Genomic DNA, 115,343 nt, shown 5'->3' on the forward strand with positions numbered 1-115,343 from the left:
GACGGGTCCGGTGCAGGTGGACCGGGTGTCTGGCGCGCCGTACGCGGTGGCGTACGTGGATGGAATCCTCCGTATCAATCCGGCTTTCCTGTATCTGGCGGCGGCCACAGGTCCTGCTTCCACGGCGGCGAGCGTTCAGTAGAGTCCGCGCCCTCCCGCACCTCCGCGGGCTTCGAGGCGCCTCGTGAACACGTCCGCTCTCCACGCGCAGCTTCCGCACACGCTCCGGCAGGTGAACCTGTCGTCGCTGGGCACGCACTATCAGGGCAAGGTCCGGGACACGTACCGGCGAGGGGATCGGCTGATCCTCGTCACCACGGATCGGCTCTCCGCGTTCGATCACGTGCTGACGACGATCCCGTTCAAGGGAGAGGTGCTCAACCGGCTGGCGAACTTCTGGTTCGAGCGCACGAAGCACGTGGTGCCGAACCACGTGCTGGAGATACCGGATCCGAACGTGACGGTGGCTCGGGCGTGCGAGCCGTTCGCGATCGAGATGGTGGTTCGCGGGTACCTGACGGGGAGCCTGTGGCGGGACTATCAGAAGGGAACGCACACGGCCTACGGGCTGCCCTTCCCCGCGGGGCTGCGCAAGGACGAGGTCTTCCCCGAGCCCATCATCACTCCGTCCACGAAGGCGCAGTACGGCAAGCATGACGAGCCCATCTCCGAGGCGGAGATCCTCGCGCGAGGGCTGGCGAGCCCGAGGGACTGGGCGCGGCTGACGGAGGCGGCGAAGGCGCTGTTCGCCGAGGGGCAGAAGTGGGCGCGCACGCGCGGGTTGATCCTGGTGGATACGAAGTACGAGTTCGGCAAGGTGGGCGATGACCTGTACGTCATCGACGAGATCCACACGCCGGACTCGAGCCGGTACTGGGTGGCGGACGAGTACGAGGCGCGGTTCTCGAAGGGCGAGGATCAGCGGATGCTGGACAAGGAAAACATCCGCCAGTGGCTGATCCGGGAGCGGAACTTCTCGGGGCACGGCACGCCGCCGCCGATCCCGGACGAGGTGCGCGTGGATCTGGCGGAGAAGTACCTCACGGCCTTCGAGCGCATCACCGGCACGGAGCTGAAGCTGGAGCCAGGGGACGTGCACGCGCGCATCGAGGAGAACCTGCGCGCAGCTGGCTACCTGTGAGCCTCTCCGGGCTCACGAAGTGACCAGCCCGAGATCCTTGATCCGGCGCAGGAGCCCGCGCCGGGACACCTCGAGCCGCTGCACCATCGCGTCGAGATCCCCGTTGCACTCGTGGAAGCAGCGGGTGATCTCCTCGGGGCTCAGCTCCACCGCTGTCCTCAGGCTGGGGCTCTTGTCGATCAACATGTAGAGCGAGGGACGGGTAATACCCAGCTTCTCCGCCGCGGCCTTCATGTCCCAGCCCGTGGCGCGCAGCGCCTCGAGCAGTTCCTGATCACTCACATCCGAGGGCCTGCGCCGCGACGAAGTGGCCTCGGGCTTCTGCTTCTGCCGGCGAGTCGTGCCCACCCGCTCGGACGCGGGCGTCGCGGCGCTGCTCAGCTCCTGCTCCATGTGCGGCAGGAGCCGAAGCGAGGGCAGGCTCCGGCTGGCGATGACGAGCTGCCGCGACAGGTTGCGCAACTGCCGGATGTTGCCGGGCCACGAATAGTTCAGCAGCCGGAGCGCCACGGAGGCAGGGAGCCAGGACTCGGCTCGCGGGTCCTGGCTCTCCAGGCGATTCGTCTCCCCCACCGCCTCCAGCTCCTGGCGGGCGAAGTGGGCGAAGAGCACGCCAATGTCCTCGCGGCGCTCTCGCAACGGAGGAACCCGGATCTCATAACCCGCCAGCCGGTGCAGCAGCGGAGCCTTGAAGAGCTCGTCGCGGATGCGCTCCTCGAGATCGGCATCCGTGGCGGCGATCAACCGCACGTCCACGGGCACCGAAGAGTGGCCACCCACTGGATACACTTCGTTCGTCTCCAGCACGCGCAGTAACAGCACCTGCACCTCGGGTGGTGCCTCGCCCACCTCGTCGAGGAAGAGCGTGCCGCCATGGGCCGCGCGGAAGAAGCCCTCGCGATCCTGCACGGCGCCCGTATAGGCACCCTTGCGCGCCCCGAAGAGCTCGGCGGCCGCCAGCTCCTTGGGGAGCGCGCCCAGGTTGACGCTGATGAAGGGGCCGGCCCGGCGAGGACTGGAGCGGTGGATGGCCTGAGCAACCAGCTCCTTGCCCGAGCCCGTCTCGCCGCGGATGAGCACCGGCACCTTGAGATCCGCCACCTGGGCAATGCCCTCGCGCACCCGGCGCGTGCCCACGCTGTAGCCCACCATCCCGAGCGCTTCCATGGCCGCCGGCTCGCCCTCGGACACCTGGTGGAGCAGCAGCACGATGCGCTCGGCGAGCACCAGCGGCACCCCCTCGACCAGCTCCTCGGCGGAGAACTCCTGGGAGCCGATGACGGGCGTGTCCGCCACGTACACCGAAGTTCCGCTCTCCTCGACGCTCAGCCGCACGCCGCCGTCCGCGGTGGGCGTGAACACCAGGGGCTTGCGACTGAGGAACGCATCCGCCAGCGGCATCCCCTGAAGCGCACCCGGGAATTTGAACTCGGGGGTCGTGCGAGACACCGCCACGCTCCCCTGAGCGTCCAGAGCCGTGAGCAGCAGCCGCTCTCCGGCACGCTGGAGGTCGGGGTGGGAGATGACGGTCAAGGCCGGCACAACCCGCTGCGTCCGCTCCGGGGGACGGGGAGACGGGACGACTGTCGAGGACTCTGCGAGCTTCCGTTCCTGCATCGCGTCCTTCTATGAGATCCCGAGGTTCTCGGACAGTGTAACGCCACGGCAGGAGCCAGGCAGGCACGCTCGCCTGGAGACGGGCCTATGTGCCAGCGGGACCCGGCTGGCCACCGAGGACCTTGTGACTCCCAGAGTCGCCTGTCCTAGGCTCTCGCCCCCTTTATCTATGGACACCGTGAATACGCTTCCGAGTCCTCACATGCACGGGTTGTTCGAGGCGTGCGCCGAGCGGAATCCCGAGGCGGTCGCGCTCGTGTCCGAAGAAGGCTCTCTCACCTATCGAGAGTTGGAGGCTCGAGCCAACCAGGTCGCCCACGCGCTCCAGGGGCTGGGGGTGGGACCGGAGGTCCCCGTCGGGCTGTGCACGGGCCGCACGCTGGAGATGTTCGTCGGGATGCTCGGAATCCTCAAAGCGGGTGGAGCCTACGTCCCGTTGGATCCGGCCTATCCTCGACAGCGGCTCGCCTACATCCTGGAGGATGCCGCCGTCCCGGTGGTGCTCACGCACAGTGCTGTCGAGGCCGCGATCCCTGAGACCTCGGCCCGGCGGCTGCGCTTGAACTCGAATCCCGAGTTGCTCACGCTGCCCACCTCGCGTCCTCCGGGCCGTGCTGGGCCGAGCACGCTGGCCTATCTCCTGTTCACCTCGGGCTCCACGGGGAGACCCAAGGGGGTGTTGATCGAGCACGGGGGCATCGTCCAGCTCGCCGTGGCGCTCGTGCGCGCGCTCGATCTCGGAGCTCCTGCGCGCGTCCTCCAGTACACCTCGCTGAACTTCGATCTCTCGGTGTCCGAGATGATCATGGCGTGGGCGACGGGAGGCTCGCTCCATCTGGTGCCCCAGAGCGCGCTCGTGCCCGGACCGGCGCTCCTGGGGCTGTTGCGCTCGCAGACCATCACCCACGCGGTCCTGCCTCCGTCGCTGCTGGCGGTGCTCCCTCCGGAGGGGCTGTCTCACCTGCGGATGCTGCTGTCCGGTGGCGAGGCCTGCACCGCTCCTGTCGTCGCGCGGTGGAGTCCGGGCCGCCGGCTCGTGAACGCGTATGGGCCCACTGAGGCCACCGTCTACGCCACGGCCTATGAGTGTGTCGCGAAGGAGCCTCCGTCGGATCGCCCTCCGCCCATTGGCCGTCCCCTCGACGGTGCGACGGTCCATGTCCTGGATGAGGCCTTGCGCCCCGTGCCGGGCGGTTCGGTGGGGGAACTGTTCATCGGCGGCAAGGGTGTGGCGCGCGGCTATCTCGGCCGTCCGGAGCTGACGGCGCAGCGGTTCATTCCGCATCCCGCCACGGGCGAACGGCTCTACCGGACGGGCGATCTCGTGCGAGTCCTGCCCGAGGGAGACATCGAGTTCCTGGGCCGCAAGGACGACCAGCTCAAGATCCGTGGCTACCGCGTGGAGCCTGGCGAAGTGGAGACCGTGCTCTCGCGACACCCGGCGGTGCAGGCCGTCACGGTGGTGGGGCGCGAGGACACGGCTGGCGAGAAGCGGCTGGTGGCCTATCTCGTCGTTCCGCCGGGGCAGTCTCCTGGGCCCTCGGGGTGGCGGCAGTTCGCGCAGCAGTCACTGCCCGAGTACATGGTCCCGGCGGCCTTCGTGGAGCTGCCAGCGCTGCCGGTGTCTCCGAATGGGAAGGTGGATCGCCGCGCACTGCCTCCTCCGGGGCGGGAGCGCCCCGTGCTCGCGGCGTCCTTCAGGCCTCCGCAGACGCCCCTCCAGCGCACGCTGGAGAGCCTCTGGAGCCAGGAGCTGGGTGTGGCTCCGGTGGGCCTGGATGACGACTTCCTGGAACTCGGCGGAGACTCCCTGCGAGCCACTGCGGTGGCGATGCGGATCCGCGAGGCGCTGGGGCTGGAGGTGCCTCCCCTCGAGGTGCTCCAGGCTCGGACGCTGGAACGGCTCGCCGAGCGCGTCGAGGCTTCCCGAGAGCGCGTGGCGGAACTTCCTCCCCTGGTCCCGGTACCGCGCCCGGAGGAGATTCCGCTGTCCTTCGCCCAGCAACGGCTCTGGTTCCTCCATCGGCTCGATCCCGCTGCGGATCCCTACAACATCCCCCTCGTCGCGCGGCTGACGGGTCCGCTCGATGTCCCCACGCTGGCGCGTGCCCTCGGTGCGCTCATGGAGCGTCACGAGAGCCTGCGGACCACCTTCCCGCTCGGGGAGCATGGCCCGGTGCAGCGCATCATGCCGCCTGCTCCCGTTCCGCTGCCTGTGACAGACCTCGGCGAGGTGCCCGCGCCCCAGCGGGAGGAGCAGCTCGCCGCACTGGCGCGTGAGGTCCTCGCGCGTCCTTTCGAGCTGGCTGGAGGTCCGCTGCTCCGAGCCCACCTGGCATCGCTCGGCACGAACGAGCATGCGCTGCTCCTGGCCATCCACCACACCGTTTGCGACGGTGCCTCGCTGGACGTGTTGGCCCGGGATCTGACGGCCCTCTACGAGGGGCTCCTCGCGGGGGATGCCACGCCCCTGCCCGCCCTGCCCGTCCAGTACGCCGACTACACGCTCTGGCAGCAGCAGTGGCTGAAGGGAGAGTGGCTCGAGCGCGGGCTCTCCTTCTGGCGACGCGCGCTGGAGGGGGCACCTCGCTGGCTGGAGTTGCCCGTTGATAAGCCCAGGCCCTCTTCGCCTACTTCGCGTGGGGCCACGCGCGGACTCCGCATCGCTGCATCCACGACTCGGGCACTCGACTCGCTGGCCCGAGCGGAGGGAGCCACCCTCTTCATGGCGCTCCAGGGAGTGCTCGGTGCGCTCCTGCACCGCTGCACGGGGAGCGAGGATCTCGTGGTGGGAGCTCCCGTCGCCGGCCGCAATCAGCGCGAGTTGGAGGGACTCATCGGGTTCTTCGTGAACACGCTGGCGCTGCGGATCCAGTTCGATGGCGATCCCAGCTTCCGTGAACTCCTGGCGCGCGTCCGCACCCGTACGCTGGAGTGCTACGCCCACCAGGACGTCCCTTTCGAGAAGCTCGTGGAGGTGCTGCGCCCCGATCGGGCGGCGGGCCATCAGCCCCTGTTCCAGGTAATGCTCGCGCTCCAGCGCCCGCCTCCCGAGGCGACGACCCGAGCCGGCCTCCGCGTGCGGATCTCGGAGACGGACATTGGCGTGGCTCCGTTCGAGCTCACCTGGAACTTCTGGGAGAGCGACGGTGGGCTCGAGGGCACGCTCCTCTACAACACCGATCTGTTCGAGGCGGAGACCGCGGACAGGCTCGTCGCTGATTTCCAGGCTCTGTTTGAAGAGGTCACGGCGGCGCCAGACTGCCGTCTCTCGCGGTTGGATCGTCCCGGGCGCTGGGGGCTCTCGAAGGAGCTTCGCCTCTCCGATGTGGAGGCGGCACTGCTGGCGGACGCCTCCGTGGAGGATTGCGTGGTGCGCTTCCGGCGTCTCCCTGGCTCGCGCCCCCTATGCGTCGCGTATGTCGTCTCCTCAAGTCAGCGCCCACCCGGTGGATTCCGCGCGCCGCCACTTCCCGCCCACCTCACTCCGGACCTCTTCATGCCGGTGGACATCCTCCCCCTCACCTCGGCAGGCCGGGTGGATGAGGACGCGCTGCAACGCCTGCCCCTCGTGGACGAGCAGCTCGCGCGGCACTGGGAGGAGCAACTCCGGAAGAAATCGGAGTTCCATGCCGTGGAGGTGCACCTCACTCCTCCTGCGCGGCGCCGCGAGCATCTGCATCTCTCCCGGCTGTTGCCGGGCTTTCGGCCCGGTAGAACCCAGGAGGCTCAGCCCACGACCCAGCCTGTGCTCTCCGCTCCGGTGAGCTCACAGTCTGGAACCATGGCCTTCAGTGATGGCGGTCCGCTGGTGCTACCCGAGGACGCGCCGCGGACGCTCGTCGATGCGCTCCTGCACATCGCTGCTTCTTCCGGCCAACGAGGCATCACCTATGTGGGGCCGGATGGCGCGGTCCAGCGGCAGCGCTACTCCGAACTCCTGCACGAGGCCCGATGCGTCCTGAGCGGGCTACGCGCCCGTGGGCTGCTTTCTGGAGATCGAGCTGTCCTGCAGATCGACTCCCTGCGTGACCTGTGCACCACCTTCTGGGCCTGCATTCTGGGTGGAATCACTCCCGTGGTGGTGGCTGTGGCGCCCACCTATGAGACGCGCAACGCGGTGGTCGACAAGCTGCACGGGGCCTGGGAGCTTCTTGACCGTCCCCGCATCATCGCCAGCCCCCGGTTGCTCGAGCCCCTCCAAGGGCTCCCGAAGCTCCTACCCATGCCTGGGCTCGAGCTCGTGCCTGTTGAGTCGCTGCGGCACTTCGCTCCCGCAGAGAAGCTTCACCCAGCGAAGCCCGAGGACGTCGCATTCCTCCAGCTCAGCTCGGGCAGCACGGGCGTGCCCAAGTGCGTCCAGATCGCTCACACCGGCGTCGTCCATCACTCGCACGCCGTGGCTCGCGTCAACGGCTATGGACCGAAGGACGTCTGCCTCAACTGGCTTCCCTTCGACCACGTGGGCCCGCTGCTGATGTACCACTCGCGCTGCACGTACCTGGGGCTGGATCAGATCCAGGTCGCTACCGAGTGGATCCTCGCCGACCCGATGCGTTGGTTGGACCTGATCGAGTCCCACGGCGTGACGTTCAGCTGGTCCCCGAACTTTGGATACAAGCTCGTCAGTGATGCGCTCCGGCGAGCCCCCGGACGGACCTGGCGGCTGGAGGGCCTGAGGCGCCTCTTCAACGCGGGCGAGCAGGTCACCCTGTCCGTCATCCGCACGTTCCTCGAGGACGTGAGGCCCTTCGGAGTCCAGCCCTACGTCATGCAGCCCGGCTATGGCATGGCCGAGCTGTGCACCGTCGTCACCCACCGAGAGGGCTTCGACGTCGACAGCGCCGTGATGGAATTGCAGGACGCGGCGAGCGCCTCCACTGCCTCCTTCATCGACGTAGGGGCGCCGTCGCCGGGCGTGCAGCTCCGCATCGTGGACGCGGAGAACCAGCTCCTCCCCGAGGCGGTGATCGGCCGGGTGCAGGCCCGAGGCGCGGTCGTCACCCCGGGCTATGTCCGAGGCGTCCACCCGCAGTCCTTCGTCGGTGACGGTTGGTTCGACACGGGGGACTCCGGCTTCCTCCTGCGCGGACACCTCGCCATCACGGGCCGACAGAAGGAGATGATCATCGTCCGTGGCACGCACCTGTACTGCCACGACATCGAGGACCGCGTGTGTGGCGTGGAGGGCGTGGAGCTCGCTGCGACATGCAGCGTGGATGCGCCTTCACAGGGCACCGAGGGATTCGCCGTCTTCTTCGTCCCTCGCGACGGGAACCTCGAGACGCACGCACGCCTCGCCACGGAGATCCGGACGCGGGTGACCACAAGCTTCGGAGCCGCTCCCACCTACGTCATTCCCCTGACCCGGGAGGAGTTCCCTCGCACCACGAGTGGGAAGCTCCAGCGCGTGGCGCTGAAAGAGGCGCTGGCGGCGGGGCGCTTCGCCGCCGTCCTCGAAGCGCTGGATCTGCATCAGGGCAACGAGAACATCCTGCCCGCCTGGTTCCACCGCCGCGTGTGGCGGCCTCGGGCGCTGGGAGCCTTGAGTCCGGCACGGGAAGGGACCTCGCTGCTGTTCGTGGACACCCAGGGTCTGGGCGCACGGCTCGCCGAGTCCCTGCGTTCGAGTGGACGATGCGTCCTGGTGGAGCCCGGCACCGGCACAGAGAGGATCGCGCCGGATTCCTTCCGCATCCGCCCCGACGATCCGGAGGCCTACCGCTGGCTGCTGGACACACTGGTTTCGGACGCAGCGCCCTTCGCGCAGGTGCTGCACCTGTGGACCTTCGATGGAGAAGCCCAGGATGGTTCTTCTGAGGCCCGTTGCCGGGGTGCTCGGAGCCTGCTGCTCCTGGCTCAAGCCCTGGCCCGGAGCCCTCGTGGCGGGCAGCCTCTGCGACTGCACGTCGTCTCCCGCTACTCCCAGCCCACTGTTCTCGGGGAGGCGATCCACTGTGACAAGGCGCTGCTGCTCGGGTTGACGCAGACGCTCCCCCAGGAAATGCCCTGGCTCGACGTCCGCCACCTGGACCTCGCGGACGGTACGCCGGAGGAGCATCTCCCTCGCGTCCTGCACGAGCTATGGGCGCTGCAGCGCGAACGCGAGGTGGCGTATCGCGGCAGTCAGCGGCTCGTGCCTCGGCTGGAGCAAGTGGACCCTGGCGCTGGAGCACGGCGGTCCCTCCCCTTCCGAGACAGCGGCACCTACCTGATCACCGGAGGACTGGGCACGCTGGGCGCAGAAGTCGCGAGCCGGCTGCTCGAGACCTACCGCGCGCGACTGCTCCTCACCGGCCGGACCTCTTTGTCATCGCCAGAGGCAGCCGAGCGGCACCAGGCTTTCGCGGAGCTCGAGCGGCTGGCGGCACGCACCGGCGGACAGGTGCACTATGAGGCGGTGGATGTCTGCGACGAAGAGGCACTGCGCCAGGCGGTGACGCAGTCCGAGGCGCGCTGGGCAGGCCCCCTGGAAGGAGTCCTCCATCTCGCGGGAGCCATCGTCGAGCACGTTCTCGCGGAGGAAACCCTGGAGCACTTCGACTCGGTGCTCCGCCCCAAGGTAGAGGGAACAGTCGCCCTGGAGCGCATGCTGGAGAGCCGGCCCAGCGCCTTCCTCCTCGGCTTCTCCTCACTGAACAGCGCCTTCGGAGGCTTCTCCGTAGGCGCCTACTCCGCCGCGAACCGGTTCCTCGAATACTTCCTCCACAGCCGGCGTGCAGCCACGTCCGCCCGGCGCGACTGCATCGCCTGGAGCCGCTGGAAGGGAATCGGCCCCGCGCGCACCGAGGAGCAAGAACGGCTGGCGAGTGCCCGCGGCTACCAGGCCATCTCTCCGGCCCGAGGGTGGACCTCGCTGCTCGCGGCCTTGGGCCATGCGACGGGAGAGCTCTTCATCGGGCTCGATCCCGATGCGCCTCGAGTCCGCGCGTGCACCGAGCCGGCCCTTCCTCGAAGCCTCCAGCTCACTGCCCTCTACACGTGTCCGCCAGGGAGAGAACCGACGCTCGAGGCCTTCCCCGAGGTGCGCGACCGTTTCGGGGTCCCCGTCCCAAGGACGTTCCGCCGGGTCGAGCAACTCGGCCAGAACGGTGGGCGCGTGGACCTGGAGGCAATGTCCTCGCTGGCAACAGGGAGGAACGAGCCGAACTCGGAGCGAGTCCCGCCTCAGGATGAGGTGGAGCGAAAGGTCGCCGCCGTCTGGAAGGAGTACCTGGGGCTGGAGGAGATCGGCGTGCTCGACAACTTCTTCGAGCTCGGCGGCCACTCCATCCTCCTGGCCCAGGTGCATCACCGGCTCGAACAGCTCTTCCAGCGACGGCTGACCGGGCTGGAGCTGTTCCGGTACCCGACGGTGCGCGCTCTGGCCACGCACCTGGCCGGGAGCACCCCGCCCTCTGCCGAAGACAACACCATCGACGAGCGTGCCCAGAAGCAGCGCGCCGCGCGCGGCCGTCATCGGCTCCGGCGCGCCAACGAGAATCGAAAGGACTCCGATGAGCAGTGAGCGGGGAACGGATGGAGCCGCGGACGCCATCGCCATCGTCGGGATGGCCGGACGCTTCCCGGGAGCACGGGATGTGGAGTCACTGTGGCGGAGCCTGTGCGACGGCGTCGAGCTGATCACCCGCCTCTCCGATCCCCGGCTGGAGGAAGCAGGAGTCGACGCGGCAGCGAGACAGCGGCCGGGCTACGTCTCTGCCCGTGGGTTGATCCGCGACGTGGACCTCTTCGATGCCTCCTTCTTCGGCTACAGCCCGAGGGAGGCCGAACTCATCGATCCCCAGCAGCGCCTGTTCCTCGAGTGTGCCTGGGAGGCGTTGGAGAGCGCGGGTTACGATCCGGAGCGCTTCGAGGGCCCCATCGGCCTCTTCGCTGGAGCTGGAGCGCCGGGCTACCTGCTGCACCATGTGGCGCCCACGCTGGACACGCGGGAACTGCTCGATGGGCTGGCGACCATCCTGGGCAATGACAAGGACCACCTGACAACCCGGGTCGCCTACAAGCTGAACCTGCGCGGCCCCGCCATTACCGTGCAGACGGCGTGCTCCACGTCGCTCGTGGCGGTCCAGCTCGCGTGCCAGTCGCTGCTCGACTTCCAGTGCGACATGGCCCTGGCCGGGGGAGTGTCCGTCGCCTTCCCGGTCGGAGCGGGCTACCAACCGCAAGAGGGGCACATCCTCTCGCCCGATGGCCACTGTCGCGCCTTCGACGCCGAGGCTCGGGGCACCGTCCCGGCGGACGGCCTGGGGGTCGTGGTGCTCAAGCGTCTGGAGGATGCGCTGGCCGCGGGCGACTCCATCCGAGCTGTCATCCTCGCCGCCGCTGTCAACAACGACGGCTCCAAGAAGGTGGGCTACACGGCTCCCAGCATTGATGGGCAGGCGGAGGTCATCCAGACCGCGCTCGCCCTGGCGGGAGTCGATGCTCGCTCCGTTTCTTATGTGGAGGCGCATGGGACGGGGACGGCGCTCGGTGATGCCATCGAGCTGGCCGCGCTGACCCAGGCCTTCCGGCGCTCGACCCAGGAGCGTGGGTTCTGCGCCATCGGCTCGGTGAAGACGAACATCGGGCACCTCAACAACGCCGCTGGCGTGGCGGGCCTCATCAAGGCCACACGGGCTCTGGAGAGCAGGCTCCTGCCGCCCAGCCTCCACTTCACCCAGCCCCACCCGAAGCTGGGCCTGGAGGACAGCCCCTTCTTCGTCAACGCCACCCTGACTCCGTGGCGGGAGGGGCCCGAGCCTCGACGCGCGGGGGTCAGCTCGTTCGCCATGGGCGGGACAAACGCCCATGTCATCCTTGAAGAGGCCCCACCGCGAGAGCCCGGCGCTCCTGGGCGATCCACGGAGTTGCTGGTCCTCTCCGCGCGCAGCCCCACGGCGCTCGACACCCTGACGGCGAGGCTCAGGGCGCACCTGGAGGCCCACCCGGAGACGAACCTCTCGGACGTTGCCTCCACGCTCCAGGTGGGGCGGCGCACCTTCGCGTACCGCCGAGCCGTGGCATGCCGGAGCGTGGCGGACGCGGTGCAGACGCTGGCAACGCCCGCGCGGCTGTTCGAGGGCACGGCTCCCGATGGAGGAAGGAGCGTCGCCTTCCTCTTCCCGGGCCAGGGCACGCAGCATCCGGGGATGGCGGAAGCGCTGTACCGGGAAGAGCCTCGCTTCCGGCAGGAGGTCGACCGGTGCGCGAAGCTCCTCGAACCGCACCTGGGCCAGGATCTGCGCGACGTGCTCTATCCGCGAAATCGCGGGCCAGAGGAGAAACGGCGCCTGGAGCAGACGGCGTTGGCCCAGCCGGCGCTCTTCACGGTGGAGTATGCGCTCGCCCGCCTCTGGCTCTCGCACGGAGTACGGCCCGCGGCGATGCTGGGCCACAGCCTCGGCGAATATGTGGCGGCGTGCCTGGCAGAGGTCTTCACGCTGGAAGACGCGCTGCGGCTCGTGGCGCTCCGAGGCCGACTGATGCAGGGACTGCGCCCGGGGGCGATGCTGGCGGTGCCCCTATCCGAAGCGGAGCTGCTCCCTCTATTGGGATCGGAACTCGCCCTGGCCGCGGTGAATGGCCCCGCGGCGTGCGTGGCTTCCGGCCCCCTCGAAGCCGTGGCGGCGCTCGAGGCCCGGCTCACCTCGCTCGGCATGGGCTCGCGCAGGCTGCAGACCTCGCACGCATTCCACTCGGGGATGATGGAGCCCATCCTCGACACCTTCACCCAGGAGGTACGGCGGGTGCGCCGGAGCGCTCCTCGCCTGCCCTACCTCTCCAACGTCACAGGCACCTGGGTGACGGACGCGCAGGCCACCGATCCCGGCTACTGGGCGCAGCACCTGCGACAACCCGTGCGATTTGCCTCGGGAGTGGCGGAGCTCACCGCTCGGAACCACCTGCTCCTCGAAGTGGGCCCGGGCCGCGTGCTGAGCGCACTCGCCGCTCAACAGCCTGTCCCAGCCGCACGCGCCGCCACCAGCCTGAGCCCATCGCCCGACGACGAGCGCTCGGATCTGGAGACATGGCTCACAGCACTGGGACACCTGTGGGCTCAAGGGGTGCCAGTCGACTGGTCGGCCCACCACTCTGGGCGAAGGCGCCTCCGCGTCGAGCTGCCCACGTACCCCTTCGAGCGCCACTCCCACTGGCTGGGCCGGCCGCCCGCATCGCTCCTCCCCGAGGCCTCCGCGCCGGAGCGTCCCCTCGAAGCCGTGGAGCAGGAGCTGCACCGCACGCTGGCCATCCGCCCGGTGCAGAGCTACCCGGGGCTGAAGGAGGGCCTCGAAGTCTTCTGCTCCAGCCTTGTCTGCGAGTACCTCCGGGCCGCGGGCGTGGACACCCGGCAAGGCGCGGTCCACACCCGGCGAGGACTGCTGCTCCAACTGGGCATCCAGCCCCGCTTCGAGAGGCTCTTCGACGCGCTGCTGGCAAGCCTGGCCGAGGACGGAATCCTGCGTGTCTCGGGAGAGCAGCTCGTCTTCCAGCGAGACACCACGGAGTTCGAGTCCCCGAGCGCCCTGCGCAAGCGACTGGACACGGAGCATCCGCAGTTCCGCGGCCTGTTCGACTTCGTGGAGCACTGCCTGCGAGGCTATCCCCAGGCGCTGAACGGCCGGGTGGAGGCTGTCAGCATCCTGTTTCCGAATGGGAGCCCTGCATTCGTCCAGGACTGCAACGCGCGAACGGCCGAGCACGGGCAGATGCGCCTCTACAACCTGCTCCTGGGAGAGGCCACGCGCCGCATCGCCGCCAACACCCGAGGCCGCCGCTTGCGGATCCTCGAAGTGGGCGGCGGACAGGGCCTGCTGACCTGGCCGCTCGTCACCGCGCTCCAGGGGCACGACTTCGAGTACTGCTTCACGGATCTCGGCAAGGTGTTCGTCGACGACGCCCGGAGCGAGGCGGTCCGGCGTGGAGTGGACTCACGGATGCGCTTCGGCGTGTTCGACATCTCCCAGGATCCTGGTCCGCAGGGATATGCCGAACGGGGCTTCGATCTCATCGTCGCCTGCAACGTCGTCCACGCCACGAAGGACGTGTCTCGCACCCTCCGGCACCTGCAGGGCCTGCTCGCTCCGGAAGGGACGCTCGGGCTGGTGGAGGCGCTCCGGACACCGCGCTGGGAGGTCCTCTCGTGGGGACTGGCCGAGGGCTGGTGGTACTACGATGACGCCTTCCGCAAGGACTCCCCCCTGCTCCCGCTATCCGTGTGGAAGCAGGCCCTGATCGGAACCGGCTTCGGCACCGTCGAGTACTTCCCCCAGGCTGGAAACGCCCATGAGGAGGCGGATCACGGGCTCATCCTCGCCCGGCGGCCCACGGTGGACACGGAGTCCCCGCGTGCCGTCGTCACCTCCTCCGCGCCTCTGCCCAGGCCGGCGGTCCACCCGAGCCCTCGGGTTGCCACGAGCCGCCGAGCCCCTCGCCCTCCGTTGAGCACAGCGTACGTAGCGCCTCGGAACGAAATGGAGCGCCGCATCGCCGCGGTCTGCGAGGACCTGTTCGGCACCGAGCCCATGGGCGTCCAGGACGACTTCTTCGCGCTGGGCGGGGACTCGCTGGTGATGCTGCGTCTCACGGACCGGCTGCAACGGGAGTTGGGGCTTCAGGTGCCTCCGGGCCTTGCATTCCGCGGCGCCACCGTCGAGCGGATGGCCCAGGCCCTCCAGGGAGTTCCCGAGCCCGAGACGGCCTCACCCCTCGTCGCTCTCCAGCCCCACGGCACCCGGCCGCCGCTCTACTTCGTGCACCCGGCCGCAGGAGTGGTGTTCCCGTATGTCGAGCTGACACGCCGGCTTGGGACCGATCAGCCCTTCTACGGGCTCCAGGCCCACGGCCTGGACGGAGAGTCCCCACCGGACGAGCGAGTGGAGGACATGGCTCGGCGCTATGTCGAGGCCATCCGCCGCTTCCAGCCGCGAGGGCCCTACTACCTGGGCGGCCACTCCTTCGGGTGTCTGGTCGCCTACGAGATGGCGCAGCAATTCACCGCCGCCGGGCAGGAAGTGCGGTTGCTGGCGCTCATCGACGAGCCGGCGCCGCTATCAGGGCACAGACCTACTCCCGCGCAGATGGCGTACTTCTTCGCCTCGGGAGTCTCGCGATCGATCTGGCCGCACCTCGCGGACTACCTCTACCTGGTGCGCGGCTCCTCGGAGCGAGCCTCCACGGCTGCCGGCTTGCTGGGACGATTACTTCGGGAGCGCCGGATGCTGGAGACGTTCCTGGCGCGCTCCGCGCTGGCGAACTTCGTCCCGGACGAGGCGCTCATGATGGCCCTGCGCCAGCCCGCGATGCTGTCCATGTTCCGGCTCTTCCTCATCCACGCCCGAGAGACGTTTACGTACGAGCCGCGCGCCTATCCCCACCGGGTGACGCTCTTCTCCTCGGACGAGGTGCGCAAGCGCCGGGGAGGCCGGGAGCGAACCATGGGCTGGGGCAAGCTCGCCGCTGGAGGCGTGGACGTCCACGAGGTTCCGGGCGACCACTTGTCCCTGCTCAAGCCTCCCTACGTGCAGGAGCTCGCCGCGAGACTGGCTGCCAGTGTGGACGACGCTATCCGCGGTGCCGCTCCGCCACGCGGAACAACTGGGTGAGCGAGAAATCCACCAGCGACTGGCGAGAGCGCATGTACCGGTGAGCTCGGAGAAACGGAAGCCATACGCGATCGCCGACGCGAACCTGAGCTTCCTCGAGTTTCATGCGAGGGATCCACTGTCCACTCAGATTGCGGATCAACACCTGGCCCAGGTATCCGCCCACCGCTGGCACAGCGCGCTCGTCGATGTCACGTCGTTCAAACACTCTCGGAAAGTCCTCACGCCAGAGCTGAAAATCGACGTCCGTGAGCGAATTGGGGGTCTCTTGGAAGACCGAGGACACCTTCGTGTGCATCAGCGCCACGAGGTGCTCCGCGAGCAGCGAGTAGCGCTCGCAAGCGGCCTTGGGGTCCGGCACATCCGAAGGCAGGGCGGCGTCCGCGGGCAACCACTCGTCCGGCTCGGGTGGCTGCCAGGCGTTGAACTCGGCCACCTTGCGTTCGCGCTCGCTGATGGGGGCGAGGTCCACCACTCGCGCAAGAAGCGGAGCCACGTCCGGGTGGAAGCGGGGCTCGACAGGGACAAGTGCGGCGCTGCGCTCGCGCAGGGTGCGCAACACGGTGTCAAAGTCGAGCTCTGGCCGGAGATGGACGTGCGCGCGGGCCTGGGCCTGGCGCGCCCCCTCGGCAGCAAAGCTCGCGGCCGTGGGCCACGTCACCAGGAGGATGGAGCCGTTGGGGAGTTCCTCTACCCGGTGAGCAGGCGTGGATAACATGCGCTCGCGGCCAACCATCTCCACCAACTTGTGGCCGAAGACGTTGAGCCAGCACACCTCGTAGATCCTGTCAAAACCTTCCTTGATCGCGGTCTGCATATCGCGGCCGTACCAGGGAGAATCCGCCAGTTGGTTCTCTGCCAGGCTGTTGGCTTTGGCGTGAGTGGTTGGATAGTGGGAGGCCCAGGCGCGGACCATGTCCACGAAGCTGCGGCTATGCCCTTCCGTAAAGAGGGAGAGGGGTTGCACGGAGAGCCCGATCGACAGTTCGGGTTCCTCGGGCGGGAACCAGACCCTGAGTGTCATGTCTATCGCGGGTGCCGTCGTGCGATAGAGCCCGATGGTCGCTCCGTTCCCGTCGCGCTTTTCCTCTAGGGCCTTCCAAAGGGCGGCGCGGGAATATTTTCGGAGCCGCTTGCCCTTGACGACGTCCGGCATCCAGTTGCCCGCGAAGGTCTCCAGTGCGTGGAGGAATGGCTCCAACTCGCGCTCAGGTGAAATCTGCGAGTTGAAGGTACCTTCGAAGCGGAGATCCAGTTGGTCCTCTGGACTCAAGTCATGAAAGCTCAGCACCTTCATGGAATCAGCACCTCCACTCCCCTCACCTTTTTCTGAACTGCTGGCACTGCTTTTTGCAACACATCCAGGTTCCGAGGCTTGAGTTCACCACCCTCATAGACGAGGCGAACCCTCCGGATCTGCACCTCGGAGCCGAGGTACTTGAGCACGCGACGGCGGATGTTCAGCGATTCGCCGTAATACCGCAGGGCGTCTCTGGCGTCCGCAATCATTTGTGCTTCCAGCGCTTCACCATCCAGCAGCGAGAGGTCGCGGCTCTTGAAGCTGAAGGACTCCACGCGCGGCGACTGGCCCGCAGGGGGCTGCCTCTCGATCACGAGCACGTCCGCGAAGCGGACGCCGGGTTGGCCCTCTTTCGCCACCCCCACAGTGGTCTCGATGAGAGGATCGATGAAGTCCTTGAGCCAGACACGTTGCGCCAGTGGCAGTGCCGCGTCCGCGCGCAGCAGGGCCACCATGACCCGCTCGAACGCCAGCCCTCGGGCGAACCGCCCCCGCAGCCACTCGTAGCTCTCCCACCGCAGGGGCCCTTTGGCCTTCTCTCCCGCCTTCAACTCGGAGAGGCGGCCCTCCCTGTACGCCACGTACTCGCGCCATAGCGCGGAACCCTCAGGAACTCCGGGTGGCGGCGTGGAGAGTGTGGCTCGCAGCTTCTTCAGCAGCGCCACATCCGCAGGAAGGCGCGGACCCGACGCCTCCATCTCAGCTTCCCGGAGCTTGACCTCCAACACCTCCGCGCTATGGCCGGAGGCCTCGTCCACCAGCGAGGACAGTCCTCCCAGCACCTCTCCTCGGGCAGCTTTGGACTCTGGGATTCCCGGGCGCTCCCGAGCTTCGGCCAGGTACGCCTGGGTACGAGGCACGTTGCCCCGCGCCTCGTGCAGCGCCACGGCGGCGGGCTCTCCCCCGGCGCCCACGAAGATGGCGGCTTCACGGCTGGAGCGGATGTAGCGCGCCAGCTCGTTCAGCCCGTCCACGCCCAGACGCTCCGCGACCTGCCACGCCACACGCCGCAGTGCCGCCAACCGCAACTCCGGAAGCGCCAACCCTGCTCCTGCCCCTCGCGTCTCCGCCAGGTAGCGCGCGCCCTTGCCTCCGGCGTACAACGCCACCAGCAGCGCCGCTGGAGCCAGCTCTCGCGTGGCCTCCTCGTAACGCCGCTCGGCCAGCGTCCCCAGTCCCCGCGCCGTACCCGTTGCCAGGTGGTAGAAGCCCAACGGCACACCGAAGGTCAGCTGGTCAAAAGCTCCCAGTGCCACGTTGCCGGAAGTGAAGTGCTCGCGCGTCAGTTCCCGTTCCAGCTCCCGCTGTGCCTGCTGGTAGGCCGGCGGCATCTGCTGGAGCTGCGCGCTCATCGCCATGTACCGCGCCCCGTCACTCGCCGGGCTGCTGTGGAGCGCGTCCGTGGCCGCTTGCCCCAGGCCTCGCAACACGTCCGAGGCCCGCTCACCACGCTCCGGATAATCCGAGAGCTTCAGCCCGCGCCGCTCCAGTTCCTGCCGCACCGCCTCCATGCCCGCCAGCGTCTGGCGCAACTGCTTGTTCCCTGCCAGCAGCCGCAGCAGCCCATCCAACTCGTCGTCGAAGCTGGTGTGGATGACGAAGAGGGCGAACACCTGAGCGTAGGCCCCATCGTCCTGCATGGCCTTCAGCAAGAAGGCGGCCCGCTTGCCGATGAGCACCTTTGAGGCCCTGGCGTCCACCAGCGGCCCGAGCGCTCCCAAGCGCACGGCGTTCCAATCTCCCAGCCGCCCCACCACCCGCGCCATATCGACGCTGCGCTGCAACGCCAGGTACTCCACCACCGTGGGGCATGCCAGGAAGGGGGCCAGCAACTCCTCGTCGGTGGAAGCCTCCTCCGGCCATCCCTCCGGAACCGGCGGGAGCCTGGACTCAGCAGGTTCCGCAGGCTCCAGCTCCGTTGGCCCCCACTGCGCGGCCCCCACCTGCCCCGAGCCCGTCGACAGTTGGAACTCGCGGCGAGAGCCGCGCCCCTGCCAGGTGTCTGCCGAGCCTCCCGGCCCTGGCCCCGTGGCGCACCCTGCTGCCAGCAGCAACGCAACGAACCCGACCCCACTGGCTCCGCGCCTCAGGCCCTTCCGGCCCCAAACCCGACACGTGCTCATCGGACGGCCCCCTCACTGCGTGGAAGCCATCACACTACGGCGCCGCTCTCCTCCTCCGCGATGACGCCAGGCGTCTCATCCCGCTCCTGCACCCGCCACGTTGGCGACACCGCAAGGCCCACGCGTGCTGCGCCCCCTGCCCCCCCTGCCTCCCAGGGCTCCTCTGCCCGCACGGCCAGTGCCCCTCAGCGCTTGCAGTCCAGATGGCAGCCACAGCGCACAGACCCGCGTAGAAGATCTGGGCTAACTTCCGTGCAAGCATGTACTCGATTCCAGGCTTCACGAACCTCCAGCCGCTCCTGGAGGAGCGCACCCACGTCCTCCTGCGCGCGTGGCGAGGAGATCGCTCCTTCCTGGTCCGGCTCCCCCGTGAGGAGAGCCCGTCGCCCGAGGAACTCGCCCGCCTGCGATACGGCTACGAGCTCAGCGCCACCCTGGACCTCCCTGGAATCGTCAAGGCCCTCGAACTCGTCCGGAGCGGCAACCAGCTGTGCCTGGTGATGGAGGACTTCGGAGGCCTGCCGCTGCGCAGCCTCCTGAAGACAGGAGCCCTCCCCCCGCGGCAGGTGCTCGACATTGCCCTGAGGCTGGCCCGCATCCTCGGCGAGCTGCACCAGCGGCGCGTCATCCACAAGGACCTCACCCCCGCCAACATCCTGCTCCACCCGGAGACGGGCGAGGTACGGATCGCGAACTTCGATCTCGCGTCTCGCTTGAGCTCCGAGGCCCCCAGCTTCACCTCTCACGCCATTCTTCACGGAGACCTGGCGTACATCTCTCCCGAGCAGACCGGGCGCATGAACCGGGCGGTGGACTACCGCACTGACTTCTATTCGCTCGGCATCACCCTGTACGAGCTGCTGACGGGCCGGCCCCCGTTCACCAGCGCGGATCCCACCTCGCTCGTCTACAGCCACCTCGCCGTCGAGCCATCCCCACCCCACCAGCTCCAGCAAGAGGTGCCGCAGACACTCTCGGCCGTCGTGCTCAAGCTGTTGGCCAAGAACGCCGAGGAGCGCTACCAGAGTGCCTACGGCCTGTCGGCGGACCTCAAGCTCTGCCGTGAACAGCTCGGAGTCCCCGAGCCCCTCACTCCGGGACTCCGTCCAGGGCAACGGGATGTCTCCGCCTCCTTCAACCTCTCGCAGAAGCTCTACGGCCGAGAGACGGATGCAGCCCAGCTCGCCGCCGCCTTCCAGCGCGTCAGCCAGGGAGACCAGGCCGAGCTGCTCCTGGTGACGGGCTACTCCGGCATCGGAAAGTCCTCCCTGGTCAACGAGGTCCACCGGCCGCTGGTGCGGCTCCGCGGCTACTTCGGCTCCGGCAAGTTCGACCAGTTCCTCAGCTCGCCCTATGCCGCGTGGATCCAGGCCTTCGATGGCCTCGTGCGGCAGATCCTCTCCGAGGATGAGCAGCGCATCGCCACCTGGAAGGCGGAGCTGCTCGCGGCGCTCGGTCCCAACGGGCGCGTCGTCACGGACGTCGTGCCCCAGATCGAGCTCATCATCGGCCCGCAGCCACCCGTCCCCGCCCTGGGCGCCCTCGAGTCGCAGAACCGGTTCAACCTCGTCTTCCAGCGGCTCGTGGGAGCCTTCGCCGTCCCCCAACACCCGCTCGTCCTCTTCCTGGACGATCTTCAATGGGCGGATGCGGCCTCGCTCGGCCTGCTCCAGCGCGTCCTGTCGGATCCCAGCTACCGGCACCTGCTCGTCATCGGCGCCTACCGGGACAACGAGGTCCGCGCCGGACACCCGCTGCTCGCCACCTTGAACGAGCTCCGGCAGTCCGCTCCCGTCTCCGAGATCTCCCTGCGCCCGCTCGGGCAGGACAGCGTGACGCAGTTGCTAGAGGACACCGTCGGCCGCCCAGGCGATCCCGCCGTGGCGGAGCTGGCCGCGCTGGTCTTCCAGAAGACCCAGGGCAATCCCTTCTTCGTGAACCAGTTCGTCACCACGCTGCACGAGCGCGGCTACATCACCTTCGATCCAGAGCAGGGACGCTGGCGCTGGGAGCTGGAACGCATCCGCAGCATGGGCATCACCGACAACGTGGCGGTGCTCATGGCCGAGCGCCTCGCCGCGCTGCCACCCGCCACGCAGGAGGCCCTCAAGCGCGCCGCGTGCATCGGCAGCACGTTCAACCTCGAGGTGATCTCCATCATCAACGAGCGCAGTCCCCGGGAGGCCGCGGCCGCGCTCTGGGAGGCCGTGCAACTCGGGCTGCTGCTCCCCGTCGGGGACTCCTACAAGTACGTCCTGGGCCAGGAGGCCGGGACCGCCTCGATCGAGCCCTCGCTGGTCCGCTACGAGTTCCTGCACGACCGGGTCCAGGAGGCGGCCTACTCCCTCATCTCGGAGGATGCGCGCAAGCGCCTCCACCTGCGCATCGGCCGGCTGATGCTGGAGCGAACCCCGGAGGTGCAGCGCGACGCGAGCATCTTCGAGATCGTCCACCAGCTCGACCTGGCCACCGAGCTGATCGACAGCCCCGAGGAGCGCGAACGGCTGGCGCGGCTGAACCTCGTGGCGGGCATGCGCGCCAAGAGATCCTCCGCATATAAGGAAGCGCTGCGCTACCTGCAGGTGGGCATCTCGCTGCTGCGCGAGGACGGCTGGGAGCGCCAGTACGAGCTGGCCCTCCCGCTGCACCGCCACGGCTCGGAGTGCCTCCACCAGCTCGGGCGGTATGACGACGCCGAGCGAGAGTTCCAGCTCATCCTCCGCCACGCCCGCTCCGTCGAGGAGAAGACGGAGATCTACGTCCTCATGCTGGACATGTTCGTCAGCCGGGGCCAGTACCTCCAGGCCATCCAGCCCGCGCGAGCGGCCCTGCGAGAGCTGGGCATCGAGCTGCCCGAGGGCCCCGAGGCCAGCTCCGCCGCGATCGCCCAGGAGCGCAAGCTGCTGGAGGAGAACCTCGCCCACCGCTCCATCGCCAGCCTCGCGGAGCTGCCGCAGACGACGAACTCCCGGGAGCGGGCCCGCATCCTGCTCATCTCCCGAGCACTGAGCTACGCGGCCTACGTCTACCCGGACCTCTTCCAGATCCTCTCGATGATGACGGTGAACCGGGCCATCGCGCACGGCCACGGCCCCGGCTCCGGTACCGCATACGCGCTCTACGCCATCGCGTTGGCCTCGGGCGGCAGCTACGAGCGAGCCTTCGAGTTCGGCCAGCTGGCCATGAAGCTGGGCGAGCGCTACGACCCGCTGGGCGAACGGCCGATGATCCGCTTCCTGTTCGCCTCGTTCCAGAACTCGTGGTGCAAGCCCCTCGAGACGAGCATGCGCATCCTCGAGCAGGGCTTCCAGGCCGCGCTGGAGAGCGGCATGTTCTTCTGGGCCGGGCTGTGCTCCATGCAGCTGGGCATCTCGGGACAGCTCGGCGGCGAGGACCTGAGCGTGCAGCTCGCCCGGCTCCAGTGGCACGTTGACTTCTACAGCCGCGGAGGCAGCCAGTTCCATCAGTCCATCTGCCAGGTCGCCGCGTCCATGCACTCCGTCCTCCGGCTCATGCATGGCGCCATTCCTTCGGGCAGCCCGCAGTATCTGGACGAGGCCTACCTGCTGCAGAACCTGCAGAACCCGACGGTCTCCGCGGGCTTCGCCGTCCTCCTGCTCCGCCTGGAGTACCTGCTGGATCTGCCGAACCCGCGCGAGGCGCTGACGCGGGCAGAGTCCCAGATCGGCATGATCCAGGGCTGGGTGTCACGGGCCGAGTTCACCCTGTACCAGGGGCTGGTGCTCGCGGCGCAGCACGCCTCGGCGGACGCGGAGGAGCGGGCACGGATCGAACAGACGCTCGAAGCCAACGAGGAGTCGCTGCGGAACCTCAGCACGCTGTGCCCGGAGAACTTCCTCCAGAAGCACCGACTCCTGGCGGCCGAGCGGGCCCGGCTGGCCGGTCGTGAGCTGGAGGCCATGGCGCTGTACGACGAGGCCATCACCGCGGCGGCGAAGCACGGCATCATCCATGAGGAGGCGCTGGCCAACGAGCTGGCGGCGCGCTTCCTTCTTGGCATCGGTCGGCAGCGCTCGGCGCGCGGCTATCTGGAAGAGGCGCGCATGGGCTACGGCCGCTGGGGCGCCCGCGCCAAGGTGGCCGCACTCGAGCGGCAATACCCGAAGCTGCTGCGCTCCTCCGCGGCCACGGGGAGCGATGCCGGCACGAGCCTCGAGGGGCTGGATCTCGCCGCCGTGCTCAAGGCCACGCAGGCCATCTCGGGAGAGATCGTCCTCTCCGAGCTGCTCCAGAAGCTGATGGGCACCATCCTGGAGAACGCGGGTGCCCAGCGCGGCCTGCTCCTGCTCAAGGGCGAGCCCCCGCTGGCCGTCGAGGCCCGCCAGCAGGAGGGTGCACGCACAGAGGTACAGGTGCACGACTCCACCGCTCGGGCGATGGAGCACGCTCCGGAGACAATCCTGCGATACGTGGAGCGGACACGAGAGCGGCTCGTCCTGAGCGAATCCACGTCGCGCAGTGCATTCCAGGGAGACACGTACCTCGCAAGCCAACGCCCCCGGTCGGTGCTCTGCATGCCAGTGCTGAAGCAGAAGCAGCTGGTGGGCACGCTGTACCTGGAGAACCAGCTGGTCGCGGATGCCTTTACCCCCGAGCGCTGCAAGGTCCTGGAGCTGCTATCCGCCCAGGCCGCCGTCTCCCTGGAGAACGCGCGCCTCTACGACACCCTGGACCAGCGCGTCCGAGAACGGACCCGCGAGCTGCGCGCGAGCAACGACGAACTGGCCCAGACGCTCCAACAGCTCAAGCAGACACAGGCCCAACTGGTGATGAAGGAGAAGCTCGCCTCGCTGGGCGTGCTGACCTCGGGCGTGGCCCACGAGATCCGCAACCCCCTCAACTTCATCAGCAGCTTCTCGCTCTTCAGCCTGCAGCTGACGGACGAGCTGCGCACCCTGTCCACCTCCCAGCGGCCGCGGCTGGAGCCGAAGAAGGCGGACGAACTCGACCGCATCATCGGCCACCTCCGGCAGAGCGTGCAGAAGATCGACGAGCACGGGAAGCGCGTGGACGCCATCGTGCGCTCGATGCTCGACCTGTCGCGCACCAGCAATACCTCCGAGCACGCCCTGGTGCCGCTCAACGACCTGATCAAGGAATACGTCCACCTGGCCTACAGCGGGCTCCGGGCGCAGCAGCTCTCCTTCCACGCGGAGATCGAGACGCGCTTCGACCCCGAGCTCCAGCCCGTCGAGGTCATGCCCCAGGAGCTGGGCCGCGTCATCCTCAACCTGGTGAACAACGCCTGCTACGCGGTGGACGAGCGCCGCAAGAAGCAGGGGGCCAACTTCATTCCCACCGTTCAGGTGGTCACGAAGGATCTCGGGGACCGGGTGGAGATCCGCGTGCACGACAACGGCACGGGCATTCCGGCCTCGATCCTGGACAAGATCTTCAATCCGTTCTTCACCACCAAGCCCGCGGGCCAGGGCACCGGGCTCGGCCTCTCCATCAGCCACGAGATCGTCGTCCAGGGCCACGGAGGGAAGCTGGAGGTCGAATCCGAGGAGGGCCGTTACACGGAGTTCCGCATCACCCTGCCCCGGCGCGCGCGGCGCACGGGAGCCCTCGCGACCTGAGCCCCGGCGCCTCGGCTCCTGGCCAACGCCTCAGTCCTGCTGGGGCCTGGGCCAGGTCGGCCGCCACAGTCCGGCCTCCGACATGTGGTCCGCCCACTCCTGCGGGGTCAGCTCCTTGCGCCCGGGGATCTCGGCCACACGCCGCTGCAGCTCGCTGGTCTCGATGGGGTGCACCAGCACCTGACTCGCTCCCGCCGCGACCACGTACCTGCCATCCGGGCTGATCGACAGCGCACGGACCTCACCAATCTGCCCCTCCAGTCTCCGCGTCACGGACCAGCTCCAGGTCTCGGTCCCAGAGCCGTCCTCCTTCTTCCCGGCCCGAGGGATCCGCTCCCAGATGAGCACCTGGCCGTCGGCGCCGCCCGAAGCCAGGTACCGCCCCCGGGGCTCCCAGGCGAGCACACAGACCCTGGTCCTGCGTGAATCCGCCTCGCTGGCGGACTCGATCTGGAGGCTGCCATTCACAGTCTGGACGCTCCAGATGCGCACGCCTTGCGTGTCTCCCGTCGCGAGCCATGGCCCGTCCGGGCACCAGGCCGCCGCAGTGACGGCCCCCAGGTGCTGAAGCATGAGCGGCGACTCGTCGCTCTTCCTCACGGGCCCGCCGCTCTGCGCATCGAACAGCGAGGCCCAGCCGTTGTTGCACGCCGTGACGAGGAACTGCCCCTGGGGATCATAGGCAAGCGCCCAGACGCCATCGCGCTCACGGGGATCTCCAGGATGCGTCAGCGGGACCAACGGCTGGAGGGTCTTGGCATCATGCACCGCCGCGCCGTTGGGCTCCCAGCGGGACACCGCGAGGCGAACCCGCTTCGGATCACCCGCCGCGATGCGCGGATCCCACGCGATGGAGTGGAAGTCATGCGCGGCCCGGTACTCACCGAGCCATCGGCCCGACTCGACCTCCCAGACCGCGACGCCCCGGGTGTACTTCACGGCCAGGAACCGGCTGTCCGGGCTGAACACCACCTGGACGCCGACGATCGGGCTCGGGGTGTCATGGTTCCGGGAGCCCTGGAACGCAGGCCCCTCCCGGGGCTTCCAGTCCTGGGTCCGGAAGAGCACGGGCTGCGCCTCTCCGTACCGGATGGCAGCGACCCACCGTCCATCCGGGCTCCATGCGGCCCAGGCCTGTCCCTTGGCCTTGGGCAGCAACTGGCTCACCCGCTGCCCCGTATTCGGATTCCACACGCAGACGGAGCCATCGTCGCTGGCCGTCAGGACCTGCTCCGTGTTGCTCGGGTGGCAAGCGATGACACTCACTGGCTGCTCGTGCTCCGTGAAGGTCACCTGCGCACTGGCCGTGGTGTGCCACTCCCGCAAGGTGCCGTTCACCGAGCCCGTCAGGAGAACGGAGTCCTGTCCTGGCCGCCAGGCCGCCCGGGTGATCACGGAGAGGTGACCGTAGAGGCTCATCTCTAGCTCGCCCGTCAGGGCCTGCCAGACGATGCAGCGGGCATCCTGGTCCCACGTAGCGACGCGCTTGCTGTCGGGATGCCACCGGGCTCCGGCGATCAGGCTGCCCGTCATGCGCAGGATCATCACGAAGCGGCCCGTGTTCGCCTCCCAGATGCGCACCGAGCCGTCCTCGCCCGTCGTCAGGAGCCAGCGGCCATCGGGGGACCACGCCAGATCGATCACCGGGCCGCGGTGCCCATCACACGCGTAGCAAGACAGTCCGGCGCGGGTGAAGACGCGCGCGCCCTGCTCGCTCGCCACGGCGATCCGGTCACCGCCTCGGTGCCAGGCAACCTGCGATACCGCGCCCAGCTCCGAGGCGAGCACCTTGCGCGGCACCTCGCCCCGGCCCACACCCTCCCAAAGGCTGACCGAACCATCCACGGCCCCAGAGATCACCCGGCTGCCATCCGGACTCCAGGCCGCGCACCGCACTGGCGCCGAGTGCGCGAGGGTGCCAGCCGGAGCCCATGAGCCATCCGGCAGGGCGTTCCACACAGCGAGCTTCTTCTCATCCGAACCGATCCCGAGCAGCCGCTCCGAGCGAGGGGAGAACTGAACGCCGAACGGATCCCAGCTGCCTACCTCGAAGACGGCGATCTGCCGCCAGCCCTTCGCCCCATCCGCTCGCCGATGGAGCCGCATCTTCCGGTCGCGCCCGGCGGTCGCGAGCAGATGACCGTTGGGAGACCAGGCCAGGCCCCGGATGCCGGGATCCGAACCGCCGAGATGCTCGATCTGCTGCAGAGGCTCGGGCTGTGAATGGCCCGCGTCCCAGATCCGCACGATGCCGTCTTCGGTCCCGGTGGCGACGTACTGCCCATCCGGGCTGTACTCGAGGTGCGTCACATCCAGGGGCCCCGCGCTCCACTCGGCGGTGCACCACCCGCGACGCGCCATGGCCATCCGCAGCACCCGATCCGCTTCGGGGCCTGGGTCCAGCTCCGCAGCCTCGATCGCCAGCAACCGGCCGAGTTCCAGATCGCCCCGGGAGCACTGGACCGACGCGGCCAGGGTCAGCGTCCGCGAAAGGGCGCGCGTCTCCGCCCGTTGGCGCAAGAGGCGCTCCTGCTCGAGCTGCACCTCCAGCTCGTTGCGCTCCTCGGGAGAGCGGATCTCGGGGCTGACCTCGAACGAGATGGACTCCTCACCGACAGCGCTCTCCTCTCGCAACTCCGTCGCCGTGACACCTCGCCTCCGAAGGTACTCGCACAGCGTGCGGACGCGCTGCTGGCCCAGTGCCTCCGTGCGAGCGGTGACCCGGACGGTGATGGCCTTCAGCTCCAGGTGCGCTCGCAGGAACTTCGCGATCTCGTCCAGCGCGGCCGAGGAACGCGGGGTGAGCTCCGCCGCGCCCTCGAAACCGATCCAGCCGTAGTAGACGAGCGTCTTCTCATCCTTGCCAAGGTGGACCGCGGCCGGCGGATGCCGGAGCAGCTTCCGGAACGCGCTCTGCGCCTCCGCGATGGCCTGCTGCAACGGGAGCACCTCCGCGGCCTGTGCCACACCGTCCTCTGCTCCCTGGAGCAGCTTCCCTGGCTTCCGCTCCTGGGCAAAGGCCCGGTACATGACATCCGCGCTCTGAGCCTGGGTTTCTCCGAGTCCTCGGAAGAACATGGGCACCATGCGGAGCAGATCCTCCGCCCGGAGCAGCGGGTTGCTCTCGAGGAAGAAGCGGGCCAGGGGCATCCGGCCCGGCTTTCGCGGCAGCCTGCGACGAACGTTGGGGATGCAGTTCGAGGCGATCACCAACCCCACGCCCTCCTGCCGCACCACGTTGGTGGGGACGTTGGCCACCACGCCACCATCGATGTAGCGGCTGCCTCCGATGATCGTCGGCCCCATGGGAGGCAGGGAGCCGCTCGCGCGAACACCTCGGGCGTACGTGCCGTTTCGCACATCCCACTCGACACCCAGGTCCGCGTCGGTGACCACGGGGATGAAGACGATCTCCGTCTCGTCCAGCTTGATGAACCCCAGATCGTAGAGCAGCAGCCACTCGAAGACAGCGCTCGTGAAGAAGTAGGTGCCCATCAAGAGCAGGATGGGGTTGATCCGCTTCGTGAAGAGCTCCAGCCCCGCCTCATCCCGCGTCGCGAAGTAGGCACCCACGGTGGAGCCCACACTGGAGCCCGCGATCACATCGATGGGCAGCCCCTGCGCGAGCAGCCCCCGGATGAGCGGCAGGTGCTCCGAGCCGTACATGCCTCCGCCCCCGAGCGCCAATCCGATGCGCCGGCCGGTGATGCCCCGAGCCCACCGATCGATGCTCGCCATGGCCGGCTCCTGATCCGGCCCGCCGAGCGAGAGCGCCTCGAAGGACAAGGGCTCTTGAAGCGAGCCTCGCTTCTTCAACGCATCGACCAGGGGCTTCCCGAGCCGGACACGAACAGTACCCGCCGGCCAACTGGCCGTGGACTCCACGGGTTTGAGCGCATCCAGCACTCCCCCGAGCCTCTCGCGCGCGGCCGTCTTGAGCCCGTCCAACGCATGCTTCACCCGAGCGAGCGCCAAGGGCGCGCTGATGCCATCACCCTGTTTCACGAGCGCGTCGACAGGCTCCTGCTGGAGGAGCAGCGCCGTCCGCACCACGCCAACCCTCGACGCCAGCAGTTCGAGCGGAGGCTCCACATCCGGCCGCGTCAGCAGGTGCACCAGCTTGAAGCGCAGATCCTTCGACGTGCGCAACATCTCGAGGAGATCCACCTCTCCCTCCTCGGGCTCATCGATGGAGGAGAGATCCACGAGCGTGACGTCCGCGTGCTGCTCCGCCTCGCGGCTCGCGAGCAGCTGCTGGATGCGATGGCCCACGTCCTCCTTGTTGCTCGAGAGGACGATCTCCTGATGCTCGATCCAGGTGGGCTCCTCCTCGCCCTCCTCACGCTGCGCATTGCCCAGCCCGATGGGCTGCGGCTTCACGAACCAGCGCCGGGAAGCCTCGGGAGAGCCCGGCGGCATGAGATGGAGCACCAGCACCCGATCGCAGAGCTTCAACGCCAGCCGCTCGGCCAGCAGATCCGCCAGCCCCCGAAGCACTCGCGTCTCCCGGTACTCGGCGGGCAGGGAGGGATCCGCATACAGGACGAACACACCACTGCCAGCGGTGACGCTCTTCGCGTGGTTCGGGTCGATCTCCTCGTTGGTGTTGCGCGCGATCGCGGAGCGGAAGTCCGGGTCCTGCTGGAAGAGCGTCCAGAAGGTCTCGGCCTTCAACCGGATCATCCGTGCCGCGCCCGACGACGACACGCTGAACTCCATGGGATGGCCGCGGACCAGCTCCGCCATGCCTACGACTGCCGGCGCGTCCTGCCGCATCCGGTGCGTCCCCGAGCGCCGGAAGTCGAACGAACCCTCCAGCGCCACGTACACCGACGAAGAGGGACGCCCCTGCTCCAGCAGCTCCAGCGGAGGCTGGCCCTCGATGATCTCGGCCTCGTCGAGCAACCGCTGCAACAGCCGCGCGGGGATGGAGGCCAGCTCCGGAAGCGCCGCGAGCGTCTCCACGATGACGGGTGCCAGCTCCTGGAGACGGACCGCCCGCGCCAGCGACGTGAAGAGCGCATTCGGCAGGCCCTCCACCGTAAAGAGCTCCTGGAAGTGCCGCGAGTCCAGCTCGAGCACCGTGGTCCGCTCCTGGGCGAACACCCTCACCTCCGGGCTCGACGCGGCCGAACGCCCTTGGATGGCGGCCACCACCGCATCCCCGCCCAGCAGCGACAGCGGACCGTATTGCCGCTGTCTCCCGTCGACCGAGGAGCTCGCCTGGACGCGGCCCCAGAGCACCACGCGAAACACGCCGGAGCCCGAGCCCGCGTGAAGCTCCTCTCCGGGAGCGTACCGCCGGATTTCGAAGCGGCTCGCGATGTCCTCGCTCAGGTTCTCATCGAGATCCGTTGAGGTGATCAGCAGCTCCAGCTTCAGCCTGGGGCTGACCTGTGTGTCCACCGGGTTCGTCGTCAAACCAGCTCCTTCGCGTGAGCGCCTCGGTGTGGCCATGTGTCGACTTGTATACAAACAAACGCTGACAACACATGTCCAACGCCGGAGCCTCAGGCTCGGCTGTGGGGTTCGTTCACGTTCACGTTCGCGTCGATCCAGTCGAGCCCCGGGAGGACCGTCGCGAATCGCTTCTCCGCCTCCTCGTCCAGGAGGCTCCTCATGCGCTCCGGGGCCAGGATGAGCCCCGCGAGCCACTCCACCTCGGGGATGATGCACCGGACCCGGTGGTAGCGCGCGCCGAGCAGCTCGGCGCACTGCAGATCCACCGTGTCCACCGAGCCCTGGAACAGGGCATCCGGCAGGTACAGCGCGCGTCCGAGCAGCATGCTCCACCCGGAGCGGTCGAGCCGATCCATCCAGCGCGGCAGTCCCGAGAGCCGTCCCCTGCCGGGAGCCGTCGGATCAGCGGAGCGCACCGTCGTCCCCAGGGACAGCAGCTTCAACTGGCCCAGCGGATCGCCCGCCGCCGTGCCGTGGCGCTCCAGGTGCGCGCAGGCCTCCTGCACGGCCACGAGCGCGGGGTTGTTCGTCACGTACGCCCCATCCACGTACTCGAGCCCATCCAGCGGACTCCGGTGCGGGGGCAGGATGGGAATGGCCGCCGTGCACGCGAGCGCCACGTCGACGAGCGTGCGGCGCCGCTCTGCCTCGGACTCGAAGTCGAAGCTGCGGAACACGCGCCTGCGCCACGTGGACTTCTCATAGGCCAGCACAGCGAACTTGCGGCCCTGCTGATCCAGCTCCCCCAGGTGGGCCTGGGCGCCGAGGTATCGCTCGAACAGTTGCTCGAAGGCCTCGGCGATGGAGCGCGAGCCCCGTCCCCGCGCGTACTGCCACAGCCGGCGCGGGCCAGGCCGGAGGATGGCGCCGATCTCATGGAACACGTCGATGCAGTCATCCAGCGCGCGGAGATTCTGGGCCGGAGTGCCGCGCCGAGCCGCGAGCAGGAGCGCCGCCACCGCTCCATCGGAAATGCCTGAGAAAAACTCCACTCGTGAGAGAAAACCGGGGCGCAGCAACTCGACACGCCGCAGCAAGCGCAGGGCGAGCACGATGGAGATTCCCCCGTCAAAGGAAAGGATGTTCATGCAGGGCTCCTGCGAGAGGCTTACGGGCGGTGACGCAAGGGGGCACATCGAGTTATGCTGAATATTGTTCACCTACATTGGAAGGCGAACAGGCGCTACCCGCTCTCGGCCCAGAGATGCGTAGCCCCGATGGATATGGAGCATGACTGAACGCCTCATCAGCGGCAGATACCTCCTGAAGCGGAGCATTGCGGGCGGCGGCATGGGCGCCATCTGGCTCGCACTGGACACCCAGCTCCAGAGGCATGTGGCCATCAAGCTGATGGCCTCCCACCACCTCACCTCCCCCGAGTCGCGGCAGCGCTTCGCGCTGGAGGCCAAGGCCATTGCCCGGCTGCAGAACCCGCATGTCGTACAGATCTACGACTACGGCATCGACGAGGGGGACGTTCCGTACATCGTCATGGAGCTGCTGGAGGGCGAGGATCTCGCGGCCCTGCTCGAGCGGCGCCTGAAGCTGTCCCCCGAGGCGGTGGTCCCGCTGCTCAACCAGGTGGCCCGAGCCCTGACGGCGGCACACCTCGCGGGGGTCATCCACCGCGATCTCAAGCTGGGCAACATCTTCCTGGCCCGCCTCGACGGCGAGGAGGTGGTCAAGGTTCTCGACTTCGGACTGGCGCTGATGGACGCCACCGAGAACGCCGCCAACACCGAGAGTGAAGTGGCGGGCACGCCCCGTTACATGAGCCCCGAGCAGATGCGGGGACAGACCGATCTGGATCACCGCGCGGATGTCTGGGCGCTGGCCGTCGTGCTGTACCGGCTGCTGACGGGGGACTTCCCCTTCTCTCCGCAGGCGCTCGAGACGCTGCGGCTGGGCACCGCGACCGTGCTCCCCACGCCGCCCTCGCGCATGGTCCCCGAGCTGGGCACCCAGTTGGATGAGTTCTTCGCCCGGGCCCTGGCTCCGGAGCTCTCGCAGCGCTTCTCCTCGGCCCGGGAGCTGGCCGCCGCCTTCACCGCGCTGGTGGAGACCGGTCGGCCCACCCGCGCCGCGAAGGTGCTCGTCGTCGATGACGAGCCGGACATGGCGCTGGTGATGCAGCTGCTGCTGCGCAAGGAGATCGAGGAGAACATCTACGAGTTCGTCTTCGCCTCCAACGGCGAGGAGGCGCTGGAGAAGCTGCGCCAGCACCCGGATGTGGAGGCCATCCTCTCGGACCTGAAGATGCCGAAGATGGACGGGCTCACCTTCCTGGGCCGCGTGGGCGAGGTCAACCCGCTGGTCAAGGTCATCATCGTCTCGGCCTACGGCGACATGGGCAACCTGCGCACGGCGATGAACCGGGGCGCCTTCGACTTCCTGGTCAAGCCCATCAACTTCGATGATCTCCGGAGCACGCTGGAGAAGACGATCAAGCACGTCCGGGAGCTGCGCCGGATGCTGCGCTCCACCGAGGAGAACGATCTGCTGCGGATGTTCGTGAACGGCGGCGTCGTGGAGCGGGTCCTCTCGGCGGTGCGCACGCCGCTGAGCGTGGCCGGCGAGAAGGTGGAGAGCACGGTCGTCTTCATCGACGTGAAGGACTTCACCGAATTGACCCGAGGAGATCAGCCGGAGCAGGCGATCCAGCGGCTGAACGCGAACTTCGAGGTCATCGTCCCCGAGCTCGTCTCCCGAGGCGGAGTGGTGGACAAGTTCGTGGGAGACGCGGTGATGGCCGTCTTCCGGGGCCAGGGGCACATGGGACGGGCGCTCGACGCCTGCCTCTCGGCGCGGCAGCAACTGCGCGCCATGGCCTTCCGGGCCGGAGAGGGCTCGCCCTACTCCCATGGCGTCTGCATCGGCGTGGACTCGGGAGCGTTGGTCTCGGGCAGCATCGGCGCCAGGACGCTGGGCCGGCTGGACTACACGGTGCTGGGAGACGTGGTGAACCGGGCGGCGTGGTTGGCCTCTCTCGCGGAACGAGATCAAATTCTCATCCGCGAAGAACTCAGCCAGCAATTGGACTCGGGCTTCGAGTGCACGCCGCTCGGCGCGCGCGAGCTGCCCGGCACGAGCGTCCCGCTCCGCGTCTCGGAGCTGGTGCACCGCAGGGAAGCCGTGGTGCCTGCGGCGGACTCGACCATCCGCCCGCCCATCCGGGAGAGCGTGCCCCGGCTCGCCGCGCTCAACGCGGCCTCCGGCAAGGACGCGGGCTCGCACTGAAGCCAGGGCCTCCGGCCCCGCGAGCAGAGCGGGCTGGAGACGATTTGTCCGGTGGCCTTGGGGGGACTGGCCATGGAGTTGCAAAGAGAATAGACAGCCTCCGCGCCTGGCCTGCGCCAGACACAGGAGTCGTCTATGCACACCAACCTCTCCGCACGTATCGAGCCCACGGGCTCCCCCGCTTCTCGAAGCCTCCGTGCGGCGCTGCTCGCCCTCTGCTGTGTGATCGGCACGGCTTGTGAGCAGACCGACGTCACGCTGCCGCCCAAGAACCAGACCCAGTCCCTGGCCGGAACGGATGGCGACTTCACGGTCACCGAGCCCAATACGGTCCTCAACCGGTATGCGGTGCTCGCCACGGATGCCCAGGCGGGCGCCACCAGCGTCCAGGTCGCGGCCTCCGCGGATCTGAACGATCCGAACTTCGGTGTGCTGGCCGCCGGTGATCTCGTCTTCTTCATCCAGATGCAGGGCGCGTCCACCGACACCTCGGACAGCCCGAACTCCGGCGCCATCCCCCACCTCAACAGCGCGGACCTTCACGAGTTCGCGATCGTGTCGCGCGTGGAGGGCAACGTCGTCCATCTGGCGTGCAGCGGGCTGCGGAACAGCTACACGGTGGAAGGGCGGACGCAGGTGGTGCGCGTCCCGCGTCTCAACAACCTCACCGTCAACAGCGGCGGCTCGGTGGTGGCGAAGTCCTGGGACGGCCAGAGCGGCGGCGTCGTGGTGCTCCACGTGAACGAGCTCACTTCGCTGGCAGGGACGATCGACGTCAGCGGCCAGGGCTTCCGCGCGGGCGCGGATGGCGGCAGCGGCGGCATCGTCTACCTCACCTCCACCCGCGTGAACGGCAGCGGCGCCATTCTCGCCAATGGAGGAAACGCCAAGGACACGACGCCCGCGCACGACAACGCGCCGAGCGGCGGCGGCAGTGGCGGTACCGTGGTGGTCCTCAGCAGCGACCTGGCGGACGTCTCCGTGTCGGCCCATGGTGGCTCTGGCGGCGCGACTGCTGGGGCCTCGGGCCAGGTGTTCGAGGCACCGGCGACCCCTCAGCCGTGGCTGGCTTGCACCCCCGTCGATCTGAGCGTCACCGTCACCGACGACTTGGACGTCTCCATTCCTGGGGTGACCAGCCCATACACCGTGATCGTCACCAATGCCGGCCCGGGGATCGCGACAGACGCTCCCATCTCCGTGACGATGCCCCCGGATGCCTCTGGTGCCTCGTGGACGTGCACGGCGTCGGGAGGCGCGTCCTGCGCGGCAGCCAGCGGCACGGGGCCTATCTCCTCCACCATCACCGTCCCGCCCGGCGGCACTGTCACCTTCAACTACAACGTGACTCTGAGCGAGATGGCCACCGTCGGGAACCCGGAGGTGACGGCCACCGTCTCGGCGCCGACGACGTGCACCGACAACACCCCCGGCAACAACACCGCCACGGACACCAACACGATCCAGGCGGAGTCGCAGATGTCGATCATGCTCACCGACTCACCGGATCCCGCGGAGGAGGACAAACCGCTGACCTACAGCGCCAGGCCGTACAACGGTGGTCCCAACTACTCCGGTCTGATCAAGGTGACGTTCGACATCCCCTCGGGAACGACGTTCTCCAATGCCACCGGGCCGGGCTGGAGCTGCTCCAACACGGCGACCCAGGTCATCTGCACCTATCCCAACCAGGCCCCCAACGGAGGCGTTCCCGTCTCCATCGTGGTCATCCCCACCATCGAGACCGGGACGCTCAACGCCAGCGTCTACATCGAGGCGCAGACGGACTCGAGCCCGGAGGACAACACGGACTCGGCGACCACGCAGGTCAACGCCACCAATGATCCGCCGACGAACAACCTGCCGGGCACGCAGACCACGCCCGAGGACACCCCGCTGGTCCTCTCGCCAGCCAACGGCAATTCGATCTCCATCTACGACACGGACGCGGGAGACGGCACCCTCCAGGTGACGCTCACCATCACCCATGGCACCCTCACGCTGGGCGGTACCTCGGGGTTGACGTTCACCGTGGGCGACGGGGCGTCGGACACGACGATGACCTTCACCGGCAACATGACCGACATCAACGCGGCGATCGCGACGATGACGTTCACGCCGGACGCCAACTACTTCGGCGAGGCCTACCTCACCATCGTCACGAACGACCAGGGCAACACGGGCCCGGACGGCCCCAAGACGGACACGGACACGCTGACGATCATCATCACCCCGGTGAACGATCCGCCCACGGCCGTGGATGACACGCTCAGCATCCCCGGCGGCACGAAGCGGACCGATGTGAACGTGCTGGACAACGACTCGTTCGAGCCGGACGCGGACGAGACCCTCGTCGTCATCGAGGTGACGCAGGGTAACCAGGGCGGAACGGTGACCATCGTCGACGGGGGCGCCCGCGTCGAATACGTGCCGGTTCCGGGCTTCGCGGGGCCCGAGACCTTCACCTACACCATCAGCGACGGGAATGGGGGCACCGCGACCGCCACGGTGACCATCACGGTGGGAGAGCTCCACCGGCGGGTGGTGGGCAGAGGCTGCAGCGCCTCGGACGAGAGTCTGCCGAGCGCTTTCTGGATGCTGCTCGCCCTTGTGAGCCTCACCCTCCTGGGCCGCCGGAGCGCCCGCGCTTCCTCCACTCGGGGCATCAGCGCCCTGTTTGGATTGGGAGCCGTGGCGGTGCTGGCGGCGTCCTCTCCCGCGCAGGCGCAGAGTTCGACGGCCATCGACGTCCAGCAGTTCAAGCCCGCCCCGGGCAAGGCGGACGTGCTCGGCCTGCACGGCCCGGGAGTGCCGGGACACCTGAGCTGGCGCGCGGGCCTGTTCCTCAACTACGCGCATGACCCGCTGGTGGTCGTCAACTCGGACAACGACGATCTGCTCCAGCACCTGGTGAAGAACCAGCTGGGGTTTGATCTGATGGGCGCCGTGGGCCTGGGCAAGCGCTTCGAGCTGGGTGCAGCCCTCCCGCTCAACCTGCAGCACGGCGAGTTCAACGAGAGCATCACGAGCACCGGGGAGCAGACGTGGAAGGGCGGCCTGGGTGACCTGCGGCTCGTTCCGAAGGCGCTGCTGCTCGACCGCGACAGCGTTCGCCTGGCGCTCGTCGCGCCGGTGGTGCTCCCTACGGGTGGGAGCAAGGATCTGCACGGCCAGAAGGGCGTGGGAGTGCAGCCTCGCGTCGCGGCGGACTACACCTTCGAGGGAGGCACCCGGTTGCTCGCCAACGTGGGTGTGAACGTGCGCAGCCGGCAGGAGCTGCTCAATCTCTCGGTGGGTAACGAGCTGACGTACGGGTTCGGCGCCGCCATTCCGTTTCAGGTCCAGGGCCAGCCGGTCACGGCCCTCGCCTCGCTGGCGGGTGCCCTGGGACTGGGCGCCACGGGTGGAACGGACCAGGAGGAGATCCCCCTCGAATTACAGGCCGCCATCCAGTACCGCTTCAGCAAGGAGGTGCTGGGCACGGTGGGACTGGGCCGCGGCATGACGCTCGGCTACGGCATGCCTGTGTTCCGGGTGTTCACCGGCCTTGTGTGGACCGTGGAGCAGGAGCCTCGCTCCCGCGTGAAGGACTCGGACGGCGATGGCCTGGTCGACTTCGATGACGATTGCCCGGATGACCCGGAGGACAAGGACGGCTTCCAGGATGACGATGGCTGCCCCGACCTGGACAACGACCAGGACGGCATCCCCGATACGTTGGACAAGTGCCCGCTGGTGGCGGAGGACAAGGACGGCTTCCAGGATGACGACGGTTGCCCCGAGCCCGACAACGACCAGGACGGCATCCCCGACACATTGGACAAATGCCCGCTGGAGGCGGAGGACAAGGATGGCTTCCAGGACACGGACGGCTGCCCTGACCTGGACAACGATCAGGACGGCATCGTCGACACGGCGGACAAGTGCCCGATGCAGCCGGAGGACAAGGACGGCTTCCAGGACCAGGATGGCTGCCCCGACCCCGACAACGACCGGGACGGCGTGGACGACGCGCACGACCAGTGCCCGACCGAGCCCGAGACCATCAACGGCGTGGACGACGCGGACGGGTGCCCGGACAAGGGCAAGCCGCAGGTCGAGGTCCAGGGCCGGAAGATCGTGATCCTCGAGAAGGTGTACTTCGCGACGAACAAGGACGTGGTGCTGGCGCGCTCCTTCCCGCTGCTTCAGCAGGTGGGACAGGTGCTCCGGGGCAACTCGCAGATCACCAAGGTCCGCGTCGAAGGCCATACGGACGACCGCGGAGAGAATGACTTCAACATGGACCTGTCGCAGCGCCGCGCGAACAACGTGCGCAAGTTCCTGGTGGAGCAGGCGGGCATCGCTCCGGAGCGCCTGGAGGCCGTGGGCTACGGAGAGACGCAGCCGGTGGACACGAACAAGACCGACCAGGGCCGCGAGAACAACCGGCGCGTCGTCTTCACCATCCTCGAGATCGATGGAGAGTCCGCGACTCCTCCCTGACGCACCCGGTGACCGCCACGGCGTTCCGTCAACAGGGACGCCGTAGCGAAGGCTGAAAACAACGGAAGTTACTGAGGGCCCGGGTGACAACACCTGGGCCCTTTTTCATAGGAGTCACGGCTGGGGCGGACGCATCACCAGACCCGGAAGGAGTCAATCGCCGCCACCACGTCCGGCCGTCCTTCCGAGAAGGACTTCGAGGGCCCCAGCGCGATGATCTGGTAGATGGTATCGGGCGCGGACAGCAGCCGGATCTGGTAGTCGACCTCCACGCCCTGGACCCTGCCGGTCGCTTGGATGTCGCATGCGGGCAGGTTCATGAAGGTGCTGCAGGTGGGCGAGTCCGCGTGAAAGTTCTTCACGGCCTTGCGGAGGTTGCCCGTGACGAGGTCCGCGAAGCGGTCCATGCTCACCTGCGCGTTGGCGGGGAGCTTCTCACCGATGATGATGATGTGCGCACCGGAGCGGGTGTCGATCAGCCAGCGGTCCGCCAGGGGGTTGTCCCGCCGCGCATCCGCGTCCTTGCGCAGACGCCAGGATTCGCCCGGTCTCTCCATCTGGAAGTGGAACTTCTGCCCCTGAAGCGTGCCATCGGCGATGTCGTCGGTGTTCGCGGAGATCGCCAGCCCCTGGAGGCCGAGCAGATCCCCTCCCGTGCCCAACGCGTAGAGGCCGGCCACTTCGAAGAGCACGCACAGGCCCACTCCCGAGAGCGCCACACCTCGACGCAGCAGCGAGGGTGTGCCGACCATCAGCATCAAGAGCCCACAGGAGAAGGCGAACTGAAAGCCCATGGCCAGCACCTCGCCCTCGGCCAAATGGAGCGCCGAGAAGAGAATCAACCCCAGTACGCACCGCACGATGGCGAGCGTCTGGTACCGAGTGCTTCCGCTCAGCAGGGAGATGCCCAGGGCCGCGTCGATGACGATGGAGGGCAGCATCGTAGGGCCTGAGAGGAACCCGCTCCCTCCAGCCTGGGGGACGATGACCTTCTCTGCCGCGACGAGCAGTGCGTTCAGGATGAGGACACAACCCGCGAGGCGCAGCGCGGGGTTCTGTGCCTCGGGCTTCGGGGCAGGCTCTTCGGCCACCTCGGCGGTTCCCTCACTGCGGGTGGAATGGGCGCTCGAAAAGTCCTCGGTGGCTTGCATCGGTGCGGCCAGGGTGGCCGGAGCCGTATCGACGGGGCTGCCGCAGCGCGGGCAGGTTCCCTCGGGACGCTGACGGTGCTTGAGTTGGCAGGACGGACAGGCAATCCAGGATTCCAATGTGGTTTTCCCCCTCCTGCCGGGAGAGACAGCGAGGAGAAAAATGATGCGGTGTTTCGGGAACGCGAACCCACGAATCCCGCAGGGCCTCTGCCGTCTGCCCCGAGGGTCGCAGTGCCGGCCGCAGGAGACGGACTCGCTCTTCGGATGTCGCCCGGATTGGTAGCGAAGTCAGTGATCCGCTGAACCCAGTGCTGGAGGGAAGACCACGCCCTCCACCGTGATACTGCGCGCCCCCCCGGCATCCCATAGCTTGAGGGTGTAGATGCCTTGAGCCTCCTTCTTGGAGACCTCGGCTTCCACCACCACGCTCTGGAATTTCCCCAACACAAGGGGTGCGGCCTGCCAGAGAGGGAGCACCGGAACCTCGCGTCCGTGCGCATCCACCAGCGTCGCGCCCTCGGCCACCCAGGGCTGCTCGCCGGAGAGGAGTTGCAGCTTCAGCTCCACCGCAACGCGAGTACTGGAGCGGTAGCTCCACACCCGCTTGGCATCCACCACACTGCCCTTGCGCACGGTGTAGCGCCATGGGGGAAGGGAGAGATTTTCGGAGGCGACCCCGCCCAGGTCCCCACCCATGAGCCCCGCGCTCACCAGGCCCCGCAGCCCCTCGGGCTGGCTCTGGGAGGCGCGCAGTTGGGCGTTCTCCTGCTGGCACTGGCGCACCTGCTCCCGCCGCTCGACCACCTCGCGCTGGTAGGACTCCACCGTGCGCGCCCGCCGTTGCACCTCCACCTGCCGCGCCGCTCGGGCCGGATGCGCGTAGAGCAGCACCGTGGCCAGAGCCGGCGCCGCCCCATCCCCAAACCGCACAGTCAGCTTACGCCACTCTCCCGGCAACAGGAGAGCCGTGGGTAGGAGTGTCACAAGCTGCCGGCCCTGCACCCATTGCACCTCCTGCTCCGGGGCATGCACCTCCACCGCTCCAGGCTCCAACGGCGTGTCGAAGAGCAGGTTGGTAGTGGTACCCGGGCTGAGGCACAGCACGAACGGTGCGTTCGACTCCGCGGAGAGCACCAGGGGCTGGGGCGCGGCCTCACAGTCAGGTGGATTGAGAGCAGCCTCCACCCCGGGCGTGGCGGCGAGCACGGCGGACAAAAGCGGCAGAGCGGCGAGCACGGCGAGGTGACCTCCTAGGGTGGCAGGCGGCAACGTGTCCTGGTACGTCGCCTCTACCACGCCTCAGTGCCCCGCTGCGCTCACCCAGCTCGCGTGGCCTCACTCGAACTCGCGCACCGCTTCCACGCCGACGGTGGACTCGACTTCGCCCTCATCCGTCCGTGGCTGGTTCGACTCCAGGCAGACAGGGTACGTCTTGCCATCCTTGGTGGCCTGCACCCAGTGCCCATACGCCCGCTTCTCCGAGAGGAGGATCCTCCCCGAGAGCTGATACGGCGCCTCGAGCTGCCCGAGGTCTTCGCCCATGCGCAGCGTCGTCCACCCCTCCTTGATGGGCACGGGCCTCACATTTCCCTGGTGCCAGGAGAACTCCCCATCCGCCCGCTTGCCGATGCGAATGCCCAGTTGCTCCATGGCTTGCAGCGAGCCCGGCGGGCACGGCTCGGCCGTCACCGGCGGTGGGCGCACTTCCGCGACAGGTCCAGTGCAGGCGGGGGTGGTGCAGATGATGAGCAGGGCCGCCTTCTTCGCGGCCCCCAGGCGCTTGGGTTGCTTCTGCTGCTCAGTCTTCACGGAAGCCTCACGCTGTTGCGCCTTGCCGTCAGTGGCCACGGGCGCGGTAGAAGCCCCCTCGCTTTCGAGAGGAGCCGCTCGCTCAGCTTCCGGTGGTTTCAGAGGGGGCGCTACTTTCCCTTCGCTCTCCCAGGTAGGCAGGTTTCCATCCCACCCGAGCAGGAGAATCGGGGCTGCGGAGGCCTCGGCCGTAGCGCTTTGGGTGGAGGGCTCCGAGGCCGCCCTGTGTCCCTGTAAAGCGAACCACGCGGAGAGCCCTCCCAACGAGAGGAGCAGCCCCACCGCGGCCGCCCCCGTTACACAACGACGACGTGACGAGACCTGGCAAGCCGGTGGCTGAGCGAAGGCCACTGGCTGCTCCGGAGCGGCGGCTGGCTCCGGAATGGGTACGGCAACGGGAGCGACGGGAACACTGTCCGAGGCGGGGAGTGGCTTCGGCACGGCCATACTGCTCGGCTCTGGCGCCACCGGGAGGACCGGGCGCTTGCCACGCCGGGGCTTGGAAGGCCCCCGGGCCCATTTCTCCTCCTCGTCCACGTCCTCAGCTCCGTCCGAGGGCAGGAGGGGTTCCCCGTGAGGCTCGCACAGCGGCTCTTCCCACTCCGGGCCTTGCCGCGCGAGCAAGCCGTCCACTCCCTTCTCCAACCCCGCCGCGTCCGGCCTGGCTTCGGGCTGCTTCACCAACAACCGCAGGCACAGCTCGCTCAGCTCTCGCGGCACCCGAGGGTTGCGCTCGTGCGGCGCCACAGGCTCCTGGTTGAGCACCGCATCCACATCCCCAAGGTTCTCCACCGGAAAAGGCACGTCGTCCGTCAACAGCCAGTAGAGCACCACTCCCACCGCGTACACGTCATCCGGCGGCCTGGGCCGGTAACGCGCTCCCCGCTTGAAGCCATGTTCCCGCGCGAAGCGCCAGGCCTCGGGGCTGCGGTACTCCCACGTACCCGGCGGCATCACCCCTCGCGTCACCGGGGCCGCCTCCTCGCAGCCACTCACGCCGAAGTCCACCAACACCGCCGCCCCGTCCTCCTCTCTCACCAGGACGTTGGCCTCCTTCACATCCCGGTGCACCACTCCGGCCGCGTGCACCGCCCCCAGCCCCTGGCTCAAGTCCCTCAGCAGTTGCAGCACCCGGCGCGCCGAGGGGTTCTCCTCATCCACCCACGTGTCCAGACGCCTTCCCGCCACGTACTCCATCACCACCACCAGGTAACGCGGCTGCGCCTCAGGCCACCGCCAGAAGCCTCGCAGTTGCGCCACATGTCCCTGGCCCACGCGACTGAGCACCACCACCTCTCGCTCGGCCCACCCCGAGTGGTCCTTCAGCGATAGGAACTTCAGTGCGTGCAGTTGATCACCTTGTCGGGCCAGGAACACGGTGCCGAAGCCCCCTGCCCCCAGCCGCCGCTCCACCACATAGGGCCCCACCTTCGTGCCCGGCCCTATCTGCGACACCGAGCTGTGACGCCGCCTCCGGCGCTCCTTCGCCACAGCGGGCCTGACGGCGGGTTCACTCATTGGCGGGCCTCCCTGCAAGGGAGGCTCACGCTAACACAACTGCCCAGGTAGTGCGCTCAATCACCCATGAGCCTGGGAAGCTCAACACTCAGCGCTGGTGGCGCTCGGCCACGCGGTAGAGCTGGGTGAGCGAGAAGTCCAGCAACGCCTGTCGCGAGCGCAGGCACTTGAAGGCGCGCACGAAGGGTAACCACACCCGGGAGCCCACGCGCACCTGGGCCTCCTCCAACTTCTTGCGCGGAATCCACTGCCCACCCAGGTGCTTCACCAGCACCTGCCCCAGGTACGCTCCCACGCTGGGCACTGCCCTCTGGTCGATGAGCTGGCGCTCGAAGATGCGAGGGAAGTCCTCCCACCACAGGTGGAAGTCCAGATCGGTGAGCGACTCGGGACTGAGTTTGAAGAGCGAGGGCACCTCCACGTGCCGCATGGCCACCATGTACTCAGCCAGCAGCGAGTAATGCTCCAGCGCGGCCTTCACGTCCGGCACGTCCGAAGGCAGGGCGGCGTGCTCTGGCAGCCACTCCTCCGGCTCGGGGGGCGGGTGGGCGTTGAGCTCGGCCACCTGCCTCTGGCGCATGGCCACGCCCGCCTCCTCCACCACTCGCGAGAAGAAGGGGGCCACCTCCGGAGGGAAGCGTGGCTCGACGGGGACGAGGGCGGCGTTGCGCTCGTACAGCGAGCCCAGCACCGTGTCGTAGTCCAGTTCCGGGCGCAGATGTACCAGGGCGCGGGCTTGAGCCTTGCGGGCCTCTTCGCGGGTGAAGTCGGCGGCCGTGGGCCAGAGCACCAGCAGCACCGAACCGTTGGACAGTTCCTCCACCCGGTGGGCCGGGGTGGACAGCATGCGCTCTCGCCCCACTTTCTCCACCAACGCAGGCCCGAACACGTTCAACCAGCACACGTCGTAGATCTGATCGAACCCGTCGCGCAGCGTGGTCTGCTGATCGCGCCCGTAATACGGAGTGCCTCCGAGTTGCCCATCCGCCTCGCTGTGGGCATGCGCATAGGGCACGGGGTAGTGGCAGGACCAAGCACGCACCAGCTCCACGAACCTGCGGCAGCGCTCCTCTTCGCCGAAGAAGGTGAGCGGCTGTACATGGATGCTGACACTCAACTGGCGAGGAGATGGGAGGAACGCAAGGCTGACGGACGACGACATGAAGGGATACTTGGTGTGATAGAGACCACAGCTCGTACCGGATGGCCGCTGGCGCTCCTCGAGAGTCCTCCAGACGGCGGTGCGGCCGTACTTGCGACGGCGCTTGGCTGCGACGAAGTCCGGCATCCACTCCCCAGCGTGTTCCTCGAGCGCCTCGAGGAAAGGCGTCAGCGCACGCTCGACGTCTAACTGGGTATCGAAGGTCCCGTCCCAGTAGAACGCCAGTGAGTCCTCCGCATCCAGGTCCTTCCCCGTCAGAAACTTCATTGAAACAGCACCTCCACTCCGGGGACGTTCGTCTTCGCTTCCTTCACAGCCTTGCCCAACCTGCCGGGAGCATTGGGCAAGAGTATCCCCCCCTCGTAGACCAAGCGGACGCGCTGCACCGCTGCAGGCTGCTTGAGCGAAGGCCGCCGAATGTCCACCGTCCCCCCGTAGAAGTCCATGGCCGCTTGGGCATCCGTTGTTATTTGCGCGCTCAGCACCTCTCCCTTCAACAGCGCGAGGTAGCGGCTCTTGAAGCTGAAGGTCTCCACGCGTGGAGCTTGGCCCTCGGGGGGCATCTCCTCGATGACGAGCACGTCCGCGTAGCGGAGGCCGGGCACGCCCGGCTTGGAGAGGCCCACGTGGGTCTCGATGCGTGGCTTGTAGAACTCCTGGAGCCATTGGCGCTGCGCTCGTGGGAGGCGAGCATCCGCATGCAGCACCTCCTCCATGGTGCGCTCGAAGGCCAGACCCCGGGCGAACGCCCCACGCATCTGCTCGTAGGCTTCCCATCGCAGCGGGCCTTGCGCGGCCTGGCCCTGCTCCAACTCCGTGAGCCGTGCCTGGCGGTAGGCCCGGTACTCCTCCCACAGCGCATAGCCCTCCGGCACTCCGGGCGGTGGCGTGGAGAGTGTGGCGTGCAGCTTCTTCAGCAGCGCCACGTCCCCCGGCAGGCGTGGACCCTGTGCTTCCAGCTCGGCCAACCGCAGCTTGGCTTTCAGCACCTCCGCGCTCAGGCCGGCGGCCTCGTCCACCAGCGCGGCAATACCGCCCAGCGTCCCATTGGCTAACTTCGGCTCGGCAGCCCCCGGGCGCTCGGAGGGAGCCTCGGCCAGCCACGCCTGCGCCCGCGCCACGTTGCCACGGGCCTCCCACAGCGCCACGGCCGCCCTCTCCCCTCCAGCACCCACCAGCACTGCTGCTTCCCGGCGCGCGCGCATGTAGCGCGCCAGCTCTCCCACCCCCTCCACCCCCAGACGCTCCGTCAACTGCCACGCCACCTTCCGCAACGCCTCCAGCCTCAGCTCCGGCAGCGACAGCCGTGCTCCAGCGCCATCCCCCGCCAGGAAGCGGGCGGCCTTGCCTTGCACGTACAGCCCCACCAGCAGCGCTGCAGGGGCCAGCTCCCTCGTGGCCTGCTCGTACTTCCCCTGTACCAGCTCGCCCAGCCCGTGCGCGGTGCCTACTCCCAGTTGGTAGAAGCCCAACGGCACACCGAAGGTGAGATGATCGAAGGCGCCCAGCGCCGTGTTGGAGGGGGAGAAGTGCTCTGCCGACAGCGCTCGCTCCAGTGCCCAGGCGGCCTGCTGGTAGGCCGGGGGCATCTGCTGGAGCTGAGCGGCCATGTTCGCGTAGCGCGCACCCTGGCTCACGGCACTGCTGTTGAGTGCATCCGCGGCGGCTTTGCCCAGCCCGCGCAACACGTCCGAACGTTGCTCTGCGCGCTCCGGGAAGGCTGCGAGCTTCAGGCCGCGGTGCTCCAGTTCCTGGAGCACCGCCTCCATGGGCCCCAGCGTCTGGCTCAGCTCCTTGTCCTTCGCCAACAGCCGCAGCAGCTCCTCCAACTCGTCATCGAAGCTGGTGTGGACAATGAAGAGGGCGAACACCTCGGCATAAGCACCGAAGTCCCGCGTGGCCTGGAGCAGGAAGGAAGCGCGCCGGGCGACGAGGGCCCGAGAGGCCTGCGCATCCACCAGCGGCCCCAGCGCTCCCAGCCGCACGGCGCTCCAATCCCCCAGACGCTCCACCACCCGCGCCATGCCCACGCCACGCTGCAACGCCAGGTACGCGCCCACCGACGGGCACCCCAACAGGGGTGCCAGCAACTCCTCGTCACCGTCGGCGTGTTGCGGCCAACCCTCGGGCTGGGATCCACACGGGGGCTCGACTTCATCGGGCTCGACCTGCCGCGCAGGGCTCAGCAGCGCCGAAGCAGGTGCGCCCCAGCGCAGCGCCAACTCCCGGCGGTGCGCCCGCTGCTGGTAGAAGACCTCCGAGCCGGGCGGCGTCGGCAGCGTGGCGCAGCCGCTGGCCAGCAACCCCACCACCAACGCCAACGCCCCTGCGCCGCGCCCCGAGCGCGGCAGGGCCCAGCTCCCATCTGTTCTCATCAGAAGCCCCCCACTGACTGTCTGGAGAACTCCACGTTAGGGCAGTGCTGCCCGCGCAACGATGACACCCGGCGTCGGGTCCACCGCGCGCACCTGCCACGTCGCCCACTTCTCTTCCATCTGCGCGGCACTAATGGGTGCGCCAAGGGTTGCGAGCCGTGCCAACAAAGAGGAGCCCCTTTGGGCACACGTCGGTCCAGGTGGCCCATCCAGCAAGGACGCAGCAGTCAGCGGCTGACACGGCGACTGACACGCCGAACTGGCCTCTCACGCCCTGACTGACACGTCTGACGCTCCATCTGAGAGCGACAGCGTGACGGCATGTCCCTTGCTCAGCCCGTCGGCCAGCAGAGACAGGAGAAGCCCATGACGCAGTATGTGTTCCGGCTGGCAACCCCGTCCGACAGGGCCGCCATCCACCGTTTGCAGGAGCAACGATCCATCGAGCTGAACACTCCCCCGAACGCCCTCGGTGGAGATCCCGAGCGCAGCGAGTTCCTCCTCGTCGAGGCCGTGCGCGCAGGCACAAAACGAGCGGTGGGAGCCCTCTCCCTCACCCGCGCCTCCAGCGCTCCCTTCCAGTTCGAGCAGCTGATCCCCGACGTGTGGCAGCGCATCTACATCCCCACCCTCACGGGCCTCCCGCGCCTGCGCCGCGACGAGCTGGTGGAGCTGGATCCGGGCTATCTGGAGAGGCCTCACCGGAACAGGCAGCTCACCCTGCTCATGCTGGCGGGAGGCCTGCTTCACGCGCAACGCCGGCGCTACCCGGTGGGCATGGGGCTCGCCAGCGCGGCGGAGATGGCGCGAGTGCCCGGAGGCATCTTCCGAGGCACGGGACTGGTGCGCATGGTGGCGGGCGCTCCCCAGGAGCTGGGCGTCTTCTTCCCCTCCCAGAGCGTGGCCCTCATGGCCGAGGTCATCCAGGAGGCCTGCGCCGGGGATGGCCTCATCCCCTGGCACCTCGACGTCAGCTGAACCCGGGCGCGCCTACTGGCTGCGGCCGAACACGCGGCGGAAGATGTCGTCCACGTGTCGCGTGTGGTAGCCGGTGGAGAAGCAGTCGTTGATCTCCTCGATGCTCATCATCTTCAGCAGATCCGCGTCCTTCAGCAGCGATTCGCGGAAGCTCACGCCCTCCTCGTACATCTTCATCGCGTTGCGCTGGACGATGACATAGGCGGCCTGCCGGTCCATCCCCTTGCGAGCCAGCTCCAGCAGGATGCGCTGCGAATTCACCACTCCGCCCAGCAGCTCCACGTTCTTCGCCATCTGCTCGGGGTAGACGCGCAGGTTCTCCATCAGCCCCGCGAACCGGTGGAGCATGAAGTCCGCCAGGATGGTGGCATCCGGCCCGATGACGCGCTCCACGGACGAGTGCGAGATGTCCCGCTCGTGCCACAGCGCCACGTCCTCCAGGGCGCTCACCGCGTAGCCGCGCAGCAGCCGAGCCAGCCCCGTCAGGTTCTCCGAGAGGATGGGGTTGCGCTTGTGCGGCATGGCGCTGGAGCCCTTCTGCCCCGGGGTGAAGGGCTCCTCGGCCTCGCGAACCTCCGTGCGCTGCAGGTGGCGGATCTCCACCGCGAACTTCTCGATGCTGGCACCCAGCAGGGCCAGGGCCGAGAAGAACTCCGCGTGCCTGTCCCGCTGGATGATCTGGCTCGAGGCCGGCTCCGCGTGGAGCCCCAGCTTGCGGCACACGTGCTCCTCCACTGTCGGAGGCAGGTGCGCGAACGTGCCCACCGCGCCGGAGATCATCCCCACGGCGATGCTCTCCCGGGCGTGCTCCAACCGGGCCCGGGCGCGGCTCAGCTCGTCGTACCAGATGGCCAGCTTGTACCCGAAGGTGATGGGCTCGGCGTGGATGCCGTGGCTGCGCCCCATCATCACCGTGTTCTTGTGCTCGAAGGCGCGCTTCTCCACCGCCGCCATCACCCGCGACAGCCCCTGGAGGATCAGATCCAACGCATCCCGGAGCGTCATCCCCAGCGCCGTGTCCAGCACGTCCGAGGACGTCATCCCCATGTGCAGCCACCGAGCGCTGGGGCCGATGCGCTCCTCCATGAAGGTGAGGAACGCGATCACGTCATGCTTGGTGGTGCGCTCGATCTCCTCGATGCGGGCGGCATCCTGGGGCGTGAAGTCCCCGGCGCGCGCCCGGCAGTCCTCCAGCGCCTCCTTGGGGGCGAGCCCTGATTCGACCATGCCCTCCAGCGCGGCGAGCTCCACGTCCCGCCAGCGGCGGTAACGGGCGACGTCGGACCAGAGGGAAGCCATCTCCTGTCGGCTGTATCTTGGAATCACTCGAAGACCTTGACGGGAAAGTCCCGCTTCGCCGCGTACCGGAGCAGTTCCATCACGACGTCGCAGGAGGAGCTGAGCTTTCGGCTGGCGGTGAGACTGATGGCCATGTCCATGCCCTCCGGCTGCGCCACCGCCAGCGCGCCGGGATCCACCTTCTCGTGGATGATGCGGTTGGCCAGCCGCCCCGCTTGCTGGCCAATGGCCGTGGGGCTGGGGGCCAGCGAGAGCGTGGCGCCCTCCTTCACCTGGCTGGGCGTGAGCGCCACCAGGGGAATCTTCTGCGCGGTGGCGAAGGTGATGAGCGCCTCGACGACGGTGGTGTTGGCCACCGTCTTGTCCGCCACCATCAGCATCGCATCCACCTTGCCCGCCGCGCCCGCAAGCACCTTCTCCACCCGCGCCTGGGACTCCACCTCCAGCGGGACGATGGAGAGCCCCTGCGCGCTGGCGGACTCCTGGGCCGTCTGCACCTGCCTCGCCGAAAAGCGGGGATCATGCAGGATGCCCACCCGCTTCGCCTTGGGAAGCATCGCCTTGAGCGCACCCAGCTCCGGCGTGTAGTCGCTCGTCAGCGCGATGCCCGTGACGTTGGGGCCTTCCAGGCCGTACTTCTCGAAGTAGGGCACCATGACGAAGAGAACGGGGATCTCCTCGCCCAGCGAGCGCCGCGCGGCGTTGGCCGCCAGGGGCCCGATGGCCAGCACCAGCATCGGCTTCTGCAGTGCCAACGCCTTGAAGACCTTGGCCGCAGCGGTGGGGCTCTCGTCCAGCATCAGCTCCTGCACATCCGCGTCCGCCTCCGCGCGGAAGCCCGCGAGCACGGACGCATAGGGCGCGAGCGCGGTGGACTTCACCGCCACCACCTTCGGGCGAGCCTGGGCAGCAGCCACCAGGGGCAGCAGCGCCAGCAGCAGCGCGGCCCGGGTGCTCCTCATTGCTGGACACCCGCGCAGCAACGGAAGCCCACGGTGGGCTCCGGCTTGTCCGGCTCCCCGCTGGTGCGCGCCGAGCAGCGAACCGCGGAGTCCGTCCGGTTGAAGGCGCCGCCCTTCAGGGTCTTGTTCGGGTTGTTGCCCGCGAACGGCGAGGCCGTCCACTCCGCCACGTTCCCGGAGAGATCAGCGACCTGGTAGCCGGAGCGACAGCCCGCGAAATGACCCGCCACGGCCAGGGCGCGATCCTTCTCGTTGGCATCCTTCGTGTTGCAGGCGCTGGCGTTGAACTCGTTCGCGTAGGGGAAGAGCGCGTTGCCCGGGCCCTTGCAGGCCTTCTCCCACTCCTCCTCCGAGCAGAGCCGCTTCTGCTTGCTCTCGCAGGCCTGGCGCGCCTGCTCCCAAGTCACGTTGACGAGGGGGAGGTCCCCTTCCTTGTTGGGGTACTCGTATTCATCGATGCAGAAGGTGGAGACCTGGACGCTCTCGAGCAACCGCTCGTCCGCCATCCGCTCCTTCTCATTCGGAGGAGCACCGCGCTTGAAGGTGCCACCGCTCACCTGCTTCATGTCCTGAGGACAGCGGGCGGCAAGCGCCATCGGACTGCCCTGCGGGGAGGCCGGAGGCGCCGGAGGCACCGGCTGGGACACGGGAGGCGGCACGGGGGTCGGATCTCCCCCACCCTGAGCCCCCATGCGCTTGAGCAGCAGGAAGCCCACGCCCGCGCCCGTCGCCAACCCGGCGATGGTGAGCAACACCAGCCCGAGTGTCGGCAGAGGCCGCTTCTCCACCTTCCTCACCACGGGGCGGGCCACGGCCGGCTTCACAGCCTGACGAGCCCCCGAAACCGCAGAAGCCTTTTCCGCGGGAGCAGCCCGAGGCGGATTTCCCGCGGACGCCGAAGAAGGAGAAGACACGGGCGGCTCCGTGGGCGACGACTTGCCGCCACGAGACTCCGCCGAGGGCCGAGGCTCCGGAGGCTTGATGGTCCCATCGGGCCTCAAGGTGGACCCGGGAGGCGCCGCCATGATGGCCGCCAGCATCGCCGCATCCATTGGCTGGGTGGCATCGACCGGCGCATCGTGCTCGAGCGAAGGGCGCGAGGGGATCGGCGGAGACAGGCTGACGATGGGAAGCTGATCCGTCGGCACCGGTGGCGGCGGCTTCTCGGAGGTCCGCGCCTTGTCGCTCAGCGCCGAGTTCCCCAGGGGTGGGGCCTGCGGAGGCGCGCGCTTCCCCGCCCCCTTCGACAGGATGGAGGAGAACTCGGCGGCGAACTCACCGGCGGACTTCGGCCGGACCAGCGGGTTGGAGTTGAGCGCGCGCCGGTAGAGCGCCTCGAAGGCGGGCGGGAGGTCCGGATTCTTCATCAGGACCTCGGGGATGCCGTCCGCGTCCGGCATCAGCCCGGTGAGCATCTCGCCCACGATGACCGCGAGCGAGTAGAGGTCCATGCGCGAGTCGATCTCGCTGCCGGACACGTACTCGGGAGCGATGTAGGCATCAGCGCGGTAGCCCTTCTGGGCCTGGACGTAGGGAGGACGGGGGAGGCCGAGCGCGAGCCCGTAGTCCGTCACCTTGAGCAGGTCTGGCAGGACGATGATGTTCTCGGGCTTGAGGTCCGAGTGAGGCCCGTACCGGTGCGCGGCATCCAGCGCGGAGGCGAGCTGGCTGAGCAGCGGCTCCACCTCTCGGAGGGTGAAGGGCTGCCCCTTGGCGGCGCGCATCTCCATCATCCGGCGCAGCGTCATGCCGTCGATGAGCTGCGAGGTGAAGTAGGGGCGCTCCTGGTCGAAGCCCTCTTCGTACACGCGAGACAGATACGGGTGGTTGAGCTTCTTGCCGACCTTCAGCACCAGCGAGAACTGGGTGCGCTCCTCGGGCTCCTGAAGGAGCCGGGGGTTGATGGCCTTGAGGGCGACTTCCACGTCATTCGCCCGGTCCAGCACCCGGAAGACGTAGCCCACGGGCCCGGCGCCCACCATGTCCTGGACGACATAGCGCCCGGCGACGATGTCTCCCGACTTGTAGGGCGCGCCCTCCCCACCGCCCCGCTTGCGCGTGGACGCACCTGATGCCTGCCGGGCCGACGCGTCGAACTTCTGGCCGCAGGTCGGGCAGGTATCGGTCGTCTCAGGGACGTGGCTTCCGCAGCGGTAGCAGAGCACGGGGGGGGACTCCAGCTCCTTCAGGGGCCTCTGTCCGGCCGGCCCGAAGTCTCCTTATCATCCCGCCCTCCACAGGGGCAGCAAGGAACAATCCCGTATCACCTCCCCGTCGAGCCGAACCCCCCCTCCCCCCGAGGGGTGGCATCCAGAACGGCCACTTCCTGGAGCTCCGCGGTGGTGACGGGTGCGACCACCAGCTGCGCCACCCGATCACCTCGGCGCAGGGTGAAGGGCTCCTGGGAGAGGTTCACCAGGATCGCGTGGACTTCGCCCCGGTAGTCCGCGTCGATGGTGCCAGGGGAGTTCAGCAGGGTGACGCCGTGCTTGAGCGCCAGCCCCGAGCGGGGACGCACCTGCCCCTCGTAGCCGGGAGGCAGCGCGATGGAGAGCCCGGTGGGAACAGCCAGGCGCTCGAGCGGACGCAGCGTCCGCTCCCCCTCGATGTCCGCTCGGAGATCCATTCCGGCGGCCAGCGCCGTCTCATACCGAGGCAGCGGGAGCGGATCCGGATGGTCGGGACGGACGCGTCGAACCTGTAGGGTCACCATGACGGCCCCACCTAGCATGAACGGGCGTGCCGGGACGCCTGTTTCGAGGTGGGATTCAGCCCGCCTTGGGGAGAACCCAAGGTGCCTGCTGTCCCGGGATCGCATACCCCGCCGCGGCGAGGGCCTCCTGGATGGCCTGCCCCATACCGTCCTTGACCGCGTTGGCATGGATCGGCTTGCACCAGGCCTGTACCGCGAGCACCGGCCCGGTCACCGTGAACTCCTCCACCTCGACGGAGAGCGCGGGCTCGGACAGGACGTCGGGCACGGCAACCACCCTCGCCTCCAGGGCGCGCTTGACCGCTTGGACATCCGCGCCATGGAGCAACGGCAGCTTGACGGTGATCTTGCGGTGGGGATGGTGGCTGAAGTTGATGATGTTGTCGCCGAGCAGGCGGGCGTTGCCGACGAAGATGCGCAGGTTGTCCGTCGTGTCGATGGCGGTGACGAACAGGCCGATCTCCTGCACCACCCCGGTGACTTCGCCCGAGTTGATCTCATCCCCCACCCGGAACGGCCGCAGCACCAGCAGGAAGACGCCAGCGGCGAAGTTGGAGAGCAGCCCCGACCAGGCCGAGCCGATGGCGATACCCGCCGCGGCCAGCAGCGCAGCGAACGAGGTCGTCTCGATGCCCATCACCCCCAGCAGCGCCAAACCCAGGAGGATGGTCAGGGCGCTGGAGAAGAGCGACTCGACGTAGCGGATCAGCGTTGAGTCGATCTTCCGCTTCTGCATCGTGAGTTGCAGCACGCGCTGGAAGCCGCTGATGACCGTGCGCCCGACGAACCACATCACCAGCGCGCCACCCAGCTTGATCAGGAAGGGCACTGCCTCGGTGAGTGCGAGCGTCTTGAGCTGATTGATGAGTTCATCCATGAGGGGGGATCCTTGTGAGCTGACCCTGTCGGGAACGCGACAGTTCTAGCGTTGCCCCTCGCGAACTAGCAAACCCGGTGCCTGACCGTGCTTCCTTGCCTGCTCCCTCGAAAACCCAGGTCCTTCCGAGGCCTCGGAGCGAGGCTGACACGTCACTGCGAGGAGCTGACGTGTCAGCGCGGGGACTGACTTGTCAGAGGCTGGAGTCGCTGGCCACGGCACGCGGGCCCGCGTGGAAGCGCAGCGGATCCACGGGCTGGGAGGAGAGCTCGAGCTGGTAGTGGACGTGGGGGCCGGTGGAGCGGCCTGTGTTGCCCGAATGGGCGATGACGTCCCCGCGTTTCACTCGCTGTCCTACCGCCACCAACAACTCCGAGTTGTGGCAGTAGGCCGTCGTCACGCCGCGCCCGTGGTCGACGATGAGCACCCGGCCGTTCACCGAGTCTTCGCTCGCGCGCCGCACGGTACCGTCCTCCACCACGTGGACCTCCGTCCCCTGGGGCACGCTGAGGTCCACGCCCGTGTGCAGCTTCCGGGTGCCCAGCGTGGGGTGGATGCGATAGCCGAACGGGCTGGAGATGCGCGTCGACTCCGGAACGGGCCAGGACAACCCGAACGCGGTGGTGAGCGCCAGCGCCTGGGCCGCCGCCACCGTCGCGTCCTCGAAGCCGGGCGGCAGTTGCTGCGAGAGCCGCTCCAGGGTGGGCGTGCCGCCTTCGGCCGACACGCGCTCCAGCGCATAGCGCGCGGGGATGCGGCCCGCGAACACAGCGGTGAGGCGGGCCTCCTCGTTCGGAAAGTCTCCAGAGAGAGCGTCGAGGAGCTTGCGCGCTGCCTCGGGCCCCTGCGTCCCGTCCAGCAGCGCGGCGGAGGGAACACCCAGCTCGGCCGCCAGCGCCAGCACGGGCTGCTGCGCCTTCGGCTGGAGGCCCTTGAGCGCCAGGTGCGTGCCATATGCGAGCGAACCGGCCTCGGAGAGAGGACGCACGAGCGGAGCCACCGGGACGAGCGCGGAGGTGGTCACCCCCGAGCTGCTCACGCCATCGTAGTAGGCCAGCAGCGGACGGGCGGTGCTTCGGGAGTGGAAGGCCCAGGCCGCACCGCGCCGTATCAGCGCCCCCGCGGGCGTGTGGTGGTACGCGGCCCACAGGCACAGGGAGGCCATCAGGAAGTCGAGCAGGCCGCGTGCGTTGCGAGAGAACACGAAGCCACCTCAGCGCAGGAAGGAGAGGAGGGGCGAGGCATCCAGCGCCGCGGCGAGCGCCAGGGGCACCGCGAGCGCCGAGCCCGCGAGCCCATACGAGAGCGCCTGCAACCGGCTGTGGATGTTCTCCTGGGAGGCGGTATCCGCGTGCTGGAGGTTGCGCAGCACCGCGCGCCATCCCAGCGATGCGAGGATGCCCACCAGCGCGCCCAGCGCCAATCCCCTCGCCGCTACGTCCGCGGCCTGCTCTCCCAGCAACTCGCGCCAGGAGAGGTACACCGAGCCCTGAACGAGCCGGGCCACCGCGCACGCCCCCGCGAGCACCACGGCGCCCGTGGCCAATGGCCGCGTCCATCGAACCGTGGTGGGCTTGCGCAGCGAGCGAAGGAAGAGCTGACGCCAGGTGGGCCGCGTGTCCTGCTGGAGGTACTTGCGCCAGGGCTCCTGCTCCGCGGAGGCGCGCGACTCGCGGTAGCCGAGCGCGGGAAGGGCCAGCACCAGGTCCACGGACAACTCCCACACCAGGGCCAGCGCGCGGGCGATCACGGTGCGCTGCTCCAGCGAGACGAGATCCACCAGTCCCTCGGTGACGCTGGAGGCGCCCACCCATTTGTCGAAGGCCGCGTCCGCCAGGTCCACCAGCGACAACAGCCGATCATCGAGCGTGTCCGCCGCCGCATGCACGCCCACGGCGATGAGGGCCAGCAGCCCCAGGGGCATGAAGGCCCAGCGGAAGCCACCCATGAAGCGCGAGAGCCCCGAGAGCGGGCCAGACGGCTTGGCGCGAGGCGTCAGCGGTGACAGGGACACGAAGGCTCCGGGAACGGGCTCGCGCCTTCAACGTGCGAGCGGACCCGAGGATCTTTCCCCGTCCCGTCGCCAGAGGCCAGCCACCCCTCCAGCAGAGGACTCAAGGTGTCTGAACCGAGCGACAGAGCAGTCTGCCATCTACTCGACAGCTCTCCCTCCCCGGAGGGCCATCGCTCACAGGTCCTCGTCCGTCCGTACAATGGAAACCATGGAAGACACGTCAATCACCCATTTCCTGATTTCAGATAGCTCCCCCCGCCTCACGCGAGAGGAGCGGGCGGCGTGGAGGGCAGCCCCGGGAGCGCTTGCGGGTGAATACCTGCTGCAGGCCGTGGTGGGCACGGGGGGACACGGCACCGTCTATCAGGCCGAGCACCGCATCCTCAGGCACCGCGCGGCGGTGAAGGTGTTGCACTCGCACCTGAATGACAAGGACGAGATGCTCCAGCGCTTCGTCCGCGAGGCCCAGCTCATCAACCGGATCCGCCACCCCAACATCGTGGGCATCTACGACTTCGGCGTGCTGCCGGACGGCAGCCCCTACTACGTCATGGAGCTGCTGCCTTCGCGCACCCTGAACCAGGTGCTGCAGGAACAGATCCGGTTGTCACCGGACCGAGCCCTGGAGTTCCTGGCTCCCATCTGCGCCGCACTCGAGGCGGCTCACCGCGCAGGTGTCGTTCACCGCGACCTCAAGGCCAGCAATGTCGCCGTCGTCTCCGACGCCCACCCACCCCAGGTCAAGCTGCTCGACTTCGGCATCGCCAAGATTCTCCACCCCGAGCCCGGTGAGCCCGGCATCACCACGGACGGTGAGCGCCTGGGCACGCCTCACGCCATGGCTCCGGAACAGATTCGCGGCGGTGTCATCGGTCCGGCCACCGACATCTATGCCCTCGGTGCCCTGCTCTTCCGCCTGCTCACCGGTGACCATCCCTTCTCCTCCGCCAATCCCCTGGAGATCGAACGCATGCACCTGGAGGCTCCTGTTCCCCGCCCCAGCGCTCGCGCTCCCGTCCCCACCACGGTGGATGCCGTGGTGCAGCGCTGCATGGACAAGGAGTCGGACCGGCGCTACCCCTCTGCCTCCGCGCTGCTGGCCGCGCTCCGCGAGGCCCTGGCTCCTCCGTCCTCCCCTGCCCCTTCCCATCACCGCAGTGCTCCCGCCTTCGTCATCCACGCCGAGGCCACGCTGCCCCTGGGCAACGACGATGATGATGCCTACACCACCGTCTCCAACGTCCTCGACAGCCTTGAGCAGGAACTGTGTGAGAAGGGCTTCATCCTCGCCGAGCAGATGGGCATGGCTCTGCTCGGCGTGCGCCTGCTGGATGCCTCCCCTTCCTTGAAGCCTGAGGAACTGCTCGCCTTCGCCCGGGAACTCCACCAGCGCGCCCAGGCGCGGGTTGCCGATTCACGCGCGAGCGTCCACCTCTGTGTCCACCTGGGCCAGGTGGATACACGGCAGGGCCCGGGCGGAATCGAGATCACCGGCGGCCCACTGACCGACACCGCGGGATGGATCGTCCGCGATGCCTCGGGCTTCGCCATGACTCCCGAGACCCAGCGTGCCTGCATCCCCTGACCTTCTCCTTGGAAGATCAGGACCTTCCACCGATCGCCCAGCGGCATCTACCATCCACTCAACAAACGGCCCTCCCCCCGGTGCCATCGAAGCTCGACTCATACCTGCTCGTACAATCAAGGAAATGCCAGATACGACGAGCTCACGATTCCTGTTTTCGGGGGGTATGCCTCTCTCGTCCCAAGGAGAACCTCCTAGCCGAAAGACGGGTTTGGGCACATTCGCCGGTGAATACCTGCTGCAAGCCGTGGTGGGCACCGGAGGACACGGCACCGTCTATCAAGCCGAACACCGCATCCTCAGACGACGAGCCGCGGTCAAAGTGTTGCACTCGCACCTGAGTGACAAGGGAGAGATGCTCCAGCGCTTCGTCCGCGAGGCCCGGGTCGTCAACCAGATCCGCCATCCGAACATCGTGAATGTGTACGACTTCGGTCTGCTGCCGGATGGGAGCCCCTACTACGTGATGGAGTTGCTGCCCTCGCGCACCCTGAGCCAGGTGCTGCTGGAGCGCGGGCGTCTGTCACCGGATCGCACCCTGGAGTTCCTGACTCCCATCTGCGCCGCGCTCGAGGCGGCTCACCGCGCAGGTGTCGTTCACCGCGACCTCAAGGCCAGCAATGTCGCTGTCGTCTCCGACGCCCATCCGCCCCAGATCAAGCTGCTCGACTTCGGCATCGCCAAGATTCTCCACCCCGAGCCCGGTGAGCCCGGCATCACCACGGACGGTGAGCGCCTGGGCACGCCTCACGCCATGGCTCCCGAGCAGATCCGCGGCGGTGTCATCGGTCCGGCCACCGACATCTATGCCCTCGGTGTCCTGCTCTTCCGCCTGCTCACTGGCGAGCATCCCTTTCAAGCCACCAACAATCTGGAAGTCGAGCGCATGCACCTGGAGGCTCCGATTCCTCGCCCCAGCGCTCGCGCGCCCGTCCCCACCACGGTGGATGCCGTGGTGCAGCGCTGCATGGACAAGGAGTCGGACCGGCGCTACCCCTCTGTCTCCGCGCTGCTGGCCGCACTCCGCGAGGCCCTGGATCCCGCGTCCTCGCCCTCCACCCCCCACCCCAGCAGTGCCTCAGCCTTCGTCATCCACGCCGAGGCCACGCTGCCTCTGGGCAACGAAGACGATGACGCCTACACCACCGTCTCCAGCGTCCTCGACGCTCTGGAACAGAAGCTGTGTGAGAAGGGCTTCATCCTCGCCGAGCAGATGGGCATGGCTCTGCTCGGCGTGCGCCTGCTGGATGCCTCCCCGTCCTTGGTGCTCCCTGAATTGCTGTCCGTCGCTCGAGAACTCCACCAACGCACTCAGGAACGGGTTGCCGGTTCAAGCGTGAGTGTCCACCTCTGTGTCCACGTGGGCCAGGTGGAGACGCGCCAGGGCCCCGACGGAATCGAGATCACCGGCGGCCCACTGACCGACACCGCGGGATGGGTCCTCCGCGATACCTCAGGCTTCGCCATGACTCCCGAGTCCCGACGCGCCTGCATCACCTGAGCAGATCCCAAGCCCCCCTCCTTCCTCAAAGGTAGATGATGCCAAGCCTGGACAGCGGACCTTGCCACTGAAGCCTTCCCACCACGGAGCAGAACGGCCAGGCGCATGAGGAAGTGACTGGATACACGGCGGCTCGCGGTCGGCGGGCTGCGTCTGAGAAAGGGGGGCAGCACGTGCCACGCTGCCTGACATGCGGGCAACGCTGGGAGGGAGGCCATCTCTTCTGCCTCCAAGGAGCCGCTCCGTGCAGCGAGCCTCCCGCCACGCCCAGACCGCTGCCTGCGCTGGCCTTCCCGGGCTACGAGTTGGAGCGCACGGTGGCCCAGGGCGGCTTCGGCACGCTGCTGGCGGCCCGGCGCTGCCACGACGGCCTGCGCGTGGCCATCAAGGTATTGCACCGCCCCCAGGGCGTGGCAGGGGCCGATTCAGAGCGGGAGATCGAAGCGCTGCGAGCCATCGGTCCTCCCACCGTGCCCGAGGTGTACGAGACAGGTAGGTTGGCCGACGGCCCTCCCTACTTCGTCATGCAGTTCATTGCCCATCCGCTGCTCGCCGAGCGCCTGGCGCGGCAACAGGGCCCACTGCCCGAGGCTGGGCTGGCCGCGCTGGCCCTGGCGCAAGCGCTCGGCACCATCCACCTTCGCGGCTTCATCCACTGCGATCTCAAGCCGGAGAACATCTTCCTCGACGAGGCAACGTGGACCCTGGGGCTCTTCGATTTCGGCCTGGCCCGGCCGTTGTCCCTCCCTGTGTCCCAGAGCAGTGCGGCGCGAGGGCTCGTCTACGCCGGCACCGCCGAGTACATGGCTCCCGAGCAGTGCGATGGCTTGGAGGCACTGGACGAACGCACGGATGTGTACTCGGCGGGCGTCATCCTCTACGAGATGCTCACCGGTCGGACGCCCTTCTTCGGTTCCGCCGCGGAGGTCCGTCAGGCCCACCTCTCTCGCCGTCCCCCTCGCCCCTCGGAGCTGGCCCCTGTCCCCGCTCCCCTCGAAGAGGTGGCGCTGCGCTGCCTGGCCAAGGAGCCGTCACGCCGCTACGCCTCCGCCCAGGAGCTGGCCCTGGCCCTGCAACAGGCACTCGATCACTCCTCCTCCGTGGCGCCCGCTCTCGCGAGTGCGCCGGTCCGTGCTCCTCCCTCTCAGCACCGCTCCGTGGCTGTGCTCTTCCTGCGCTCGGGGGCCAACCCCCTCGCGGTGCAGAAGGCGCTGACTCGGGGTGGCGGACAGCTCGCCTTCCGTGAGGGGACCCGCTTCGCCGCCGTCTTCGATCCGGAGACCGCGGCCAATCCGCTCCAGCGCGCGCACCTGTGCGCCGAGCACCTGTGCGCCGAGGGCATGGCCGCCAACGTCCTGGTGGACGTGGCCATGGTGCGAGTCCAGCGCCGCGCCCACGGACCTCCCCGCTACCTGACGCCGCTCTTCTCCCGCCTGGAGTGCTATCCCGCCGAGGAGGATCCCCCCACGCTGCTGCTGACGGCCGTGGCGCTGGAGGGAATGCCCGACCTGAAGTGCGTGCCCATCCCCGAGCGCGAGGGCCTCTTCCGCCGAGCCCTGCCCGAAGCAGCCCGCGAGGACACCAGCGTGGTGCGTCTGGGTCATGGGGTCTTGGTGGGCCGTCAGGGAGAGCTGGCGGAGCTGGTGCACAGCGCTCGCACAGCCGTTCAGGACCGGGCGCCCACGCTCGCCTCCGTGCTGGGAGACAGAGGACAGGGAAAGAGTCACCTGGCCGCCGCCCTCGTTCAGCACCTGTACGAGCAGGTTCCGAGCGCGCACGTGCTCTCGCTGCGAGCCCGAGAACCCATCCAGGGCGATCCGGAGAGCACGCTGCGTCTGCTGCTGCGCGAGTTCCTGGGTGAGTCCACGGGAAGCGAGACCACCTGCCGTGCTCGATGCGCGGAGCTGGTGGGAGCTTCCCTGGCTCAAGAGCTGTGGCCCTCGGTGGCCTCCTATCTGGGGTGGAGTACTCCCACGGACCTGCGCAGCCAGGCCGCCGCCCCCGGCGCCCTGCGCATGCTGGCGGTGCGCGCCACGGGTGAGCTCCTGGCCGCCACGGCCCGCACGCGTCCGCTGCTCCTGCTGCTGGATGATGCCCACTTCGCCGAGGACATGGCCCTGGATGCCCTCGAGTACGCCACGCGCGCCGAGTCCGAGCTCCCCCTCTGGATCTGCGTCCTGGCCCGCTCCGGCTTCGAGCGAACCCGGCCTCAATGGGGCCGGCGTGCCGCCCACCGCTCTGTCATGCCACTCGGCCCTCTGCCCTTGTCGGACGCCATGGAGCTGTGCCGCACCGGGCTGCGCCCCGCCGAGAGCGTGCCCGCTGAATCCCTGGAGCGCCTGGTCGAGCGCGCCGAGCGCACGCCGCTCTTCATCGTCGAGCTGGCGCGCGGCCTCAAACGCCAGGGGCTGGTGCGCCAGCGTCCTGGGGGCAGCTGGTACCTGGCCACGGACGAGCTGGACCGGATGCCGACGCTGCGACTGGTGGAATGGCTGGCCCATCACGAATTGGGGGCGCTGCCCGCGGAGCTCGTCGCCCATGCCCGGCTGTGCGCGGTGCTCGGGGGCGAGTTCACCCTCGATGAGGTGGACGGAGTGGTCCGCGCGCTGGAGCAGGAGGATGGCGCAACCGACTTCCCACTGGATGCGCGCCACGCCACCCGTCGACTGGTGGAACTGGGGCTCCTGGTGGACCACCGGCAGGAGGGGCTGCGCTTCCGAAACGAGCTGATCCGCCAGGAGGTGGTCCGCTCCTTGTCCGAGATGCAGCGCTGGCGCCTCCACCATGCGGCCCACGTCTTCTACATGGATGCCAGCATCCACGAGCCCCAGCTGCTGCCCCGGCTCGCCTTTCACTCCGCCGCCGCGGGGCTTCACTCGGAGGCTGCCGCCCTCTACATCGATCTGGCCGAGGCGACCCGTAACCGCCATGCCTACCTGGAGGCAGAAGCCACCTACAGCCGAGCCCTGGAGCTTCTGTCCCAGGCCTCCGACTCGCGGCGGCTCGTCGCCCTGCGCGGCCGTGGGCTGATGCGCTACCGGATCGGCCGCTACGAGGACTCACTGGCCGATCTGGCCCAGGCCCGGCAGATGGCACGAGAGCTGGGCGAGGCGCGCGAGGAGGTCGAGGTGCTGCTGGACGAGGCCACGGCCTTCGACTGGAGCAACGACTATGTCCGCTCCGAGGAACGCGTCCTCGAAGCCATGGAGATCGCGATGGTCGCCCTGCTGGACTCGCCCCTGGTGCAGGTGCGGCTCATGTTGGGAATGGGCCGGGCCCAGTGGCGGAATGGGCAGTGGGAGCACGCCCGCGCCCTGCTGGAGGCCGCGGCGGAGCTGGCCGAGCGCCAGGGGGATGCGGGCTACGAGTCGCGCGTCATCGCCCTGCTGCTGCTGGGCTTCATCCTCCCCGGCCTCGGCCGCATCGATGATGCCCAGCGGGTGCTGGAGAAGTGCATCGCGGCGTGCACGGAGCGCGGAGACAGGCTGCACCTGGGCAGCGCCATCAACAATCGGCGCAACCTCTGGGTGGCCCTCAATGATCTGCCCCGCGCCATCGAGGACCAGCAGCGCTTCAAGCGCCTGGGCCGTGAGCTGGGCATGGGGGGCTGGGAGTACTTCGCCGAGCACAACCTGGGAGAGCTGTACTACCAGGCGGGAGACACTCAGGCGGCGGCGCCCCACATTGCCCGAGCGATGGAGCTGGAACGAGAGCACCCCGAAGTCGCTCCCCGCCCCTGGGGGCTGCTGCTGCACGCGCGGGTGCTGGCCTACGAGGGCAAGGAGGAGCTGACGCGGCAGGCCCTGCACGCCATCCGCCAGGTGCTGGCGGAGCGGCCGGGCACGGAGTTCAGCGCCTCCGAGTCCGTTCTTCTCTCTCTGGTAGAGCTGGCCACACGCCCGGCTTCAGCCGAGGAGTGGCGAGCGCTGCAGGCGCGCTCGGATACGCACTCCATGGAGCAGGAGCCGCTGGAGGTGCTGGAGCTGCAGGCGCTGGCCCGACTCAGGCGAGGAGAACGCGAGGTGGCAGTCCACCTCATCGAGGAGGCACTGCGGCGCGCGGAGCGGATCCCCAACATCATGAGCCCTCGGCTGCGGCTCAGCCTGGTGCTGGCCCTCAACGAGGAAGACCCGAAGGAGCCGGCCACCCCCTGGGTGGATGGCGTAGCCCCTTGAAACACGAACGCCCTCCCCACCCGGAGGTGGAGGAGGGCGCCGTTCAGCCTTGAAGGCTCAAGGCCTGTTCAAGCCCTGGCTCAGGCCTTCGCGTTCGGCTGCGTGGGCGCGGGAGCCGCGTCACCGGCGGCCGGAGGCGTGGCGGCCTGCTGCTGAGCGGCGGCGCGCTCGGCCATGGCCTCCTTGCGAGACAGGCGGATCTTGCCCGTCTTGTCGATGCTGACGACCTTCACCAGCACCTCATCGCCCTCCTTCAGCACGTCCGACACGCTCTTCACGCGCTTGTCGGACAGCTCGGAAATGTGGATGAGGCCGTCGGTGCCCGGGAACAGCTCCACGAAGGCGCCGAACTCGGCGATCTTCCGCACCGTGCCCGTGTAGATCTTCCCGATCTCCGCCTCGCGGGTGAGCGCCTGGATCATCGCGATGGCGGCCTTCACCGAGTCCGAGTTGGCGCTGGCGATGTCCACGCGGCCCGAGTCCTCGATGTTAATCGAGGCACCCGTGCGGGCGATGATGTCCTTGATGACCTTGCCGCCCGGCCCGATGACGTTCTTGATGTACTCGGGACGAATCTGGATGGTGGTGATGCGCGGGGCGTACTGGCTGATCTCCTTGCGCGCCTCGGGCATGGCCTTGAGCATCTCGCCCAGGATGTGGATGCGGCCCTGACGCGCCTGCTCCAGCGCGCGGCTCATGATCTCCGTGGTGAGACCGGTGATCTTGATGTCCATCTGGATGGAGGTGATGCCCTTGGTGGTGCCGCACACCTTGAAGTCCATGTCGCCCAGGTGGTCCTCGTCACCGAGGATGTCCGAGAGGATGGCGATCTTCTCGCCCTCCTTCACCAGGCCCATGGCGATGCCGGCCACCGGCGCCTTGATGGGCACGCCCGCGTCCATCAGCGACAGCGTGCCGCCGCACACCGAGGCCATGGACGAGGAACCGTTGGACTCGAGGATGTCCGACACGATGCGGATGGTGTACGGGAAGTTCTCGGCCTTGGGCGCCATGTTGCGCAGGGCGCGCTCGGCCAGGGCGCCGTGACCCACCTCGCGACGGCCGGGGCCGCGCAGGGGCTTGGTCTCGTTCACGCTGAACGGCGGGAAGTTGTAGTGCAGCATGAAGCGCTTAAAGGCCATGCCGCCCAGCAGCTCCAGCCGCTGCTCGTCCTCGCTGGTGCCCAGCGTGGTGACGACCAGGGCCTGCGTCTCGCCGCGGGTGAACAGCGCGCTGCCGTGGGTGCGCGGGAGCACGCCCACCTCGCAGGTGATCTTGCGGACCTCATCGTGCCCGCGGCCACCGATGCGGCCTCCGTCCACGGTGATCTGCCGCATGTGCTCGTACTTCAGGTCCTCCACCACCGACTTGGCGTGCTTCTCCACGGTGGGGGTGTAGGCCTCGCCCAGCTGCTCCTTGAGCTTGGTGATGGCCTCCTTCTTGGCCTTGCTGAGCGAGTCGTAGCGGGACGCCTTCTCCTTGATGGTGTAGCCCTTGACGATGCCGTCCCAGGCCAGCTCGCGGACCTTGGCCTTGAGCGCCTCGTCCACGGTGGGCAGCTTCTCGTAGGAGCGCACCTGCTTGTTCAGCTCGCGGCGCAGCTCGTCCTGGATGTCCAGGGCAGGCTGGACGGCCTGCTTGCCGAACTCGAGCGCGGCCACCATGTCCGCCTCGGAGACCTCCTCGGCGCCACCCTCGACCATGACGATGGCCTCGCGGCTCACCGCCATGACCAGGTCGATGTCGCTCTGCTCGCGCTGCTTGTGCGTGGGGTTGGCCACGAACTTGCCGTCCACGCGGCCCACACGGATGCCGGCGATGGGGCCGTTGAACGGGATGTCGGAGACCCACAGCGCCGCGGAGGCGCCGGTGATTCCGTGGATGTCACCCTCATTCTCCGGATCCGCGGAGATGACGCTGGCGATGACCTGCGTCTCGTACGCGTAGCCCTCCGGGAACAGCGGGCGAGCGGAGCGGTCCACGAGACGGCTGGCCAGCGTCTCCTTCTCCGTGAGACGGCCCTCGCGCTTGAAGTAGCTGCCGGGGATGCGGCCGGCCGAATACAGCTTCTCCTGGTACTCCACCGTGAGCGGGAGGAAGTCGACGTCCTTCTTCTCCTTCGCGCTCACCGCGGTGACGAGCAGCATCGTGTCGCCGTAGCGCACGACGACGGCGCCATCGGCCTGCTTGGCCATCCGGCCCACCTCGATGCTCAGCTCACTGTCACCAATCTTGACGGTCTTCTTCAGCATGTCCTTGCCTTTGCTTCTCGGAAGGCCCGTGCCGTGCACGTCCCGCGTCGCCTGTGGCGAAGAGCGGTTCGCGCCCCGGTGGGCCCCGGGTGTTGAGCGGTCGCCAGGCCTAGGGACAGGCGGAATCGGGCAACCGCGGTCTGACTGCACATTGGGGCGCCTGGGAGCGCCGGAGAGGGATCCTGCGGAATTTTGATCCCTGATCGCGAAGGCCGACCTCGAAATCCCAGTCAGCCTCTCCGAACGGAAACCAAAACTTCCGCGAGCACCCTACCCTTGCTCCTTCCTCGCCCCTCCTCACTTCACTTCCAACAAACGTCCAAACGACGACACAACAAACGCGAGGGGCGCTGGTGGATGCCAGCGCCCCAGGTGCTACGGGCCTACTTGCGGATACCGAGGCCCTCGATGAGCTTGCGGTAGCGAGCGGTGTCCTTGGTCTTGAGGTAGTCCAGGAGCCGGCGGCGCTGACCGACCAGCTTCAGAAGGCCCCGCCGCGAGTGGTGGTCCTTCTTGTGGGTCTTGAAGTGCTCGGTGAGCATGTTGATGCGCTCGGACAGCAGCGCCACCTGCACCTCGGGGGACCCGGTGTCCGTCTCATGGGTCCGGAACTTCGTGACCAGCTCAGACTTGCGTTCCTGATGAAGCGACATCGTTCTCTCTTTTTGAATACCCCGCTCCGGTGGAACAACAAGGCGCCGCGGTCCGCGGAGGGGTACAGACCGGGCCTTTTCCTACTAACAGGCGGGGGGCTTATAAGCTTCACCTGCGCACACGGTCAACCTTCCAGGTCCGGCTGGTTGCTCGGTGTAGGACGGGACAGGGCGAAGACGAAGATCTTGTGTCCAGCAGCAAGCCCTCCACGGCCCTGGACCCCCTCCTGGGCCTCGGCCCCGCCATCCAGAACCAGGTGCATGTAGCGGCCGCCAGGGGTGCCCCGGTCCCCGGCCATGAAGCTCCGGGTCCTCGGATAGAGGCGGAGCAGGGTCTCCACCACATCGCCGAGGTCCGCCTCCGCGGGCAGGCCCAGACTGAGGACGGAGCGTCCCTCGAAGGCATTGCGGAGCGGTGGAGCCACCACCACGGTGATATCGAGCGCCCGAGCCAAGGGTCTCCTATCTATCCAGCGAGCACGCGCAGGTAGCTCAGCCGGCCCTTCACCACCTCGGCGACGGCCAGCAGGGCCCCGTCCGGCCCGAGCACGCGGATGCGGCCCGGCATGGGGAGGGCCTCCAGGGGCACGCCGTGGGTGACCCGGGCGGCCTCTGCAGCGCTCACGCGCAGGGAGGGCAGGTGGGCCAGCGCCTCGGAGAGGGACAGGAGCTTGCGAGCCACCGCCGTCCGGTCCTGAGCCAGTGTCGGCAGCTCCGCCAGGGGCAGCGCCTGAGCCAGCGTGAAGGGCCCGCTCACGGTACGACGCAGTGCTTCCAGATGGGCCCCACAGCCGAGCGCCCGGCCGATGTCATAAGCCAGTGTGCGGACGAAGAAGCCCTTGGAGCAGCGCACCGAGAGCTTCAGCTGGTTGGAGGAGAAGTCGCGCAGTATGAGCTCGTAGACAGTCACCTGGCGGCTCGCCCGCTCGACCTCCTCACCGGCCCGAGCCAGTTCGTACAGGCGCTTCCCGGCCACCTTCACCGCCGAGTACATGGGCGGCACCTGCTCGAAGGTGCCCCGGAAGGGCGCGAGCAGCGTCTCCAGCAGGGTGGCCGTCAGGGGCGGCACGGGCGCCTCCGCCGTCACCTTGCCCTGGGCGTCCTGGGTGTCCGTCTCCACGCCCAGCCGGATGGTGGCGTCGTAGGCCTTGTCACTCTCGGTGATGAGGCCGGCCACCTTGGTGGCCTCGCCCAGGCAGATCGGCAGCACTCCCGTCGCCATGGGGTCGAGGGTTCCGGTGTGCCCTGCCTTCTTCACCTTGAGCAGTGCGCGCACCTGCCGCACCACGTCGAAGGAAGTAGGGCCCGAGGGTTTATCGATGACGAGGACGCCGTCCATGGCCGACTCAACTTACATCATGGATGCCGCGCAGCGCGCTTACCAGCCTTCCTTCTCGCGAACCTCGCGCAGCAGGCGGTCGATCTTGTCGCCCTCTCCCACGGACTCATCGAAGGAGAAGAAGATCTCGGGGGATACGCGCAGGTTGACGGCGGAGGTGACTTCCCGGCGCACGTAGCCCTTGGCGGCATCCAGGCCCTTCTGGGTCTCCTGACGCTCCTTGTCAGTGCCCAGCATGGAATAGAAGACGCGGGCTACGCGCAGATCCGGGGAGACCTTGACGCCGGTGATGGTGATGTAGCCGATGCGCGGATCCCTCAGCTCACCGCGAGCGAGGATCTGTCCGATGGCGGCCTGGATCTCCTGGCCGACGCGCTCGGGTCGAGAATGCGTGCTCATTTCTTCTCCCAATCCCGGGGGTTGCGCAGGTTGCGCGCGCGCGCCCGGGCTTCATCCAGCGTCAACGGGCCTCCGCCCGAGGGCGCGGGCTTGCCAACGCTCTCCTTGCCCTCGTGCCGCCGTTCCCAATCCGCCATCCCCTCGGCCTCCGCCAGAGAGCGCTCCGCCCGGTTCAAGCTGGCAATCAGCTCATCGGGGCTCAAGCCCTCCTCGTCCCCGTCCAACTCCTCGTCCTCATGCTGCCCCTTGTGGGAGCGAGAGGAGGCAGGCGCCACCTCATGGGCGAAGAGCTTGTCGCCGAAGGCGAGAATCTCCTTCTCCCGGGTCAGCAGCGGTGCGACGTACATCTCCTCCACGAAGTGGATGATCTTCTCCATCTGCTCATCCACATGGGCCCGCTCGTTGCCCACGACGGCCAGGGCGATGGTGGCCTTCTGCCAGAGGTCCTGATCCTCCACCTCCGCGACGGCGACGTTGAAGCGAGCCTTCACCCGCTCGGTCACCCGGCGGAGGACCTGGCGCTTGGCCTTGAGCGAGCCGCTCTCGTGAATCTGCAGGGTGAGGCGTGCGACACAAACGAACATGGGAAACCCTCTGCCCGGCGGCGGCGCATGGGCCGGCCGCCGGGGCCAACGGTGAACAGCTCCGAAGGCGAGCAGAGGCTTAAGTCAGGCTCTGCCGAGTCTCCTCGATCTCATAGGCCTCGATGATGTCGCCGGCCTTGAGATCGTTGTAGTTCTCGATGCCGATACCGCACTCGAAGCCCTGCGCCACTTCCTTGACGTCGTCCTTGAACCGCTTGAGCGACGCCATCTTCCCGGCGAAGAGCTGCTTGTTCTCGCGCATGAGGCGCACGAAGGCGCCACGCTTGATGACACCGTCCAGCACCGCGGCGCCGGCGATGGTACCGAGCTTCGGCACGTTGAACGTGTTGCGGACCTCGGCGCGCCCCAGCTTGCGCTCGGTGCGGATGGGCTCCAGCAGCTCCTCCATGGCCGTACGGACACCATCGATGAGCTCGTAGATGATGCTGTAGGTCTGCAGCGTCACCTGCTGAGCCTTGGCCGCGGACTCCGCGCCGGACTCGGGCTTCACGTTGAAGCCCACCACCAGACCCTTGGAGGCGGCCGCACGCATGACGTCCGACTCGGTGATGGCGCCCACGCCGGTGTCGATGATCTCCACCCGCACCTTCGGGCCGGACAGCTTGGTCAGGGCCTGCTTGACGGCCTCGGCCGAGCCCTGCACGTCCGCCTTGATGACGACGCGCAGCTCCTTGGGACCGCCGCCCGCCTTGGTCTTGGCGAAGAGCTGATCCAGCGTCTCGCGGCTGACCTTGCTGAGCTCGACCTGGCGCTCCTTCATGGCGCGGTGGTCGCCAATCTGCTTGGCCGCCTTCTCGTCCGCCACCACGTTGATGGCGTCACCCGCGGTGGGCACACCGGACAGGCCGATGACCTCCGCGCAGTAGCCGGGGAGCACTTCCTTCACCTGCTCGCCACGGCTGTTGTTCATGGCGCGAACGCGGCCGTAGTGCGTACCGGTGACGATGGCGTCACCCAGCCGCAGCGTGCCCTCCTGCACCAGGACGGTGGCCACGGGGCCACGGCCGCGGTCCAGCTTGGCCTCGATGATGGCGCCCACCGCCGGACGCTTCGGGTTGGACGTCAGCTCGAGCACCTCCGCCTGGAGGACGACGTTCTCGAGCAGCAGGTCCAGGCCCATCTTCTGCTTGGCGGACACGGGCACCATGATGGTGTCGCCGCCCCACTCCTCGGGGACGAGCTCGTGGTTGGCCAGGTCCTTCTTCACGCGGTCCGGGTTGGCGCCCGGCACGTCCATCTTGTTGATGGCGACGACGATGGGCACCTCGGCGGCCTTGGCGTGCTTGATGGCCTCGATCGTCTGAGGCATCACGCCGTCATCCGCGGCAACCACCAGGATGACGATGTCCGTCACGTTGGCGCCACGGGCGCGCATGGACGTGAAGGCCTCGTGGCCCGGCGTATCGAGGAACGTGATGTCCCCGCGCGCCGTGGTGACGCTGTACGCGCCGATGTGCTGGGTGATGCCGCCGGCCTCGCCCGAGGCCACGCTGGCGCTGCGGATGGCGTCCAGCAAGCTCGTCTTGCCGTGGTCGACGTGGCCCATGACGGTGACGACAGGCGGGCGAGGACGCTCGTCCTCGGGCTTCGCCTCCACCTCGGGCAGGTAGTCTTCGACTTCGAAGCCCACCCGGTCCACCTTCCAGCCGTAGTCGGTGGCGATGAGCTCGGCGGTGTCCGCGTCGACGAGCTGGTTGGCCGTGGCCATCTTCCCCAGGCCCATCAGCTTCTTGATGATGTCCGCGGTGCGCACACCCATGCGCTGGCCCAGGTCGGACACGCTGATGCCCTCCTGGAGCTTGATGACCTTCTTCTCCTCGGCCATCTGGGTGATCTGCGTCTTGGCGCCCTTCTTCGTGGGCTTCTTCTTCTTGCCACGGATGGGGATGTTGACGCGGCCCCAGACGAAGTCCGAGAGCTCCTGCTTGGAGACGGCCGTCTCAGCGGCTCCGCCCCTCTTGCGCGGCGCCTTGTCCTTGTTCTTGGAGACGTCGACCAGCTCGCGGCCGCGCCCGGCGTGATCCGGGACGACCTTGAACTCGCGAACCTCGCCGATGGCCTTCTTGCCCGGCGCCATCGGGTACTGCTTCTGCTGGGTGGTGGTCGGCGTGACGCGACGCACCTGGATCAGCGGGCGCGAGATGACGACGGCCTGAGTCGCCGTGGGGCGAAGCTGGCGTGAGTCCTGCTGCGTCGGAGCGTGAGGCACGCCGCCGACCATGGTGACGTTCTGCCCCGGCTGGGCCGAGGCCTGAGCCTGAGACCCCGCGGCCGGAGAGGTGGGACGCACAGGCCCCTGCCCCGGGCCACCGGGACGGCCACCGTGTCCACCCGGACCACCGGGACGGCCACCGTGTCCACCCGGACCACCGGGACGGCCACCGTGCCCACCCGGGCCACCCGGACGGCCACCAGGGCCCATGGGACGGCCACCCTGCTGCCCTCCCGGACGACCCGACATGCCCGCGCCCTGCGGGGGACGAGAGATGACAGTGGCCTGGGTGCCGGGCGACCGGACCGTTGGCGGAACCGGCGTACGGGGCGGATGGGAGGGCAAGGAGGACCTCTCCTGAGTGGGGAAGCGCTGCGGAGGAGTAGACACCGGCTGCGGAGCAGTTGGAGGAGCCGCAGGAGTCTCGGGCCGTGCGGCAACGGCCGGAGGAGCCGGCGGAGCAGCGGCGATGGGCTGCTCGGGCTGAGCAGCGGCCTTCGGAGCCTCAGCGGTGGCAGAGGGCTGCTCGGGCTGAGCAGCGGCCCTCGGAGCCTCGGCGGTGGCAGAGGGCTGCTCGGGCTGAGCAGCGGCCCTCGGAGCCTCGGCGGTGGCAGAGGGCTGCTCGGGCTGAGCAGCGGCCCTCGGAGCCTCAGGAGCCGACTCGGGCTGCTCGGGCTGAGCGGCGGCCCTCGGAGCCTCAGGGACCGACTCGGGCTGCTGCGAAGCGGCCTCGGGTACCTGCTGCGCCTCCTGCGTCCCATCGGACGACGGGCCCGAGGGCGGCCCGACCTTGCGGCGCACCACGAAGCCCTTGGCCGTCACCGGCGGCGCGGCCTGCTTCGGCTTGCGCTTGTCCAGGATCTTCTGGACCGCGGCCGTTGCCTGATCGTCATCGAGCGAAGACGAATGGCTCTTGACGTCGTAACCGAGAGCCGCGAGCTCGGTGACGACCTCTTTGTTGTCGAGCTCAATGCCGTGGCCCTTGAGCTCTTTCGCGATTTCGTGAACGCGCTTCTTCGACATACGTTGCTTGGCCTTCTGCTCCGCCTACTTCCGAGGGCGCAGCACCCTAATCCAAAAATGTCCGCGAATGGTCCTTAACACCCACTCCCCCACCCCACCGCTCAAGGGCCCGAGCCAGACTCCCATGCCTGCTCGAGCTTCGACGGGTCAACCTTGCCCGCCTTGCCACGAAAGGCTCGCCCGAAGGCCTTCCGTTTGAGCGCCGCCGTCAGACACCCGGCACCGCAGAGGTAGGCGCCTCGTCCGGGCAGCCTCCTCGCTCTGTCCACCACCACCTCACCCCCTGGGTCCAGAGCGACCCGCGTCAGCTCCCCCTGTGCCCGTCGGGCACCACAGCCGACACAGCTGCGAACGGGGCCCTCGGGGACAGGGCCCTCCTGCTGCGAACCGGAACGGGATTTCGGGCGCATCCCCCCTCCGGCTCCCTAGCTTACGGCGACTTGGTGACTTCCGCGCTCCCTGTCGCGGAAGGAGGCGGCATGCCGCGCTCGGCATTGAGCTCGGCGCGGAGCTTGGCCTCCTCGACCAGATAATTCTCGGCCGCGCTCTTGAGCTGGCGGGCCTTCTTGATACCGACGCCTGGGACGTCTCCGAGTTTCTGCAAGTCCTTCTCGTTGGCGATGTCCTCCACGGCCTTGTAGCCGGTGGACATGAGGGCTTCGATGGTCTTCTCTCCGAGGCCCCGTACGCGAGCCATGCGCTCGGCCTGACTCAGCTCGTCCGGGTGGCGGCGGGCCTCGGCGATGCGGGCCTGCTCGCGCTCGTGGTCCATGCGGGACAGCTCGGCGGCGTCATCCACCATCTGCTTGCGGGCCGCCTCCTGCATCGCGGGGATGCGCGAGGGGTCCAGGCCCGGAATCTGGGCGAGCACCTCGGGGCTGGCCTCGGCGACGTCCTTCGCCTGGCGGAAGCCGTGGGCGTAGAGCGTCTCGATGAGCATCTCGTTGACGCCCGGCAGCGCCCCGAGCGAGCGGTTGGCGAACTCGCGCATCTCGCGCACGCGGCTCTCGCTGTTGATGTCCAGCTTCCAGCCGGTGAGCTGGGCGGCGAGGCGGACGTTCTGCCCGCGGCGGCCGATGGCCAGCGAGAGCTGGTCGTCCGGGACGATCAGCTCCATGGCGTGGTTGGCCTCGTCGATGATGACGCGGCTGACCTCGGCGGGGGCCAGGGCGGCGCATACGAAGCGGGCCGGATCCTCGTCGTAGGGGACGATGTCGATCTTCTCGCCGCGCAGCTCCTGCACCACCGCCTGCACGCGGCTGCCCTTCATGCCCACGCACGCGCCCACCGGATCCACGTCCGCGTCCCGGCTGCTGACGGCGATCTTCGCCCGGCCGCCCGGCTCACGGGCCGCCGCCTCGATGACGACGATGCCCTCGGCGATCTCGGGTACCTCCATCTCGAACAGCTTGGTCAGCAGGTTCACCGAGGCGCGGCTCAGGACGATCTGAGGCCCCTTGGACTCGCGCAGCACGTCCAGAACGTACGCCTGCACGCGGTCACCCGGGCGATACGTCTCGCGGGGTACCTGCTCGCGCACCGGCAGCACCGCCTCGGCGCGGCCCAGGTCCACGATGATGTTGCCGCGCTCGAACCGGCGGGCAATGCCCGTGACGATCTCGTTCTTGCGGTCCTTGTACTCGTTGAAGACGTTCTCGCGCTCCGCATCGCGGGTGCGCTGCAGAATCACTTGCTTGGCCGTCTGGGCGGCGATGCGGCCGAACCCGCGGCGGAACGTCTTCAGCCGGAGGATGTCTCCGTACTGATCGTCCTGGGCCTTGGCCTCGGCGGCGTCCTCGTCGCGGTAGAAGATCTGGAACACCAGCTCGTCGCCGGCCTCCACTTCCATGCCCTTGCGGCGGGCCTCGGCCATGAGGATCTGGTTCACCGCCTGCACGGGGTCGGTGATCTCGTCGACGACGACGATGGCCTGGAACAGCTCCACCACGCCCTTCTCCGGGTCATACTTCGCCTCGAGGTTGCGGTCCTGGCCGAAGTGCTTCTTGGCCGCGGTCTTCATCGCGTCCTCGAGGGTCGCGATCAGCACACCCCGCTCGATGCCCTTGTCCTTGGCCACCTGGTCGAGGACGAGGTTCAGATTGATGTTGGGGTTGGCTTGAGTAGGCATGGTCTTCTCCAAAGGGGTCCACGGGCCCGCCGCTCGAGGGCGCACCCTGTATGTCGACGACTAGAACTCGAACTCCAGATTGGCCTTGGCGATGTCCTTGAAGGGGATGCGGAAGTTGCCCGCTCCCTCCACCTCGACCGCAATCTCCTCGCCAGCCACCTCGGTGAGCGTGCCGGAGAAGTTCTTGCGCGGCGGGTCGCCGATGGGACCGAAGGTCTTCACCTTGATCTTCTGTCCCTTCACCCGCTCATAATGGGCTCGCTTCTTCAGCGGCCGATTGACCCCGGGGCTGGAGACCTCGAGGTTGTACTCGTGGGGGATGAAGTCCTCCACGTCCAGCGCCGGATCCACCGCGCGAGATACCTGGCTGCACTCGTCCAGGCCCACCCGGCCTCCCGGCTTGTCGATGAAGAGGCGGAGCACCCAACCTTCCCGCTCGCGGACGAACTCGAGGTCGACGAGCTCGAGACTCTCACCCGCAACGATGGGCTCGAGCAGGCTCATCGCCTTCTCCTCCACCGTCTGCTTGAAGTTGCTTTCCGCCATACGAACGAAACCTGGACTCCAAAAAAAGAAAAGCGGGCACTGGAGGCCCACTTTTCGAGGAACGACCTTCGAAAAATGTCGGGCGGGTCCCCTAGCACACGGCCAGACGGGGTGTAAAGGATGACGCACCCGGCCCAGCAGTGAAACAGGGTAGGCAAGGACAATGATTCCCGAGAGTTCCACGCCCCGGGCAACACGTTATAACCCCCCCATGCACCTCATCGCTGCCGCCCAGATGGTGTCCACCGCGGATAAGGCCCACAACCTGGATGCCGCCACCCGGCTCGTCCGCCAAGCCGCCGGGCTGGGCGCCCGCCTGGTAGGGCTCCCCGAGAACTTCGCGTGGATGGGCTCCGAGCCCGAGCGCCCCAGCGCCGCCGAGCCCCTGGACGGCCCCACGCTCTCCCGCATGGCCCAGCTGGCGCGCGAGCTGCGCATCACCCTGCTGGCAGGCTCCATTCTGGAGACCGGCGCGCCAGGCAACCGCCTCTACAACACCAGCGTCCTCTTCGGCCCCCAGGGCGAGCGCCTGGCCGTCTACCGGAAGATGCACCTGTTCGACGTGGATGTGGGCGACGGTGCGACCTACCAGGAGTCCGCGGCGGTGGCACCCGGCACGGAGGTGGTGGCCGCCGACACGGAGCTGGGCCGGCTGGGGCTCTCGGTCTGCTACGACCTGCGCTTCCCCGAGCTGTACCGGCGCCTCTCCAAGGATGGAGCCACGCTGCTGGCCGTGCCCGCTGCCTTCACCCTCATGACGGGCAAGGACCATTGGGAAGTCCTGCTGCGAGCCCGGGCCATCGAAAACCAGTGCTACCTGTTCGCCCCGGCCCAAGGTGGTCGCCACTCCGACAAGCGCATCACCTATGGACACGCGATGGTGGTTGATCCATGGGGACTCGTCACCGCGCGGGCCTCGGAAGGTGAGGGACTGGCCATCGCACCGGTGGATCCGGAGCTGCTGGCCCGGATCCGCCGCAACCTGCCGTGCCTCCAGCACCGTCGCCTGATGGACTAGCAGGCCAGCCTGGACAGCCCCCCCGTGCGAGCGGGAAGGCTTCCCAGCTAGACTGCGGCTCCTGGAAACCGCTCGTGAACGGACGCTGGTCCTACATGCTCCTCGCCCTCGCGCTCCCGGCCATGCCCATCGGCTGCTCCGCCGATGAGAAGCCGTCTGCGCCGCCTCCGGCTCCGGCCCGTGCGCCAGAGCCCCGCGCCCAACTCAAGGAGGTGCGCGGGGACGTAAAGCTCAAGCGCGCCACCGGTGACGAGTGGCTGCCGGCACGCGAGGGGCTGTCGCTCTTCGAGAACGACAAGGTGCGCACCGCCGCGGGAGCCAGCGCACGCGTCCTGTTCCCCAATGGCAGCCTGGTGAACCTGGGCGAGGACGCGCTGATCGGCATCGCCGAGACGCACTCGCGGCCCGGCCAGGAGCGCACGGACCTCACGGTGCTCAAGGGGCAGGTGGACGCGGCCCTGGAGACACCTTCCACCCAGTCCCTGTCCGTCTCCACGCCCGCCGCGACCGTCCGGGCCGGAAGGGAGATCGTGTTCCGATGAGAAGTGCCCTCTTCCTCCTTGTCTGGCTGACCACCACTCCCGCCGAGCGCGAGGTGGTGGTGAAGGAGCGCGAGTCCCTGGCGCAGATCGCCGAGCGCACGCTCGGAGACCCCAAGGGCGCCAGCGAGCTGAAGGCCCTCAATGGGCTGACCTCTGACGCGGTGCCAGCAGGCACCACGCTGAAACTTCCCGCCGAGGCGGACCGCAGCCGGGCCATGAGCGCGCTGGCGGCGGCTCGCAACGCGGTGGCCCAGGCGGACCGGAACGCGGCTCGGCGCGAGGAGGCCTCCGCCAAGCTCAAGGAAGCCGAGGCCCACTTCCAGTCCGCCGACTACGTCTCCGCCGCCAAGACCGCGGACAGCGCCTGGGCCCTGCTCTCTCCGGGCGCGGGACAGCCCTCCAGCTTCAGCGTGAAGGTGGAAGAAGGCGGCGAGACCACCGTGTCCGTGAAGACGGGCCCACCGGTCCGGGTACGTGCCGAGGACAAGACGCAGCCGGTGAACGCGGGGCAGATGGTGAAGGTGGCCAAGGGCCAGCCCCCTCCGCCCGCCGAGGTGATCCTCGAATCGCCGCAGCCCCGCACTCCCACCGACGGCTCGCGCTTCAAGTTCGTACCGGTGAAGGGCCAACTGGGGCCGGTGACGCTGACGTGGGGCGCCGTCACGGGCGCCAAGGAGTACGAGGTGGAGGTGCTGCCGGCGGAGGGCTCACCGCTGCGCCGTACCCTCAGCGCCACCCAGTGGCAGTTGCCGCTGCTTCCGGCAGGCCGTTATCGATGGACGGTCCGAGCTCTCAGTGTGAACCAGAAGTCCAACGCATCCGCCGAGCATCTCTTCGAGCTCACCGAGGATCGGGTGAAGCTCCAGGTAGGCGAGCCCAACTGGAAGTAGCACCGAGGGACGAGACACGTGCGCCTCTTCAAAGCCATCCTCCTGCTGATGCTGGTCGCCAGCATCATCCCCACGGTGATGGTGGGGTGGCTGTCCGTCTCCCACACCCGTGAGCTGCTCGTCCGAGATGCCCAGGAGCTGGCTCAGGAGCGTGTGAAGCAGCTCCGGCTGAAGCTGGGAGAGCTCCTGTCCGAGCCCACCCAGCCGGTGCTCGCGCTGGCCAACTCCGGCGTCTTCACGAGCCCAGAGGTGGAGCAGCGGGCCCTTCTGGCCTCGGTGCTCACCCAGCGCCGCGAAGTGCTGGCCATCACCCTCTTCTCTCCCCAGAAGGAGCGACTGCCAGGGCTGCAGGCCTTCGCCGTCAACGACATCCCTCCCACCGCCGTGGCCGAGCACGAGGCCCGGGCCCAGGCGCTGCTCGAGGGCCTCACCGAGGTGCACTACTCGGAGGTGGTGCGCCAGGGGCCCCAACAACTGCCCGTGCTGACCATCGCGTTCCCCGTGGGAGATCCAGTCAAGGGCTACATCGCCGCGGACATCTCTCTGGCAGCGATCCAGAAGCTGATCCAGGACGAGCGGCTGGGTTCCAGCGGCTTCTTCTACGTGGCGGATCGCCATGGCCACCTGGTGGCGGGTGGCTCCACGCTGGGTGGAGAGATGGATGTGTCGCGGCGCGGCCCCGTGGCGCACCTGCTCCAGCAGCTGAGCCAGGCGCGCGGCGCGGACGACAACGAGCACTTCCACGTGGGCAACTTCGGCACGGGCAAGGAGGCCGTCGTCGCGGCCTACACGCTCATGCCCCGGCTGGACTGGGCCATCGTCTCCGAGCAGCCCGTGGTGCAGGCCTACCACCAGGTCGAGGCCATGGAGAAGCGCATTGCCCTGGGCCTGGGTGCTGCAATCCTCGTGGCGTGCGTGCTGGCGGCCACCTTCTCGCGCAACCTCACTCGGCCCCTGCGCAACTTCACCGCCAAGGCGCTGGAGCTGGCCAACGGCAAGTTCGGCGCCGAGGTGGAGATCCGTCAGAAGAACGAGCTGGGCGAGCTGGCCCAGACGTTCAACTACATGAGCAAGCAGCTCATGGCCTACGACATGGAGAACCGCCGGCTCTACGAGAGCCTGGAGCAGGGCTACCTGGAGACCATCGTCGCCCTGGCCAACTCCATCGACTCCAAGGACGCGTACACCCGCGGCCACAGCCAGCGCGTGGGAGACGTGGCGGTGGAGATCGGCCGCGAGATGAAGCTGCCCGAGGCCCAGCTCAAGCAGCTTCAGTACGGCGGCATCCTCCACGACATCGGGAAGATCGGCATCGTCGAGTCCATCCTCTGCAAGCAGTCACGGCTGACGGACGCGGAGATGGCCATCATGCGCGAGCACCCCGCCATCGGGGACTCGATCATCGGGCCGGTGAGCTTCCTGTCGGGAGTGCGCTCCTGCGTGCGCAGCCACCACGAGCGCTGGGACGGCACCGGCTACCCGGACAAGATCAAGGGAGAGGAGATCCCCTTGCTGGCCCGCATCGTCGCCTGTGCCGACACCTTCGACGCGTGCACCTCTACCCGGCCCTACCAGAAGGCAATGCCCCTGGAGCAGGCCATGCAGATCCTCGACAAGCTCAGCGGCGCCCAGTTGGATCCGGACGTCGTGAAGGCGCTGCGAGGAGTGCTCCAGAAGAAGGGCCTGCGCCTGGAGGGCCACCGGCAGCCCGTGAAGCTGGCCTCGTGACGTGACACCTCCTCCCATGTGCCCCGGGTGAATGGTAAGCACCGGGCAGCGCTGTTCTGCCTTCGGAAGGTGAAACGTTGAGCTTCTGGGATCGCATCAAACCCGCCCCCAAGCCCGTCACGGCCACGGATGTCCAAATGGCTCCGGACGGCTCGCAGCTGACGCTGGCGTGGGACGATGGGACACGCACCCATGCCACCGCGCAGGTGCTGCGCCAGCAGTGTCCCTGCGCTGCCTGCGTGGACGAGTGGACGAACCGCCGCACGCTGGACCCGGCCCGCGTGCCGACAGACCTGCGCATCCAAGCCCTCCAGCCCGTGGGCAACTACGCGCTCACACTCACCTTCAGTGACGGCCACGGCACCGGCATCTATCCTTGGCCCCTCCTGCGCGACATCACCCAGCCCCAGGGCTGAGGACACCGGGAGAACTGCCGTGAACGAACGCTATCGGCTCGTGCGGCCCCTGGCCTCGGGAGGCATGGCGGAGCTCTATCTGGGCATCGCCCGCGGCGCCGAGGGCTTCGAGAAGCCTGTCGCCATCAAGCGCATCCTCCCGTACCTCGCCAAGGACGAAGCCATCGCGCGCATGTTCGTCTCCGAGGCGCGGCTGGCCACACACCTGCACCACCAGAACATCGTCACCGTGTATGACGTGGGCACCGACGCCACCGGCCTGTTCCTCGTCATGGAGTTGGTGAATGGGTGGGATCTCGGGGTGCTGGTGCGCCGCGCGAAGAAGCAGGGCACGCGCTTCCCCCCTCACCTGGTGGCCTTCATCGGCGCCCAGTCGCTCGCCGGGCTCACGCACGCGTACCGGCGCACGCACAACGGCCAGCCGGTGCTCAGCGCCCACCGCGACATCTCCCCGTCCAACATCCTCATCTCGCGCGAGGGCGAGGTGAAGATCACCGACTTCGGCATCGCCAAGCTGGTGGGCGTCTCCCACGGCACCCAGCCCGGCGTCTTCAAGGGCAAGCCCTCCTACGCCGCGCCCGAGGTCATCACCGGCGGCGCTGCCACCTCCGCCAGCGATCAGTTCTCCCTGGGCATCGTCCTCTACGAGTTGCTCACCGGCCTGCACCCCTTCAGCGACTCGACGGAGGCGATCATCGTCGCCATGGCCATCGCGGGCGGCACGCCTCCACCGCTCACCGGTGTGCCCGAGCCGCTGGCCGAGATCGTCATGCGCGCGCTCCAGAAGCAGCCCGAGGCGCGCTTTCCCCAGCCCGAGGACATGGCCGAGGCGCTCGCGCGCTACCTCGCCCGGGCAGGTGAACCCGCCACATCCCACTCGTTGGCCGCGTTCCTCGCAGGGCTGAGCTTGCCGCCCACGCTGCTCGAGCAATCCGAGGGCGCGGCAGTCCGAGCTCCTCTCACGGGTGCTCCACTGGCCTCCCAGCCACCTTCCGGGGTCGCCACCAAGGTCATGTCTCCCGGACGTGGCGTGGCGCTGGCCTCTCAGTCCGCGCCCTCCGAGCCCGGCTGGATCTCGCCGCTCGCCGCCGAGCAGCCCGCTCTCACGGGCCATCCCTACGAACGGTCCGCCGAGTGGGTCATGCCCGTGGACAGCTCCGCGTTGAGCGTAAGCGGGCGACTCGTTCCTCCTGCTCCCTCGGAGGAACTGGCCAGCACCCAGGTCCGTGCGCGCGAGCTGTCTCCCGAAGACCTCCAGACGGCCGCGCCGCAGATGTCCTCCGAGGACGCTCCACTCGAGCTCAAGACGCCAGCCCCGCGAACCTACCGCTGCGTCCGCTGCGAGGCGCCCCTCCCCTCCGCTCACTCGCCGTGCGATCGCTGCGCCACGGAGCTGGCGACGCCCGGAGTCAGCACGGTGGTGACTGCTCCCAGCGTGCTGGAGACTCCCGCGGATCAGCTCCAGTGGGAGAACCGGGCGCCTCGCGAGGAGACGCTCTGGGCGCCCAAGCGGCGCTTCCCCTGGGGCCGATGGGCGCTGCGACTGGCCGTGGTGGGCGCACTCGCGGCGGGCGTGTTCTTCGGAAGGCCCTACCTCGGGCGCCTGCTCCCGAGCGCCGAACAGGCGGTGCGCGGCGCGCTGGAGCGGACTCCCTCCAAGCCCCCGCCCCTCATCATCGGCAGCAAACCCTCGGGGGCTCGGGTGACGGTGAATGGGGAGGACAAGGGCACCACGCCCCTGATGATGGACAATGACTACCCCGCGGGCCAGGAGATCTCCTTCGAGGTGACCCTGCGTGGCTACAAGCCGTCGAAGGGCTCCTTCATCGGCAGGGCGCCCGGCCAGTTCGAGGTGGAGCTGCAGAAGCGCTGAGGCGCCTCACTTCACCAGTCGCAGGTGGCCACGACGCGGCGTGGGCGGCTCATCACGGGGGCCCTCGGACTCGCTGCCTTCCGTCTCGGCCGGCACTTCGCGGAGCACCGCACGAGGACGGGCCTCCACGGGCGGAGGCGGCGCCGCGGCCGTCATCTCCTGCGTGGGCACCTTGGTGGTCACCATCGTCTGCTGGAGCAACTCCGGAGGCATGTCATCCGGGTACATCCAGAACAGCTCCTTGGTGACATGGCTGGCGATGGCGAACAGCGCCGACCAGGGCACCGCTACCGTGAAGCGCGTGCCCGAGAAGCTCAGCGTCGAGCGCACCCCCCAGTCACTCACGGAGAGATCCGGAGGATCGAACCGGTACGAGAGGTTCAGCCTCAGGTGAGGCTCGTTGCGCAGGTGCGGCGGGACGAGCACTCCGGGACGCCGGGCGTCCAGGTGGATCATCACCAGGCCCTGCTCCAGGGCCGCCAGCAGCCGCTCCTTCTTGTCGGGACCCTTCTTGTCCATCCTGTCCACTGCGGGGGGGCAGAGCGCTCAGCGGCGTCGCGACTCTCTCTCCATCTCCCGCTTGGTCTCCCGTTCCTTGATGTCCTGTCGCCGGTCCTCGTGGGTCTTGCCCTTGCAGAGCCCCAGCTCCACCTTGGCCTTCCCATTCTTGAAGTACAGCACAAGCGGGATGATGGAATAACCCCGCTCTCGCACCTTCGCTGCCCAGCGGTCGATTTCCGCACGATGCAGCAGCAGCTTACGGCCTCTCAGAGGCTCATGCGTGAACACATTAGCGGGTTTGTAGCTCCCGATGTGGGCATTGAGCAGAAAAAGCTCGCTGCCCTTGGGGAGCGCGTAGGCGTCCGACAGGTTGGCCGTGCCTTCGCGCAGGGCCTTCACCTCGCTGCCCTGGAGCTGGAGGCCAGCCTCCAGCTTCTCATCCACGGTGTAGGCAGCGCGAGCCTTGCGGTTCTCGGCGATGACCTTCACGCCCGTCCCTGCTCCACCTGCCTTCGCCTTGCTGCCCGACATACGCGCGTCCCTTAGCCCCCGATGGGCTGGTTGTCGATGAGCCGGGTGGAGCCACTGAAGGCAGCCACCAGCAAGCGCGCGGGCTGGCCGGGCTGGAGGGTGGGCAGAGGCGTGAGGCGCTCGGCATCCACCAGCTCCACGTAATCCTCCCGGAGATCCGCGGCTCGCAGCTCTCGACGAACCGCTTCCGTGAGCGCTGACGCCTCGGAGGTGCCGGCCCGAGCCAGCGCCTGAGCCGCCCCCAGCCCTCTCGAGAGGGCGAGCGCCCGCTTCCGTTCCTCAGGACTGAGGTAGGCATTGCGAGAGCTCATCGCCAGCCCGTCCGCCTCGCGCACGGTGGGCATGCCGACAATGTCCACGCCCAGGTGCAGATCGCGGTTCATCGCCTTGATGACCTGGAGCTGCTGGTAGTCCTTCTCGCCGAACAGGGCCACGTCGGGACGGAAGAGGCAGAGCAGTTGGGTGACGATGGTGGCCACGCCACGAAAGTGTCCGGGGCGCCGGTCGCCGCACAGGCCCTTGCTAACCTCCGTCACCTCTACATACGTCTGGTAGCCGGGCGGGTACATGGCACCCGCCTCGGGAGCGAAGACGACGTCCACGCCCGCGCTGGCGCACCGGGCCAGGTCTCCCTCGAAGTCCCGGGGGTAACGGCTCAGGTCTTCCTTGGGACCGAACTGGGTGGGGTTGACGAAGATGGAGGTGGCCACCACGTCCGCGCGGTGGCGGCCCTCTCGCATGAGGGACAGGTGCCCCTCATGCAGGAAGCCCATGGTGGGAACCAGCGCGAGCCGGCGCCCTGCCCGACGGAGCTCCGCTCCCCACGCCTTCACCTCTTCCACGGAACGGAGAACGCGAGGAGCCATGGCGCTCAGACCGGGACTCCGTAGACAGGACCGATCTTCTCCGTGCCCTCGGAGGCCTCAGCGGCATCCGGCTCGGGCAGAGCGTTGGAGGCCACCAACCGCAGCGTCTTCGAGTGGAACGAGTGATCGTCGTCCGGGAAGGTGCCGGCGCGAACCTCGGAGAAGAAGGCGCTGGCCGCACCGGTGATGGTGCCGTGGAGGTCCGCGAAGCGCTTGACGAACTTGGGCTTGAAGTGCGGGTTCATCCCCAGGAGGTCGTAACAGACGAGCACCTGCCCATCGCAATCAACTCCCGCGCCGATGCCGATGGTGGGGATGCTCAGGCGATGGGTGATCTGCCGCGCGAGCTCGTTGGGTACCCCCTCGAGCACCAGCGCGTAGCAGCCGGCCCGCTCCAGCGCGAGCGCGTCGTGAAGGATCTTCCGAGCGGCCTGCTCGTCCTTGCCCTGCACCACATAGCCGCCCATCTTGTGCACGGACTGAGGGGTGAGCCCCAGGTGCCCCATGACGGGAATGCTCGCGCGGGTGATGGCGGCCACGGTGTCGGCGAACTCGGCGCCGCCCTCGAGCTTCACGCTGCCCACTCCGCCCTCGGCCACGAGCCGCCCGGCGTTGCGCACCGCAGCCTCGACCGACGTCTGGTAGCTCATGAAGGGCATATCGCCCACCACGTGAGCCCGGCGGGCTCCCCGGCTGACGGCCGTGCAGTGGTAGATCATCTGGTCCATCGTCACAGGGAGCGTGGAGTCATGCCCTTGGACGACCATGCCCAGCGAGTCGCCTACCAGGAGGACATCCGCTCCGGACTCATCGAGGATCCGGGCGAAGGTGGCGTCATAAGCCGTGACCATGCAGATCTTCTGGGCGGCCTGCTTCAAGCGCTTCAGCGTGTGGATGGTGACCTTGTCCTTCACGGTTCACCTCCTCATGTGGTGATGGGGGGTACTGGGTGCTGCGGTGTCCACCTCTCGCCGTCCCAGGGGATCGACGGAGGTCTGCCCGTACTCTAACGCCCTCTCTCGTTCTGTGGGGAACTTGTAGGGCGAGCAAGCGAGCGCCCGGGCGTCAAGCCCGCCTGCCAGACTGTGGAGTGTAATGGTGGGTGCCGCCCTGGCTCGCCTTCTGGATGGCCGCCATCAGCCCCTCGCGGTCCGCCTCATTGTTCACGAAGTCGATGTCCGAGGTGTTCACCACCAGCAGCGGTGTCTCGGTGTAGTGGGCGAAGAAGTCGTTGTAGGCGTGCACCAGCTCCTCGAGGTAGGCGGCGTCGAACTTGCGCTCGAACTCGCGCGCCCGCTTCTTGATGCGGTGCAGCAAGACGTCCAGCCGGGCCTGGAGATAGATGACGAGGTCCGGCTTCGTCACCCGAGGTCCCAGCGCCTCGAACACCCGGTCGTAGAGCGCCAGCTCGTGCGAGTCCAGCGTCAGGCACGCGAAGATGCGGTCCTTGGCGAACAGGTAGTCACTGACGGTGACGGAGCTGAAGAGGTCCTGCTGGAAGAGTTCCTGCTGCTGACGGAAGCGCGAGAGCAGGAAGAAGATCTGCGTCTGGAACGCGTATTTGTGCCGGTCCGTGTAGAAGCTGGAGAGGAATGGGTTCTCCTCCACCACCTCCAGGATCCGGCGCGCACTGAAGCGCTCGGCCAGGAGGTTGGAGAGGCTCGTCTTGCCCACGCCTATGGGCCCCTCGACGACGATGTACCGGTAGTCCATCCGCGCAGGCGGATAGCACAGATTCCTGGCGTGTGCCTGCTTGACGGTCCGGGGGGCGTTTCCGTACGGTCCGCCCGCCGAGCCAACACACGGGCGTGGGGTGCGCAGGGAGATGAGCGGAAGGCAGCGCGCGAAGACGGTGGTGAAGCTGGAGGAGCGCAAACAGGCCGCTCGCCCCAAGGCGCCGGCCTCCCCTCCCGTGGAGCCCGATCCCCTCTATGGAGTGGTGCTGCTCAAGACGGCGCTGGAGCTCAAGCGCCGCCAGGACGGCAGCCCCGAGGAGATCCTCCGTGGCGTGCTGGCGCGCATGCGCATCCCCGAGCATGAGTTCCGCGCGTTCCTGGAGCAGCGGGGAGATCTGCTCAAGGCGCTCGGGATGCAGGAGAAGTAGCTCGCTCTCGCACTTCTCCGCTTCGACCGAAAAATCCGCCGACGTCGACGAAAGACCCGCGCTACCGGCGGGCTGCTCCCGGGCGCTACTTCAGGGACGACTCTGAAGACAGCCCTGGAGAACAAGCTCATGCCTCATGACGTCGTCATCGTAGGAGGAGGACCCGCCGGTCTCTCGGCGGCGCTGATGCTCGGTCGCGCGCGGAAGAACGCGCTCTTGTGTGACTCGGGCCCGCCTCGCAATGCCGCGGCCGAGCACATGCACAGCTTCGTCACTCGCGATGGCATTCCTCCCTCGGAATTCCGCAGGATCGCCCGCGAACAGCTCCAACCCTATGCCTCCGTGGAAGTCCGGGACACGCGGATCGAGGCCATCGAACGGCAGGGCAAGCTCTTCGCGGTTCGCCTGGCTTCCAGCACGGTGCTGACCCGGCGCGTGCTCCTTTGCACCGGGATGGTGGATGAGGTTCCCCACACGCCGGGCTATCGCGACCTCTGGGGCAAGAGCATCTTCATGTGCCCGTATTGTCATGGCTATGAAGTGCGCGATCATGCGTTCGGATATGTGGCGACCTCGGCGCAATGGCTCGACTTCGCCCTCTTCCTCAAGGGCTGGTCGAAGGATGTCATCGCCTTCACCGATGGCTCGTTCCCGGTGCCCGCCGAGGCTCGGGAGAAGTTCGAGCGTGCCGGCGTGCGCATCGAGGAGCGCCGAGTCATCGGTCTTCGCTCGGACGGCAGAGGACTCGCTGCCGTGCAATTCGAGGGTGGCGACGAAGTCGCGCGTGAGATCCTCTTCGTCCGCCCGCCCCAGCACCAGACAGCACTCGTGGCATCCCTCGGGCTCGCCCTCGATGAACAGGGGTTCGTTCGCATCGACGCACAGCACCACACCTCCGTGAGCGGCATCCATGCGGCCGGAGATCTGACGACTCCCATGCAAGGCGCCCTGTTCGCCGCGAACGCGGGCTCGATCGCGGCAGCCATGCTCAACCACGAACTCACGATGGAGCTCGTCACGGAAGGCGTCCTCTGAGTCCTCTGCCGAGGAGGAGCCCTCTCCGGGAGCGGTTCGCGCCAACCTGTCCACCAGTCCTACAGGTTTGGCCCCAACCCGCCCGGCACGGGCTCAGCGCGCCTGCGGTGTGGCCATGTGGCGATGGTTCGCCCGCCAGGCCGCAGGGGTTGCGCCATGGATGCGCCGGAAGATCCTGATGAAGTGGGTCGCATCGGCATAGCCCACCCGGTCCGCGATCACGTCGACCAGCTCATCCGAGTGCAGCAGCCGACGACGGGCCTCGCTCATGCGGCCCGCAATGATCCACTCCTGCACCGAGCGCCCCGTGGCTCGACGCACCGCCGTGGTCAGATGGGCGGGAGAACGGTGAACCCCCGCAGCCACATCCCGGAGCGAGATGCCCTCCAGACAGCGGCGCTCGATGAAGCGAAGCGCATTCGAGACGACGTCATCGACCGCCAGAGTCTGCTCGCCGCGAGAGGCCGCGGATGAAACCTCGGAGAGGATCAGGGAGATCAGACTCCTCTGGATGATACGCGTGCCATCGCGGGGCTTCTCGAGCTCTTGATGCAGTTCGCGAAAGAGGCTCTCGAAGAACGCCCGGCGATTCTCGGCAATCGTCACGACCGTGGAAGCCCCCGAACGGACTCGATCGAAAGGCTCCAGGAGGCTCGCGTCCCCGTCGGCCACAAAGCACACAGGACAGAAACCGAGCCCCCAGCCCTCCACCTTCTCCATGCCCATCATGCGGTGAGGTGAGCCCGCCGGAACCAGCACGACATCGCCGGCCCGGACACTCCATTGGCTGTCGAACTCGATGGTCGCGCTCCCCGCTGTATAGAAGCTGACCCCCATGGAGTCGTGGGTCACCGCGTCATCGAGCCGCCGCTGCTCCATGTCCCCGTGCTCGAGGTCCCCGTGCTTGATCACGAAGACAGACCTCCCGCGCGCCTGGGTGTTGTCGGACCGGACTCGCTGGCGTCGGGCGCTCACGCCCGAGGTCTACATCGCCCGGCGCGGCGAGACCAGGGCGCTCGGCTCACCTCGGGCGTTGGAATACCAGCGTCACGTTCGTCCCACCAAAGCCGAACGAGTTGCTCATCACCGCGTCCACCCGCTGCTCACGCGCGACGTTGGGAATGCAGTCGAGCGTGATGCGCGGATCCTGGCGCTGGAGGTTGATCGTAGGCGGGAGAATGCCTCGCTGGAGCGCCAGCACGCTGATGACGGCCTCGGCCGCCCCCGCCGCGCCGTTCATGTGCCCCGTCATGGACTTGGTGGAAGAGACCGCCACCTTCCGGGCCGACTCGCCGAAGACCTTGGCGATGCCCTCCGTCTCCAGCACATCCCCCACGTCCGTGGAGGTGCCGTGGGCGTTGATGTACCCGATGTCCGAAGGCTTCAGCCCCGCATCCGCCAACGCCTGCCGCATGCTGCGCTGGGCCCCCTCATGCTCCGGCGCGGGCGTCGTCACGTGGTACGCATCCGAGCTCGCTCCATACCCCGTCAGCTCCGCGTACACCTTCGCGCCACGGTCCCGGGCGTGCTCCCACGTCTCCAGCACCAGCATGCCGGAGCCCTCCGCGACGACGAAGCCATCTCGATCCACGTCGAAGGGCCGGCTCGCCTGCTGAGGCGCATCATTCCGCGTGGACAGCGCCTTCATCGCGGCGAAGCCTCCCACGCCCAGCACAGTGATGGGGGCCTCCGCGCCGCCCACCACCGCCGCGTCGAACTCTCCGCGCTGGATGCCTCGCATGGCTTCCCCGATGGCATGAGCGCTCGTGGAACACGCCGAGTTGGTGGACCAGCTCGGGCCCTTGAGGCCGTGGCGCATGGAGATGTAGCCCGGCGCCATGTTGATGATCATCTGAAGGATGAAGAACGGGCTGATGCGATCCGCCCCCTTCTCCAGGACCCGGCGGTAGGTCTCCTCCAGGCTGCCGATGCCGCCAATCCCCGAGCCGACGATGACCGCCACTCGCTCGGCGTTCTGGGGAGTAATGGTCAGCCCCGAGTCCTTCATGGCCATGTCCGCGGCCCCCACCGCGAATTGAGCGAACCGATCCATCCGCCGCAGCTCGCGCCGATCGATGAAGTCCTCGGGGCGGAAGTCCTTCACCTCCGCTGCGATGCGGCAGTCCAGCCCGCTGGCATCAAAGAGCGTGATGGGCCCCACCCCGCTCTCCCCCCGGACGAGCGCCGCCCAGCTCTTCTCCACTCCCGTGCCACAAGGGCTGATGAGCCCCAGCCCTGTCACCACCACGCGCCGCTTCTCCATCTGATCGCTCTCCTCTCGGGCAGGCGGGCACTGAGCGCTCCCTCAGGGTGCACGGCCCTCCTCGGGCCCAGCCCATGCCTTGAATGAGTCTTTATATTATGGTCATCATACTCTTGATTCAATCTCGAGTAGGGTGCGATAGAGCCTCATACATGATGACCATCATCCCATTGGATGGAGCCGCTCATGAGTGAGACAGCCACGCAGCGCACACGGACCGTGACGTGGAGGGATCCGCGAGAGGGGCTCGCCAGCGCACGGACCCTGTCGGGCCTGGAGTACCTGCGGGCCATCGCCCGAGGCGAACTGCCCCCGGCTCCGATCGCAGTGTTGATGGGCTTCGAGCCCTCGGACGTGCAGGAGGGCCGCGTCGTCTTCACCGTGCAGCCCGGCGAGCACCAGTACAACCCCATCGGCACCGTTCACGGCGGGCTGGCGGCCACGATCCTCGACTCGGCCATGGGCTGCGCGGTCCACAGCACCTTGCCGGCCGGCTCGGGCTACACCACGCTGGATCTGCATGTCACCTACGTGCGCCCCATCTCCCACGACACGGGGAAGCTGACCTGCACGGGAGAGGTCATCCACCTGGGCGGCCGCATGGCCACGGCCCAGGGACGGCTGACGGACGAAGCCGGCCGGCTGTACGCCCACGGCGTCACCACCTGCATGCTCTTCCGCTCCCCGAGCCCTGGTGGCAAGGAGGGGTAGGAGGTCTCACAGATGCGGTACGGACCCGAGCACAAGCAGTCGACGCATGCGCGAATCCTCGCGGCGGCCGAGTCGCTCTTCCGCAAGCACGGCTTCGAGGGCGCCAGCGTGGAGCGGGTGATGCGCGCCGCCGGCCTCACGGTGGGCGGCTTCTATGCGCACTTCGCCTCGAAAGAGGCACTGCTCTCCGAGGCGATCCGGAACTTCATGGAGCAGCGCCGGGTGCGCTGGACGGCGGGGCTCGAGGAACTGCACGGCCGCGAATGGCTGAGCCACTTCATCCGCCGTTACCTCAACCACCAGCGCCGCGACGATCCGGTGCATGGCTGCCTCATGCCGTCGCTCCTGTCGGACCTCACTCGGGCCTCTCCGGAGGTCCAGGCCACCTACGCCGAGCAGTTGGACGCGCTGGCCCGCCGAATCCAGGAGCACCTGGACGACGAGGGTGGAGTCACGACCCGTCAGAAGGCCCTGGCGACCATCGCGATGTGCTTCGGAACGATGACGCTGGCCCGAGCCACGTCCTCGCAGCCCCTGTCGGACGAGCTGCTCGAGGCGGCGCGGGCCCTGCTGCTCGCGCATGGAGAAACACCACCGCCCTCCCCCACTCGTCCGGCTGAGTGAGGGAGGGCGGGGCGCCCGACCTTGCGGTACTCGAGACCCGGCGCCGCCTCGCCGTCCGCTACTGGCAGTCCGCGGAGCAGGTGGCCTGCGTCTCCCACGAGTCGCAGACGTTATCGCCGCAGGCCGCGCTGAGGAACGTGTCGAGCACCTCCTTGCGGTGAGGGAGGAAGGTACCCACGAGCGCCGGAGAGAGGCGGTGGCGCGGACCGTCCGGGCCGGGATCGGTCAGCTCGGAGGTGTGCGTGAAGCCCAGCGAGGGCGGCCAGATGATGCCGCTGCCCAGGTTCGCCCCATTGCTGAGACGGTGGCAGCCCGCGCAGGAAAGGGCCATGGCTCGCGCCACCACCTGGTCCGGAGTGAGCGTGCTGCCGATGGCGCTCAGCTTGTTCTGGATGTTTGCCCGCAGCGGGCTGGGGCCCGCGCCGAACTGGTTCACGTAGTGGTTCTCCTGCGGGTTCTGCTCGTCGCTCTGGCCGCTGTTGAACGCGTCCGGGATGCTCAGGCCGAAACGGTTGATGTCGTTGACCGCCAGGCTGGCTACCTGGTCGGGAAAGACGACGTTCTGGAAGTCCGCCGTCCGCGCATGCGTCGAGCCTGGGTTGAAGAGGATGCCGCCAGGGTTGGTCTTCACCGTGACGGGGGTGAACTGGACGGTGCACGCCCCCGCGCCGCAGTTCTTGCGGATCTTGAACTCACGCAGGTTCCAGGTGGGCTGCATGAACTGGTTGATGCGCACCTGACCGGTGTTGCTCGCGCGATTGCCCAGGTTGTCGACGTGGAACACGGGCATGAAGCCGGGGAGCCCCAGGAAGTAGAAGTCATGCAGCTTGTCGCCTCGTGAGTTCACGTCCGCGTCCGCGGTGAGGCCGGCCCAGAAGTTGGCCACGGGCCGGCAGCCCTCCAGGCCCAGCGCGGGCGTGGGGTTGGGCAGCACTGCCTCGAAGATGACGAAGAGCCGATCCCTCGGGTTGGTGATGCCGGAGCGCTTGGCGAAGACGATGCGGTACTCGCCGCAGTTGGCGCCGTTCGCGGGAGCCAGATCGAAGCGGTTGAAGAGACCCACGGGTAGGTAGGCGTTGGGGTTCGTGGTGGCGTTGATGAACGGGTCCACGAGCGCCTGTCCACCCTCGGCGGGCCGACATGGGTATGGGAAGCCGTTCATGTTGGCGATGCCCGGGCTGTCGCAGTGAGGGCCCGCGCCGAGACCGGGGGCGGGCCGCTCCGTGTCCCACCACTGATGGAAGAGATCGAGCGCCGTCGTGGGCACGCCGCTCGTCCCGACGAGCTGATCCATCACCGTCTGCAGGGTGAACTTGCTGAGGATGGCGTCATCCGTCACGGCCAGGGAGCGCTGGGGATCCACTCCGCTGGTCACCGGCGGCGGGGGCGGAGGCGGATCCTGCGGAGGCGGAGGCGGAGGCGGATCCTGCGGAGGCGGAGGCGGGGACTGCTGCTGCTGTGGCGGCGGTGGAGGCAGCATTCCGATGCCCCCGCGATCAGGCTGGGAGGTCGGCGTGCCCTCCGTCACCGGATCCTCGGTGGTCGACGGATCCTCGGTCCCGGTCGCCGTGGAGTCACAACCGCTCGCCCACATCGACAGGATGCTGCCCAGCAGGACCGCGCGCCCCTTCTTGCTCAGAATCTTCATGGCTCTCTCCACTCGCTCAGGTGTTCGACTTGGAGGAGCACCCGGACCGTGCTCCTGGCCCGAGCTTGAGCAAGGCATGCGCCAACCCCGGCGCACCGGAGAGTTCGCGCGGTTACGTCGACAGCTCGTTCATGGGGATGCAGGAAGCGCAGAGCGCACTGCGGATTCCGCAGCGCGCGTGCAGCCGGCACTGGAGAAAGACTCGCGTGTGCGCCTTACCAGCAGGCTAACCCACCGAGCCGAGAGCCCTCTCCAGCGCGGCAAACTCCGCGGGTGCGAGCGTCTCCGCTCGACGCATCGGGTCGATCCCTGCCGTCTCCAGCGCCTTTGCCCACTGCTCGGGCGTCGCCAGTGACTTGTCCGACTTGAGCGAGTTGAACAGCGTCTTGCGCCGCTGCGCGAACCCCGCCTTCACCACCCGGATGAAGCGCTCCTCGCTCACCAGCGGAGCCCGGGGCGCCTTCAGCCGCGTCAGCCGCACCACCGCCGAGTCCACCTTCGGCGGAGGGTGGAAGAGATGCGCCTCCAGCGTGAACAGGTGCTCCACGTCGAAGTACAACCCGAGCAGCACCGAGAGCAGCCCGTAATCTCGCGTCCCCGGCTCTGCCGCCAGCCGCTCCACCACCTCCTTCTGCAGCGTGAACACCGCCCGCGACACGTGCGCGCGCTGCTCCAACACCCGGAACAGGATGGGGCTCGTCAGGTGGTACGGCAGGTTGCCCACCACCGCCACCTCCGGCGCTCCCGCCACCTCCGCGAACTCCACAGTCGCCGCGTTGCCGGACACCACCCTCACTCCAGGAATGGCCTCCTTCTCCAACACCGCGAGCATGTCCCGGTCCTTCTCCACCGCCGTGACTCGCGCGCCCGTGGCCGCCAGGAACCGCGTCAGGTGCCCCAGCCCCGGCCCCAGCTCCACCACCGGCTCGTCCTTGCGCAGCTCCAGCGCCTCGGCGATCTCCTGCAGCGCACCCTCGTCGCCCAGGAAGTTCTGCCCCCAGCTGTGCTTCGCGTGCAGCCCGTGGCGCTTGAGAATCTCTCGCGGCGTTTCCACGTTCCCCTCCCTCACATCCGCCACGCCGGATCCGCCGCGAGCTTGAAGTCCCCTCGCAGCCCCCGGCGCCAGGCCTCGTACCCGGCCACCGCAATCATGGCCCCGTTGTCCGTGCACAACCGCACTGGCGGCAGGTAGAGCTTCAGGCCCCGATCCTCCGCGCGCTCCAGGCACAGCGAGCGCAACCGCGAGTTCGCCGCCACGCCTCCGCACACCACCAGCCGCTTCAGCCCCAACCGCCGCCCCGCCGCGATGAACTTCTTCGACAGCGCGTCCGCCACCGCCTCCTGGAACGAGGCGCACAGGTCCGCCAGCGCCTGCCCCTGCGGCACGCCGTGCTTGCGCACGTGGTTCAACACCGACGTCTTCAACCCCGAGAAGGACACGTCGAACGTATCCGGCTGCGGAAGCGCTCGCGGGAAGTGGATGGCCTCCGGATCGCCCTTCTGCGCGAGCTGATCAATCGGAAGCCCGCCCGGATACGGCAGACCCAGGATGCGCGCCGTCTTGTCGTAGGCCTCACCCGCCGCGTCATCTCGAGTGCTACCGACCAGTCGGTACCGGCCGTAGTCCTGCACCTCGTAGAGGCTTGTGTGCCCACCCGAGACGACCAGTCCGAGGAACGGCGGCTCGGGCGCGTCCTCCAGCAGCCGGATGGCCAGCAGGTGCCCCTCCAGGTGGTTGGCTCCCACGAAGGGCTTGCCCGTCGCCAGGCTCAGCGACTTGGCCACCTGCACCCCCACCAGCAGCGCCCCAATCAGCCCCGGCCCCGAGGTGACGGCGATGAGGTCCACATCCTCTAGCGTCTTGCCCGCACGGGTGAGCGCCTCGTGGAGCACCGGCATCACCTGGACGATGTGGTTGCGGCTCGCGAGCTCCGGCACCACTCCGCCCCAGCGGCGGTGGATGTCCACCTGTGTGGAGACGACATCCGACAACGCACGCCGGCCGTCCTCCACCAGGGCGGCTGCGGTCTCATCACAACTGGTTTCCAGTCCAAGTACGAGCAAGGCAGTGACCTTCCAGGCCCACAAGGGCCCGAGCCCCCGCCTCCTACTTGCTGCCCAGCTGCTTCAGCGCGAGGCGCACGTCGTTGGAGAACTTCCCCGAGGGCTCCATGGCAAGGTACTTCTTATAAGCCTCGATCGCCTTGTTATTCTGCTGCGTCACCTGCAGCGCCATCCCCAGCGCGAACCAGGCCCGGGCGTTGGTGTCCTTCTCCTTCACCACGTCATTCAGCAGCCTCGCGGCCTCGCGGTAGGCCGCGTCACTCGTGCTCCCCATCACCAGCGAGAAGCCCAGCCCTTCCTTGGCCTCGTTCGAGCCTGGCTTGGCCTTCAGCGCCTTGCGATAGCTCGACGCGGCCACCTTGAAGCGCCCACTGCCAATGGCCGAACGCGCCTGCTTGATGGAGTTGGCGAACTCGACCTCCGGATCCACCGGCTTCGCGTCCGGGGGCGTATCAGCGGGCTCGGGCGTGTCGTCCGGCTCCGGCGTCTCGGCGATTGGGGGGTTCGGAGACTCCGGCGGCTTGCCCGTATCTTCGGGCTTTGCCGCCAGCGTCCCCGCATCCGTCGCGGCAGTCGGCGTCGGCGTCGGTGTCACGACCGCATCCGGAGGCTTCGTCTCAGTCGAATCCGGAGGCTTCGTCTCGGACGGGTCCGGCCGCTTCGCCTGCGGATCCGTCTTCTCCGGCGGCTTTGGCGGCGGGCCCGATTCATCCGAACCTCGCGTGCCCATCACCACCGCGGCCACCGCGATGAACGCCGCGATACCCACGCCAATGTAGAGCCCCGTCCGCTTGGGCTTGACCGCGCTGGCGAGCGCCGCATCATCCGCTGTCTTGTCCTTGGCCTTGTCCTTCTCCGGCTCCTTCTTGGCGGCAGGAGGCGACGACACCGGCTTCGACGGCGTGGCCGCGGGCGTAGGCGGGACCTTGAAGTCCAACGTGGGCAGCGACGGCTCCTCGCGCGGCGCCGGCTTGGACGCGGCGGGCCCAGAGGGCGCGAGCACGGGCGGAGACGTCGGCGCGGGCTCAGGTGCCGCCTTGGCCTTGGCCTTCGCATCGGACTCGGGAACGCCATGCCCCGGATACGGAGGGAGCGCGAGCTGCGCGGGAGGCTCGGGCTCCGCCACCTCCACGGGAACCGGCTCGGTCACGGCCACGGGCCCCGACACCAGCGTCACCTCGGAAGACGGAGGCGCGGGCGTGGGCGGAGGCACCGGCGGCAGCGGGTCGGGCCCGGTCGCGGCCCCACCGAAGATGGGCGGGCGTCCCAAGGCATCCAGCACCGCTGCATCCCCTGCGGGCGAGGAGGACTGGGGAGCCAACTCGGGAGGATGCGCTACGCCGTTCGACGGCGGCGGGGCAGCACTCGGAGAACTCGAGGCCCGGCCCGCATGCGACCAGGCCGGAATCGGCGCCCAGGTGCTCGCCGAGCCCAGGCCGTCGGTATCCACCCGGCTCCAGTCCAGCAGCAGGCTGCGCCGCGCATGCTCCTGAGCGCGATGCTCGGGCGGAGGCTCCACGAGGAACGAGGAGCTCTCCTCCGAAGGCGGCTCCGGAGGCGACGCCTGGGCCGCAAACGTCTCCGCCGTGGACGCGGGGCTGGGGCGCTTCGGCTTCGGCTGGAAGACGACGACATTGGCCGGCTGCGCGGCAGCAGCAGCAGCAGCGCTGGGGGCGGGAGGAGGCTCCGCCACGGGGCTCGCGGCAGGCTTCGTCTCCTGCACCTTCTCCGGCGGAGCGGGAGGCGGCGGCGGCGCGACCGCGGAGATGGGCGGGGGCGGAGGCACGGCAGCCGTGGCCGCGGCGGGATCCACCACCGGCTCGCTGGAGGGCGGCTCCGGCACAGGCGTGGGCGGAGACGGCGGCGCGGGCGGAGCCGACGCGTGCAGCCACTCCTCGATGCCGGGCTTGCCGCTCTGGATGGGCTCCTGCGGCACGTTGCCCAGCTCGCGGATCAGCCCCTCGAAGTACAGCTTGCTGATGATGCCCAGCGCGGCCAGGTCCTCGAAGTCCGAGTCCTCCACCACGCGGCTCAGCGTGCGCTTGCCGTCGAACAGGCGCAGCAGCCCGTTCACCTCGTCGGGGATCTCCGACAGGCGCTCGGCCAGCTGGTGGTAGTCGATCTCGAACACCGTCTCGAGCGGTGGCAGCTGCTCGAGCATGCGGCCCCACTCGTCCAGCCGGCGCATGCCCTCCATGAGCAGGCCCTGGGTGGAGACCTCGATGCGCTCGGGCCGATCCAGCGGGGTGAACTGCACCTCGAACTGGCCCTCGAACGTGTTCAACATCCGGTAGAACGCGTTCTCACCCTTGAGGCGCCCCAGCTCCGCGTCGATGACGCGGCCTTCCTTGAAGTAGATGGCGCCCACGCGCTCGCCCTGGATGGCGATGCTGCCCGTCTTGCGGCCGATCTCGAACGTCTGGACCAGGTCCACCACGCCCATGTCGGCCAGGCTGCCGCTGAAGCCGCCCTTGGTCGTCTCGCGCTTTTCGATCCTCTCCTTCTCCGCCTTCTGGAGGATCATCTTCACGCGCGTGACGATCTCTTTGATGTAGATCGGCTTCGTCAGGTAGTCGTCCCCGCCGAGCTCCAGGCCGCGCACCTTGAACTCGACCGACTTCTGGTTCGTCAGGAAGACGAAGGGGATGTGCTTGAAGCGCTCGTCCGACTTGAGCGACTTGCACAGCTCGAAGCCGTCCATCTCCGGCATCTTCGTGTCGGCCAGCACCAGATCCGGTGGACTGATCTGGACCTTCTCGACAGCGTCCTTACCGTGAATCGCCGTCGTCACGGAGAAGCCCGCCTTCTTGAGGCTGACCTCCATCACGCGGAGGCTCTTCGCGTCACCATCGACCAGGAGAAGGTGCTGCTTGGCCACGTTCGGTTGCCTTTCCCTACGGACGGCTCACGAGGAGCCAGACGCCGAGGAGTCGCGCGGGATGATCACGCTCAATCTCCAGGCATGTCAATGGTTTGGCTGGCTCCTCCCCCCGCCCGAAGGGCAGGCGGACGACTGCCCGCCAGGTGTGGTGTTCAGCGGAAGAAACCCTTCTTCGGCGCAGGGGTGTTCTTCTTCCGCATCTCGATGAGCCGCAGCTCCTGGTTCGCCTCCAGGTGCTTGGGGTTGGCGCGCACCGCCTCGCGGAAGTGGCGCTCGGAGCGCTCCGCGTCCCCTTCGACACGGGCGATGACCCCGAGTTGGTAGTGCGCCCGGTCGCAGTTGGGATCGGCCTTGATGGCGTCGGCCATCATCTGCTTGGCCTTGGGGATCTCCGCCTTTCGTTGGGGATCCATGTAGATCGTCCACGCCAGCGCGGCCAGGTAGAGCGGCTTCGCGTCCAGGGCGTAGGCCCGCTCGTAGTGGGAGGCGGCAGCCGCGAAGTCCCGCTTGCGGAAGAAGACCTCGCCCATCTTGAAGAGATCGCCCGGGTTGCTGCCCGAGGTGCCTCGGCCCGCGGGGCTCACGCCGGGCGCCGACGGATTGGAAGGCGGCTGGGGAGCCGCGGCCTTCTTGAGCCCCTCCACGTACGCGGCGCGCTTGGCGTCGTCGTAGAGGATCTCGTACGCCTCGCGGATGGCCTCGAAGACGGAGGTCATCTTGGAAGCCAGGTGCGGCAGCGAGGGCGGCAGGCGATCCGGGTGGAAGACCTTGGCCAGGCTGAGGAACGACGCCTTCACCTGATCCCGAGGCGTCTCCGGAGTGACGCCGAGGATGGCGAAGTGCGTGGGCTTGTTCTGGAGCTCGGCGTGGCGCGTTTCGATCTGCAGCGCGAGCCCCGAATCCTCCGCCGCGGGAGGAGGCGGTTCGGCCACCGCCGCCGCTGCGGGAGCCGCTGCGGGCTCGGAGGCCGGGTCGACCGCGACAGCCCCTACCGGAGCGTCCGCCCGTGTCCCCAGGGTCCCCATGTTCTCCATGGCGCGGCGTAGCAGGCGCTGGCGCCGCTGCCGGGCCGCTTCGTCAGGGTTGGAGGAGTCTCCGGCCACGTCGTCCTCGTCGAGATCCCAATCGTCCAGGTCGAGATCGTCCAGGTCGTCGGGATCGTCGTCCCGAGCGCTGCTGGATGAGATGTTTTGTGCAGTCTGGCCAGTTGCCGCGGCCTTGTCACCAGGGGGGGCTGGGAAACCACCCGGGTTGGATGTTGGTTCTCCCACAATCCCACCCGCTTGGGGAGCCGCTCCCTCCTGGACGAGCGACTCCAGGTGGGTCTCGACCTTGTTCAGCGCGGCCTCGAAGGAGGCGGAGAGGTTGTTGGCCATCTCCGCCTCATCGAAGGTGACGATGCGCCACAGGTCCTCCTCGCCGCCCGCGCGAGCCTCCGCCGCGGGAGGGAGGGGCTTGGGGGTGACAGGCGCCTCCGGCATGGGGGCCGGAGTCTGCGCGCGCGGCGCGGCGGCGGACTGGCTGGGAGGGGGCGGTGTGGAGGGGACAGGATCCTGGAGCCCCGCGCCTGGGGGCTCCATGAAGGGAACGAGATCGCTCCACATGTCCTGATCCAGATCCACGCCCTCGGCGGACTGCTGCGCGGACGCGGGCTTGGACGCAGCGGCCTGGGGGGCATTGGAAGCGGCTCGGACGGGCTCCTCGGCGAGCCATGAGTCGACCGCCGGCGAGACGGCTCGGCGCTGCACCTCCTCCATGTCGTGGAGAAGTGCGGCCTCGGCCTGCTGGCGGGCCTGGCGCAGGGCCTCCTTGTTCTCGTGAGGCAGGGCTTCCTGAGGCGCCTCTTCTGGATGCGGGATGGCATCGGACCAGGAGAAGTCGGCGATGGGCGCAGCGGGAGCCGGGGCGGGTGCGCGCGCTTCCTCGAGGAAGTCACCATCATCGAGTGCCAGCGGAGCGAGTTCCTCGCTCGTGTCCGCCGCGGCTCCAGCGGGTGGGGGCTGCTCCGCGGCCCGACGCGCCTTCTCCGCCAGACGGGCTTCCTTGGCTCGGCGACGCTCCTCCTCGCGACGATCGTCCTCATCGAGGAAGGGATCTGCAGGGGTCGAGGACTCCTGGGGCAGCGGGGTGCCGTGCCACCGCGCGGACTCGGCGGCATGCCGAGCCTCGGCGGCCTGGCGGAGCTCTTCGGACAGCCGCACCTCTTCGGCCCGGCGCGTCTCCTCCTCGAGCCGCGCTTCTTCGGCATGGGCCTCCGCCTGACGTGCCTCCTCCATCAGGAGGGCGGCGTCGTCGAGATGGACTTCCTCGACGTGCCTTCCGTCGGCGGCAGGCGCATCTTCGGGAGCCTCGAGCTGGGCGGCCTCCGCGATCCGACGCGCCTTCGCCGCCAGCCGAGCCTCCTTGGCCCGGCGCCGCTCTTCTTCTCGGAGGGAGTCCTCGTCCAGTGGGACGGCCTCGGACTGAGGCGCGGACTCCGTGAGGTTGGTGGCCTCGGCGGCCTGACGTGCCTCGGCGGCCTGACGGAGTTCCTCAGCCTGACGGGCTTCCTCAGCCTGACGCGCGTCCTCGGCGAGCCGAGCCTGCTCGCCCCAGTCGGTCTCCGCAGGCTCGAGCTCTTCGACGGGGAGTTCCTCCTCCAGCGTGAGGATCTCCTCCTCTTCTTCGGGAGCGAGACCCCTGGACTGAGCAGGCTCGGCGGTCGGGTGTGCCTGCTCCGCCAGTTGGGCCTCCTGGGCCTGGCGCAGCTCCTCCTGACGACGGGCCTCCTCGTCCAGGAATGGATCGGCGGGGGAAGCGAATTGCTCGGCCTGACGGGCCTCTTCCGCGGCCCTTCGGGCCTTCTCCAGGAGACGCGCTTCCTTGGAGTGGCGGCGCTCCTCTTCGAGCCGGGCTTCCTCGGCGTGACGGGCCTCCTCAGCGTGGCGAGCCTCCTCGGCTTGACGCGCCTCTTCTTCCAGGCGAGCCGCCTCGGCTGCCTGACGCAAATCCTTCGCCAGCCGAGCCGCCTCGGCCAGCTTCCGCTTCTCTTCCTGGAGCGCCTCCTCGGCCTGGCGCGCTTCTTCGGCTTGACGGGCTTCCTCGGCCAGTCGCTGCTCTTCGGCGAGGCGGGCCTCTTCTGCGAGGCGGGCTTCTTCGACCTGCCGCGCCTCTTCGGCTTGACGGGCCTCCTCCGCCAGTCGCTGCTCTTCGGCCTGCCGCGCCTCTTCAGCCTGCCGAGCCTCTTCCGCAAGGCGAGCTTCCTCGGCCAGGCGAGCCTCTTCCGCAAGCCGAGCCTCTTCCGCCTGCCGAGCCTCCTCCGCCAGTCGCCGCTCTTCGGCCAGCCGCGCCTCCTCAGCCAGCCGCGCCTCCTCAGCCAGCCGCGCCTCTTCGGCGCGACGTGCCTCTTCCGCCAGCCGAGCGTCCTCCGCCAGCCGGGCCTCTTCCGCTAGCCTCAGCTCTTCAGCCAGCCGCGCCTCTTCAGCGAGGCGTGCCTCTTCAGCGAGGCGTGCCTCTTCAGCGAGGCGTGCCTCCTCAGCCAGCCGCGCCTCTTCAACGAGGCGTGCCTCCTCAGCCAGCCGCGCCTCTTCCTCCAGCCGTCGCTCTTCAGCGAGGCGAGCTTCCTCAGCGAGTCGCGCCTCTTCAGCCTTGTGGGCCTCTTCGGCCAGTCGCCGCTCTTCAGCGAGGCGCACCTCTTCGGCCAGCTGAGCCTCTTCGGCCAGCCGAGCCTCTTCGGCCAGCCGAGCCTCTTCGGCCAGCCGAGCCTCTTCCGCTAGCCGAGCCTCTTCGGCCAGCCGAGCCTCTTCCGCTAGCCGAGCCTCTTCGGCCAGCCGCCGCTCCTCAGCGAGGCGGGCCTCCTCCGCCAGCCGAGCCTCTTCCGCCCTGCGAGCCTCCTCAGCGAGACGGGCCTCTTCCGCCTTGCGGACTTCCTCAGCGAGACGGGCCTCTTCAGCCAGTCGCCGCTCCTCCACCAACCGAGCCTCTTCCGCCTTGCGAGCCTCTTCCGCCTTGCGAGCCTCTTCGGCCAGCCGCCGCTCTTCCTCGAGGCGAGCCTCCTCGGCCAGCCGAGCCTCTTCCGCCAGTCGCTGCTCCTCAGCGAGACGGGCCTCTTCGGCCAACCGAGCCTCTTCGGCCTTGCGAGCTTCCTCAGCGAGGCGGGCCTCTTCCGCCAGCCGCCGCTCTTCAGCGAGGCGAGCCTCCTCGGCCAGCCGAGCCTCTTCCGCCAATCGCCGCTCTTCAGCGAGGCGAGCTTCCTCAGCGAGACGCGCCTCTTCAGCCTTGCGAGCCTCTTCAGCCAGTCGCCGCTCTTCAGCGAGGCGAGCCTCTTCGGCCAAACGAGCCTCTTCAGCCAACCGAGCCTCTTCGGCCAGCCGGGTCTCTTCCGCCAGTCGCTGCTCCTCAGCGAGGCGAGCCTCTTCGGCCAACCGAGCCTCTTCGGCCAACCGAGCCTCTTCCGCCAGCCGAGCCTCTTCCGCCAGCCGAGCCTCTTCGGCCAGCCGAGCCTCTTCGGCCAGCCGAGCCTCTTCGGCCAGGCGCCGCTCTTCAGCGAGGCGGGCCTCTTCAGCCTTGCGAGCCTCTTCAGCCTTGCGAGCCTCTTCAGCCTTGCGAGCCTCTTCGGCCAGCCGAGCCTCTTCCGCCAACCTGGCCTCTTCGGCCAATCGCCGCTCTTCAGCGAGGCGTGCCTCCTCCGCCAGCTGTCGCTCCTCAGCGAGGCGGGCCTCCTCAGCGAGACGGGCCTCTTCCGCCAGTCGCCGCTCCTCCGCCACCCGAGCCTCTTCCGCTAGCCGAGCCTCCTCCGCCTTACGAACCTCCTCAGCGAGACGGGCCTCTTCAGCCAGTCGCCGCTCCTCTGCCACCCGAGCCTCTTCCGCCAGCCGGGCCTCTTCCGCCTTGCGAGCCTCCTCAGCGAGACGGGCCTCTTCCGCCAGTCGCTGCTCCTCAGCGAGGCGGGCCTCCTCCGCCAGCCGAGCCTCTTCGGCCAATCTGGCCTCTTCCGCCAGTCGCTGCTCCTCAGCGAGGCGGGCCTCCTCCGCCAGCCGAGCCTCTTCCGCCAGCCGAGCCTCTTCGGCCAGCCGGGCCTCTTCGGCCAGTCGCCGCTCTTCAGCGAGGCGGGCCTCTTCCGCGAGCCGAGCCTCTTCCGCCAGCCGAGCCTCTTCCGCCAGCCGAGCCTCTTCCGCCAGCCGAGCCTCTTCCGCCAGCCGAGCCTCTTCCGCCAGCCGAGCCTCCTCGGCCAACCGGGCCTCTTCCGCCAGTCGCCGCTCTTCAGCGAGGCGAGCCTCCTCGGCCAGCCGAGCCTCTTCGGCCAACCGAGCCTCTTCCGCCAGCCGAAGCTCCTCCGCCAGCCGAGCCTCTTCCGCCAGCCGAGCCTCTTCCGCCAGCCGAACCTCTTCCGCCAGTCGCCGCTCTTCAGCGAGGCGGGCCTCCTCCGCCAGCCGAACCTCTTCCGCCAGCCGGGCCTCTTCGGCCAGCCGCCGCTCCTCAGCGAGACGGGCCTCCTCGGCCAGCCGAGCCTCTTCGGCCAACCGAGCCTCTTCCGCCAGTCGTCGCTCTTCAGCGAGGCGGGCCTCTTCCGCCAACCGGGCCTCTTCCGCCTTGCGAGCTTCCTCAGCGAGGCGAGCCTCTTCCGCCAGCCGCCGCTCCTCCGCCAGCCGGGCCTCTTCCGCCAGCCGGGCCTCTTCCGCCTTGCGAGCTTCCTCAGCGAGGCGAGCCTCTTCCGCCAGCCGCCGCTCCTCCGCCAGCCGGGCCTCCTCCGCCAGCCGCTGCTCCTCGGCGATCCGCGCCCGCTCCCGCTCCTCCCACTCCTCGACACTGAGCGACTCGACGAGCCCCTCTCGTTCGAGCAGTTGGAGCAAAACCTCCTGCGCCACCGTCAGCGCCTCGGGCTGCCGGAACGCTCTCAGAGTCCCCAGCAACGCCCGCTCCTCCCCACTCGAAATCCACGGCCCGCACGCCTCCACCTCCGCGCACCGATACACCCGAGCCCCGCGCCCCGCCCCCACCGCCGGCTCCAGCGCGGCGCGGATCACCCGCACCCCAGCAATGGGCCGGAACATCTCCTCCACCTCACCCGGCTCGAACGCGGAGCGCTCCGCCAGTTGGCTCAGCCGCCGCACATGGGCGAGCACCTGCAGCTCCGCCACCGTGCCCGCCTCCATGCCCAGATCCTCGAGCAGGTCCTCATCCGGCTTCCCCGCCCCGCCCCGGGCCCAGAGCGCATCCAGCGCCTCCATCTTCAGCCGCCCGCTCAGCAGCAGCGCCTGCGCGGGGCTCTGGAAGCCAAACCCCAGCTGCGTGCCCACCAGGTTCCCCTCCTGAAGAAAGAGCCGGGACTCGCGGCCACCGGAGTGCAGCGTGAGCTGCCCGGTGGCACGGCTCTTGTGGGCGGAGTACAGGGCTTCAGCAACGAGAGAGGGAGACATTGCCCCCCGAGTCTACCCCCCCTGCCCGGACCCTCAACTTGCCGGGGGCGTCTGCCTGGCCGCTTCTCCCAGCTGCACCTGGCGCAAGGCCTCGTAAGTGGCAATGCCCACGGAGGTGGACAGGTTCAGGCTGCGTCGCTCCGGGAGCATGGGGATGGTCACCGGCCGCCCCGAGCCCCCCTCCAGCAGCTCGGCCGGCAGGCCCGTCACCTCGGAGCCGAACACCAGATGGTCTCCCGGCTCGAACCGAGCGGCATACAAGGATGTAGAAGCCCGTGCCGAGAACAACCACCTGCGGGCTTCCGGGTAGTCCGCCACGTAGGCCGCATAGGTGGGATACAGCTTGAGGAACACCTTGTCCCAGTAGTCCAGGCCAGCGCGCTTCAGCTCGCGGTCGGCAATGGAGAACCCCAAGGGCTCCACGAGGATGAGGCGGCTGCCCGTCACGGCGCACAGCCGGGCGACGTTGCCGGTGTTGGGGGGAATCTGGGGCGAAACGAGCACCAGGTGCAGAGGACGCGCGAGCGGCTCAAGCATGGGGTAGAACGCGCGGCATGCGCTGGAAGGTGAACAACGTCACGAGGGGAAAGCTGCTGGCGGATCGCTCAGAGCGGGCCACCTCGTTCATGGACCGCTTCATGGGGCTGATGGGGCGGCGCTCGCTGGCCTTCGGCGAGGGCATGCACATCATCCCTTGCAACTCCATCCACACCTTCTTCATGCGCATCCCCATCGATGTGGCCTTCCTGGACCGGGACGGGCTCATCGTCAAGCAGATCCCGGCGATGCCGCCCTGGCGGCTGAGCTCGGTGTATTTCAAGGCCCACTCGGTGCTGGAACTCCCGGCGGGGACGCTGGCGGGCAGCCAGACCCAGGAGGGGGATCGGCTGGAGTTCGAGCCAGCGGAGCCACAGACTCCATGAACGGTTTTGCCCCACCAGGGGCGCTTTGTTAACCTGCAGGACTGTTCCTACGCGTCCACTTCCACGCGTCACACGGACGGGCTTCCCAGCATGCGCATCGAGGTAGCAGGCATCACCCACGTCGGGATGAAGCGCAACCACAACGAGGACAACTACCTCCTGCTGCCGGAGGAGAACCTCTGCTGCGTCGCCGACGGCATGGGCGGGCACTCCTCTGGAGAGATCGCGTCGAAGATCGCCGTGGAGGAGCTGGGCGAGTTCTTCCGGATGACGTCGCGAGACGCGGACGCGACGTGGCCGTTCAAGATGGACAAAACGCGCAACTACGACGAGAACCGGCTGGCCACGGGCATCAAGCTGGCCAACTCGAAGATCTTCGAGCGCGCCGCGGGAGACACCAAGTACAAGGGGATGGGGACCACCATCGTCACCGTGTACTTCGCCAACGCCACCGCGTACGTGGGGCACGTGGGCGACAGCCGCGTCTACTTCTTCCGGGACGGCACGCTCAAGCAGGTGACGGAGGACCACTCCCTGCTCAACGACTACCTCAAGGCGAAGAAGCTCACGCCGGAGGAGATCGAGAACTTCCCCCACAAGAACGTCATCGTCCGGGCGCTGGGGATGAAGGAGTCCGTGGTGGTGGACGTCACCCGCATCGAGCCGAAGGAGGGAGACATCTTCCTGCTCTGCTCGGACGGCCTGTCGGGCATGGTGGCGGATCCGCAGATGCAGGAAGTGCTGGTGCGCACCTCGGAGTTGGAGAAGGCGTGCGGCCAGTTGATCGACCTGGCGAACGCGGCGGGCGGCAACGACAACGTCACCTGCGTGCTGGCCCGCTACCACAACGACTGAGCCGGGCGTCCGGCGCGAAGCCGGGCCCCTCGTCCTCCGCGAACGAACTTCCGTGAGCCGGGAATAAGCGCCCGCTGCGGGAAGTTTCGTGCCTCCTTTTTCCGATCCCCACGTGGGGCGAGTCCGGTTCGTTACCCGTATGGGTCCTGCCGATTTCGACTTCGCCCGCTGCGCGGAATTAGGCGCGCTTCACGAGGTGAGATCGTGACGCAATCGATGATTCAGATCGAAGGGCTGACGAAGACCTACGGCGCCACGCAGGCGCTGAAGGGGGTCAGCTTCGAGGTGCCTCGCGGGCAGGTGGTCGGCTTCCTGGGCCCGAACGGAGCAGGCAAGTCCACCACCATGCGCATCCTGGCCGGCTACGTCACTCCGAGTGCAGGCTCGGCCAAGGTGGCGGGGGTGGACGTCACCGTGGACCCCGTCCAGGCGCGGCGCTCCATCGGGTACCTGCCGGAGAACAACCCGCTCTATGAGGAGATGATGGTGCGGGAGTTCCTGGGCTTCATCGCGGAGCTCCGGGGCATCCCCACCGCGCAGCGCAACGCGCGCATCCAGCGAACCGCCGAGCGCTGTGGCCTCCAGAACCACCTGGGCAAGGACATCCACCAGTTGTCCAAGGGCTACCGGCAGCGCGTGGGGCTGGCGCAGGCCATCCTCCATGATCCGGACCTGCTCATCCTGGATGAGCCGACGACTGGCCTGGATCCCAACCAGATCGTCGAGATCCGCAACCTCATCAAGGAGCTGGGGCAGGAGAAGACGGTCATCCTGAGCACCCACATCCTCAGCGAAGTGCAGAGCACCTGCAGCCGCGTGCTGATCATCAGCGACGGCAAGCTGGTGGCGGACGACTCTCCGGAGCGCCTCACCGTGGGCGAGGGCGGAACCGTATCGGTGGTGCTGACCTCGCGGCTCGGCCAGAAGCTCGATGCGGCGGTGGTGCGCCAGGTGATGGAGTCCATCCCCGGCGTGACGCGCGTGGAGACCGCCGAGGGCGAGGGCGGAGACACGCTCGGATTCGCCCTGCGCTACAGCAGCGAGGATCCGCGCCGGGCGCTGTTCGAGGCGGCGGTGAAAAACGACCTGCTGCTGCTCGAGGTGAAGCGCCAGCACGTCAGCCTCGAGGAGACGTTCCGCAAGCTCACCGCGGCGGAGAACAGCACCACCCCGCGCCCCGCGGCAGCCTGAGTCATCCCCTTCCGTCCCTTCATCGCCGTACGTCGAGAGGTCTCGGCCATGAGTACGTCCCTGGCGATCGCCAGACGCGAGTTCAGAACCTTCTTCAACTCTCCCATTGCGTACATCGTGCTGGGCGGCTTCCTGCTGGTCGCCGGGTGGATGTACTTCAGCACGCTCTTCCTCGCCGGGCAGGCGTCGCTGCGTGCCTTCTTCGGCATCTCGCCGGTGCTGTTCGTGGTGTTCGCCCCGGCCATCACCATGCGCCTGGTGGCCGAGGAGCGGAAGGCGGGCACGCTGGAGTTGCTGCTGAGCATGCCTCTGCGCGACTGGGAGGTGGTGGCGGGCAAGTTCCTGGCGGCGCTCGCCATGGTGGGCGTGGGGCTGCTGTGGACGCTGCCCTACCCCATCAGCGTGGCGGCGCTGACGGCGAAGGGCGCCAGCTTCGACTGGGGCCCGGTGGCCGCTGGGTACCTGGGCCTGCTGCTGATGGCCTCCAGCTTCATCGCCATGGGGCTGTGGGCGAGCACGTTGAGCCGCAACCAGATCGTCGGCTTCATCATCGGCCTGCTGCTGTGCTTCGCCTTCTACTTCGTGGACAAGTTCGCCGTGCTGCTGCCGGACACGCTGGCGGAGGTCTTCCAGTACCTCTCGGTGGACTACCACTTCGAGAACATCGCCCGAGGCGTGCTCGATAGCAGGGATCTGCTGTTCTACGTGTCTCTCACCTCGATCGGTCTACTCATGACGACGCGGTCCCTGGCCGCGGTCCGCCAGTGAGGTGCTCCCATGCGTGCTGATACCCGGAACGCCACTGTCTTCCTGATTGCCGTCGTGGGCAGCCTGGTGCTGCTCAACCTGCTCGCCGTGCGCACCTTCTTCCGCCTGGATGTGACGAAGGAGGGCATCTACACGCTGGCCTCGGCGTCCAAGGACACCATGGCCGGCCTGGAGGATCCGGTGACGGTGACTGCCTACTTCACCGAGAACCTCCCGGCGCCCTACTCCGGCAACGCGCGGTACGTGCGCGATCTGCTGGCCGAGTACCGCTCCGCATCCAAGGGCAAGCTCTCCTTCGAGTTCATCGATCCGTCCGCGCAGGAGACGGAGGCGGACAAGGAGACGAAGCGCGAGGTGAAGCGGGACATCTTCGGGCGCCAGTTCCGCGAGCCGACCAGCGTGGAGAAGGAATTGTCCTCGCTGGGCATCCAGCCGGTGGAGATCCGCGTCGTCGAGCAGGACCAGATGCAGACGAAGCGGGCCTACATGGGGCTGGTCATCAAGCATCAGGAGAAGAAGGAGGTCATCCCCGTGGTCCAGGATCTGGGCTCGCTGGAGTACGACTTGACCAGCCTGATCCGGAAGATGACCCGGCCGAAGACGCCGGTGCTGGCCGTGCTTCAGGGCCACGAGGAGCCGGCTCTCAACGAGAAGTTCACCCGGCTCCAGGCGATGCTGTCGCAGACCTACGAGGTCCGCCCGCTGGATCTCACCGGCAAGGACAAGGTGGATGAGGACGTGGACGCGCTGCTCATCCTGGGTCCGAAGACGGCGTTCAAGCCCAATGAGATCCGCGCGGTGGACCAGTTCCTCATGCAGGGCAAGAGCGCCGCGTTCTTCCTCGACTCGATCCAGGTGGACACGCGGACCTTCGAGTCGACTCCGGCCGAGCACGGCCTGGGGCCCCTGCTGGCCACCTACGGCATCACCGTGGGCGACAAGCTGGTGGCGGACGCCCAGTCGGCGCACCTGAACGTGCAGGAGCGCCGCGGCTTCATGGTGGTCTCCATGCCCGTACCCTTCCCGTTCATCCCCCAGTTGCAGCAACTGGAGGTGGACAGCCCGCTGACTCGAGGGCTCACGGGCGTCACCTTCCCGTTCGTCACGGACGTGACGGTCCAGCCGGTGGAGGGCAGCACGGCCACGGTGCTGGCCCGTTCCTCGGCCAAGAGCTGGCTGGAGGGCAAGCCGTACAACATCGACCCGCGCCGGGACTGGCGCAACGAGACCATCAACCCCGCCGGGCCGTACAACCTGATGGTGCAGGTGAGTGGGAAGCTCAAGAGCCACTTCGCCTCGGAGGCCAACGCCTCCGGCCCCAACGGCCCGGTGCTGGCCGAGAGCAAGGGCGAAGCGCGGGTCATCGTCGTGGGCGGATCCACGCTGCTGTGGGACGACTTCATGGCGCGGCCCAACCAGGCGCTGCTGCTCAACGTGGCGGACTGGCTGCTGCTGGATCCGGCGCTGCTGGCCATGCGGACGCGCGGCCTGGCGCAGGCTCCGCTCCAGCAGGAGCTGAGCGATGCCACTCGGAACGGGGTGAAGTTCGGCAATGCGCTCGGGCTGCCGCTGCTGCTGTCGCTCTATGGCGTGGTGCGCTGGCGCAGGCGCGAGGCCAGCCGGACCGCTCCCCTGACGTGAGTTCCTCCAGCTGATTACGAGGGTGCCAATGAAGAAGGGAACGCTCGTTGCCATTGGAGTCTTCGCGGCCCTGCTGATCCTCGTCCTCGCCACGCGTGAGCGCCAGGTGAGCGAGGGCATCACGAAGCTCGAACTGCCCGGTGTGGAGAAGGGCTCGATCTCCGGCCTGGAGATCTCCGGCGCTCAGTCCGCCACCCTGCGCAAGGAGGGTGACACGTGGGAGGTGTTCGATCCGGCGCACCCGGACGCGAAGTACCCAGCGGACGCGGAGCAGGTCCGCTCCGCGCTGGACAGCTTGCCCGAGCTGAAGAATGCGGACCTGGTCACGGAGAGGGCGGAGAAGCATGCCGACCTGGAAGTCGATGACGCCCATGGCAGAAAGGTCCGGCTGCTGAATGGAAGCAGCGCCGTGGCCGAGCTGATCTTCGGCAAGGTCGCTCGGGGTGGCACCTACGTCCGCAAGGCGGGCAGCAATACGGTGTTCTCCACCACGAGCCGCCTGGGCTGGATGGCCCGATGGGAGGTCAACTCCTGGCGCAAGCGCGACTTCGTGGGCGTGAAGCTGGAGGATGTGGCTCAGGTCACGGTCCGCATCGCCGGCGCCGAGCCCTACACGCTCAAGGCCGGAGACGGAGGCACCTGGACACTGGCGGAGCCCGCCCAGCCGCCCGCGAGCCTTCGCTTCGATGCCCAGGCCGCGCAGTGGATGGTGCAGCAGCTCACGTCGCTGTCGGCCCAGGACTTCGCGCAGGGACTCAGCGATGAGAGCAGCGGTCTGGCTGGTCCGCATGACGTCATCGAAGCAAAGCTCAAGGACGGGAAGACCCTCACGCTCCACCTGGGAACGGCGCTTGCGGCGGGCGGCCAGGACTCCAAGGCCTCCGGCAGCGCTCCTCCGAAACCGAGCCTGGTCCCCGTTCGCAAGGAGGGGGATGCACAGATCTACCTCGTACCGGCCTCGACCGCTCAGGGGGTGCGCAAGAAGCTGACCGATCTGCGCGACCTGTCGCTCCTCAGCATTGATCCGCAGAAGGTCACCCAGGTGTCCATCCAGGCCGGTGGGAAGAAGACGGTGGCCATCAAGGACGGCGCCTCCTGGAAGATCATCGAGCCCAAGAAGCTGCCGGATGGCTTCGAGTTCGACCCCAACCGGGTAGATGCACAACTGAGCGGGCTGCGCGGCGTTCACGCAGCCCGGTGGGTGGAGCCGGCGGTGAGCGACAGCGACAGCGGCCTGAGCAAGCCCTCCGCCGTTGTCGAGCTCACCCTGGAGGGAGGAGCCACCCAGTCGCTGCGCTTCGGCAAGGAGGTACCGTCGACCACAGGCGCACAGGAGCTCTTCGTCAAGGGCTCGGCGGACTCGGGGCTCTACGTCATCGCCCAGGCCGAGCGCACCCGCTTCGAGGCAGGGGTGGAGCTCTTCAAGAAGAAGCCCGCTCCGCCAGGAGGTACCGCCGCGGTGCAGGGGCTCGATAGCCTGCCGCCCGAACTCCGCAAGCAGATCGAGGAGCAGTTGCGCAACGCCCGCCCCCACCCATGAGCTGTCTGGGGTTTGTCCTCAAGCATCCGATCCGAACCCCTCCTCCGCGATACGCCTCAGCACGGCGGCCGTCTGAGGATCCGCGGGGAAGAAGGACTCGATGGCGAGTTCGGCGAGGGTGATGTCGACTGGGGTGCCAAAGACGGTGGTGGTGCCGAAGAGCGACAGGAGCCCGTGTGATGTCTGGATCCGCATGGGCACCACCACCCCGGCGTAATCCAGTTCCTGGAGGTTCCCGGAAGTGCGGGCGCCACTCCCCTGAGTGCCGTAGCCCCGGAGCTCCTCAAGGAGCGCGACGAGCTTCTCATCGCCGCTGAGATCGATCTGCCGATGGAGCCGGGTGAGCACGTGATTGCGCCACTGTTCCAGGTTGGCGACGCGCGGCGCCAGCCCTGACGGGTGGAGGCTCAGCCGCAAGACGTTGATGGGAGGCTGGAGCAGGTCCGGCGCGATTCCCTCCAGGAGCGGAGCGATGGCGCGGTTGGCGGTGACCAGCGTCCAGTGCCGGTCCACCGCGAGCGCGGGATAGGGCTCGTGGCCGGCGAGCACCAGTTCGACCGCCTCCTTCGAGGCCCGGAGGGCGGGGTCATCGAGGCTCCGCTCGGCGTAGACCGGAGCGAACCCGGCGGCCATCAGCAGGGTGTTGCGCTCACGCAGGGGGATGTCGAGCTCCTCCGCGAGGTGGAGCAGCATCTCCCGGCTCGGCTGCGAGCGCCCCGTCTCGAGGAAGCTGACGTGCCGGGCGGAGACTTCGGCGCGCAGGGCCAGCTCCAACTGGCTGAGGCTGCGGCGCTGGCGCCACATGCGCAGCAGGTCTCCCACGGGACGGCTCTGCGCCTGAGGGGTGGTGGTCATGCCCGGGAAGATAGGGGCGAGCGGTCATCGCTCCAATTACCTCGGACGTAATCGACACCGGACAGCCCGCCGCGCATTTTGTGTCTCGAGCGACGGAGATTTCACCCCGCCGTCGCGCATTCCCCCCTCACTGGAGAACACAAATGAGCACGATGACTGCCTCGTGGAACCTGCTGCGCCGTGTCCTGCTGGCCGATGGAGTGGCGAGTGGCGCCATGGGAGTGTTGTTGCTGGTCGCCGCCGGACCGCTGGCGGGCCTGCTGGGACTGGAGCTGGCCCTGTTGCGAGCGGCGGGCGTCATCCTGATTCCCTATGGAGCCCTGGTCCTCTACGTCGGCGCACGGACGAGCATCTCGCCTCGCGCCGTCTGGATCATCGTGACGGTCAACCTGCTGTGGGTCGTCGACAGCATCCTGCTGCTGGTCACGGGCTGGGCTGATCCCACGACCCTGGGCTACCTCTTCACGGTGGGACAGGCGCTCGCGGTCGCGGCCTTCGCCGGGCTGGAGTACGCCGGGCTGAGGCGCTCGCCCCCGGCGCTGGCCTGACACCCACCCCATTCTGGCGAGCACTCCTGCCTCCCTGTTCGGTAGGCATCGACCGTCACTACTCACGAGGTTGTCCGGAACGCGACCACTCGATATGAGTGCTCCAGGAAGGAGCTGGAGCCGTGAGCGAATACCAATGCTATGAGTTCATCGCGATCGATCGTCACCTGACCCAGAAGGAGATGTCTCAACTCCGAGACATCTCGACTCGCGCGGAGATCACCCCGACGCGTTTCTGGAACGAGTACCAATGGGGTGACTTGAAGGCGGACCCGGCGAGGTTGCTCGCGCGCTATTTCGACGCCCACTTCTACTTCGCCAACTGGGGCACCCACCGTTTCATGCTCCGGCTGCCGGCGGACCATGCCGGCGCCTCCGGACTCGAGCCTTACTTCCAGGGTCGGCGCGCCTCTCTGTCGAAGGCAGACGACTTCATCATCCTCGACTTCTGGAGTGATGAAGAAGGTGACGCGGATGAGGAGTTCTACGGAGGGGGACGGCTCGCGGCGCTGACGCCGATCCGTTCCCTGCTCCTGCAGGGCGATCGGCGCGCTGCCTATCTGGCATGGCTCTGCAACGTCCAGGCGGGAGAAGTGGAAAGGCGCAAGCGCGAGCCTCCTGTTCCGCCGGGACTCGCGGATCTACCCGCCTCCCTCTCGAGTCTCGTCTCAGAGTTTCGAATCGATGTCGATTTGCTCGCCGCAGCAGCGGAAGGGAGCAGCGCGCCCGCAGCTGACTCCAAACTCCTCCGTGACTGGCTCAAAGCCCGGCCGTCTGAGGAAAAAGAGCGTTGGCTGTTGGAAGCCGTCGAACACCCTGAACTGGCGCTAGGGACCCAGATTGTTGCCACCTTCCAGCAGGAGCACGCGAGTGGGCCTCCAGGCAAGCGCAGATCGGTCGCAGAGCTGCTGGCTCGCGCGGAGCAGCTGAGGGACGAGCGCGAGGCAGAAGAGGCCACGGCACGTGCTCGGACTCAGGAAGCTGCTGCACGCGCGAGGGAGAAGCACCTCAACAGTCTTGCCACAGGCTGGGAGGCCGCATGGTCAAACCTTGCTCAACGCGTGGATCAGCGGGAGTACGAAGTCGCCGCCACCCTCGCAGTCGATCTCAGAGAGGTGGCCCAGAGGGACGGCAAGAGTTCCGATTTCGCGGCTCGGTTCGAGGCGCTCAAGAAGGCGCATTCGCGGCGGCGCGGCTTCTTCGAAGCCTTCAAGCGTAAGACTGAGGGATGGTGACCCCGGTCGCGTGTGGCGCGACCTGGTACGACCAGCATACCAGTTGGCCAGAACCGCGCCCGACAGACCCCTCTCAGGGTGCGAGCGGCGCGGGGACCCGATGGGCGCCCCAGGCAAGTACCTCGACCAGCTCCTCGCCGGCAGCCACCTCGGTGTCTTCGAAGACAGCAACCCGGTTGAGCCGAGCCCCATCTCCCACCCGAGCCCCCGTGCCCACTGCGACCGCAGAGCCGATCCGCGCTCCATCGGCCAGCTCGCAGTTGGCACCGAAGTAAGCAGGGCCAGCGACCTTGGCAGCCCCCAACCGGGCATCCGGGTGAGCCCACCAGTTCCCCTGTGCCCGAGGAGCTGAGACGAACGGGGACGCCTTACCCAGCCCCTCCAGCGGCACATGCCCGAAGAGCACGTCCCGCACCGTGGCCAGATACCGTGAAGGCGTCCCCAGATCGGACCAGTACGCCTGCACCACCTCACCACGTACCGCCAACCCCGACTGCATCACCCGCACGTAGATGTCGCGGTTGATGTCCTCGGGGCCCGACGGAGACATGAAGTCGAACACGCGCGGGGAGATGACATGCACGCCCGTGAAGTGCCACGGACTCAGCCCCGTGCCCCCAGGCCCATGCCCGGCGATCCGCCGCACCTGCTGCTCCGCATCCAGCTCCACGGCCGCATACTTCTCGTCCGGAGGCATGGGCATCAGCACCATCGTCGCCGCCGCCCCCGAGGCCCGGTGCGCCGCCACCACCGGACGCAGGTCCACCGGGAACAGGATGTCCCCGTTGAACACCAGGAAGTCATCGTCCGAGAGGAAGTCTCGCAGCCCCCGGATGCCGCCGCCCGTGCCCTGGATGACAGGCTCGTGAACCACGTGCAGCGGGAGCCGAGCGCGCTCGCACTCGGCGCGGGCCGTGTCCGCCATCACCTCCGGCAGGTGGTGCGTGTTGATGCCCACCGCCGTGACACCCGCCGCCTTCAGCACCGCCAGGTGGTAGCGCAACAGCGGCTGACCGAGAAACGGCAGCGCCGGCTTGGGCCAGCGCTCGGTCAACGGGCGCAGGCGCGTGCCCAGGCCCGCGCACAGGATCATCGCCTTCATACAGAGCCCTTCACGCGGAGAGCTCGGGCACGTACCGGCTGATCAAGTCCTGCAGCTTGCGCAGCTCTGGACGCCGCGCGAACGCCGCCTTCACGTACCGCAGCGACGCCGGGATGGACACCAGGAAGCCCGGGTTGCCCTTCACCCGGTTGATGAACTCGAAGCGCCCCGCGTCCTTCAGCTTGCGCTGGATCGTCAGCAGGTCGAAGAAGTCCTTGAACGGACCGCGCTCGATCTTCTCGCCCCCCGCCGCCGCGAAGGCGTCGATGTAGCGGTCCAGCATCCGGTCCACGAAGTCCCGATCCAGCTCCACGTAGCTGTCTCGCAACAGCGCCACCAAGTCGTACTGCCGAGGCCCCTGAAGGGCGTCCTGGAAGTCGATGACCACCAGCTCGCCGTCCTTCATCATGATGTTGCGGCTCTGGTAGTCGCGGTGCGTGAAGCCTCGCGGCGCCGCGGCCAGCGTGCGGGCAATCTCACGGAAAGTGCTGTCCAGCTCGGCGCGCTCGGCGTCCGTCGGCTTCTTGCCGCTCCACGCCTCCAGGCCCCATTCGCGGAAGTGGTGCAGCTCCCAGTCGTACAGGTCCTCGTCGAAGGCCCGAGTGAAGGCCAGGCACTCCGGGTCCGGCCGCCGCTCAGCCTCGAAGCGCAGCCGCGCCAGCAGCTCCACCGCCCGTCCGTAGAGCGCCTCCTGGTGCTTGCCGCCCTCCAGCGCCATCTCGAAGGTGATGTCCGTCAGGTCCTCCAGCACCATCATCCCCGCCGGCTCGTCGTAGTTCAGGATGCGAGGCACCCGGACGCCCAGCTTCTGCAGGTAGCGGTGCACGTTGACGAAGGGCAATTCCTTGGGCGGCTCACCCTTGGTGGCCTCCTCGCTCTTCTTCGTCGCATCCAACGGCATCACCATCACCACCCAGCTCTCCGGGAGGGTGCCGACGCGGTAATAGGAGCGGTTGCTGGCATCCCCCTTCAGCTTCTTGATGGGGGCATTGGGAACGGGGCGGCCGATGGCCTTCCCCACCTGGTCGCGCAAGGCGGCCTCGAGTTCCATATGGGGGCGGACTCCAAGGTTGGAAGGGCGCCAGTATGGGGGCCCCCGAGGGGTGGGTCAAAGGAGGAGATGCAGGCAAGGTGGGAGAGCACCCAGGCTGTCGCCTGAGCGACGGGCTCCGGAATGACGTGGTGCAGCACCATCAGGCAGGCTCAGCGTTCCCGGAAGTGCAACCCCCGGTCCGCTGTTCCCCCCAGAGGGCCAGGCGGCCTGCCGCTGTCGACCCCGATGGGAGCCACGTCGTATAAGGGCCGCCCGCAGACCCTTTCCCGGGAAGCAACGATGGACACTCACGACAACATCCTCACGGCCATTGGCCACACCCCCCTGGTCAAGCTCAACAAGATGGTTGGACCCAACGACGCCACGGTCCTCGTCAAGTGCGAGTTCATGAACCCGGGCGCGTCCATCAAGGACCGCATGGCCCTCTACATCCTCGAGAAGGCCGAGCGGGAGGGGAAGCTCAAGCCCGGAGGGACGATCGTCGAGAACACCTCGGGCAACACCGGCATGGGCGTGGCGCTGGCCGCCGCGGTGAAGGGCTACAAGTGCATCTTCACCATGCCGGACAAGATGTCCTTGGAGAAGATCAACCGGCTCAAGGCGCTGGGCGCCCAGGTGGTCGTCACCCCGACGAACGTGCCGGCCGAGGACCCGCGCAGCTACTACGAGACGGCCAAGCGCATCCACCGCGAGACGCCGGGCTCCTTCATGCTCAACCAGTACCACAACCCGGACAACATCGAGGCGCACTACAAGCTCACGGGTCCGGAGATCTACGAGCAGACCGAGGGCAAGTTCGACTACTTCGTGTCGGGCCTGGGCACCGGCGGCACAATGAGCGGCGCGGGCAAGTTCCTCAAGGAGAAGATCCCCGGGCTGAAGAACGTGGGCGTGGACCCCGAGGGCTCGGTGTACGAGGGCTACTTCAAGACGGGCAAGCTCACCACCCCGCACGTCTACAAAGTGGAAGGCATTGGCGAGGACATGCTCTGCGGCGCCATGGACTTCAAGGTGGTGGACGACGTGCGGCAGGTGGATGACCGCCAGTCCTTCATCGCGGCGCGGCGCCTGGCGCGCGAGGAGGGCATCTTCGCCGGTGGCTCGGCGGGCGCGGCGGTGCACGTGGCGGTGCAGTTGGCCAAGGAGGTCGGCAAGGGGAAGACCATCGTCGTGGTGCTCCCGGACTCGGGCATGGCCTACATCAGCAAGTTCCACTCGGACGAGTGGATGCGCGACAACGGCTTCCTCGAGGAGAAGGGCGCCGGCACGGTGCGCGACATCCTCGGCGACAAGCGCCGCGAGGTGCTCACCGCTCGCAAGGGCGACAAGGTGGACCAGGTGGTGGAGCTGATGCGCAAGCACGGCATCAGCCAGATGCCGGTGCTCAACAGCGACGGCCGCGCCGTGGGCATGGTCCACGAGTACGATCTGCTCAACGCGCTGGTGGCCAACAAGGCCCGGTTCAACGACTCGATCGACGCCATCGTCGCGCCGCTGCAGGGCGCCGTCTCCCCGGACACCAGCCTCAACCGCCTGCGGGAGATCTTCGCGCAGGACAACGTGGCCGTCGTGAAGGAGGGCGAGAAGATCGTCGGCATCGTCACCAAGATCGATCTCATCGACTTCCTGCACCGCAGCGGCGCCTGAGACTCACACCTATCTCGTGAGCAGGCAGGGCCTCCACGCTCCCCGCGAACCGGGCGGCTGGAGGCCCTTCGTGTTTCCAGGGAAACGAGGGAGCTCAGACGCCCGGCTGCACGCCGAGCCCCAGCATCTGATCGAGGCGGCCGGAGTCATCGAGCGCGTAGAGGTCGTCACAGCCCCCCACGTGGCGTCCGGCAATGAAGATCTGCGGCACGGTCGTCCGGCCGTTCGCCGCGGCGATCATCTCGCTGCGCCGGGCGGGCTCGGCATCGATGCGTATCTCTTCGTAGCTCACGCCCTTCATGTCGAGCAGCTGCTTGGCGCGGATGCAGTAGGGGCACGTGGCCTTCGTGTAGATCTTGACCGGGTTCATGCGGACCAAGCTAGGTACCGCCCCCGCCCCAGGAAACTCGATGGCAGCGGGGAGACAGTCGCCTCCTCGCTCTCCAGGCATGTGCCAGGGCATCCCCATTGCGCGGAGCGCTCCTTAGCTTTGAGGCACAGGAGAAACCATGGCCCGCGGATATAGCTACGATCACTTCCAGGTCCCCAAGCGCGAGCCGCGCGAGCGTGCCACGCCTCCGGATGCGCTCAAGGCCGCCACCCATAAGAAGGGAGCCTCCATCCCTCTCGCGGAGGCCCAGGAGGGCCTGCACTATGGCCAGAAGAACTCCGAGACGGTGAAGCGCCTCCACATGAGCGCCCAGCAACGTCATACCGGCGGTGCACAGGCTCCCGCCAAGGCGACCCGCGCCAAGGCCAAGGCTCCCGTGCGCGGGGTCAAGGCCGTGGGCCGCGTCGCCGCGGCTGCCAAGAAGTCGGTCAAGCGGGTGGCGAAGAAGGTCTCGTCGCGAGGCAGCGCCAAGAAGCGCTGAGGGTGCCCTCCCCTACTTCGCCGCGTCGAGCGCCTGGGCCAGGTCGTCGATGAGATCCTGCGCGTCCTCGATGCCCACCGAGAGGCGGATGAAGCCATCGGCGATGCCGAGCTTCTCCCGCGTCTCCTTCGGCACCGAGGCGTGCGTCATGATGGCCGGGTGCTCGATGAGCGACTCCACGCCCCCGAGCGAC

General features: G+C 68.1%; 76 protein-coding genes (2 of these 76 cut by a window edge). 31 read left to right on the forward strand and 45 right to left on the reverse strand.

Annotated features, from left to right (window positions below; all coding sequences use genetic code 11):
* Together KY501_RS21410 and KY501_RS21415 are read left to right on the forward strand one after the other, a co-directional pair.
* Positions 1–142 carry the end of a hypothetical protein gene (locus KY501_RS21410; protein ID WP_224365086.1) on the forward strand. It extends 446 nt beyond the left edge of the window, so the window shows 142 of its 588 coding nt (coding positions 447–588); the start codon falls outside the window, past its left edge; it ends in the stop codon at positions 140–142.
* Positions 143–184: 42 nt separating this feature from the next.
* Positions 185–1,141, forward strand: a complete 957-nt coding sequence (locus KY501_RS21415; protein ID WP_224365087.1) for a phosphoribosylaminoimidazolesuccinocarboxamide synthase — start codon at positions 185–187, stop codon at positions 1,139–1,141.
* 12 nt (positions 1,142–1,153) lie between these two features.
* Here KY501_RS21415 and KY501_RS21420 read toward each other — a convergent pair whose 3' ends face one another.
* Positions 1,154–2,758 carry a sigma 54-interacting transcriptional regulator gene (locus tag KY501_RS21420; protein ID WP_224365088.1) on the reverse strand — a complete coding sequence of 535 codons (1,605 nt, stop codon included), beginning with the start codon at positions 2,756–2,758 and terminating at the stop codon, positions 1,154–1,156.
* Between the two features lie 202 nt (positions 2,759–2,960).
* Here KY501_RS21420 and KY501_RS21425 point away from each other — a divergent pair, with 202 nt between their 5' ends.
* Together KY501_RS21425 and KY501_RS21430 are read left to right on the forward strand one after the other, a co-directional pair.
* Positions 2,961–10,265 (forward strand): non-ribosomal peptide synthetase, encoded by a 7,305-nt coding sequence (locus KY501_RS21425; protein WP_224365089.1) that lies wholly within the window; start codon positions 2,961–2,963, stop codon positions 10,263–10,265.
* Positions 10,255–15,345, forward strand: coding sequence for a type I polyketide synthase (locus tag KY501_RS21430; RefSeq protein ID WP_224365090.1), 5,091 nt, complete (start codon positions 10,255–10,257; stop codon positions 15,343–15,345). Before KY501_RS21425 ends, KY501_RS21430 begins: the two co-directional genes overlap by 11 nt.
* On the opposite strand, the gene KY501_RS21435 is transcribed toward KY501_RS21430, so the two are convergent.
* Both KY501_RS21435 and KY501_RS21440 read right to left on the reverse strand, forming a co-directional pair.
* A complete protein-coding gene (locus KY501_RS21435) occupies positions 15,305–16,642 on the reverse strand; it encodes a hypothetical protein (RefSeq protein ID WP_224365091.1) in 1,338 nt (445 codons plus the stop codon). The two genes, KY501_RS21430 and KY501_RS21435, sit on opposite strands and share 41 nt — an antisense overlap.
* Positions 16,639–18,768 carry a hypothetical protein gene (locus KY501_RS21440; RefSeq protein ID WP_224365092.1) on the reverse strand — a complete coding sequence of 710 codons (2,130 nt, stop codon included), beginning with the start codon at positions 18,766–18,768 and terminating at the stop codon, positions 16,639–16,641. Before KY501_RS21440 ends, KY501_RS21435 begins: the two co-directional genes overlap by 4 nt.
* 260 nt (positions 18,769–19,028) lie before the next feature.
* On the opposite strand from KY501_RS21440, the gene KY501_RS21445 reads away from it, so the two are divergent.
* Positions 19,029–24,368, forward strand: a complete 5,340-nt coding sequence (locus KY501_RS21445) for a trifunctional serine/threonine-protein kinase/ATP-binding protein/sensor histidine kinase (RefSeq protein WP_224365093.1) — start codon at positions 19,029–19,031, stop codon at positions 24,366–24,368.
* Between the two features lie 30 nt (positions 24,369–24,398).
* Here the strand turns inward: KY501_RS21445 and KY501_RS21450 are convergent, their stop codons facing one another.
* Complete coding sequence (locus KY501_RS21450) at positions 24,399–29,789, reverse strand: WD40 domain-containing protein (RefSeq protein ID WP_224365094.1); 5,391 nt, start codon at positions 29,787–29,789, stop codon at positions 24,399–24,401.
* A gap of 89 nt (positions 29,790–29,878) precedes the next feature.
* A complete protein-coding gene (locus KY501_RS21455) occupies positions 29,879–30,916 on the reverse strand; it encodes a patatin-like phospholipase family protein (protein WP_224365095.1) in 1,038 nt (345 codons plus the stop codon).
* Positions 30,917–31,058: 142 nt separating this feature from the next.
* Between KY501_RS21455 and KY501_RS21460 the strand changes: the two genes are divergently transcribed.
* Both KY501_RS21460 and KY501_RS21465 read left to right on the forward strand, forming a co-directional pair.
* Entirely contained in the window at positions 31,059–33,065 is a 2,007-nt protein-coding gene (locus tag KY501_RS21460) for a protein kinase domain-containing protein (protein WP_224365096.1), read from the forward strand.
* A 135-nt stretch (positions 33,066–33,200) separates the two neighbouring features.
* The gene (locus KY501_RS21465) at positions 33,201–37,550 is read left to right on the forward strand and encodes an OmpA family protein (RefSeq protein WP_224365097.1); all 4,350 of its coding nucleotides are present in this window, start codon (positions 33,201–33,203) and stop codon (positions 37,548–37,550) included.
* A gap of 134 nt (positions 37,551–37,684) precedes the next feature.
* On the opposite strand, the gene KY501_RS21470 is transcribed toward KY501_RS21465, so the two are convergent.
* From KY501_RS21470 to KY501_RS21490, 5 genes are all read right to left on the reverse strand, one after another.
* A complete protein-coding gene (locus tag KY501_RS21470) occupies positions 37,685–38,818 on the reverse strand; it encodes a hypothetical protein (protein WP_224365098.1) in 1,134 nt (377 codons plus the stop codon).
* A 171-nt stretch (positions 38,819–38,989) separates the two neighbouring features.
* The gene (locus KY501_RS21475) at positions 38,990–39,937 is read right to left on the reverse strand and encodes a DUF2381 family protein (protein ID WP_224365099.1); all 948 of its coding nucleotides are present in this window, start codon (positions 39,935–39,937) and stop codon (positions 38,990–38,992) included.
* A 99-nt stretch (positions 39,938–40,036) separates the two neighbouring features.
* On the reverse strand, positions 40,037–42,028 hold the full coding sequence (locus KY501_RS21480) for a serine/threonine protein kinase (protein ID WP_224365100.1): 1,992 nt from the start codon (positions 42,026–42,028) through the stop codon (positions 40,037–40,039).
* A gap of 88 nt (positions 42,029–42,116) precedes the next feature.
* Complete coding sequence (locus KY501_RS21485) at positions 42,117–43,457, reverse strand: hypothetical protein (RefSeq protein ID WP_224365101.1); 1,341 nt, start codon at positions 43,455–43,457, stop codon at positions 42,117–42,119.
* Entirely contained in the window at positions 43,454–45,565 is a 2,112-nt protein-coding gene (locus tag KY501_RS21490) for a hypothetical protein (RefSeq protein WP_224365102.1), read from the reverse strand. Before KY501_RS21490 ends, KY501_RS21485 begins: the two co-directional genes overlap by 4 nt.
* Before the next feature lie 366 nt (positions 45,566–45,931).
* Between KY501_RS21490 and KY501_RS21495 the strand changes: the two genes are divergently transcribed.
* Positions 45,932–46,543, forward strand: a complete 612-nt coding sequence (locus tag KY501_RS21495) for a hypothetical protein (RefSeq protein WP_224365103.1) — start codon at positions 45,932–45,934, stop codon at positions 46,541–46,543.
* Positions 46,544–46,555: 12 nt separating this feature from the next.
* On the opposite strand, the gene purB is transcribed toward KY501_RS21495, so the two are convergent.
* From purB to KY501_RS21530, 7 genes are all read right to left on the reverse strand, one after another.
* Entirely contained in the window at positions 46,556–47,869 is a 1,314-nt protein-coding gene (gene purB, locus KY501_RS21500) for an adenylosuccinate lyase (RefSeq protein WP_224365104.1), read from the reverse strand.
* The gene (locus KY501_RS21505) at positions 47,866–48,804 is read right to left on the reverse strand and encodes an ABC transporter substrate-binding protein (protein WP_224365105.1); all 939 of its coding nucleotides are present in this window, start codon (positions 48,802–48,804) and stop codon (positions 47,866–47,868) included. The genes purB and KY501_RS21505 overlap by 4 nt, the downstream gene beginning before the upstream one ends.
* Entirely contained in the window at positions 48,801–50,969 is a 2,169-nt protein-coding gene (locus KY501_RS21510; protein WP_224365106.1) for a bifunctional serine/threonine-protein kinase/formylglycine-generating enzyme family protein, read from the reverse strand. Before KY501_RS21510 ends, KY501_RS21505 begins: the two co-directional genes overlap by 4 nt.
* Positions 50,970–51,067: 98 nt before the next feature.
* On the reverse strand, positions 51,068–51,517 hold the full coding sequence (gene dut, locus KY501_RS21515) for a dUTP diphosphatase (RefSeq protein WP_373691630.1): 450 nt from the start codon (positions 51,515–51,517) through the stop codon (positions 51,068–51,070).
* A gap of 55 nt (positions 51,518–51,572) precedes the next feature.
* The gene (locus KY501_RS21520) at positions 51,573–52,394 is read right to left on the reverse strand and encodes a mechanosensitive ion channel family protein (RefSeq protein ID WP_224365108.1); all 822 of its coding nucleotides are present in this window, start codon (positions 52,392–52,394) and stop codon (positions 51,573–51,575) included.
* 193 nt (positions 52,395–52,587) lie between these two features.
* A complete protein-coding gene (locus KY501_RS21525; protein WP_224365109.1) occupies positions 52,588–53,598 on the reverse strand; it encodes a M23 family metallopeptidase in 1,011 nt (336 codons plus the stop codon).
* Between the two features lie 9 nt (positions 53,599–53,607).
* On the reverse strand, positions 53,608–54,408 hold the full coding sequence (locus KY501_RS21530) for a hypothetical protein (protein WP_224365110.1): 801 nt from the start codon (positions 54,406–54,408) through the stop codon (positions 53,608–53,610).
* A 208-nt stretch (positions 54,409–54,616) separates the two neighbouring features.
* Between KY501_RS21530 and KY501_RS21535 the strand changes: the two genes are divergently transcribed.
* From KY501_RS21535 to KY501_RS21545, 3 genes are all read left to right on the forward strand, one after another.
* Positions 54,617–55,993 (forward strand): serine/threonine-protein kinase, encoded by a 1,377-nt coding sequence (locus tag KY501_RS21535; protein WP_224365111.1) that lies wholly within the window; start codon positions 54,617–54,619, stop codon positions 55,991–55,993.
* 211 nt (positions 55,994–56,204) lie between these two features.
* Complete coding sequence (locus KY501_RS21540; RefSeq protein ID WP_224365112.1) at positions 56,205–57,494, forward strand: serine/threonine-protein kinase; 1,290 nt, start codon at positions 56,205–56,207, stop codon at positions 57,492–57,494.
* A 173-nt stretch (positions 57,495–57,667) separates the two neighbouring features.
* Positions 57,668–61,669 carry a serine/threonine-protein kinase gene (locus KY501_RS21545; protein ID WP_224365113.1) on the forward strand — a complete coding sequence of 1,334 codons (4,002 nt, stop codon included), beginning with the start codon at positions 57,668–57,670 and terminating at the stop codon, positions 61,667–61,669.
* An 80-nt stretch (positions 61,670–61,749) separates the two neighbouring features.
* Here KY501_RS21545 and pnp read toward each other — a convergent pair whose 3' ends face one another.
* The 10 genes from pnp to rimP all read right to left on the reverse strand — a co-directional run bounded on the left by pnp (position 61,750) and on the right by rimP (position 72,826).
* A complete protein-coding gene (gene pnp, locus KY501_RS21550) occupies positions 61,750–63,921 on the reverse strand; it encodes a polyribonucleotide nucleotidyltransferase (protein ID WP_224365114.1) in 2,172 nt (723 codons plus the stop codon).
* A gap of 383 nt (positions 63,922–64,304) precedes the next feature.
* Positions 64,305–64,574: a 30S ribosomal protein S15 gene (gene rpsO / locus KY501_RS21555; protein WP_224245426.1), complete on the reverse strand. Its 270-nt coding sequence runs from the start codon at positions 64,572–64,574 to the stop codon at positions 64,305–64,307.
* 125 nt (positions 64,575–64,699) lie between these two features.
* Positions 64,700–65,029, reverse strand: coding sequence for a hypothetical protein (locus tag KY501_RS21560; protein ID WP_224365115.1), 330 nt, complete (start codon positions 65,027–65,029; stop codon positions 64,700–64,702).
* An 11-nt stretch (positions 65,030–65,040) separates the two neighbouring features.
* Positions 65,041–65,913 (reverse strand): tRNA pseudouridine(55) synthase TruB, encoded by an 873-nt coding sequence (truB, locus tag KY501_RS21565; RefSeq protein WP_224365116.1) that lies wholly within the window; start codon positions 65,911–65,913, stop codon positions 65,041–65,043.
* Positions 65,914–65,952: 39 nt separating this feature from the next.
* Positions 65,953–66,312 (reverse strand): 30S ribosome-binding factor RbfA, encoded by a 360-nt coding sequence (rbfA, locus tag KY501_RS21570; RefSeq protein ID WP_224365117.1) that lies wholly within the window; start codon positions 66,310–66,312, stop codon positions 65,953–65,955.
* On the reverse strand, positions 66,309–66,896 hold the full coding sequence (locus KY501_RS21575) for a DUF503 domain-containing protein (RefSeq protein WP_224365118.1): 588 nt from the start codon (positions 66,894–66,896) through the stop codon (positions 66,309–66,311). The genes rbfA and KY501_RS21575 overlap by 4 nt, the downstream gene beginning before the upstream one ends.
* A gap of 79 nt (positions 66,897–66,975) precedes the next feature.
* The gene (gene infB, locus KY501_RS21580; RefSeq protein ID WP_224365119.1) at positions 66,976–70,152 is read right to left on the reverse strand and encodes a translation initiation factor IF-2; all 3,177 of its coding nucleotides are present in this window, start codon (positions 70,150–70,152) and stop codon (positions 66,976–66,978) included.
* A gap of 101 nt (positions 70,153–70,253) precedes the next feature.
* The gene (locus KY501_RS21585) at positions 70,254–70,562 is read right to left on the reverse strand and encodes a YlxR family protein (protein WP_224365120.1); all 309 of its coding nucleotides are present in this window, start codon (positions 70,560–70,562) and stop codon (positions 70,254–70,256) included.
* 20 nt (positions 70,563–70,582) lie between these two features.
* A complete protein-coding gene (gene nusA, locus KY501_RS21590) occupies positions 70,583–72,280 on the reverse strand; it encodes a transcription termination factor NusA (RefSeq protein WP_224365121.1) in 1,698 nt (565 codons plus the stop codon).
* A gap of 60 nt (positions 72,281–72,340) precedes the next feature.
* Positions 72,341–72,826: a ribosome maturation factor RimP gene (gene rimP / locus KY501_RS21595; protein WP_224365122.1), complete on the reverse strand. Its 486-nt coding sequence runs from the start codon at positions 72,824–72,826 to the stop codon at positions 72,341–72,343.
* A 211-nt stretch (positions 72,827–73,037) separates the two neighbouring features.
* Between rimP and KY501_RS21600 the strand changes: the two genes are divergently transcribed.
* The 6 genes from KY501_RS21600 (at position 73,038) to KY501_RS21625 (ending at position 79,293) form a co-directional block, all read left to right on the forward strand.
* Positions 73,038–73,844, forward strand: coding sequence for a carbon-nitrogen hydrolase family protein (locus KY501_RS21600; RefSeq protein WP_224365123.1), 807 nt, complete (start codon positions 73,038–73,040; stop codon positions 73,842–73,844).
* 74 nt (positions 73,845–73,918) lie between these two features.
* The gene (locus tag KY501_RS21605) at positions 73,919–74,386 is read left to right on the forward strand and encodes a FecR domain-containing protein (protein ID WP_224365124.1); all 468 of its coding nucleotides are present in this window, start codon (positions 73,919–73,921) and stop codon (positions 74,384–74,386) included.
* Complete coding sequence (locus tag KY501_RS21610; protein ID WP_224365125.1) at positions 74,383–75,276, forward strand: LysM peptidoglycan-binding domain-containing protein; 894 nt, start codon at positions 74,383–74,385, stop codon at positions 75,274–75,276. Before KY501_RS21605 ends, KY501_RS21610 begins: the two co-directional genes overlap by 4 nt.
* A gap of 18 nt (positions 75,277–75,294) precedes the next feature.
* Positions 75,295–77,004, forward strand: coding sequence for an HD domain-containing phosphohydrolase (locus KY501_RS21615; protein WP_224365126.1), 1,710 nt, complete (start codon positions 75,295–75,297; stop codon positions 77,002–77,004).
* A 77-nt stretch (positions 77,005–77,081) separates the two neighbouring features.
* Positions 77,082–77,420 carry a DUF971 domain-containing protein gene (locus KY501_RS21620; protein WP_224365127.1) on the forward strand — a complete coding sequence of 113 codons (339 nt, stop codon included), beginning with the start codon at positions 77,082–77,084 and terminating at the stop codon, positions 77,418–77,420.
* A gap of 19 nt (positions 77,421–77,439) precedes the next feature.
* Positions 77,440–79,293 (forward strand): serine/threonine protein kinase, encoded by a 1,854-nt coding sequence (locus KY501_RS21625; RefSeq protein WP_224365128.1) that lies wholly within the window; start codon positions 77,440–77,442, stop codon positions 79,291–79,293.
* A gap of 6 nt (positions 79,294–79,299) precedes the next feature.
* Here the strand turns inward: KY501_RS21625 and KY501_RS21630 are convergent, their stop codons facing one another.
* The 5 genes from KY501_RS21630 to KY501_RS21650 form a co-directional block, all read right to left on the reverse strand.
* On the reverse strand, positions 79,300–79,812 hold the full coding sequence (locus KY501_RS21630; RefSeq protein ID WP_224365129.1) for a ClpXP protease specificity-enhancing factor SspB: 513 nt from the start codon (positions 79,810–79,812) through the stop codon (positions 79,300–79,302).
* A 27-nt stretch (positions 79,813–79,839) separates the two neighbouring features.
* On the reverse strand, positions 79,840–80,325 hold the full coding sequence (smpB, locus tag KY501_RS21635) for an SsrA-binding protein SmpB (RefSeq protein WP_224365130.1): 486 nt from the start codon (positions 80,323–80,325) through the stop codon (positions 79,840–79,842).
* A gap of 11 nt (positions 80,326–80,336) precedes the next feature.
* Positions 80,337–81,191 (reverse strand): pantoate--beta-alanine ligase, encoded by an 855-nt coding sequence (panC, locus tag KY501_RS21640; RefSeq protein WP_224365131.1) that lies wholly within the window; start codon positions 81,189–81,191, stop codon positions 80,337–80,339.
* Between the two features lie 5 nt (positions 81,192–81,196).
* Positions 81,197–82,105 carry a 3-methyl-2-oxobutanoate hydroxymethyltransferase gene (gene panB, locus KY501_RS21645; RefSeq protein ID WP_224365132.1) on the reverse strand — a complete coding sequence of 303 codons (909 nt, stop codon included), beginning with the start codon at positions 82,103–82,105 and terminating at the stop codon, positions 81,197–81,199.
* Positions 82,106–82,256: 151 nt separating this feature from the next.
* Complete coding sequence (locus KY501_RS21650) at positions 82,257–82,904, reverse strand: deoxynucleoside kinase (RefSeq protein WP_224365133.1); 648 nt, start codon at positions 82,902–82,904, stop codon at positions 82,257–82,259.
* 112 nt (positions 82,905–83,016) lie between these two features.
* Between KY501_RS21650 and KY501_RS21655 the strand changes: the two genes are divergently transcribed.
* Positions 83,017–83,295 carry a hypothetical protein gene (locus KY501_RS21655; protein ID WP_224365134.1) on the forward strand — a complete coding sequence of 93 codons (279 nt, stop codon included), beginning with the start codon at positions 83,017–83,019 and terminating at the stop codon, positions 83,293–83,295.
* A 129-nt stretch (positions 83,296–83,424) separates the two neighbouring features.
* Complete coding sequence (locus tag KY501_RS21660; protein ID WP_224365135.1) at positions 83,425–84,330, forward strand: NAD(P)/FAD-dependent oxidoreductase; 906 nt, start codon at positions 83,425–83,427, stop codon at positions 84,328–84,330.
* 93 nt (positions 84,331–84,423) lie between these two features.
* Here KY501_RS21660 and KY501_RS21665 read toward each other — a convergent pair whose 3' ends face one another.
* Positions 84,424–85,242 (reverse strand): AraC family transcriptional regulator, encoded by an 819-nt coding sequence (locus tag KY501_RS21665; protein WP_224365136.1) that lies wholly within the window; start codon positions 85,240–85,242, stop codon positions 84,424–84,426.
* 109 nt (positions 85,243–85,351) lie between these two features.
* The gene (gene fabF / locus KY501_RS21670) at positions 85,352–86,593 is read right to left on the reverse strand and encodes a beta-ketoacyl-ACP synthase II (RefSeq protein WP_224365137.1); all 1,242 of its coding nucleotides are present in this window, start codon (positions 86,591–86,593) and stop codon (positions 85,352–85,354) included.
* 186 nt (positions 86,594–86,779) lie between these two features.
* Between fabF and KY501_RS21675 the strand changes: the two genes are divergently transcribed.
* A complete protein-coding gene (locus KY501_RS21675) occupies positions 86,780–87,304 on the forward strand; it encodes a PaaI family thioesterase (RefSeq protein ID WP_224365138.1) in 525 nt (174 codons plus the stop codon).
* 12 nt (positions 87,305–87,316) lie between these two features.
* Positions 87,317–87,928 carry a TetR/AcrR family transcriptional regulator gene (locus tag KY501_RS21680; protein ID WP_224365139.1) on the forward strand — a complete coding sequence of 204 codons (612 nt, stop codon included), beginning with the start codon at positions 87,317–87,319 and terminating at the stop codon, positions 87,926–87,928.
* Between the two features lie 58 nt (positions 87,929–87,986).
* Here KY501_RS21680 and KY501_RS21685 read toward each other — a convergent pair whose 3' ends face one another.
* From KY501_RS21685 to KY501_RS21710, 6 genes are all read right to left on the reverse strand, one after another.
* Positions 87,987–89,576, reverse strand: a complete 1,590-nt coding sequence (locus KY501_RS21685) for a hypothetical protein (RefSeq protein ID WP_224365140.1) — start codon at positions 89,574–89,576, stop codon at positions 87,987–87,989.
* Positions 89,577–89,802: 226 nt separating this feature from the next.
* Positions 89,803–90,630: a 16S rRNA (adenine(1518)-N(6)/adenine(1519)-N(6))-dimethyltransferase RsmA gene (rsmA, locus tag KY501_RS21690; protein WP_224365141.1), complete on the reverse strand. Its 828-nt coding sequence runs from the start codon at positions 90,628–90,630 to the stop codon at positions 89,803–89,805.
* 11 nt (positions 90,631–90,641) lie between these two features.
* The gene (tsaD, locus tag KY501_RS21695; protein WP_224365142.1) at positions 90,642–91,640 is read right to left on the reverse strand and encodes a tRNA (adenosine(37)-N6)-threonylcarbamoyltransferase complex transferase subunit TsaD; all 999 of its coding nucleotides are present in this window, start codon (positions 91,638–91,640) and stop codon (positions 90,642–90,644) included.
* A 43-nt stretch (positions 91,641–91,683) separates the two neighbouring features.
* The gene (locus KY501_RS21700; RefSeq protein WP_224365143.1) at positions 91,684–94,518 is read right to left on the reverse strand and encodes a response regulator; all 2,835 of its coding nucleotides are present in this window, start codon (positions 94,516–94,518) and stop codon (positions 91,684–91,686) included.
* A 155-nt stretch (positions 94,519–94,673) separates the two neighbouring features.
* Complete coding sequence (locus tag KY501_RS21705; protein ID WP_224365144.1) at positions 94,674–100,919, reverse strand: J domain-containing protein; 6,246 nt, start codon at positions 100,917–100,919, stop codon at positions 94,674–94,676.
* Between the two features lie 33 nt (positions 100,920–100,952).
* On the reverse strand, positions 100,953–101,456 hold the full coding sequence (locus KY501_RS21710; RefSeq protein WP_224365145.1) for a tRNA (cytidine(34)-2'-O)-methyltransferase: 504 nt from the start codon (positions 101,454–101,456) through the stop codon (positions 100,953–100,955).
* A 17-nt stretch (positions 101,457–101,473) separates the two neighbouring features.
* On the opposite strand from KY501_RS21710, the gene KY501_RS21715 reads away from it, so the two are divergent.
* From KY501_RS21715 to KY501_RS21740, 6 genes are all read left to right on the forward strand, one after another.
* On the forward strand, positions 101,474–101,842 hold the full coding sequence (locus KY501_RS21715; protein ID WP_224365146.1) for a DUF192 domain-containing protein: 369 nt from the start codon (positions 101,474–101,476) through the stop codon (positions 101,840–101,842).
* Positions 101,843–101,932: 90 nt separating this feature from the next.
* Positions 101,933–102,697: a Stp1/IreP family PP2C-type Ser/Thr phosphatase gene (locus tag KY501_RS21720; protein ID WP_224365147.1), complete on the forward strand. Its 765-nt coding sequence runs from the start codon at positions 101,933–101,935 to the stop codon at positions 102,695–102,697.
* Between the two features lie 204 nt (positions 102,698–102,901).
* The gene (locus tag KY501_RS21725) at positions 102,902–103,888 is read left to right on the forward strand and encodes an ATP-binding cassette domain-containing protein (protein WP_224365148.1); all 987 of its coding nucleotides are present in this window, start codon (positions 102,902–102,904) and stop codon (positions 103,886–103,888) included.
* Between the two features lie 48 nt (positions 103,889–103,936).
* Positions 103,937–104,656: an ABC transporter permease subunit gene (locus KY501_RS21730; RefSeq protein WP_224365149.1), complete on the forward strand. Its 720-nt coding sequence runs from the start codon at positions 103,937–103,939 to the stop codon at positions 104,654–104,656.
* 9 nt (positions 104,657–104,665) lie between these two features.
* Positions 104,666–106,297, forward strand: a complete 1,632-nt coding sequence (locus KY501_RS21735) for a GldG family protein (protein WP_224365150.1) — start codon at positions 104,666–104,668, stop codon at positions 106,295–106,297.
* Between the two features lie 28 nt (positions 106,298–106,325).
* The gene (locus tag KY501_RS21740) at positions 106,326–107,837 is read left to right on the forward strand and encodes a DUF4340 domain-containing protein (RefSeq protein WP_224365151.1); all 1,512 of its coding nucleotides are present in this window, start codon (positions 106,326–106,328) and stop codon (positions 107,835–107,837) included.
* Positions 107,838–107,855: 18 nt separating this feature from the next.
* Here the strand turns inward: KY501_RS21740 and KY501_RS21745 are convergent, their stop codons facing one another.
* Positions 107,856–108,692 carry a helix-turn-helix domain-containing protein gene (locus KY501_RS21745; protein WP_224365152.1) on the reverse strand — a complete coding sequence of 279 codons (837 nt, stop codon included), beginning with the start codon at positions 108,690–108,692 and terminating at the stop codon, positions 107,856–107,858.
* A gap of 143 nt (positions 108,693–108,835) precedes the next feature.
* On the opposite strand from KY501_RS21745, the gene KY501_RS21750 reads away from it, so the two are divergent.
* Both KY501_RS21750 and KY501_RS21755 read left to right on the forward strand, forming a co-directional pair.
* Entirely contained in the window at positions 108,836–109,240 is a 405-nt protein-coding gene (locus KY501_RS21750; protein WP_224365153.1) for a hypothetical protein, read from the forward strand.
* Positions 109,241–109,362: 122 nt separating this feature from the next.
* A complete protein-coding gene (locus KY501_RS21755; RefSeq protein WP_224365154.1) occupies positions 109,363–110,475 on the forward strand; it encodes a hypothetical protein in 1,113 nt (370 codons plus the stop codon).
* Positions 110,476–110,548: 73 nt separating this feature from the next.
* Here KY501_RS21755 and KY501_RS21760 read toward each other — a convergent pair whose 3' ends face one another.
* Positions 110,549–111,577, reverse strand: a complete 1,029-nt coding sequence (locus tag KY501_RS21760) for a nucleotidyltransferase family protein (protein ID WP_224365155.1) — start codon at positions 111,575–111,577, stop codon at positions 110,549–110,551.
* Positions 111,578–111,587: 10 nt separating this feature from the next.
* Positions 111,588–112,628, reverse strand: coding sequence for an aminoglycoside phosphotransferase family protein (locus KY501_RS21765; protein ID WP_224365156.1), 1,041 nt, complete (start codon positions 112,626–112,628; stop codon positions 111,588–111,590).
* Between the two features lie 282 nt (positions 112,629–112,910).
* On the opposite strand from KY501_RS21765, the gene KY501_RS21770 reads away from it, so the two are divergent.
* Positions 112,911–114,278 (forward strand): pyridoxal-phosphate dependent enzyme, encoded by a 1,368-nt coding sequence (locus KY501_RS21770; RefSeq protein ID WP_224365157.1) that lies wholly within the window; start codon positions 112,911–112,913, stop codon positions 114,276–114,278.
* Between the two features lie 94 nt (positions 114,279–114,372).
* Here the strand turns inward: KY501_RS21770 and grxC are convergent, their stop codons facing one another.
* Complete coding sequence (gene grxC / locus KY501_RS21775; protein WP_224365158.1) at positions 114,373–114,648, reverse strand: glutaredoxin 3; 276 nt, start codon at positions 114,646–114,648, stop codon at positions 114,373–114,375.
* Between the two features lie 139 nt (positions 114,649–114,787).
* On the opposite strand from grxC, the gene KY501_RS21780 reads away from it, so the two are divergent.
* The gene (locus KY501_RS21780; protein ID WP_224365159.1) at positions 114,788–115,150 is read left to right on the forward strand and encodes a hypothetical protein; all 363 of its coding nucleotides are present in this window, start codon (positions 114,788–114,790) and stop codon (positions 115,148–115,150) included.
* Between the two features lie 12 nt (positions 115,151–115,162).
* Here KY501_RS21780 and KY501_RS21785 read toward each other — a convergent pair whose 3' ends face one another.
* Positions 115,163–115,343 carry the end of a cystathionine gamma-synthase gene (locus tag KY501_RS21785; protein ID WP_224365160.1) on the reverse strand. It continues 965 nt past the right edge of the window, so the window shows 181 of its 1,146 coding nt (coding positions 966–1,146); its start codon lies beyond the right edge, outside the window; its stop codon occupies positions 115,163–115,165.

It is taken from the genome of Hyalangium versicolor (assembly GCF_020103695.1).
In the GTDB taxonomy this organism is placed as follows: domain Bacteria; phylum Myxococcota; class Myxococcia; order Myxococcales; family Myxococcaceae; genus Hyalangium; species Hyalangium versicolor.

Bases quoted from the DNA above. Each gene is read 5' to 3' on its own strand.
- KY501_RS21480 (WP_224365100.1), bottom strand. From the start codon at position 42,028: ATGAGTGAACCCGCCGTCAGGCCCGCTGTGGCGAAGGAGCGCCGGAGG.
- KY501_RS21495 (WP_224365103.1), top strand. From the start codon at position 45,932: ATGACGCAGTATGTGTTCCGGCTGGCAACCCCGTCCGACAGGGCCGCC.
- truB (WP_224365116.1), bottom strand. From the start codon at position 65,913: ATGGACGGCGTCCTCGTCATCGATAAACCCTCGGGCCCTACTTCCTTC.
- KY501_RS21780 (WP_224365159.1), top strand. From the start codon at position 114,788: ATGGCCCGCGGATATAGCTACGATCACTTCCAGGTCCCCAAGCGCGAG.
- KY501_RS21505 (WP_224365105.1), bottom strand. From the start codon at position 48,804: ATGAGGAGCACCCGGGCCGCGCTGCTGCTGGCGCTGCTGCCCCTGGTG.
- KY501_RS21720 (WP_224365147.1), top strand. From the start codon at position 101,933: ATGCGCATCGAGGTAGCAGGCATCACCCACGTCGGGATGAAGCGCAAC.
- KY501_RS21710 (WP_224365145.1), bottom strand. From the start codon at position 101,456: ATGCTTGAGCCGCTCGCGCGTCCTCTGCACCTGGTGCTCGTTTCGCCC.
- KY501_RS21735 (WP_224365150.1), top strand. From the start codon at position 104,666: ATGCGTGCTGATACCCGGAACGCCACTGTCTTCCTGATTGCCGTCGTG.
- KY501_RS21765 (WP_224365156.1), bottom strand. From the start codon at position 112,628: ATGGAACTCGAGGCCGCCTTGCGCGACCAGGTGGGGAAGGCCATCGGC.
- KY501_RS21535 (WP_224365111.1), top strand. From the start codon at position 54,617: ATGGAAGACACGTCAATCACCCATTTCCTGATTTCAGATAGCTCCCCC.
- KY501_RS21660 (WP_224365135.1), top strand. From the start codon at position 83,425: ATGCCTCATGACGTCGTCATCGTAGGAGGAGGACCCGCCGGTCTCTCG.
- rpsO (WP_224245426.1), bottom strand. From the start codon at position 64,574: ATGTCGCTTCATCAGGAACGCAAGTCTGAGCTGGTCACGAAGTTCCGG.
- KY501_RS21600 (WP_224365123.1), top strand. From the start codon at position 73,038: ATGCACCTCATCGCTGCCGCCCAGATGGTGTCCACCGCGGATAAGGCC.
- KY501_RS21650 (WP_224365133.1), bottom strand. From the start codon at position 82,904: ATGGACTACCGGTACATCGTCGTCGAGGGGCCCATAGGCGTGGGCAAG.
- infB (WP_224365119.1), bottom strand. From the start codon at position 70,152: ATGTCGAAGAAGCGCGTTCACGAAATCGCGAAAGAGCTCAAGGGCCAC.
- grxC (WP_224365158.1), bottom strand. From the start codon at position 114,648: ATGAACCCGGTCAAGATCTACACGAAGGCCACGTGCCCCTACTGCATC.
- KY501_RS21425 (WP_224365089.1), top strand. From the start codon at position 2,961: ATGCACGGGTTGTTCGAGGCGTGCGCCGAGCGGAATCCCGAGGCGGTC.
- KY501_RS21575 (WP_224365118.1), bottom strand. From the start codon at position 66,896: ATGTTCGTTTGTGTCGCACGCCTCACCCTGCAGATTCACGAGAGCGGC.
- fabF (WP_224365137.1), bottom strand. From the start codon at position 86,593: ATGGAGAAGCGGCGCGTGGTGGTGACAGGGCTGGGGCTCATCAGCCCT.
- dut (WP_373691630.1), bottom strand. From the start codon at position 51,517: ATGGTGACCCTACAGGTTCGACGCGTCCGTCCCGACCATCCGGATCCG.
- KY501_RS21750 (WP_224365153.1), top strand. From the start codon at position 108,836: ATGAGCACGATGACTGCCTCGTGGAACCTGCTGCGCCGTGTCCTGCTG.
- KY501_RS21770 (WP_224365157.1), top strand. From the start codon at position 112,911: ATGGACACTCACGACAACATCCTCACGGCCATTGGCCACACCCCCCTG.
- KY501_RS21675 (WP_224365138.1), top strand. From the start codon at position 86,780: ATGAGTGAGACAGCCACGCAGCGCACACGGACCGTGACGTGGAGGGAT.
- KY501_RS21445 (WP_224365093.1), top strand. From the start codon at position 19,029: ATGTACTCGATTCCAGGCTTCACGAACCTCCAGCCGCTCCTGGAGGAG.
- KY501_RS21680 (WP_224365139.1), top strand. From the start codon at position 87,317: ATGCGGTACGGACCCGAGCACAAGCAGTCGACGCATGCGCGAATCCTC.
- KY501_RS21705 (WP_224365144.1), bottom strand. From the start codon at position 100,919: ATGTCTCCCTCTCTCGTTGCTGAAGCCCTGTACTCCGCCCACAAGAGC.
- KY501_RS21585 (WP_224365120.1), bottom strand. From the start codon at position 70,562: ATGCGCCCGAAATCCCGTTCCGGTTCGCAGCAGGAGGGCCCTGTCCCC.
- KY501_RS21440 (WP_224365092.1), bottom strand. From the start codon at position 18,768: ATGAGCACGTGTCGGGTTTGGGGCCGGAAGGGCCTGAGGCGCGGAGCC.
- KY501_RS21460 (WP_224365096.1), top strand. From the start codon at position 31,059: ATGACTGAACGCCTCATCAGCGGCAGATACCTCCTGAAGCGGAGCATT.
- KY501_RS21430 (WP_224365090.1), top strand. From the start codon at position 10,255: ATGAGCAGTGAGCGGGGAACGGATGGAGCCGCGGACGCCATCGCCATC.
- KY501_RS21455 (WP_224365095.1), bottom strand. From the start codon at position 30,916: ATGAACATCCTTTCCTTTGACGGGGGAATCTCCATCGTGCTCGCCCTG.
- KY501_RS21715 (WP_224365146.1), top strand. From the start codon at position 101,474: ATGCGCTGGAAGGTGAACAACGTCACGAGGGGAAAGCTGCTGGCGGAT.
- KY501_RS21655 (WP_224365134.1), top strand. From the start codon at position 83,017: ATGAGCGGAAGGCAGCGCGCGAAGACGGTGGTGAAGCTGGAGGAGCGC.
- KY501_RS21610 (WP_224365125.1), top strand. From the start codon at position 74,383: ATGAGAAGTGCCCTCTTCCTCCTTGTCTGGCTGACCACCACTCCCGCC.
- pnp (WP_224365114.1), bottom strand. From the start codon at position 63,921: ATGCTGAAGAAGACCGTCAAGATTGGTGACAGTGAGCTGAGCATCGAG.
- KY501_RS21740 (WP_224365151.1), top strand. From the start codon at position 106,326: ATGAAGAAGGGAACGCTCGTTGCCATTGGAGTCTTCGCGGCCCTGCTG.
- KY501_RS21490 (WP_224365102.1), bottom strand. From the start codon at position 45,565: ATGAGAACAGATGGGAGCTGGGCCCTGCCGCGCTCGGGGCGCGGCGCA.
- KY501_RS21760 (WP_224365155.1), bottom strand. From the start codon at position 111,577: ATGAAGGCGATGATCCTGTGCGCGGGCCTGGGCACGCGCCTGCGCCCG.
- KY501_RS21465 (WP_224365097.1), top strand. From the start codon at position 33,201: ATGCACACCAACCTCTCCGCACGTATCGAGCCCACGGGCTCCCCCGCT.
- KY501_RS21485 (WP_224365101.1), bottom strand. From the start codon at position 43,457: ATGAAGTTTCTGACGGGGAAGGACCTGGATGCGGAGGACTCACTGGCG.
- KY501_RS21730 (WP_224365149.1), top strand. From the start codon at position 103,937: ATGAGTACGTCCCTGGCGATCGCCAGACGCGAGTTCAGAACCTTCTTC.
- nusA (WP_224365121.1), bottom strand. From the start codon at position 72,280: ATGCCTACTCAAGCCAACCCCAACATCAATCTGAACCTCGTCCTCGAC.
- KY501_RS21630 (WP_224365129.1), bottom strand. From the start codon at position 79,812: ATGGACAAGAAGGGTCCCGACAAGAAGGAGCGGCTGCTGGCGGCCCTG.
- KY501_RS21685 (WP_224365140.1), bottom strand. From the start codon at position 89,576: ATGAAGATTCTGAGCAAGAAGGGGCGCGCGGTCCTGCTGGGCAGCATC.
- panC (WP_224365131.1), bottom strand. From the start codon at position 81,191: ATGGCTCCTCGCGTTCTCCGTTCCGTGGAAGAGGTGAAGGCGTGGGGA.
- KY501_RS21435 (WP_224365091.1), bottom strand. From the start codon at position 16,642: ATGAAGGTGCTGAGCTTTCATGACTTGAGTCCAGAGGACCAACTGGAT.
- KY501_RS21520 (WP_224365108.1), bottom strand. From the start codon at position 52,394: ATGGATGAACTCATCAATCAGCTCAAGACGCTCGCACTCACCGAGGCA.
- KY501_RS21745 (WP_224365152.1), bottom strand. From the start codon at position 108,692: ATGACCACCACCCCTCAGGCGCAGAGCCGTCCCGTGGGAGACCTGCTG.
- smpB (WP_224365130.1), bottom strand. From the start codon at position 80,325: ATGTCGGGCAGCAAGGCGAAGGCAGGTGGAGCAGGGACGGGCGTGAAG.
- KY501_RS21420 (WP_224365088.1), bottom strand. From the start codon at position 2,758: ATGCAGGAACGGAAGCTCGCAGAGTCCTCGACAGTCGTCCCGTCTCCC.
- rimP (WP_224365122.1), bottom strand. From the start codon at position 72,826: ATGGCGGAAAGCAACTTCAAGCAGACGGTGGAGGAGAAGGCGATGAGC.
- rbfA (WP_224365117.1), bottom strand. From the start codon at position 66,312: ATGAGCACGCATTCTCGACCCGAGCGCGTCGGCCAGGAGATCCAGGCC.